Genomic DNA, 115343 nt, shown 5'->3' with positions numbered 1-115343 from the left:
GCCATTCGCTTTGCCTCAGATCACGGCTTATTAACTCGTTGCGTGACTAACGGTTATTGGGGAAAAAATAGAGAAAAGGCGCAAAAAATCGCCCAAGACTTAATAGATGCTGGCATCACAGAGATGAACATCAGTACAGGGAAAGATCACAGTGAATGGATTCCCCTTGACAGCGTAGTGACCGCGGCAGAAGCATTGGCCGAACAAAATATCACAACACTGATTACAGTAGAACAGGATACCTTTGATTCCGCCATTGCAACGCAAATCACCCAGAATCCTGTTATTAAGCGACTGAAAGAAAAAAACAAAATTAACTTACAGCGAAATACCTGGATGCCGTTCTATGACACCAGCGAAGAACGAAAAGATGTTCCAAACCGGGATCAGCAACTGGCAAAAGGGTGCGATCAAGTCTTTGAAAATATTGTACTGACACCACACGGTGAAATTTCCGCTTGCTGTGGGCTGACATTAGAGCATATCCCCGAAATGAAACTTGGCCGTTTGCAAGGAGGCGATGTATCTCAGATTTTTAAAGGTCAGGAAGAAGACTTTATGAAAGTCTGGTTAAGAACTGAGGGGCCATACAAGATCCTAAAAAAATATCGCCCACAGAATAGCAGCATTGATCTAGAAAAAATCGTTCATCCTTGCCAAGCTTGTGCTCATTTGCATAAAGACGAAAAGACACGCCGGAATCTGTTAGATAATTATCACAAAGAAATTATTCCGGTAATAAAGAAATTTAACGCTAAAGAACGGCTGGATCTCATCTACTACTCAGCAGAAAAAAATGCCATTAATTTAACTGAGGAATGAAAAATATATACCCTATGGATTTCAAGATGGATCGCGACGGCAAGGGAGCGAATCCTCGGGAGCATAGATAACGATGTGACCGGGGTGAGCGAGTGCAGCCAACAAAGAGGCAGCTTGAAAGATGACGGGTATAGTGGTAATCAAGGAAAGGAAATACTTTATTCTTCTTTAGGAATATTTTTACTTGTTATTTTGTGATCGGACTCTAAATAAGGGTATTTTGTCGCAAGACATATTTAGTCTAAACGCTCAAAATATAAATTTAATCAACTAATCTATTGCAAAATGTCACCATCCAGCTAATAGTTAGTACCGTCTAACCTTTAATCGAACAGAGGATAAATTATTCTACACCCTATGGATTTCAAGATGGATCGCGACGGCAAGGGAGTGAATCCAACAAAGAGGCAACTTGAAAGATGGCGGGTATATGTTTTCCCATTGAGTATTAGATGCCATACCCAAATACTGTTATGGTCATCACAATATATACTTACAATTAATATCGCAGGCAAGAAATATCAGTTAGATAATTATTTCATGAAATTATCTCAGTAATGAAGAAGCTTAGAGCCTATCTCAATAGGCGTAATTGTTGCAGGCCATTCTTATCAATGAACAGTGAACACGGACAGCGCGGAAAAACCGGAGCGTACACGTAGTACGTGAGGATTTTGAGCACTGCCCAGGTTCGCTCTTTATGGCAAAGAAGGGCAAATAAAATAGCCCTATTGGGATAGGCAGTTAATAAGGAAAGGTTATATATTATCTTATATAAAGCTCAATAAAAAAAGAATTCCGTTAACTTATAAAGGAACGAATTATGAAAAGACGTACATTTATTGGCGTGGCTGCCGGTGCAGCTATTGGCAGTGTCATACCCACCGTCAATGCTAGCACTGATAGCAACCGCCTGTTTGGCGTGCCACGTTCATTACTCTCTCCGGGGGAGGTTGAAGAAAATAAGCTAAGGCTGTCAATGTCAAACGCCAAACTCCCGGTTGAAGTTTGGGAAGAGATCATCACCTATAACCGATTCTGGGAAACCCTACAACAACAGCCCAATTTAGCATTAGAATATCGGGAATCACCGGAAAAAGTGCTGACTGAATTTGGCATAGACAAAGATATCGTGAGCCCCGGTTCCGCAGAGGAATTACTGCTATTCATCACTTATGACAAAGACTTAATGAATGCGGTAAAAACCAACGACTATGAAGCGCTCTTTTCCCACTTAAAAACCTATGGTTTAAACGAAAGGGGTTCAAGTCTGAGAAGTCGAATCAATCACCATCTCAATCAAGATGCCAGTCTTGTCGCACATTTTAAACAACACATCGAATCCTATCAGTTCCAAGATACAGACACTCCTCCTCTTATCCGGCTGAAGGAAATTCTGGAACCCTTAAACCGTGAAGATGATACCAGTATTGAGATTGCTCGCCTTGTGGTAGGGGCAAATGTCGTTGCTGCGGTTAACGTAGCTGTTGGCACCCGAGTTGTCGCAGCGGTGAACGCGGCTGCGGCAGTTAACGTAGCAGCTTACTTGAGCCTGGCGGTACAAGTAGCGGTTACTGTATGTATGGCAAATTATTTACCCAAAATTGATCATAGCGACCTTTCAACCGGCACGGCTTCTCTTCATCTTGCCAGACTCTATAACAACCAAGAAATGGTCGATACACTGGTCAAAGAAGCTGTCAGAAGAGAAATCACCGCTTGTCTGTTTGCGGCGCAAAAATGTGGTTATATCAATCTGCCCGCAACCCGCGAAGAACGCAAAGAAGTGATTCATCTCTTTACCGAATTATCTTTAGGAATGGCAGCAGCATGAATAATATCGTGGGATTAAATCCAGACTTCAAAGTCATATTAATGAATGTCGCGATGCTCGTCCTGATCGCTTTAGTTTTTCTGCCTGTACCATACTGGCTCAGTAACAGCAATCCCAATAAGCTGGCGGCAAGTATTGCGACAACGCTCTTTGTCATCATTACCTTATTTATAGGCTATCAACTGTTATCAAATAAAGCCGTGGTCAAGGAAGGAAAATTATTGATGAAGTCCGGGGTATATTCACACGAATGGGTTATTTCCTCATTACACCAGGAAGAAGGCGTTTCCTTGGAAGATTTTAGTCGAAGTAATGGTATACATATTATTCATTATTCGTCTGGATACTACCACAAGGGACAAAACAAATATTTTATTCTGCGTGTAAGTAAACGCCCTCTGATCTGCTTTAGCTCAGAAGATAATATTGGGTTATGCATAGATGAATCTATTTTTGAAAAAATAAAGGGCGAGTTACAAGGTAAAATATAGCGTGGAGCCGCAAAATAATGGAATATAGTGACAATTATTGGCCGTTGAATTATACACAGCTCCGTTTAGCTATTGCTAACACTGTTGCTGACGATAAGTCTGTCTTCAATGTCGGTGAATTCGTCAGTTTCAGTGATAATATTAGTTTGGCAAGATTGAAGCAGGCCATTATAACCATTCATCACTTCAATGATGGTTTTTCCTTACGTTACCGTATTGCTGAACACAATATTTTTCAGGAGAAGGGATCTACATCGGTCGAAGTTATACCAATAAAACTGTCAGAGCCAACAGTAGAACCAGCGGCAAAAGCGGATTTTGCAAAGAGAACAACTCAACCGCTAGCGCCTGAAAAGGGCGTGACGATAAGGCATTATCTTTACTTTAATGATGTTGGGTGCTATTTCTGGGGAATCATCGCTCACCATATTGCCACAGATTATTGGGGCATAGGTCAGTTAATTCATGATGTTTTGTCTTGCTATGAACAACAAACATTCCACCCAACATCAGCGGCTATTTTTACCTATCAGGCTTACCTTGACGAAGTTAAATATAAAGCAAACGTGCATTATGCCAACAACAAAGAGTATTGGAATAATTACCTCAACCAACTGCCCAAATTAGAGGATTATGCCCGTAAACGCCTATTTCCCTCAAAAGCAATTAAAGTAAGCCGGCCGCTCACCGCAAATAACGGTGGTTTTACCTTTAATGATAAATTAATGATGATACTGGCTCTATGTCTGCAAATGACCAAACGAGATCGCTTATCAACAAGTATCATCAACTTACCCTTCTCTAACCGACATGATAAAGGAGAGTACCGCTATTATCGCCCGGCAATGAACACCTTGCCTGTGATGGTTTCTTTGGCCCCGCAGGCAACAATAAAACAGATCCTCGTAGCAATGCAGTTGCAAATTAGTCTGCATAGCAAACATAGCCGTATTGATATAAATGATTTAAATGATGAAGCAATCAGTCGAGCAGATCAATTTACTGCCGCTCCCTATGTTAATCTGCTACATGAACTTGAACATGATCTTATGAAAGATAATCGCGCCATTCGCGGTTGTATGACTTCCGGCGCAGTCAATAATTATGGTATTAACATCCGGTTTTCTCCTGATGGGAAATCAGCATTAGTTGAATTGGATGTGGGAAGCCGCCTGTATAGTCATTTTGCCGCCCATACTCTAATCGACGATTATTTACGTATTTATAGTACGATTGCAGAAAATATTAATGAAACGGTTGAGACATATTGGGGGAAATATAAAGCAATTGAACCAATGGATAATATTATATCTAGCCTAGATAACCCAGAAAATATTGTCGTTAATCACCCTATCAAAGAGAATATTATTGGTCGAATAGCACAAATAGTTGCAGTATCGCCGGATAAAAAATCAGTCATTTATGGGGATCAAGCAGAAATAAACGTCGTGCATTGCCTTAATTACCGTGAACTTTACCGCAAATTATCCACTTTCAGTCAATTGCTATTATCCTGCCCACTACAAAACCGAAGGGTCGCCGTATTATTGCCCAGAGGGGTGGATTCCTTATTATCCATATTATCCATCCATACGGCGGGATTATGTTTTGTCCCAATCAATATGACATTTGGGCAAGAAGAGATAAATAATATATTAAGTAGCCTGAATATTTCTTTATTAATCACTGCTCGTCATTACCATGAAAAAGTAAACGATGTTAATAATACGCACATTCTCTTTATCGAAGATATAGAAACTCGCCCTTCCGAGATATTTCTGGGGCATGATATAAAACGTCCCGCAACTCAAGAAGACGAAGCCTATATCTTTTTCACATCAGGCACCACAGGTGTACCGAAAGCAGTACCGATAACGTTTAAGGGGCTTTATGCCTATTTGGCGGCAATGACAGAGCAGTATGATATTAAACAAGATGACGTTATTCTCAATTTCAGCACCCCCGTTTTCGATGCTTATATTGAAGAGGTGTTCGGATGTTTTTATCAAAGCGCCACATTAGCCATTGTCAATGATAATATGATCGTTGAACTGGAGACACTATTTTCATTTTGCCATGCACAATCGGTCACTATAGTTAATTTTCCTACCAATTATTGGCATCAAATTGTCTTTTTCCTACATTCAGCCATTAAAGAACTCGCACCTTCGATTAGAATGACAATTATCGGTGGCGATCTAGCAATGGATAAAGCCATTCATCATTGGTTGGAAAAAGTAGGATGCGGTATTTCCTTGATTAACTCTTATGGCCCAACAGAATGTTGCGTTGTGGCTAGCAGTCACAAAATAGATGATAAATTTCAACCCGGTAATATCATTGGTAAAGCGCTAGCAAATACCACTATCGTTATTCGCGAATATGGAACTGATAAGATAATTAATGGCAGTAGTGGAGAAATATGCATCCGTGGCGATTCTATCTGTACCGGATATATTAATGATAATCAGTCAACTTCACGTAAATTCTTACAGTTGAACGATGGAGAAATCTATTATTTAACCGGAGACCGTGGATTTTACGATGCCCAAGGTAATTTAAATTTCATTGGCCGTCTGGATAAAGAGCATAAAATTGACGGGAAACGTGTCGATCTGGATGAAATGCAAAAATTACTTACAGCGGCGATTAATATTGATGATATTCATTTAGCAATAAAAGAAAATGAAACGGGGTACCAATATATTAATATATTTATACCTGATAGATCATGCTCAATCACACGTCACGAAATCGTCTCATTTTTGCGTGGATGTTATCCAAAATTACAGGTACCTTTTATTGTCGAATTATCATCATCCAACAATTCTGTTACAATATCAGAGTTGAATAAAGAAGATAATATTTCGCAAATTAAAGACGAAAAACGAGAAATATTTTTCGCTTTATGGCGGGAAGTTTTTGGCGATAGCGATGGCATTGTTGATGAAGAGACTAATTTCTTTGACGCTGGCGGTACTTCGCTTAAAGCATTATTATTAATTAACAAGATCCAGCAACGTTTTAATTGTTCTATTCACCTGGAAGATTTCTATCACACCCCTAGATTAGGTTATCTATTACAATCTGTCATTCAACAAGGGCAAATACCAGTTTTAATCGATAAAAATAGCACTTGCCTGACAGAACAACACGACCAGTATTATTGGATCATCGATACTATCTCTAATCGTTCCGGCGCTCATAATATCCCACTATATTATCATCTGACCGGCGAGATTGATTTAAAGAAATTACGTTACGCTTTGCTGTATATCATGCAATATTTCCCTGCCCTCTGCCAAAGAGTCACCATAATAGATGGGCAACTCTCTTTAACCCTCTCACCCGTTATTGAAGAGAACCTGCCTTTCGAATATATCGATTTAACTTATGCTACCGGCATCAATATTGAAATTTCATTCCGCAAAATCTTAAATGATATGGCATTTAAACCGATGGAATTACAGGATAATCCACCGGTATATTTTAAGTTATTAAAAATAGCAGAACATAAGCACTACCTTTTATTAAATTTTCATCATGCATTTTGTGACGGGATGTCGATTGCTCATGTGTTGCAAAAATTATCTTCTGCTTACGCAGATAATGTACCAAAGATTGAAGCCGCGACGGAAACAAGCATTAATCTCATTAATCAGCGCATGTCAGACGAAACATTAAATTTTTGGACAGAAAAATTGTTCAACGTCCTTTCGGTTGCCGGACAAAATAATGATTCATCGGAAGCTCATCTTAGGGTCCGAGGCCGACGTTATTCAATGCCGTTGTCTCCACAATTAATTGCCGCACTATCCAGCACGCAGAAAAAATATGCGGTGACTCTAGAACATATTGTGATTGGCGCATTTCTGATGACCATTAACTCATTACTCAATAAAGATGAGATTATCATAGGTATTCCTTGTGCCAACCGCGTTCCTCCCATACCGTTTGACAGTGTTGGTAGCTTCGCAACCACACTACTGCTGCCCTACGTTACTGCGGAAACTTCGCTGATTAACGTATCCAGGTATGTCCGCGATTTTCTGGCAGACGCGAATACTCATTCCAATATCTCACTGGCCTATTTGAAACAACATCTCCATCACCACCACGGTATGCAATTGCCGGAAGTCACTTATTATTTTTCTTCTCAAATAGGGTTTGAAACCGGTTTATATCTTGGTGAAACCCGTTGTACCAAAGAAAAAATCAAGGGGCTCAAGCCTAAAGGAGATATCGCGCTCGAACTGATCAATTTGCCAACTGGGATAGGTCTGGAATGGCTCTACGATGATGATATTTTCTCTGAAGATATCATCAGCGACATGGGGCTGTTTTTGATTGATTTATTGGATTGCATAGGCACTCAGCATGACCTGATGCCTGGCGATACGGAACGATAACAAATGGTAAAATGGATGCTGATTGTGCTGGTCAAAAAAAAGAAATGGGTTGTTATCACTATCATCATGATCGCTTTTCTTGCCGTGGCTTATAACAACTTTAGCCAAAAAGAGACATCTACGGTGATGACAGAACAAATCATCACCGGAACGTTAGGTGATGTTATTACTACGGTAAATGCTGCCGGTGTTGTACAACCAACCCGTCAGGTCAATGTTGGTAGCCAAATCTCAGGCCAGTTAACCAAGTTATATGTTGAAGTCGGGGATATCGTTGAAGCAGGTAAGCGGGTCGCTAGCATTGATGATACTTTTTATCGTACTAAAGTTGAGGCAAGCCGAGCGCGACTAGAAAAATTGCGAGCCATGTTGCAGGAGGAACAATACACTTATCAGCTTCTGGTCATCACGGAAAAGCGCCAAAGAGAGCTTAACCTGCACTCCGCAACCAGCCAGCAACTACTGGATGAGGCTGCTTTTGGCGTCAAAAAAAGCCAAGCAAGAATTGAAAGCCTCAAAGCAGACATCAGGCAAAATGAACATATTTTGCATAGTGAAGAAGTCAGCCTCAGTTATACCCAAATCTATTCGCCGATTGCCGGCGTAGTGACTGCAATTCATGTTGACCCCGGGCAAACGCTAAATGTCAATCAACAGACACCGGTTCTCATGCAAATTGCCGACCTCAAAAATATGACTGTTTATGCAAAAGTTTCCGAAGCAGATATTAACCAAATCGTGACGGGGCAAAAAGCTTCCTTCAAGATCTATAGTACAAATCAGCATATATGGCACGGTAATGTTAAGAAGATTATGTATAAGCCCGATCTCATTAATAACGCTGTTTATTATACCGTGCTATTTGATGTACCTAATGATAATTTCCTGCTTAAACCCAGTATGAGTGCGGATGTCACTATTGTGACCCACGAAAGCACCGGCGTAGTGACCATACCCAGTGATATACTGAATAATAAGCGGCATCAACCTTTGAACGATAATCTAACTACCTATTTTTTACGTGAGATGAAAGATGGAAACATCGTAGTAAGAAAATTATTGATCGGTCATAACAATGGAAGACGTTCAGTCGTTGTCAGCGGATTGCAAAATAACGAGCAGATCGTTGTACTTTCCAAACAAGATAATCTTGGGAAGAGCCAAAATGATAACACTAAATAATATCTGCAAAACCTACGGTAATGAGAGTAAACAACATCTTGTCCTGAAAGATATTTGCTTAACCATAGACCAGAATGATTATGTTGCTATTCTTGGTCGCTCCGGTTCAGGGAAAAGTACCTTATTGAATATAATAGGGCTTTTGGATATCGCCAGTGCGGGAGAATATCTTATTAACGATCTCACGGTAACTCAGCAAAAGATTCACTCATTGGCGCTTTTACGGCGAAAATATTTTGGCTTTGTTTTTCAAAATTATAACCTGCTGGAAAACTACCGCATTGATGAAAATATCTTGATGCCCATGTACTACCTAAAAAGAAACTTCAATTATGACAGAGAACATTTCCGTTACTTAATCGATCGTCTCCAGCTTGACAATTTATTAGATAAATACCCGCGCCATCTATCAGGGGGAGAACAGCAACGCGTTGCTGTCGCTCGCGCTTTGATCAACAATCCAAAGTTTATTATTGCTGATGAACCTACCGGCGCGTTAGATACCACTAATGCGACCAACCTCATGCAACTTTTTACTGAATTACATCACAATGGATGCGGCATCATTCTAGTAACACATGACCAAGTTGTTGCCAAATATGCCAAACGCCGGCTATATCTGGACAGTGGTTCTTTGGTGGCTCAATGAGCATGAGTAAAATAACCTTAAAATTCAATGCTTATTTAACCGTTATCCTGTTCAACCTCAAAATGGCGGTACGCTCTCTTACCGCTCATAAAACACGAGTCTTCTTGACTCTATTATGCATTGCCATCGGGGTAGCTTCGATTGTGATCATGCAAGCAATTGGTACAGAAACTAAGCATCATATTGTTAAGATGGTTTCTTCAATGGGAAGTAATATCATTTCAGTAAAATACAAGGGACAAAAAAACGGCGCTTTCGATTCCCATAATAATTATCTGACGCAAGAGGATATAACGTCACTTTCAGGTAATCCGCATATCAGCCACAGCACTCTATTTTATACTGCGCCAGGAACAATAGTTTCGCCACAAGGTTCTGCTGATGCTCAATTGATTGGCGCTAATGCAGATATCGCGATTATCCGTAATCTGGTGATTGATCGCGGACGTTTTTACACACCACAAGACGATGCTGCCTTGGCAAATGTCGTGGTTTTGGGAGCATCTCTGGCCGAACGACTCTTTCCACAAAAAGAAACCGCATTTGAGCAGAGCATCAAGATCAACGACATCTCAATGCAAGTTATCGGTATCCTGACACAGAAAGGCGAAGGCATGGATGCAGGCGTCGATGATGCCGCATTTTTGCCAGGCAACAGCTATTTGGTACGGCTGTTCGGCCATACACCTCCTGGCGGTATGATGTTGAAAGCCAAAGATGCCTCTCATATTGAGCCGGTTAAATATGCTGTTGAACAACGGTTGTCACGGTTTAAACATCAACAAAGCTATGAGGTACGTAATACCACCGAGTTGTTGAAAACGTTGCATGAGACCCAGTCAAAAATTAATCTTTTCCTACTGTCAATATCATCAGTGACCCTCTTTGTTGCGGGCGTCAGTGTTATGAATACGATTTTAATCAGTGTTAAAGAACGTAGAAGAGAGATTGGTATACGGCTTGCTGTAGGGGCAAGTTATTCCGATATTTTTTACCAGTTTCTTACCGAAGCATTTTTAATTTCATTATTGGGAACATTATTAGGATTATTATGCTCATTTATCGGTTTCAGAATTTTATTACTATTTGATATTGCGGTTGGTTTCTCTTTCTACTCCTTTTTACTCGCATCCCTAGCAGCCTGCTTTATCACCGTAGTGTTTGGTGTATATCCATCACATCGCGCCGCCGCATCAGCGCCAATCGAAGGTATCAGAGAATTGTAACTTGTTTTGTTTCATAAAACTTTTTGGAGACACAATGAAAAATCAGCTTATCTATGAAATTTTACATCGAGAAATCAGAGCGCTTCACCCGGAAGCAGAAATAATACCGGAGGATGAAAATCTTTTTGATATCGGTTTCGATTCGATAAAAATGCTGATGCTGGTTGATCAGCTAAAATGTGCGGGGTATCCAGTCAACTTTGCAGATTTAGCGCGATGGCCGACAATTAACGATTGGGTCAAACTGCTCGCAAGAGATGAATAGCGCTTTCATTATTTCATGATGAATGGTGGATGATCCACGCAGACAGATCCGCAATTACCTGCTCCGGTATCTGACCTGGCTGCAAATAATCCTCTCCACCATCACATCCTGTTGTAGGCAATAAAATATGATTCAATCCAGAGTAGAGTTTGAACTCAGCCTGCCTATTATTTTGCAGTGCCGTTTTCCACATCGTGAAATCAACATTATGCAAAATCTGGAAATCCTGATCTCCCTGGGCAAAAAATAACGGCATTGCAGGCAAGCTGTTTAAGCAGTCAAATGCATGATAATTCTCAATCTGTTTGAGATAACTATCTGGCACTGACAAAAAGCGCTCAAGAGATACTGTATCTTGCTCTTTCCCACAGGGTAATTGGGATAAAATCACCCGGAGTAAATTACGGAAAGGCGCCGCCAACATCGCAATACCCGCAACATTTAAACCCGATTTTTGCTGTAAGTTCTTTGCAATTAATGGGCTGACATATCCGCCGAAACTGTGCCCAACCAGAAATACTGGCACATCGTGAAATTCAATATGTCCCATCAAACCGGCCAGAATATTACAAGCATCGTCAACAATTTCCGTATTGAGATCGACAACCTCAGGGTTCATATTTCTCTGCCGGATACGGTAATAACGTTTGTCAAAACGTACACTCGCAATTCCATATTGACTTAATTCATGTGCCAACATACGAAACAGTGGATTAGGCCCAACATCATAATCCATCGAATGCGGACCAGAACCCGCAAGCAATAATACAAGTGCTTTGGCATCATTATAGGGTGATGGCAAACATACCAAACCATCCGGGACATCTCTAAGACCAAACGTCTTTAACGTTTTTTCGATAAAAATACCCTGTTTTGCATACGCATCAGGTATTGGGCATCGAGATAACGAGAGAGAATTAATTTGCCGATCTTTAATCCCAATATAAAGATTAAACTTTCCATTAAGAGTATTTAGCCGCAGATGACAAGCACCTTGCTGCTGATAAATAATATCGATATCTGAGTTACACAAACTGTCTGCCAATACAGTTAAAGCCAAATCATCAGCCGCCATACGCAATGATTCATTCATTAATTCCCTGGCTGCTTCCCATTGCTCATTAAGCAATGTGGTTATTAATATCTGTATTTCACCTTCCAATGTGACAATTAAATTCTTAATAAGCATGTAATTACTCAACTTATTGCGGCCACAACCGTGATGTATGTACTGATGTATGTACCAAAGTTAAAATCCAGATAGTTCTGATAAACCAGTCGATAACGCCTGAGTGTCCAAATCACGTTCACTTACGAGCCTTAACCTGTTCTCTCCGAGCCGCAAAAATCGCTTTTACGTCGCTATGTTCAACACCATTACTCTCTTTTACAGATTGGCGTGCGATATCAACCTTTCCCTGAAGGAAAGCACGATATTTATGACGCTGGACATATTCACGCATCAGTTCACGGACAACTTGAGAAGCTGGGCGGTATTCTGCTGCCGTAGCAGCCATAAAGTGATCACGCAGATCTGATTCAAGTTTCATAGTAAAAACAGCTTGTTTACCCATAGTCCCTCCTCGTTTGATATAAAAAAATATATACCATTTCATTATTGACATCCACTCCTACCGACTTAGCCAGGAGTGGATATCCAATGGATTATGCTATTTCTCTCCGCCGTTGAACGGTAACAATATGGTCCGCCTTAGCGAGAAGATCCGCATTTTGTGAAACAACAATCCACAGACCGGGCCAGCACTCAGGTAAGGTAGACCATAAACGACGGGCCGTATCCGTATCTAATGATGAATCGCAGTTATCAACAATATAAACGTCAGCGGGACGACATAACATCCGGGCCAATGCCAAACGTTGACGCTGGCCGCCAGATAATTGACCGGCACTGCCAGAGTTAATAACGGTATCGAGTCCTTCTGGCAATTCATATGAGCCGGGTGTCAAACCTACCGCCTCCAGCGCCCGTACCATGACATCATCATCGATATCCTTATCACCCAACGCGAGGTTTTGCCTTACGGTTCCACCAAAAAACCCCGCTTTCTGTCTGGCATATCCGATACGTGGATTCCGCCACCAGTTTTCATTGCCCAGAACCTCTCTGTTATTCCAAAGTACACTGCCGGAACTGGATTTTTCCAGACCAATAAGGTAACGCAAAAAGGTGGTTTTACCCGAACCAATATCACCGACAATGCCAATAACCTGATTAGCCGTTGCCTCAAACGAAACAGGGGGCTGAGTTTTCGAATAAGCTAGATGATTAACACTTAGCTTATGCAGGATTTCATCTCGCCCATATTCTTTGCTCTCTTTTTTATCTACTTTATTTGCCAGAAACTGTCTGATTCGGCCATAACACACATCTGCATTTTTGTAATAGGCAACCGACCGACCAAAGAAGAGTATCTGTTCACTGATCCAACCGATATAGGTCAAAAATAGTGCCAGATTCCCTACAGTAAAACTGCCATCAACGATCCGTTTACTCACTATCAATAAAACAGCCGACGTTCCAAGTATGACAATATTTTTGAACAGCCCAGAAAGAAGGTCAGTAAATACCTGATGTTTAGCTTGAATCGCCCGTCGATTGACAAATTTCTGCGACAACCGCTCAACCTGCCCCTCCATTTTGTTGCCAAGGCGCAGATCGCGTATACCCGTTAAGACATCAGTAATCTTACCGGCAATGTCCCCTTGCGATTGACGTTTACTCTTCTGTAAATTCCCTACCTTGCGTTTAAGTATCGCCCCGACCCAAAGACCCACAACCATAGGCATAAGAGCAAGTGTGGTTATTATGTCAGTGTTGATAAGCACAACTAATGCGATAATTAAAAGTAATGCGCGGTAAATAAAATCAGAGGTCCAACTTAGAAACTCCGCAATTTCATCACTATCATCACGAATACGGTTCAGAATATCGCCTTGAGAAAAAGTCTGTCTCTGATTACGGGAACAATGGCTTACTCCCCATAAAACCCGCTCTTTCAGGTAAGCACTGACTTTAAAGATTAACGTAAAATCAAAGGTTAACCCCAGGAACAAAAACAGTGATCGCAAGACCATTGTGGCAATTGCAGAGGCAAGCAACCACCAGACAACAGGGTTAGTTGGCTCATTCATCGCTCTATCGAGTAATTTACTGATTAAGTAACCAATCAATAGAGGAAAACCATGCATCAGTGTCCACACGAACATGGTAATGAAATAGAGCGGAGCAAACTTTTTTATCAGCTCAATCAAGGCTGGTAACATTTTAAGCTTAGTTGATACGTTGGATATAGTCATACCATGAGTCCATGATTGCTCGTTAACGTTGCAATTTCGGCTTCGGGGACTCGCTGTTGAATCCGCCCATCATCGATAATGATAATTTCATCAACGACCGAAAGTGTGTGAAGGCGATGTGCGACCATCACGACAGTGCAATTGTGACTTAACTTTTCAAGCAATTTCAGCCAACTCTCTTCCGTTCGGGGATCAAGTTGAGAAGTTCCTTCATCAATAATAACCAACGAGCAATGCTGTAACATCACCCTGGCACCCGCTATCATTTGAATTTCTCCTGCTGATAGCATCAGACCATGAGTACCAACCTGTGTATCAAGGCCATCTGGCAGTGCCTTCACCCATTCAAGCGCATCTAATTCTTGAAGAACCTCCCAAATTTGATCATCAGATATTTCATTACTGAAAAGCGTTAAATTTTCCCGCAATGTTGTGGAAAACAGATGAGAACGTTGACTAAGAACAGCAATCTTTTTCGCAAACTCTTCCGGCTTAATCGTTGAGACATCGACATTGCCAATGGTCACTCTTCCTGAATCGGGTCGCGCAAATCCACACATCAAATTAAGAATGGTACTTTTTCCCGCCCCCGTTCTACCAATAATGCCAATTTTACTCCCCGGAGCGACGTAAAAATTAACGCCGTGCAAAACCTGCGTTTCTTCTCCGTTATAACTGAAATCAACATTATCGAAATGGATAGCGAGAGGACCATCAGGCAATAAATTATCCGATGATTTATCAGGGGCGCCTTCATTTAACATTTTTGCCGAAAGTGACAAAGCAGCAAATAATTTCTGTATCAGCTCTATTTCCGATGACATATCCTCCACCGGCTCCCGAAGTTTATCAACGTAGAGATAAACCATCGTTAATGTACCGATACTTAAGCTGTTCTCACCAAGTAATTGAAGCCCAAAACCAAAACCTATACCGAAACAGAGTGCAAAGAAGATCTGGGTAATTGGCCAAAAAGCCCGGCCGCCAATATAAGCACTGCGTTCAAATTTGAGCAATATTGACAACATCTTACGAAATGCAATGGCAGGCCAATGCGCCTGCGACAATGGCTGTAAATCATCCATTGCATGTAATGAATCACCGACAAAACCAAAGATTCGAGCTTTTTCATTTCGCGCAATTAGCCAACGACGAACAGAAAGTCTGGTTAACTGAATTAACACATACGCCACGAGTATGACGACGATTGCTATGGCAATACCAGCCTGAGGCATGACGCTGAATATAATGACCAATGTCCCTAGTGTCAGCGCTAAATTAGCAATGGCCTTAAAGCCTGCTTTAGAAATCGTTTTTCCTATAATATCAGCATTACCTTCGATATTTTCCAGCAATTCTCCCTGTGATCGCCGTTCTATTTCCAATACAGGTAAAACTGTCATCACATGGTGAAAGAGCTTATATCTAATGGTATCAGCAATACCCCAACCAGCTTTGGTGCTCATGTAACTGGTTACCAGACTACCGATAACACCAATCGACGCAATAAAAACATAAATGATTGCCAACATGATAAGTTGATCAACAGTCGTTCCTGATGTCGCCTTATCAACATAATTCCTGATAATATAAGGACCGCTTAGATCGCACGATAATGTAACGGTTAAGGCCAAAAACGCACATACAACTGTCCCCTTAAATGGTACGGCACTCTGTAGCAGTATCCGCCATACAGTTAAATTCTTTGACATGACACTTTTCATCTTTAGGTTATGGCACCTCATTCAAATTAGAGATGTTATTTGCAATATCAGTGTATGCAGCCAACATCAAAGTTATTAATAACAGATAGATCACAACAGCAAGATCTAGTTCACATTTAGTAAAATGCAATTATCGCAAAATACTCGCATTTATCACGATCTGATTGAAATGTTTATAAACGCTATCACAAGAAAATAGCCGAAAAATAAAATTGATATCTTATTCTACAATGTCAATACCTTTATTAGGTCATTTAACAACCTAATCGTCAGATACATTCTCAATATAAATAAACTAACTTATTCCAAACGATAAAAGGGCCTTTCGGCCCAAGTAATCGTTTGCGCAATTAGTCCAAAATAACACCGATACGACGCGCTACCTCTTCATACGCTTCAATCAGACCACCAAGACTTTGGCGGAAGCGATCTTTATCCATTTTGTTCAACGTCTCTTTGTCCCACAAACGGCTACCATCAGGAGAGAATTCATCCCCTAGAACTACCTGCCCTTTGAACAAACCAAATTCCAGTTTGAAATCAACCAAAATTAAACCCGCATCATCAAACAATTTGCTCAATACTTTATTGGCCTTGTAGCTCAATTCTTTCATTTCAGCCAGATGTTCTTTGCTAACCCAACCAAAAGTTTCACAATAAGATTCATTCACCATTGGATCGTGCTTAGCATCATTTTTCAGAAACAGATCGAACAGAGGTGGATTCAATACCAGACCTTCCTCAATACCAAGGCGTCTGACCAATGAACCCGCAGCCCGATTACGCACAACACATTCAACCGGCACCATATCCAGCTTTTTAACTAATACCTCAGTGTCCGATAACAGTCGTTCCATTTGCGTCGGAATCCCTGCTTCTGCCAATTTGCTCATAATGAAATGGTTAAATTTATTATTCACCATCCCCTTACGATCAAACTGTTCAATACGCTCGCCATCCAATGCTGATGTATCATTACGGAACTCCAACACTAACAAATCAGGATCATCCGTGGTGTACACCGTTTTTGCCTTTCCACGATACAACTCAGCTTTTTTTTGCATCTTATATACTCCAGAGATATTACTACTATGATATTACTACTACACAAATACCAAAGATAAATAATAAAACAGATTGCTGACAAAATCCTGCCCAAAGGGCCGATTTTTTCTATATCGAAAAGAAATGATGTGGAGAGGATATTCTTCACACTGCGCTAGTTTGTTTTTTTATCCGAGATGTTAGAAATCAAAACTGGCTTAAAAAAACAACGCCCTATCAATAAGCTGGCCTGCATACGCAGGCCTCTTTTCAGTGGATCCCATGCAAAGCATTTTCTGTCTGGAGAGAAAGGGGCGAAAATTGACCCGCTCTCAGTTCTGTCAGCGCATAGAGGAGACGTCCCATCCTGCCATTACCATCAGTGAAACCGTGAAAACCGACGACAGCAGCAAAGAGCTGTTTCCCAATCTGGGGATCTTCCTTATCCAATGTCTCTAAATGATGTGCCAGCATTGCCGCGCCGCCTATACTGGAAGGAAGGCTCCCACCGCTAATGGCTGGACCACGATAATCACGCTCTATGTTTGGAACCAGTCTATGATGAAGCTCCTTAAGGACTTGGCTATCAGTGAGATCTTTTCCATTATGGGTATACTCCTTGAGTAGCGCGGTGAAGTTACTCCATTCGTTCCCCTTTGAACTGGATGCCTTAAGTATCCAGGCGGCAGCGCGGTCAACATTATCAGTTAGCTTATTTGGGTTATAAGACTCTTCAGAAAGAATTTCAGCATAAATGCCCTGATTAAGATCTTGGCCTCCTATTACTTCTTGATGATGTTGAGCTGCCAGCAAGTTCTTCTCTTCCATCATCAAAACTGGCTCAAGACTGGCAACAGCATTAGCAGCCGAAGGTTGCTTACGCAATTGTTCAAGACTGACAAACTCCTGCTCAGGGGCAACCAATTTGTTGGTCAATTGAGCTGTTGCCTGATGTCCCATCAAATCCTGTAATTTTTTACCGGTTTCTGTATTTTGTAGCAACTCTGACATAGTACGCTGTAGCAAAAGCGTATGTTCAGCCAACATGCCTTCTGTCATTTTATGTGTATCTACTGTTCTTAATTTTTCTAGTACTTGTTCTGGTGTCCGTAAGCTGCCATCCTTAAACAACATACGAGCATGGCTAACCGAATCTGTGCTCTGTAGACGCTGCTGTTGCGCTCCTTCGGTAGAAAAGAGGGTTTTAGTCACCTCTTTAGCCACTGAGGCACTACTGCCATGCAAGAAAAATTTACTTACCCCTTCAAAGAAACGGGCAAGTTGATTGCTTTTTGGATGCGTACGCAAAACCTGTTGCAGATCTGCATTAATATGGTATTCATGGCCGGCAATTTGCAATTTACCTTCGTTACGAACCTGCTCTTGTATTTGTGATGAGGCATGTTGTAATGCGGTAAGATTCTTAAATTCGATCATAAATCATTCTCCTGTCATAAGACGACGGCAAGGTATTTTTCTGTGATAGTGACGATGGAAATGTATTTGCCCAAGTAATAAATTCAGACAATTCATGTTCCAACTTATTGGCCGTTAGATGTAGCAAGGGTAATATTCTATACGCAACGACCCCAAGCTCTTGATGCCAACCAACACTAGGTAACTGATTATTTAATGGATTAAGTGCTATATTGAGCAAATAACGAAGAGTGTCAGCATCGGCTGAATCTGGAAGTACCATATCTATCTGGCCAATAATGACTAAATAGTCTTCCTGACGACGCAAAATAACAGGCATAGCGTTATCGATGAGTAAGAAGCAATTTCCCTCTTCATCAAAAGAGAGTCCATCCATACCCAATTTGGCTGCCAGTTCGGTCATTAATATATTAGTGAGAGAATCATTCATAGTGGGAAAGAAAATCCAATGATTTTGATGGTTGGATTTTAAGCTTTCAGTAATATGCTGGCTGTCAGATCTAGTCTATCTTTTGTATATTGGTAACCAATATTAGGCTGTTGTATACCCGTTATCTTTCAAGTTGCCTCTTTGTTGGCTGCACTCACTCACCCCGGTCACATCGTTATCTATGCTCCCAGGGATTCGCTCCCTTGCCGTCGCGATCCATCTTGAAATCCATTGGGTATAGATAAATGCAAAATTGACAATCGAATCAAAGCGCTCACCAAACGGCCAGCGCTTTGTCAATAATCTGAGGGGCTTTTCACCCCTTTATTAAACCTATAATCCTGAGGTCTGGCTGAAAGCAGCCTTCAACGCTGCAACCAATTCATCATTTTGTGATTGGGTCAACGGCTTACCTTTATCACTAATAAACTGTAAGCTGCTCCGGTTATTCAAATCACCAACCTGTAATTTGTAATCACCTTCACTAATGGATGGTTCATTCACACCCATTGATTTCCAACTAGATGAACTGAGGCTTTTATAAGTTACAGTAATAGAGCCCGTTGAACGGCTGCGGCTACCCACTTTCATACCGACTTTTTCCAGTGCTGCCGGTAATCTATCCCAAACAATATTATATGGTGCCCGAACAATCATCTGAGGTAATCCAGATGTATCACCACCACTCTGTACGTCCAATGAACCTAGATTACGCGCCACAGAGTCATCGCTAATACGTTCACGCTGCTGGTTTACACCTTCAATTAATTCATTGAGCATCAGTGCGTTATAACGTTGGATTTCAAGAGGATCTGTTATCTGATGATCGCCTTGTCTCAACCCTTCATTAGTCACGGATAATTCAATCTGATAGCTCTGGCGTGCAACACTAATACGATGACGAGTCTGATATGGAACATTTTCATCTGCTCGCGGCCAATCGATCCAATCGGTTGTCAATGTCTGGCTAGCATCATCACGTTGGCTAACTTGGAAACCTTTTTTCAATAGCACATTGTTAATCTGTGACCACAGATGACTATTCTCAGGAGTGCTTTCAAGTAGCAACTTACTGCTCTTTACACTGTTTTCAGTACGGGAACCACTCAATAGGGCTAGTGCCTGAGATGGCGGGCGAATATCAAGCGCTTTCCCAACCTGCCCTTTAGAGGCTATTGCTGGAATATCATATTCACCATTCTGCAATGGCAATACCATACCCGCAGGAACTTTCAACGCCTTCCGGGGAGGTGTTTCAAGATATGTCTCATCATCATTGACTTGGCGTTTATAGCTCTGGTCGCTGGAACAAGCTGCCAATAACATGACAAGTGACATACCAGCAACCTTCATCACCTTCGATTTTTGCAACAATATTGCCATTAAAATTCCCTAAATTTTACAATAATCCGGCCATTTTCAAGGCTTTTTCAACTGAGACTTTTCCTGCATCCGTCAATGGCGTCATCGGCAGACGCACGGTGTCATCAGCAATCAAACCCAATTTATGACATCCCCATTTAACTGGAATCGGGTTAGGTTCAACAAATAGCTGACGGTGTAATTCCATCAGACGGTTATTTAACTTACGCGCCTCTGCAAACTGGCCGTTTAATGCCAATTCACAAAACTTAGCAACATCAGGCGCTGCAATGTTTGCAGTAACCGAAATAACCCCTTTGCCACCAAGCTGAATAAAATCCAACCCACTTGTATCATCACCACTCAATAAAATGAAACTATCATCATTAACCAATTCTTGGATTTGACTAACGCGATTTAAGTTCCCTGTAGCTTCTTTAATTGCGACAATATTTTTAATCTTCGCCAAACGCGCTACAGTTGATGGCAGCAGATCACACCCGGTACGAGAAGGCACATTATACAAAATTTGTGGTAAATCCGTATTTTCAGCAATCGTTTTGAAATGCTGATATAAACCTTCCTGCGACGGCTTATTATAATAAGGCGTTACCGTTAGGCAACCAACAACGCCACTGTTTTCAAAACGTTTCGTTAGGGATATTGCCTCAGCAGTCGCATTTGCACCTGTTCCGGCAATAACCGGAATACGCCCATCAGCCAATTCTACGGTTGTCAAAACAACATCACCGTGTTCATCATGACTTAATGTGGCAGATTCTCCGGTTGTCCCTACCGAGACTATCGCTGATGTCCCACTAGCAACATGGTAATCGATTAACTTTTTCAAACTGGCCTTATCAACCTGACCACTCGCATCCATTGGTGTTACCAGCGCAACAATGCTACCTGTAAATTCAAATCTCCCGCTAGACATTACATAACCCCCTATACAAACAAGAGTTCCATGGTACTTTTTAGTCATTCAGAAGGAAACTATTTAACACAGGATTTCAATGAATTTTGTTAATACCAGATAACCTCTGTTAAAAAGAAGTGATAACCAAAGTAATTTATTGAAATTCAATGATAGAGCATGGGAATACAATAGAACAACTTTGATGCAATTGACCTTGGCAGCATAGCCTTTTTATGTTTACCTTAACGAAACCACAGCAGAGAAGGAAAAGTGACTTTGCCACAATCAGAACAACATTTTCTCGTTATAACCGCTTTAGGTGCTGACCGTTCTGGTATCGTCAACACCATTACTCGTCTTGTGAGTGAGTGTGGTTGTAATATTGAAGACAGCCGATTAGCCATGTTTGGCGAGGAATTCACCTTCATTATGCTACTTTCCGGTAGTTGGAATGCTATCACAATGATTGAATCCTCACTGCCACAGAAAGGGGCCGAGCTCGATCTTCTTATCGTAATGAAACGCACAAAGTGCGATACCCACACAACATTTCCTTCCACGGTTTCCGTTAAAGTTGATGTTGATGATTCACCCGGTATTGTTGAGCAGTTTACCAATCTGTTTACTACACAGGATTTTAATATTGCTGAACTGGTATCAAAAACACATCCACCAGAAGGCGATACCCCTGCTCGGTTGCAGATCCAGATTACCGCCCACAGTCTGGAGGATGACGGCATAATTATTAAGCAGGCGTTTAATAAGCTATGTACAGATCTAAATGCACAAGGCAGTATTAGTATTCTTGAACCACTTTAGTTGAAAGATTAAACGGAGAATACGGGATGAACCCATTGAAAGCCGGTGATAAGGCCCCTCAGCTCAGCCTTCCTGACCAAGATGGAGAAACAATCAATTTATCTGATTTCGAAGGCCAGCGTGTTTTAGTCTATTTTTACCCTAAAGCAATGACTCCTGGTTGTACTGTACAAGCCTGTGGTCTGCGCGATGAAATGGATACATTAAAGGAATCAGGTGTTGAAGTGCTAGGCATTAGCACAGATAACCCAAGTAAATTGTCACGCTTTGTGGAGAAAGAAATGCTGAACTTCACATTGTTGTCCGACGAGGATCACCAAGTTGCTGAACAGTTTGGTGTCTGGGGCAAGAAACAATTTATGGGAAAAACCTACGATGGTATCCACCGTATCAGTTTCCTGATTGATACCAACGGTAATATTGAGCACGTTTTTGATAAATTTAAGACCAGTGATCACCACCAAATCGTGGTGGATTATCTGAAACTGCACCCTTAAATAGAAAATGACTCAAAATTTAATCACGCTCATTTAACAGCTCAAGATGCCAGGGGCAAGTACGGGAGGGATATCACCAACCCGTGCTTCCTCTAATAACGGGTACCCGCATCATTAAAAATAAATTTACTCTTTCATTTCATCGTCTTCTATTATAACTATATCTTCCGGCCAGGCTTGGATCACCGCTTTAATCAGCGTCGCCAGCGGAATAGCAAAAAATATGCCCCAAAATCCCCACAAACCACCAAAAGTAATCACAGAAAGAATGATTACCAACGGGTGCAAGTTTACGGCTTCAGAGAATAAAATCGGCACCAGCAAGTTACCATCCAGCCCCTGAACAACCAAATAGGCAATAATCAAAGTCCAGAAATCTGTTCCGACTCCCCATTGAAATAGCGCAACCAGTACAACAGGAATCGTGACAATCAACGCACCCACATAAGGAATTAACACTGACAGACCAACCAAAACAGAAAGCAGCAATGAATAATCCAATCCAAGAAATGCAAACACCGCGTAGGTACAAATACCGACGATCACCATCTCGGTGACTTTACCCCGAATATAGTTAGTGATTTGCTGGTTCATCTCGCGCCATACCTGCCCGGCCAAAATGCGGTTACGTGGCAGGACCCGTTGCAATGCTTGCAACATCTGGTTTTTATCTTTTAGCAAGAAAAAGGCCATCAGTGGCACAAGAATCAGATAGATAGCCAGCGTTAACAAACCAATCAGTGAAGCCACCGAAAATTTCACTACAGACTCTCCGGCAGTTGAAATCTTACTGCGCAAATTTTCGGCCATCATATCAATGATGCCAGCATCAACCAAAGCCGGATAACGGGCTGGTAATGTCTGGGCATATTCATTAAACCGATTAATCATATTGGGTATATCTGACAACAGATTAATTCCCTGCTGCCATACAGTTGGCGCCACAATCAAGATGACCAACAAACTAATACTGGAAAAAATAATCAGCACAATACAAACAGCCACTGTGCGCGAACATCCCAGTCTTTCAAGTTTAGCCGTTGGCCATTCCAACAAATAGGCAAGAACAATCGCCACCAGCAAAGGTGTCAAAATGCCATGTAAGAAATAAATAATGCAAAACCCTGCCAACAAGATGACAAATAACGCAATAACTTGCGGATCAGTAAACCGACGGCGATACCACTGTATAATCATATCCAGCATTGACCAGGCTCCTTGATAGCAATATTCATATTTCTATTTTTCTTAAAAATTGATTAATTTTAAGGTACCCTTGTTTATCATACACGCATTATCTAAAACGATGGTCAAATGAGAGCATTTTTGTTTTATGAAAATAATGTCTAATCAATCTCTGACAGCAATATTAATCAGTACATTGTTGCTAACAAGCTCCCCTGTTCTCAGCGCCTCCATTGAAGATTCATTGCCGGATATCGGTACCACGGCAGGTTCAATCCTGAGCATCAATCAGGAACTGGCAATGGGCGATTTCTACGTTCGCCAGATGCGTGACAATGCTCCGCTGATTTATGACCCATTATTGACACAATACATTAATGCCCTTGGACAAAGGTTAGTGGCTCATGCAGACTCAGTTAAAACGCCTTTCCATTTCTATCTGATTGATAACCCGAATATCAATGCTTATGCTTTCTTTGGCGGTAATGTAGTACTCCATGCTGCACTTTTTCGTTATAGCCGTAATGAAAGCGAGCTTGCCTCCGTAATGGCTCACGAAATTTCCCACGTTACTCAACGCCACCTGGCACGAATGATGGAAGATCAGCAACGTACAGCACCGCTAGCCTGGGCAGGTACGTTGGGTTCTATTCTTTTGCTAATGGCTAGCCCACAAGCAGGGATGGCAGCCCTCAGCGGCACTATTGCCGGTATACAACAAGGCATGATCAGTTTTACTCAATCCAATGAACAAGAAGCTGATCGTATTGGCATGCAGACATTACGCAAAGCTGGCTTTGATCCTCAAGGTATGCCAGATTTTATGCAAATCATGGTAGATCAAACCCGTTACAGTTCTAAGCCACCAGAAATGTTACTCACTCACCCGTTACCTGACAGCCGCCTTGCTGATGCACGTAACCGCGCTAATCAATACCCGGCCCAGAACATTCCACAATCTCAAGATTTTCTGTTCGCCAGAGTTCGTGTTATGGGCATGTACACCACCGAGCAACGCGGCTATCTTGAGCAAATTTTAGAAAATTATCGAAGAGGCACAGCTAAAGAGCAACTTGCCGCCGCTTATGGCCGGGCAATCTTGCTTTCTCAAGATAAAAAATACACTGAGGCACGGGCTATTCTGGAACCACTGTTAGCAAAACAACCGGATAATGTCTGGTTCATTGACACAATAACTGATATCGACATTGAACAGAACCGAATTGCTCAGGCTATCACCCGGTTACAGAACGCTTTGCAGAAACAAAAGGACAATTTGGTATTGCAAATCAATCTCGCTAATGCACTTATTCACGCAAAACAATATCAACAGGCTTTAAAACTGCTTCATCGCTATACCTTCAATAATCCAGATGATCCCAACGGTTGGCACCTGATAGCCGAAGCTGCCGCCAAACAAGGAAAACGCCATGAAGAATTATCAGCACATGCTGAAGAAATGGCACTTCGCGGTCAGTTTGACAATGCCATCAAATACCTCAGTAGTGCCAGCGCACTCGTAAAATTAGGCAGCTACGATCAAGCACGTTATGATGCTCGTATCGATCAATTACGCCAGCTACAACAGCGTTACAGTCAATACAAACGTTAAGGAATTCTCATGCAACAGGTGACGATTTATCATAATCCCCGCTGCTCCAAAAGCCGTGAAACTTTGGCTCTTATTGAAGAACGGGGAATTAAACCACAGATTATTCTCTATCTGGAGGCTCCTCTCGCTGTAGAGCAATTATCTATTCTGCTAGAACAGCTTGGTTTTCATGATGCACGCCAATTGATGAGAACGAAAGAAGAGCTATACAAAGAGTTGAATCTGGCTGATGAAAAACTCAGTCAGCATGATTTACTAAAAGCGATGATTGCCAATCCTAAACTGATTGAACGCCCGATCGTAGTTTGCGGTGATAAAGCTAGGCTTGGGCGCCCACCGGAAAAAGTAAAAGAACTTCTTGATTGATAAGAATATACCCAATGGATTTCAAGATGGATCGCGACGGCAAGGGAGCGAATCCCCGGGAGCATAGATAACGATGTGACCGGGGTGAGTGAGTGCAGCCAACAAAGAGGCAACTTGAAAGATAACGGGTATAGATGTGATGATGGTGACACCACCATCATCTTCAAAGGTACAAAATATCCTTCACAAATGGAATCGTCAGCTTGCGCTGGGCCACTATCGAAGCGTGATCTAACTGATTCAATGCCATAAACAAAGTCCGCATTTCTCTGTCTAATCTTTTCAGTAAAAAGCGCCCTACATCTTCTGGCAATTCAAAGCCGCGTAACTTCGCTCGCAATTGCAAGGCTTGTAATTTCTCATCATCAGAAAGCGGTTGTAATTTATAAATTTGCCCCCAATCCAGACGAGAAGCCAAATCAGGTAACTTAAGATTAATCTGGCGAGGTGGGCGATCGCCGCTAATAAGCAAACATGTGCGACCGATCTCTAGAATACGATTATAAAGATTGAAGATTGCCATTTCCCACTCTTCATCACCAGCAATACTCTCAATATTATCAATACAAACCAGTGATAAGTGTTCCATGCCATCAAGCACTTCAGGGATAAAATAAGCACGTTTATCCAGCGGAACATAACCCACAGCTTCATCTTTCAGGGACAATTCAGCACAGGCGGCATGCAACAAATGACTTCGGCCCCCACTGTCACGGGACCAAAAATAAATATAGCTGCCATGCGGCTGATTAATGGCCAATTTGATTGCAGCTAACAAGGTGGCATTTTCCCCCGGAAAGAAACTGGCAAAAGTTTCATCATCGGGAAGATACAAAGGTAACGAAAGCTGCGATGGCGTGTTCAGAAGCACCTCAAACAGAGCTGGTAATAAACGCCAACAAGTTTATCACAGAAAATAGTTGTAAATGAACTGTATAGGTAAATAATAAAAAAACTATTTTTAGGATTCAATAGGTTAAACCCTTTTCAGGCTCATACGCGCATAATATTTCGTCATAACACAGAATGGACCGCAAATTCCTATAAAATATTCCGCATGTAAGAACAGGAAAAATTTAAGTTTTCAGTCCTATGTTATTTAAGAATTATGTTATTCAAGAGCTATATTATTCAAGAAAAAGCCATCAGATAGTGAGTTTTATTCATTCTTAGCAGAGATCAATGTAATAGCTCTTTACTGATAACAAAAAGGCGATGGTAGTGATAATCCTTATCATGACCCCAGCAATAATTAGCCCAGGTTACATAAAAGTCATCCCATGAGGTAATCAAGTTCAGTGGACGCTCTTCTTTGGTGCCATCAGAAACATACACATGATAGCCATTAATACTGATAGCCCAAGCAATCATACGCTCCCAAAACCTATGTCTATCTAGCGTTTGCTCACTGTCAGACACAATAATGGAGTATCTTTCAAGGAAAAACCTAAAAAACTCTTGCGGCAAGCCTCTCACTGCTCCGTCATGTTGAGGAAGAACTGTACGCCACACAAGTATCTGTGTGCATGCTCTCTTCGATGGAACAATATGCTCCATAAATTCGAGCTTTACCGCATAAACCGTCTCCGGCATATCTACATCAGTCACCAATCTATATTGATTGCCAGAAACAGATGTCAGTAAACGGTAACCATATGGAGTAACCAATCCAGGCAACGAAAAGTCTTTCACCCCGCGTTCAATGAAAGCCTGAGTGTGTTCTACATTTTTCTCTGTCATGTTAAGTTTGATATCGAAATCTGCTTCTGGGATTAATACTGGCATTTTTTCTTTCACTTTATAATCATTCATCATTTCCTCCAGCGGTTGTCGGAGCACTTCTGACAAAAAACCGAAACCTTTAATTCCATAACTAAAATTTTCACACTAATACCCTATGGATTTCAAGATGCATCGCGGCGGCAAGGGAGCGAATCCCCGGGAGCATAGATAACTATGTGACCGGGGTGAGTGAGTGCAGCCAACAAAGAGGCAACTTGAAAGATGACGGGTATATACAATACAAACGAAGATCACATCCCATCCCTATTCCTTAAACTATTCTTGATTAATATGCGAACAAAATCGCAACATATTTAACATAAGTTGCTAGTCTTAATAAAAAGTGAAAGTTCTCAGCAACCACTTATCCCATAAGAAACGATATAACAAACTGGAGATTGAACAATGAAAAAAATCCTATTGTGTTGTGCGGCCGGTATGTCCACCAGCATGCTGGTACAACGCATGCAGGCAGAAGTGATAAAACGGGCATTGGACATTGAGATCAAGGCTGTTCCCACGGTTGAATTAGAACACATGATAGCCGACGCTGACGTTGTTTTACTCGGCCCACAGGTGAGGTATCAATTAGCCCATTTTTCCGCTATCGCCAAACCACTTGGTAAACCAATAGACGTTATTGACATGATGGATTATGGCACTCTTCGTGGTGATAAGGTTCTCGATAAGGCATTAAGCCTGTTGGAATAAGCAATTTCATCATCACGCGGAGTACCCTCATGAGTCTCTATACCTCTTTTATGCGTGTTTTAGAAAACCACATTATCCCATTTGCCGGGCGAATCGGTAACCAGCGGCATATTACAGCAATGCGTGACGGCTTTATCTCAGCCATGCCATTTTTGATCATCGGCAGCATAATGTTAATTGTGGCAAACCCACCCTTCGATTTACAGACTGCATCCTCATTCGGCCAAGCTTGGTTGTCCTTTGCCAAAACTCACTGGGACACCATCACAATGCCTTACTTTATGACGATGGGATTAATGAGTGTCTTTGTTTCGGTCGGTACCGCCTACAGTTTAGCTAAATCCTACGGTCTGGACGGGTTAACTTCGGCTTTACTGTCACTAATGGCGTTTTTGCTAGCAGCAGCACCACAAATAGAAAACAAAATAGCACTCGATTTCCTTGGTGGCACAGGTGTATTTACCGCATTAATTTGCGCTATCTGGTCAGTTGAATTAACGCGTTTACTAAAAAAATATAACATCACCATTCGAATGCCAACACAAGTGCCACCAGCAATCGCCCGTTCTTTTGAACTTCTGTACCCAGTTATAGGTATCTTGCTGACAGTTTATCCCGTCAGCTTGCTATTACAGAGTGAATTCAATCTACTTATTCCCGCAGCCATAATGCAGATGTTCCACCCACTCATTTCTGTCGGTGATACTCTGCCTGCCATTATATTGGCACTACTCATTTCTAACCTACTGTGGTTTGCCGGTATTCATGGCGCTAATATTGTCACTGGCTTGATGGCCCCTATTTTTATGGCAAATATTGCTGCCAATGCAACATTAATGGCTCAAGGTACTGCTACAACACACATTTTTACTGACCCTTACTGGTCGTTTTATATCTGTATTGGTGGCTCTGGTTCTACACTGGTTCTGGCGATTCTTTATCTGCGCAGCCGTTCTATACATTTGCGTACTATCGGAAAACTGAGCGTGGTTCCGTCCATATTCAATATTAACGAACCACTACTGTTTGGCTCACCGATTGTGATGAATCCAACCTTATTCATTCCATTACTGGTTGTGCCATTGGTCAATGCAGTATTGTCCTACAGCGTCCTGCATCTTGACCTGGTGCATAAAATGGTCGCCATTTCGCCCTGGACTACACCGGCGCCATTCGGCGCAATGATTTCCGCCGCCTGGGATTATCGTGCGGCAGTGCTAGTGATCATACTCACGATAATCGACCTCTTTATCTGGTATCCCTTCTTCAAAATTTATGAAAAACAGTTGGTCAACGAAGAAGATAAACAGCGAGAAAACACAGCATCCACTGGTGTAGAAACTCAATCCCAACCCTAATTTTCGGAGGCTTTACACATGGATTTAGAAAAAACGATTGATTTAGAAAAAACGATTGTAGAACTGCTGGTTCATGCTGGAAGCGCACGCAGTCATGCACTAATGGCATTACAACATGCCAGAAACGGTGACTTTCAAACAGCACAAACACTGATGGCAGAATCCCAGCAGGCAATCAAAGAAGCACACACGATTCAAACTACCCTCATCGGATTGGATGAAGGCTGCGGTAAATTACCTGTCAATCTCATCACCGTCCATGCGCAAGATCATTTAATGAACGCAATGGTTATTCAAGATCTTGCCAGCGATATGATTGAACTCTATCGCCGAATACCATCGCAAGAGGAAAAGATATGAAACGAATCAAAATAGCCGTTATTGGTGGCGGTAGCAGCTACACACCTGAATTAGTCGAAGGGCTTATTCAACACCAAAAAAACATTCCATTATCTGAACTGGCATTGGTTGACATTGACAGTGGAAAACAGAAAGTAGAAATTATCGCCGCGCTTACTCGCCGTATGTTAGCTCGTCACGGCATGGAACACGTTATTGTCAGCATCCATTTCACACCCGATAACGCCATTCGCGGCGCCAATTTTATTTTAACTCAACTGCGTGTCGGCCAGCTTCCGGCTCGCGCCGCGGACGAGCGTCTGGGGCTAAAATATGGCTTGATCGGTCAGGAAACTACCGGCGTAGGCGGCTTTGCCAAAGCATTACGTACCATCCCCGTTTTGCTGGATATTGCCCATAAAGTTGAAAAACTTGCACCAGACGCGTGGATTATTAACTTCACCAATCCAGCCGGGATCGTTACCGAAGCGATTTCCCGCTATAGCAAAGCAAAAATTATCGGCCTATGTAATGTCCCGGTCACAATGCATCACATGATAGCTAATATGCTACAACGCCCTTATCAGGATGTGCAGTTACGCTTTGCCGGGCTGAATCATATGGTCTGGGTACATCAAGTACTGGTTGCAGGTCAGGATAAAACTCAACAGGTACTTGATATGCTATGCAATGGTGCAGTCTTAACCATGAATAATATTCAAGAGGCGCCCTGGCCTCCACCACTGCTCAAGGCTCTAGGCGCGATACCCTGCCCTTATCACCGCTACTTCTACCAAGCCCGCAATATGTTACAGGAAGAGCGCGAGGCTGCATTCGAACAAGGCACACGAGCAGAACAAGTCATGAAAGTAGAACAGGAACTATTTGAACTGTATGCTGATCCAGAACTCGATCACAAGCCAGAACAACTCAGTTTCCGCGGTGGTGCATTCTATTCTGAGGTTGCACTGGATCTGATTTGCGCCATTCATAACAATCTCGATAGCCAATTGGTCGTCAATACCACAAACCACGGTGCTATTCGAGGTTTACCGGACGATGCTGTCATTGAAACCAACTGTATTATTAATGCAGAAGGCGCCCACCCGCTGACGTTCGGCCGCCTGCCTGACAGTATGTATGCTCTGACACAACAGATAAAAACCTATGAACGCTTAACGATCAAAGCAGCGATTCATGGCGATCGCAATGCTGCACTGTTGGCACTGATCACCAACCCACTGGTTGCCGATATAGACATTGCTTCACCACTATTGGATGACATATTAACGATAAACCGTGATTATCTGCCGCAATTCCAATGAATAAGCGGTACCTGATGAGTTAATTTGAAATCAGAACAAGCATAAAATTAAAGCGATATCTGCTATTTCTGACTAATAGATATCGCTAACTAACTTTGTAACCTCGGTGGCGAACATTTACTTTCCTGCCTCCCTTACGAATAAAATAATGACCATCATCCCCGCCTCTTCATAATGAAAACTACTCAAAGCGGGGAAATCAGCCCAAGTTTATTACCCTATTATTTACCGTGCTTAACAGATTCAACGGAAGATTCAATATATCGTTCTTCGGGACGGAAAACCGTGACCAGACGGAAAATCAAACTCATACCGATACCTATGATCGTTGCCAGCGCCATGCCTTTAAGTTCAGCAACACCGATATTAATTTTCGCCCCACTGACGCCGATGATAAGAATCACGGAAGTCAGGATAAGATTTTGTGCTTTGTTGTAATCTACTTTTGAATCAATCAGCACTCGAATACCTGACGCACCAATAACGCCATAAAGCAACAGCGAGACACCTCCCATGACCGGAACCGGCACGGCCTGAATTGCTGCCGCCAATTTACCGACGCAGGAGAGCAAAATCGCCAGCACCGCAGCACCACCAATAACCCAGGTACTGTAAACTTTGGTAATTGCCATGACACCAATATTCTCGCCATAAGTCGTATTTGGCGTTGAACCAAAGAAACCGGAAATCACGGTTGAAAAACCATTTGCAAACATAGAACGGTGCAAACCCGGCTCTTTTAGCAAATCTTTCTTCACAATATTCGCCGTTACAACTAAATGACCAACATGTTCAGCTATGACAACCAGCGCCGCAGGCAAGATAGTCATAATAGCGAACCATTCAAAACGTGGTGTATAAAAAGTTGGCAATGCAAACCACGGCGCTTCACGTACCGGCGTCAGATCAACTACGCCCATCAGGAACGCCAACGCATAACCTACCAATACGCCAATAAGAATCGGGATGATAGCCAAGAATCCACGGAACATAACTGAACCAAGAACGGTTACCGCCAGTGTTACCAGAGAAATGGTCAATGTTGTTGAATCAACATCGGCACCTTCCGCCGGACGCAAACCTGCCATATCAGCCGCAACACCGGCAAGTTCCAGACCGATAACAGCAACAATCGCCCCCATTGCCGCAGGTGGAAACAGCGCATTAATCCAACTTCGCCCTGCCACCTTAACAATCAGTGAAACCAGACAAAACAGCACGCCACATATAATAAAACCACCCAAAGCTAATTCATATCCCAGAGGCAACAACAATAAGACCGGTGAAATAAAAGCAAAGCTCGATCCCAAATACGCCGGAACCTTTCCTTTGCAAATCACCAGATACAACAATGTACCGATACCATTAAATAGCAGAACTGTCGCTGGGTTGATTTTAAACAAAATCGGCACCAATACCGTCGCACCAAACATAGCAAAAAGATGCTGGAAGCTGAGTGGAATGGTCTGTAAAAAAGGAGGCCGCTCATCTACCCCAATAATGCGACGGGTCATCTTATTTATCCTCTTAATATTATCGCGTCAGAACCAAAAAAAAGCCGACTCAAAAGTCGGCTAACTTATTATTTCGTACCAAATATTTTATCGCCTGCATCCCCCAAGCCAGGAACAATGTATCCCTGTTCATTGAGTCTCTCATCAATAGAAGCTGTATACAGTTCCACATCAGGATGGGCTTTTTCCAACGCGGCAATACCTTCAGGAGCAGCCACCAAAACTAGCACTTTAATCGACTGGCAGCCTGCTTTTTTCAGTAAATCGATAGTTGCAATCATGGAACCACCGGTTGCCAACATGGGGTCAACCACCAGCGCCATACGTTCATTAATATTGGAAGCCAATTTCTGAAAATAAGGGACAGGTTCTAAGGTTTCTTCATTACGATAAACCCCTACGACGCTGATCCGGGCACTAGGAACATTCTCCAATACACCATCCATCATCCCCAATCCCGCACGCAGAATAGGTACGACGGTTATTTTTTTACCTTTAATCTGCTCAACTGCTACTGGGCCACACCAGCCATCAATAGTGACTTTTTCTGTTTCTAAATCAGAAGTTGCTTCATAAGTCAGAAGGCTTCCAATTTCTGCGGCCAGTTCACGGAAGCGTTTGGTGCTGATATCATGCGCTCGCATCAGGCCGAGTTTATGTTTAACAAGTGGGTGATTCACCTCAACGATCTTCATGGACCTCTCCTACTGTATGTCATGTCGCCAGCAGACAAAAAAACGGCGAGATTATACCGTCTTTTACCCATAACACCACTACCAATCCGTTGATTTTCATTAAACATAGCCCTAATTGCCGCGAACTAAGATCCTAAATAAGAGTCTCGCAAACGTTTGCTTAGACTGTTAGAATTGTTACTATTCTGTCTTAATTTATCAAACGCAACCGCCTTGGGGGCTTCGAGTGACCAACAAAACCTCTCTCAGTTATAAAGATGCCGGTGTCGATATCGACGCCGGTAATGCCTTAGTCAACCGTATTAAAGGTGTTGTAAAACAGACCCGTCGCCCAGAAGTTATGGGCGGTTTAGGTGGGTTTGGCGCTTTATGTGCATTACCACAAAAATACCGTGAGCCAATTCTGGTTTCTGGTACTGATGGTGTCGGCACCAAGTTGCGTCTGGCAATGGATCTCAAACGCCATGACACTATTGGCATTGACTTAGTTGCAATGTGTGTCAATGACCTGGTTGTTCAAGGTGCGGAACCCCTGTTTTTCCTTGATTACTATGCAACCGGGAAACTGGATGTTGATACGGCTGCCAGCGTTATCAGCGGTATCGCAGAAGGCTGTCAATTATCCGGCTGTGCTCTGGTTGGTGGTGAAACCGCAGAAATGCCGGGGATGTACCACGGTGAAGATTATGATGTTGCCGGCTTCTGCGTTGGCGTGGTTGAAAAATCAGAAATTATCGATGGCAGTAAAGTTCAGGCGGGTGATGCCTTGATTGCCCTCGCCGCCAGTGGCCCTCACTCAAACGGCTATTCTCTGATACGTAAAATTCTGGCCGTCAACAACACCGATCCAGAAGCAACAGAGCTTGAAGGTAAATCATTGGCAGATCACCTACTCGCCCCGACAAAAATTTATGTGAAATCCCTTTTATCCTTGATTGAACAGGTTGATATTCACGCTATTGCTCATCTAACCGGTGGCGGTTTCTGGGAGAATATTCCGCGTGTTCTGCCTGAAAATACCCAAGCACAGATTAACGAATCCAGTTGGCAATGGCCGGCCATATTTAACTGGCTGCAACAGACAGGCAATGTCAGCCGTCATGAAATGTACCGTACATTCAACTGTGGTGTTGGAATGGTGATTGCATTACCACCAACAGCCGTTGAACACGCGATTGAATTACTCACTACGGCCGGTGAAAAAGCCTGGCAAATCGGCACTATCGCGACACTGAAAGAGGGTGAACAACAGGTCGTCATTAAATGAAAAATATCGTTGTACTCATCTCTGGCAGTGGCAGTAATCTCCAGGCGGTGATTGACGCCTGCCAGCAGAACAGAATCAATGGGCAGGTTTGCGCGGTATTGAGTAATAGCGCAAACGCTTACGGTCTGTTACGCGCTCAACAGGCGGATATTCCCACCCATGTTATTAGCCCGAAAAACTATGCAGATCGTCAGGCTTATGATGAAGCGCTAAAACACGTGATTGATCAGTATCAACCAGATTTGCTGGTCCTCGCGGGTTATATGCGTATTCTGACGCCAGACTTTGTTCAGCACTATCTTGGCCGCCTGTTAAATATTCATCCTTCTCTGTTACCCAAATATCCTGGTCTGCATACTCACCGCAAAGCGATAGCGAATGGAGATACAGAACACGGCACTTCCGTCCATTTTGTGACAGAAGAGTTGGATGGCGGCCCGGTGATCTTGCAAGCTAAAGTTCCTATTTTTGCCGATGATCAGGAAAATGAGGTTGTTAAACGGGTTCAGACTCAGGAACACAACATCTATCCATTAGTTATCAACTGGTTTATCGAAGGGCGCCTAAGTATGGTTAATGGCAAAGCGTATCTGGATGGAAAGATCCTCCCTCCAGAAGGCTATGCCGCAGAATAATCTATTTAAACCCTATGGATTTCAAGATGGATCGCGACGGCAAGGGAGTGAATCCCCGGGAGCATAGGCAACTATGTGACCGGGGTGAGCGAGTGCAGCCAACAAAGAGGCAACTTGAAAGATAACGGGTATATTAACGGCTAATTACAGTGCTGTGGTAACATACCCGGCACTGCGAACTATATTAATTATGTTCCTTTTTTATTAAAAACATAACATTGAGGTGTCAAATGTCTGGTGGTTCTCATACTCCACCTGTTAGGTTACGTCCCCTTGAGCGGGAAGATCTGCCTTTTATCCATCAATTAGATAACAATGCTAGCGTCATGCGTTACTGGTTCGAAGAACCTTATGAAGCTTTCGTTGAACTGAGCGATCTCTATGACAAACATATTCACGATCAGAGCGAGCGCCGGTTTATTATCGCAAGTTCTGACGCCAAAGTTGGTTTGGTTGAATTAGTCGAAATCGACTATATCCACCGCCGGTCAGAATTTCAGATTATTATCGATCCCGCCTATCAGGGCCAAGGCCATGCAACCAAAGCGGCAAAACTGGCAATGGAATATGCATTTTCCGTACTTAATCTGTATAAACTCTACCTGATTGTTGATAAAGAGAATGTCAAGGCCATTCACATCTATAATAAACTAGGTTTCTATACTGAGGGCGAATTAATAGACGAATTCTTTATTAATGGCAGTTACCGCACCGCCATTCGCATGTGCGTTTTCCAACATCAATATTTTGCATCTAAGGAAGATGAAAAAATGAGTCAGCAGATACTGACGATAAGATAGCGACAAACGACGCCCCGTCGTATTCAAAGTTTCAATACTTTTACCTCAACACCTGGAGTAACCATGTCCCAAGACAGGCTCTATACCGAGAAAGAACTGAGTTGGTTATCATTCAACGAACGTGTGCTTCAAGAAGCAGCGGATAAGAGCAATCCATTAATAGAACGGATGCGGTTTCTTGGTATTTACTCCAATAATCTGGATGAATTTTACAAAGTCCGTTTTGCTGATGTGAAACGGCGAATATTAATCAATGAAGAACGAGGATCGGCCACCAGCGCTCGAAATGTATTGAAAAAAATTCAAGCTAAAGTGGCTAAAACCGATCAAGAATTTGATGTGCTCTATAATGAATTGCTACTAGAAATAGCTCGCAATCAAATTTTTCTCATCAATGAACGACAAATTTCACCAAATCAACAAATCTGGTTACGTCAATATTTTCGTCAACATCTGCGGCCACACATTACGCCAATTCTGATCAATCCAGAAACCAACCTGGTTGAATTTCTAAAAGATGACTACACTTATCTGGCAGTTGAAATTGTCCACGGCCAGAATATTCAATATGCACTATTGGAAATTCCGTCAGATAAGGTGCCACGTTTTGTTAACTTGCCGCCTGAAATGCCACACCGCCGCAAGTCAATGATCCTGCTAGACAATATTATGCGTTATTGTCTTGATGAAATTTTCAAAGGCTTTTTCGATTATGATTCACTGAACGCCTATTCAATGAAAATGACCCGTGATTCTGAATATGATTTAGCAACAGAGATGGAATCAAGCTTGCTCGAACTAATGTCATCCACGCTGAAACAACGGCTGACAGCGGAACCAGTAAGATTCGTTTATCAACGAGAAATGCCAGATGAAATGGTGGGGTTACTGCGTAGCAAACTTGGCTTGTCAAACAATGACTCGGTGATTGCCGGCGGACGCTATCACAATTTTAAAGATTTCATTAAATTCCCCAATGAGGGGAAGAGAAACCTACTCAATAAACCTTTACCGAGATTACGGCACACTTGGTTTGATAATTTCCGCAATGGTTTTGATGCGATTCGTGAACAAGATGTGCTGCTCTATTATCCCTATCACACCTTTGAACATGTGCTGGAATTATTACGTCAGGCTTCTTTCGATCCAAGTGTACTTTCCATCAAGATCAATATTTATCGGGTAGCAAAAGACTCCCGCATTATTGATTCCATGATCCATGCTGCCCATAACGGTAAAAAAGTGACCGTCGTGGTTGAATTACAGGCTCGATTTGATGAAGAAGCCAATATTCATTGGGCCAAACGGCTAACCGAAGCGGGTGTACATGTTATTTTCTCAGCACCGGGACTAAAAATTCACGCAAAACTGTTTTTTATTTCCCGTCTGGAAGGTGAAGAAATTGTTCGCTATGCCCATATTGGTACCGGCAATTTTAATGAAAAAACCGCTCGCCTCTACACCGACTACTCCTTGCTGACAGCAAATCCCAAAATTACTAACGAAGTGCGCCGGGTATTCAACTTTATTGAGAATCCTTACCGCCCGGTCAAATTTGAAAACCTGATGGTTTCGCCGCAAAATTCCCGCGCAATGCTCAACCAGCTTATTTCACAGGAAATCGCCAATGTCAGAGCGAATAAGCCCGCAGGTATTACGTTAAAGATCAATAACCTGGTTGATAAAGAGCTGGTGGACCGCCTATATGACGCTTCGGAGGCAGGGGTAAAAATACGCCTACTGATACGTGGTATGTGCTCACTGGTGCCCAACCAGCCAGGATTTAGCGAAAATATTCAGATCACCAGTATCGTTGACCGTTTTCTCGAACATGATCGGGTTTACGTATTCACTAATGACGGCGACGAAAAAGTCTTTCTCTCGTCTGCTGATTGGATGACCCGTAATATCGACTACCGAATTGAAGTTGCGGTTTGCCTGCTTGATCCACAATTAAAACAACGGGTACTGGACATTCTCGAATTACAATTCAACGATACGGTAAAAGCCCGTTACGTCGATAAAGAACTGAGCAATAGTTACGTGCCACGGGGTAATAAGCGGAAAATCCGGGCACAACTCGCTATTTATGACTATATAAAAGCCCTCGAACAACCTGAACCAAGAGCTTAATTTATGCCGCTAACACATGACAAGCCGACGCCCAGACCAATAGAAATTGCGGCTATTGATCTGGGTTCAAACAGTTTTCATATGATTATTGCCCGAATTGTTAACGACGCCTTTCAGATTTTAGGTCGCTTAAAACAACGGGTCCATCTTGCCGACGGTCTTGATAACAACAATCAATTAAGCGAAGAAGCAATAACACGCGGTCTTGCCTGTCTGGCTTTATTTGCTGAACGGTTACAAGGCTTTCCTGCTGATAACGTTTGTCTGGTGGGCACTCACAGCTTACGTGAAGCCAGCAATGCCAAAGAATTTATCAAACGTGCTAAAGACGTTATCCCCTACCCGATTGAAATTATTTCCGGCCATGAAGAAGCTCGTCTGATCTATATGGGGGTAGAACATACACAACCAGAAAAAAACCGTAAACTGGTGATTGATATTGGCGGCGGCTCCACTGAATTGATCATTGGGGAAAATTTTGAACCATTATTAGTAGAAAGCCGCCGAATGGGATGCATTAGTTTCGCCCACCAATTCTTTCCCGATGACGAAATTAGCGCAGAAAAATTCCGTCGAGCGCGGCTTGAAGCTGCACAAAAATTGGAAAATCTCTCGTGGCAGTACCGCATCACTGGCTGGAATTCAGCGCTTGGGGCATCCGGGACCATTAAAGCGGTGTATGAAGTGCTGGTCGCAATGGGGGAAAAGGACGGATTAATCACCCCTGAACGGCTGGAGATGTTGGTCAAAGAAATACTCAAATTCAAGAAATTAAAAACCTTCGACTTACCCGGACTATCGGATGATCGTAAACACTTTTTTATTCCTGGTTTGGCTATCTTATGCGGTATATTCGATGCCCTGCATATAAAAGCATTACAACTCTCAGATGGCGCGCTACGTGAAGGCGTTTTATATGAAATGGAAGGCCGTTTCCGTCATCAAGATATCCGCCAGAGAACCGCAAGAAGCCTGGTTGAACACTATAATATCGACAGAGAACAGGCAAAGCGTGTACTTCATACGACTGAAACACTTTACCAACAGTGGGCAATCCAGAACCCTAAACTAGTGCAACCTCAACTCGAAGCGATTTTACACTGGGCGGCAATGTTACACGAAGTTGGATTAAGTATTAACTTAAGCGGATTACAGCGACACTCTGCCTATATTCTGCAAAACACCAACTTACCCGGCTTTAATCAAGAACAACAATTACTGCTGGCAACCTTGGTTCGCTGTCATCGTAAGACAATAAAACTGGATGATTTACCAAGATTCAATTTATTCAAGAAAAAACAGTATCTGCCATTAATTCAAATCCTGCGTCTGGCAACTTTACTCAATAATCAACGCCAATCCACAACCATTCCTGAATCACTCAGACTGGTTACTGATGATAGTCATTGGGCTCTCTACCTGCCTTACAATTATTTATCAGAAAACACCCTGATGCAGCTTGATCTGGAAAAAGAGCAAGGTTACTGGCATAACGTTGCGGGTTGGCAATTAGAAATAGCCGAGGAATCAATATAAAGATATCAGACAATGAAAAAAAAGAAGCGATCTCAGATAATTAAATTGGTTTTACTTATCAGCTTTCTGATTTTATTTGGCCGTTTCATTTACTCATCCATAGCGGCATTAGAACATCATCAGCAAAATAAAAAGGTCATAATAGAGAAAAGCGAAAATCATCAGATGAAATAATCAACTTAGTGCTGATTATTATTAATCAATATCATACCTCACTATTTCCCCGAATCCTTCGGGGAAACAAGCTATTATCAATGTCATAATTTCAAAAGAATGACACCGGTTATTATTATCACAATACCAATCCACTGAATTCGACTCAACCGTTCTCCGCGAATAAAAAAGCCTAATAAAGCGGTAACTCCACTTGCCAATGAACTCAGAACAGTAACAACGGCAACATGTCCCGTTGCAGAACCATAAGCTAATGAAGCAAACCCGATCAGACTAAAGAAACTAATTGAAAAAACCAGAGAGATAATTGAAATCGGCGGTAATGATAAGTTTCCTTTTTTTAATAGCGTGAGAAATAAAACAACCACAGCGGTTAAATAGTAAACCCATAATGCATTGATAACACCCAGATCTCTAACAGCAAATTCCCCTTGCAACCAGAAGCCTAAACCAAACATCAGTGAAGACAAAAGTGCAAAGACAATTGAACCGGATGATTCTCGTTGTCCATCTTTTGATTTCGGTATACTGGTTAGACAGGCCCCAACAACACAAATAAATAGACTAAACAAAACCAAAGCGGTCATTGGTTTCCCATTTATCAGTGACAAAATCGTGGTAATAGCACCATAAAGCGAAACAATCGGCGCGACAATCGAGGCTTTGCCGATTGATAATGCTTTAAGCAGAAACACCATTGCCATTAAATTGCAAACCGAAGCAACAACACAGATGGTCAGTTGAAAAAAGTTTGCATTAACAAACGACATCTCAAAATAAAAAAACAGCAACAACGATAAAACAAAAAAACCAAATAGCTGACTGTAGAATAAAGATTTAGCAACGCCGACTTTTCTTGCGACTTGCCCTGCCAAAAAATCAGTACTCCCCCAACACAATGCTGAAATCAACCCCATCAGAATAGCCATAGTGATAATCTCTTATTAATTTATTTTTATACCCGTCATCTTTCAAGTTGCCTCTTTGTTGGCTGCACTCACTCACCCCGGTCACATAGTTCTCTATGCTCCCGGGAATTCGTTACCTTGCCGTCGCGATCGATCTTGAAATCCATAGGGTATAACTGAACGCTATTAGCAATACGTGTCGCATTTTCCATCGCTTCCTCACAACTATTACCATAAGCCAGAACATAACCGACAATAGAACCAAAATTTTTATTTTTTGATGAATTTTTACTTTTCGATGAACTTTGATTATTTAACGAAATAGTAAAAGGCGTTTTTTTAAACCCTGCGGAAATGAAATAAGGGATATCAGTATCTATTCTAATATCATTGACAACCCCCTCACCACGATAAAAAACAAATGCATCAGCGACAAATGGATAAACTATTTCCGACGCTGGTGATATAGAACTTTCGATACCACAAACAAAATCGACCAAGTATTTGACCATATTAATCCCAGAGGTCATGAAGATCTGTTGAGCCGCTCTGGCACCCGCTATGCGCAAATTGATTTCAACTAATACGGGCCCACGAGAGGTATAAATAAATTCTACATTTATTGCACCACCCCGTAATCCCAACGCGGCTACCCACTCCTTAACAAACTTACAAGCCATTGCAAACTCAAATTCAGACAATTCAGCAGGATGAGATAAGCCGATCATACACAGGTCATCATCAGGAGAAACGAAAATTCTATTGATACCAATTAAATGCCATTCATCATGACTATAAATTAATTCTGCCCCATAAAAATTTCCTTGCAGGAACTCTTCTATCAAGAACTCTTCATTAACTTTACCGAGCATTGACATTGTGCCATTAGATGAAATTTCTGAAACCACATGGTGGTAATCATCTTGAGATTTACAAAGTGATACCCCATAAGCCCCCGCATCACGAAGTGGCTTAATTACAAACGGAAAAGGAACCTTAGGATTTTCTGGAATATTATTATAAGAAAAAACCTCGTAAGCAGGTTGCTCATAACCATGTTGTGCTAAGATATCCCTGACATTCTTCTTACTAAATGCATTCCTCAAACCATCTATATCCGGGTGAGGTAAACCGAATTCTAACGCTACTTCAGACGCCACAATCATAAAATCATCATAGCAACCTAAAATTGCAGCAACAGGAATACGGTTATCTTTAATTAAATTAATGATATCTGTACTATTTCTCGTATCAACATAATAAATATTATCAAATAATTCCTTTCTTAAATCATCATATAATCCTTTATTCATTGATTCCATTGAAGTCAATAACACAGGAGAAAATCCCAAATCTCTAATATAATCAATTGCCGAACATTCAACCGGTCTTGCTTCAATAAAAATAAAAACACGCATATCTACCCCATCGTTAGTTGATATTTATTAATTTATGACACTTTCTTCATTCCTGAAATCATCTAATTTTACTTAATAATAAAAAATTTCATTAAAATTAAGACAACCTAATTATCATGTATAGTTCCAACTAAGATGACTTTCAAATAAAAAAACCGCCAGAATACAACCAGATTCAGCTCTTTAATACATAACCAATTAAATAATAAAAAGAATTTTTTCATAAAAATAATTTTTCCGCCAAGATAAAATAGTTATTCATTTTTAAAATAAAAAAACAATCAATTATTCTATTTTAATAAAAAATTTTATTTGACATAACAGACTTTATATACTTTTATTAATACTACATTGATTTACGGATATTTTTTAGTTAACGGAATAAATTGTTTAAATTAATTTATTGTTCCCAAATCTTCTTCTTATATATTTTCATTTATAGGAGTATTTATGTCATCTCATGAAATTAAAAAAACAGTATTTAGCCCCTCTCAGTGGGAAAATAAAATGGGATACTCAAGAGGAAAAAGAGTTGGTAATCAGATATTTATTGCAGGATGTGTCGCTTCAGATGGTGATGGAAATGTTATGGGGGAAAATGCTTACGAGCAAACTCTATTTATCATAGAAAAAATTGAGAAATATTTAAAAGAGCTTGATGCAGAACTGACTGACGTTGTCAGCACAGTAACACATTTAACAGACTTCCAACATTTTGATGATTACTGTCGAGCATTTAATGAAAAATTTGGCGATATACGCCCGGTCAATACGACTATTGCCGTTAAATCGATGGTAAAACCAGAACATTACGTTGAAATTACAACTATTGCTATCGATAGCAAATAGTTAAATCAAAGAATAATACCAATGGTAATTGATCTACCTGGAGGCTTGGCATGAATAAAATTAGCGTGCTCCCCGGCTCCACGCTTAACGGGGAAATAGTCATACCCTCATCTAAGCCTCATATCCAAAGAGCGCTACTATTAGCACTATTGAATGAAGAAACAACAACCGTAAATAATATATCGTGGTGTACCGAAACCGAAGATCTCCTTATTGCTTTACAACAATTTGGTCTGCAAATTCTGGACAGAAGTGAAAACCACATCATATTGAAAGGGGCACATCCAATCTATCATTGTAATGGGATTATTAATGCTAACGGTTCTGGCATGTTATTTAGAATCAGTGTCGCTTTAGCGTCACTAACAGAAAAGGAAGTTTATATAAAATGCAATGATTCACTGTTTAACAGAGAAAGTCTGTATGATGAATCATTTTTTTCATACCTGAATGTATTTGCAGAAAAGCGAGAAGAAAATATTGTCATTATTTCCAGAAGAATATATCCATCACAATCGCCATTAAACTTCAATAAGAGTACTCAATTTCTATCATTCTCTCTTCTTGTTTCACCATTTATGAAAGGGAAAAGTATTATCATTAACAACAACGGCGAAACTAAGAATGGATATGTCGATATAACAATTAACATGATGGCGTTATTGGGAAGTCAAATCACGCGAATAGGCAGCACATTTATTTCAACTGAATATCAACCAAGGGATATTACTATTAACATCCCCTCTGATTTCACATCACTAAGCTACATTGCTTCGTCAATATTAAGTATTAATCGACCAAGCAAAGTCACCATCAGAAGTTATTATTTGGGTAATACCATTAACGAAAGAGTATTATTTAACATATATAAAAAATTTGGTATGAATTTAAACTATAACCCAATTAAGAATGAACTTAATATCAGCCTGGAGGAGGAACATAACACCATTACAGATGAAATTTACTTAAATGAACTTCCTTCCGTTGCCACTAACATTATCGCGGCAGCGATTAATGGCAATGGAGATATGACATTTTCCGGTCTTAATGCTATAAACAATCATAAATGTCAACGCGCATTTATTATCAACGAAAATATACGCATGATGGGCGGTAAAAGTTATTTAATTTTTAATGACACTGGGACTTTCAACAAAATAAAGATCAATGGTAACGGACCATTAAACGGAGGCGTCGAAATATTCAGTTACTATGATCATCGGATTTGCGCATCCAATATTATTGCATCACTAGGGGCAAGAGAACGAACAACGGTTAATCATATACATAAATTAGATGATGGTTTTCCTGGATTTATCCAATCCTTAACTTCTCTCGGAGCTAAAATAAGTTAGCTAACAGTATAAAAGCGAGACAAAAATATGAATTATTATGGTAATAATCATCCGCCATTTATCGAAATAAACAAAACCAAATCATTAAATGGCTCAATAACTTTACCTGCCTCCAAAAGTTCTTCAACTCGCGCCATTCTGACTGCATCATTAACGGAAGGTACAAGTAAAATAAATAACATGGCATCAGGGAACAATACAACAGCAATGAAATTAAACTGTTCCCGTTTAGGGGCATCATTTAATAGTGATATTACAGGGACAATCGTAGAAGGTATAGATATCAGAAAAATTAATAAAAAAATCATCTTTAACCCAGGTAATTCTGGCGTTGTATTAAGGCTATTAATGGGAGTAGCCGGTTATTTACCTGATACTGAATTTATTACAGAATACAGTTACTCCCTGGGTACACGATCACAATCAGAAATGGTCAATGCACTAAAATTACTCAATATTCAGTGCACCTCAGTTGGGCCTGATTCACTTTTACCGATAAGCATGAAATCAAGTAGAAACATCGGTAGTTACACTGAAATTTCATGCAGAAAGAGCTCTCAATTCCTGAGTGGACTACTTTACTTAGGTGCCATTAGTGAACGAGATCTGCAAATAAAAGTCATCGATACAATTACCGCACCATCGATGGTTCACACGACAATTAATAATTTGCGCAAAGCGGGCATTAATATCGAATATGATGATAAATTCCGTAATTTCTTTACGACAGGAAAAAATCGATTTATTCCATCAGAATTTAGCGTCGGCGCTGATCCAGCCAGCACAGCGGCAATCCTTGCACTTTGCGCCTCACTGAATTCTGATGTCACCCTAAACGGTTTCTTTGAGGAAGAATTAGGTAATGGCGCGGTGGTGGATTATTTAATTAACAGTGGAACGAAAATCAACTTCATCAGGGATGATTGTCTCAATATTCGATCTGGCGGAACCCTAAAAGCGCAGGATTTCGATGGTTCACTGGCACCAGATGCGGTACCAGCACTTGCTGCATTAGCTGCGTTTGCCGACGGTAAAAGCGTTTTCTATAACATTGAACATATCCGCTATAAAGAATCAGACAGAATTTCTGATTTTCGGCGGGAATTAGACAAAATAGGGATTAGATCAGAAGAGAAGCTAGACCAATTAATTATTTATGGCAATCCATATGGATATAAAGGCGGCATTATTGTTGATGGTCATTACGATCATGGATTAATCATGGCACTCACAACAATAGGTTTACATTGTGATGAGCCTCTCATTATCAGTGAGCCATATCATGTTGGTCAAACCTATCCAGAATATTTCGCCGAAATATTCACATTAGGCGCCAATGTGAACGAATTAAAATATTCTAGCCCTATACCAGAAGACGTTTAAATATCATTGATAACTCTTAACCAAAGGAATTCACTATGTGTGGAATTGGTGGCGTTTTTAATACAGAAAATAGGCTTATTGATGATATTGAGAATAAGCTACAGACGATAATGTCAAAAATAGCACATCGAGGCGATCCATCTCGATTTAATGAGAAGATTGTCAGAAATAATTTTTCAATCGCAACCAACAGACTTGCTATCGTCGAACGCGATTCAGCCTATCAACCCATATCAAATCAGGAACATGATCTTCATCTTGTTCTGAATGGTCAAATTTATAATTACAAGTCTCTTCGAAATGAATTGATTAAACAAGGTTATCAATTTAAAAATGGTGGCGATGCAGAAGTTGTCCTAATTGCCTATACTTGCTATGGCAAAGCATTTATTAAAAAATTAGATGGCATGTTTAGTTTTATTCTATTTGATAATAAGAATAATAAATTCTTATTAGGCAGAGATCACGTCGGTATAAAACCTCTCTATTACACCCAAAAAGAGGGTAACTGGTATGTAGCATCAGAAATAAAATCATTGATCGAGTTTAACTCAGAAATTAAACCTGTTGAACCCGGTTCAATTTTCGACGGATTTACTAGTGAGAAATATATTAGCTACGACACAACTATCCCAGCAAGCAGCGATAACTTCGAACAGGCAAAAGAAAAAGTCTATTCACTGTTAGATAATGCCGTCAGAAAGCGGGTTGACACAGACCTCCCTGTGTCAATTATGTTTAGCGGCGGCATAGACAGCACCATCGTGCTTTATCTTGCAAAAAAATATCACCACGATATTACCGCGATTTCATTTGGATTACCGGGTTCAAAAGACATTGAAATCGCCCAAAGATATTGTTCTGAGAATAATATAAAGCATATTATATATACATTTACTCAGGAAGAATTAATCAATAATATCCAAGATGCTATCTATTATGGTGAATTTTTCGAACAAATCGATGCGATTGATTCAACTATTGCTCACTTTGGCTATTATATTGCTAACCGCCTTGGCTTTAAAATTGCTTTATGTGGAGAAGGTAGTGATGAAATTTTTGCTGGCTACGATTTATTTAAAACATATCCCGATCCCCATCGCCTCTCCCTATATCGATTAAATAATCTTCATAGGACTGATTTACAAAGAGTTGATCGAGCAAGCATGAGAAATACTGTTGAAGCAAGAGTTCCCTTTATGGATTCAGCACTAGTGCCTTATGTTTTAAGCTTGGATTTTTCTTACAAACTCAATAAGGGGATAGAAAAACATATTTTACGCGAAGCATTCAGAGGAAAAATACCGGAATATATCATTGACAGACCAAAAATAAGAATGCCAGATGGCAGTGGTGTGAAAAATACTATCGTTGATTACGTTAAAGATATTAAATGCAATCTACCGAGAAGCATGGTTGACAACCTTAATTCTATCGGGTTAACCCATCAAAGTTCATTATATTTCGCTGAAAAATATCTCTCTTTGGGTTATCCACTACCGAAAGAGCGTTTCAAAGAATCTGGCAAAGATTTTTCAGAATCGGGTTACTTTAATTTCATATCGTAATTTAACCATTATATTGATTGCTGCATTGTTTATTCTGTTAACGATGCAGCTATTTAGCGATAAAAAATATACCCGTCATCTTTCAAGTTGCCTCTTTGTTGGCTGCACTCACTCACCCCGGTCACATAGTTATCTATGCTCCCGGGGATTCGTTCCCTTGCCGTCGCGATGCATCTTGAAATCCATAAGGTATATAGGATATAGGATTTTTTATTTTCATCACTTGGCGTCAAATTGAAACTCAATATCCTTTTTTAAAAAATCATAATCAATAATTTCAACTCTCTTATTCTTTGATAAAATTATTCCTTTTTCATTCAAACTCTTAATAGCTCTATTTAATTGCCTGACTGAAACACCTAAAACAGATGCTAAATCTTCCCTTTTCTCTAATACCAACACAGTTCCATTTCTTTTCGAATGATAGTAAAGAAATCGCTTTAACTTATCCTCAACAGTTAAAAATATTCCCGTTCGAAACAAAGAAGATTCAAAAAGCTTATTACTGAGTTGTTTACAAACAAATTGAAGAAATACAGCATCTGTTAATCCAAATATTCTTACCGTCTCTAACGGAATGGATAGCAGTACTGATCGCTCCTGAGCAAAGACAGTATTAATTATATTATCGCCTTGGGAATGAAAAAGTTCTAAATCTCCAATAAGAAAAAGAGGAGTAGCAAAGGCAAAAACAGAAAATTTTCCATTAATATTATAAAACTCAACCTTTAGTTTACCCTCAACTAAAATATAGAGATGAGTAAAAATTGATGACTGATGTGTAAGATAGGTATTTTTCTTAACTTCAACCACATCTAATTTTGGCATAAATTCTGCTGGAAAAATGCTATCAAGATGATATTTATCAATATAATTTTTCAATTTATTCTCTTTATCCCGATACATATCTAATACAGATTACAGATTTAATAGAATTTTTCCAATTATATACAGAGATAAATAGAATGCAATTTTTCACTACGACAATCTCATTATTTCCTTTTTCAATCTATTTTTCAATTCATTACTAGAAAAGGAAGCCTGTAATGCATTCAAATTTGTTTCAATAAAATCACTATACTGCCAACCAGAGTATCGATTAATCTTCAAATATTCTTCACATAAGGTAATATTTGCAACTGTCCGGGCATCCGTATTAATCCCAATATTGACACCAACCTTTTTCAACAAATTAACTGGATGGTTTTCATAGATATCATAAATATCGCAAATAATATTACACGTCGGGCAGATTTCTAAATGTATATTTCTCTCTATAAGGAGATCAATAACATCTCGATCTTCAATACTTCTGACACCATGACCTATACGAGAAATATTTAATTTATTGATAGTCTCGCGCACACTTTCAGCCCCTTTCGCTTCTCCTGCATGCGCAATAATATTTCCACCATTTTCCAACACCATTCTAAACGCATTCAAATGTGCATTAAGTGGATATCTTGCCTCATCGGCAGCAAGATCGAGAGCAACAACACCGTAATTAGAATATTCATTGACAAGATATGCAGTTCTCAAACTTTGATCTTCTGAAAAATGCCGCAATGTACATAATATTAAACCTGCTGCTATACTATATTTGACTGAAGCATTTTTCATTGCCTCCAAAACAATTTCTACAATATCGCGCTCATTTAATCCTAAGCGAAGATGAAGTAAAGGTGCAAATCTAATTTCAGCATAAACTACATTATCGCTTTTTAATTGTATGAAAAGATCGTCTACAGCATCAGCTATTACGTCCCTTTTTTGTAGTAAATCCAGTGAAGGAATGATCTTATTTAAAAAATCACCTAAATCATGACATTTTTCAGGGGCAATATATTTTTCACAAAATGACTTATGGGTAATATCAGGAATAAGTTTTTTAACGAAGTGATAACGCAACCCACAATCAAGATGCGTATGTAATTCTATCTTTCTCAGTAAATCAGGATTAAAATTCATCTTTTATTCGCCTATATGACTAAAATTACGATAATAATGTAAATAGTTTATTCTTAAATACCTTACCCTTGATTTTAGTCACCACACTCATATTATGGGGATGATTGAGAAGATCGGTTGAATCAATCACTAAATGCCCATATGAACGTGCGCTTTGATATTCAACATAACCATATACCTCTAATTTATCCTCAATCACTTCATTCGGATATAAAGCAATAGCCATTGTTATAGGATCAGGCAGATCAAATCCTTTTCTATTCGTTCTTCCTGCATTGAATTCAATCAATGTTCTATTACAGCTCACTGCAAACTGACCAAGATCACCTAAAGAATTTAATTTATCCATATCGAATTCATTAATAAAAGCCTCCGCCATACCTAACTCCCATCCACAAAATATAAGAGGCAATCCAGAACCCAATACTATATGTGCTGCTTCTGCATCAGAATAGATATTGAATTCAGCTAATGGCGTAATATTACCTGGCTTCAATCCAGAACCACCCATAATATAAATCACTTTGACAAATTTATATAAATCCGGCTCTTTTAAGACAGCCATTGCTATATTTGTCAATGGCCCCAAAGCGATTATCTCTATCTCACCAGGAAATTTTTTCACGATATCAATAATTGCATCTACTGCATGTTTATCTTCTACTATTAACGAAGACTCTGGTAAATTCATATTACCCATACCCTCTTTCCCATGAATATGATATGAAGCATAGTGCTCTCTAAATAATGGTTTACTCATCCCTTCATATACCGGAGGAATATATGTTCCTGCTTTTTCAATACTAACTAATGCATTTTTCCTGCACTGAGCAACAGTACAATTACCGGCAACAATAGTAATACCTTCAATTAAAACTGAGGGTTCACGGAGCGCCATCAGTAATGCAACTGCATCATCGGAAGCCGTATCTGTATCAATAATGAAATGTCTCATAGCCTATTTCCCTTTATCATATTCCTTACATTAGTCTATAAGTTCCGCCAAAAAAAAGTCACATGACCTTTTTCCAGAATTAAAAAACCCAAAATTAAAAAACAATGTGCACAGAGCTCGCGGGGATTCACTCCCTTACCGTCGCGATGCATCTTGAAATCCATTGGGTATAACAGAGGCAGCATCATTTGCATAATTTCTGGAGCCAGCTCGAAAAAACTGACAAAAAACGCCTTAATTTACCTTAAAAAGCGCTTCCTTGACATATTTTCCACATTTTCTCCATTTTTTAGCCTATCCTCACTGTCTAAACTAATAGCATGTGATTAAACCGATATTTCAGTCGGACATAATCAAGCAACATCTTGGCCTTGCGTTTGAGAGAATGTCGAAGAAATGAATCAAAATAATAAACACCGTACTTTCCTTTTCCGTGCAGCACTGGCCGCTATTGCCATTGCTGCCGCTATATTTTTCTGGCACCAACTTAAAACCCCTCAACAATCTAGCCCATCTGATCAATTCTCTGGTTTAAGACATTCCCCTTTACCCCCTGTACAGGTTGCCACAGCAAAAGAGCAGGCAGTCCCTCGCTTTCTGGCCGGGCTTGGCACTATTCAGGCCGCCAATACTGCCACGGTAACCAGCCGGGTTGAAGGTCAGCTTATCGCTTTGCACTTTCAGGAAGGACAACAAATTAAACAAGGGGATTTACTGGCAGAAATTGATCCACGCCCTTTTCAGGTTCAACTAGCACAAGCCAAAGGCCAGCTTGCTAAAGATGAAGCAATATTGGCGAATGCCCGTCAGGATCTCAATCGCTACCAGAAATTGGCAAACACTCACCTGATTTCCCAACAAGAAATGGATAATCAACGTGCTCTTGTCCGCCAACACGAAGCCAGTCTGAAAGTTGATCAAGCAGCAATTGATAGTGCAAAACTTCAACTCACTTACAGCCGTATTACCGCTCCCATTTCCGGTAAAGTGGGCTTGAAACAGATCGATGTAGGAAATTTTATTTCCAGTGGTAACAGCTCTCCTATCGTGGTTATTACCCAAACCGATCCAGTAGATGTGCTATTTTCACTCCCTGAAAACGATATCAATGCTGTTTTACAAGCTCAGAAAACGAATCATGACGTCGCTGTTAGTGCCTGGGATCGCAATAACCAGCAACAACTTGCCGAAGGAAAACTGTTGAGCATTGATAATCAAATTGATGCCGCTACCGGCACAATTAAGCTGAAAGCCCGTTTTTCCAATCAAGATAGCATCTTATTTCCAAATCAGTTCGTTAATGTCCGTATTAAAGTCGATACACTGGAAAACGCAGTGGTGATCCCAAATGCTGCCCTGCAAATGGGTAATGAAGGGAATTTTGTCTGGATGTTAGGTAAAGAGAATAAAGTCAGCAAACATCTGGTCACGGTCAAATTGCAGGATACAAAACGCGTTGTTATCAGTACCGGCTTAGCAGCAGGTGATAAAGTGGTCACTGATGGTATCGATCGCCTGACAGATGGCGCTAAGGTGGATATTGTCACACCGATGGCAAATAAGCCTCAGCCACAAAAACACCATAAAACGGAGAATTCCTGATGCAGGTAAACTCCCCAATCCCAGGAGGCGGACCATCACGCCTGTTCATCTTGCGACCTGTTGCCACCACGCTGTTTATGGCAGCAATCCTACTGGCAGGTATTATCGGCTATCGCATGTTGCCCGTGTCTGCATTACCAGAAGTGGACTATCCCACCATTCAGGTGGTCACACTCTACCCCGGCGCAAGCCCCGATGTGATGACTTCGGCAGTCACCGCACCACTGGAGCGCCAACTCGGACAGATGTCTGGCCTTAAACAGATGGCTTCTCAAAGTTCCGGCGGGGCTTCCGTTATCACATTACAATTCCAGCTAACTTTGCCGTTAGATGTCGCCGAGCAGGAAGTGCAGGCGGCTATCAATGCAGCCAGTAATTTATTGCCTAATGACCTGCCTTATCCCCCTATCTACAGCAAAGTTAATCCCGCTGATCCACCGATTCTAATGCTAGCAGTCACCTCCGATGCAATGCCGATGACACAGATTCAGGATATGGTGGAAACCCGTATCGCACAGAAAATTTCACAGGTCAATGGCGTAGGATTGGTGACACTCGCCGGCGGCCAGCGACCAGCCGTCAGAGTGAAGCTAAACGCCCAAGCGGTCGCTGCACAGGGATTGGATAGCGAAACGATCCGCACCGCTATCAACAATGCTAACGTTAACTCCGCCAAAGGTAGCCTTGATGGTCCGACTCGCTCTGTCACGCTTTCGGCCAACGATCAGATGAAGTCAGTAAATGATTACCGCAACTTGATCATTGCCTATAAAAACGGCTCACCGGTACGGTTACAAGATGTCGCAACCATTGAACAAGGCGCTGAAAACACCAAACTAGGTGCATGGTCAAATAACAAACAAGCCATTGTGATTAATGTTCAGCGCCAGCCAGGCGCCAATGTGATTGAAACTACAGATAACATTCGTCAGATGTTGCCGGAACTTATCAGCAGCTTGCCAAAGTTCGTCGATATGAAAATCCTGACTGACCGCACGACAACCATTCGTGCCTCAGTGAAAGATGTTCAGTTTGAGCTGTTACTGGCAATTGCTCTGGTTGTTATGGTGATTTATCTGTTTTTACGTAACGGTATCGCAACACTTATCCCCAGTATCGCCGTTCCTCTTTCACTGATCGGTACATTCGCAGTGATGTATTTCTGCGGTTTCTCCGTCAATAATCTGACGCTAATGGCGCTCACCATTGCCACCGGTTTTGTCGTAGACGATGCCATTGTGGTCATTGAAAATATCTCCCGTTATATAGAACAAGGCGAGAAACCGATGACAGCAGCATTAAAAGGTGCGGGTGAAATCGGTTTTACCATTATCTCCCTGACTTTCTCTTTGATTGCGGTACTGATCCCGCTGCTTTTTATGGGCGATATCGTTGGCCGCCTGTTTCGTGAGTTTGCCATTACCTTGGCCGTGGCAATTCTGATTTCAGCCATTGTCTCACTGACATTAACCCCCATGATGTGCGCTCGAATATTGAAACCGGAATCACAGATAAAACACAATCGTTTTGAACAAGCCAGTGAACGCTTTTTTGAACAAATGATTGCCGGTTATGCTGTATGGCTAAAAAGAGCACTGAACCACCCGTGGATCACCTTTAGCATCGCCCTAAGCACATTGGTGCTAACTGCCCTGCTCTATCTGATGATTCCAAAAGGATTTTTTCCATCACAGGATAATGGGCTGATTCAGGGAACACTGGAAGCGCCGCAATCCATTTCCTTTGCTGCCATGGTGAATAAACAACAGCAGGTTTCATCCTTATTACTGCAAGACCCGGCAGTAGAAAATATCACCACTTTTGTGGGCGTTGATGGCAGTAACCCAACATTGAATAACGGGCGACTGCAAATCACACTAAAACCACTCAATCAGCGTGATGACAGAATCGTTGACATTATTCCGCGTTTGCAGGAAAAAGTTGCCGCTATACCCGGCATAAAACTCTATCTGCAACCGATGCAGGATTTGACGATTGACACTCAGGTTACTCGTACCCAATACCAATTCACTTTGCAGGCAACCTCTCTGGATGAACTGAGTATCTGGGTGCCAAAATTACTGGCTGAACTAAAGCAGAGAGCAGAGCTAATTGATATCAGCAGTGACTGGCAAGATCAGGGGCTGATCGCCTACGTTAAAGTAGACCGAGACATTGCCAGCCGATTGGGCATCTCAATAGCCGCTATAGATAACGCACTCTATAACGCATTCGGCCAGCGGCTAATTTCAACCATTTATACGCAGGCTAATCAGTATCGGATCATCTTGGAACATGATGTGACATCGACTCCAGGGCTGGCAGCATTTGATAACATCCGCCTTAACGGAACTGACGGCCATGTCGTACCTCTCAGAACTATTGCAACTATTGAACAAAGATTTGGCCCACTGGCAATCAATCATCTAGCTCAATTTCCCTCAGCAACATTTTCTTTCAACGTTGCCGAGGATGCTTCTCTTGAACAGGCGGTCAATGCTGTTCGTGATGCCGCACAATTGATCAAAATGCCCAAAGACATTTCCACCCAATTCCAGGGAACAACACTGGCATTTGAAAGCGCACTGGGCAATACATTGTGGCTAATCGCGGCGGCTATTATCGCCATGTATATCGTGCTAGGCATACTGTATGAAAGCTTCATCCATCCGGTGACAATCCTCTCCACATTACCGACAGCGGGAGTGGGTGCACTATTAGCACTGATGATGGCAGGTCATGAACTGGATGTCATTGCGATCATCGGCATTATCTTGTTGATAGGTATTGTGAAGAAAAACGCCATCATGATGATCGATTTTGCGCTGTCAGCGGAACGTGAACAGGGATTATCGCCTTACGAAGCCATTTATCAAGCGTGCTTATTGCGCTTCCGTCCGATTCTGATGACCACAATGGCAGCATTACTTGGAGCACTCCCCTTGATGCTTAGCACCGGTGTAGGCGCTGAATTACGTCGTCCTCTGGGTATCTGTATGGTCGGTGGACTGATTATGAGCCAGATCCTGACACTGTTTACTACGCCAGTGATCTATTTACTGTTTGACCGTCTGGCCCACTATCGCCGCAATCGCCAGCTCTTAGTTTCAAATACCTCATCTATTGATCATCAGGAGCCGCGGTGAAATTTTTTGCCTTATTTATCCAACGCCCTGTTGCCACCACGCTATTGAGTTTAGCCATAACCCTATGTGGAGTATTGGGATTTACCTTGTTGCCGGTTTCTCCTTTACCACAAGTGGATTTTCCGGTGATCTCCGTTTACGCCTCATTACCGGGCGCTTCACCGGAAACAATGGCCTCATCTGTCGCGACTCCGCTGGAGCACGCCTTAGGCCACATTGCCGGAGTCAATGAAATGACGTCCAGTAGCTCCCTTGGCAATACCAATATCACGCTTGAATTTGATCTCAATCGTGATATTAACAGTGCAGCACGGGATGTACAGGCAGCGCTGAATGCCGCTCAAAGCCTGTTGCCTTCCGGTATGCCTAGCAGGCCGCATTATTACAAAGTCAACCCGTCTGATGCCCCAATCATGATCCTCACATTGACTTCCGATACCTATAATCAGGGGCAGCTTTATGATTTTGCGTCTACACAACTGGCTCAGAAAATCGCCCAAGTTGAAGGTATCAGTGAAGTTTCTGTTGGCGGAAGTTCATTACCCGCAGTCAGAGTTGAATTGAATCCTGGCGCCCTGTTTCATCAGGGAGTTTCGCTGGATGCGGTACGCAAAGCTATCAGCAATGCCAATGTTCGCCGCCCACAAGGATATGTGGATTCCGATCAGCAACACTGGCAAATTCAAACGAATGATGAGTTAAAAACAGCCGAAAACTATCGCCCGATCATCGTTCACTACAACAATTCACCAGTGCGATTGCAGGATGTAGCAAATGTAAAAGATTCTGTTCAGAATGTCAGAGCAGCCGGAATGTCTGGCGGTAAACCGGCTATTTTATTGATCATTCGCCGCGAGGCTGGCGCGAATATTATCGCCACAGTAAACCGTATCCGTGAACAATTACCTGCATTACGTGAATCTATTCCTGCCAGTATTCAACTTAAAGTTGCTCAAGACCGCACACCAACTATTCGTGCTTCAATAGTGGAAGTAGAACGAGCATTGGTGATTGCTATCGGGCTGGTCATTCTGGTGGTATTCCTGTTCTTGCGTTCTGGTCGCGCAACATTGATCCCTGCCATCGCGGTACCTGTTTCACTCATTGGCACATTTACCGCTATGTATCTGTACGGTTTCAGTTTGAACAATCTTTCCTTAATGGCGCTGACGGTTGCCACAGGATTTGTGGTAGATGATGCGATTGTGGTACTGGAGAATATTTCCCGCCACCTTGAAGCAGGCATAAAACCCATGCAAGCGGCACTACAGGGTGTCCGGGAAGTGGGTTTTACGGTCCTCTCGATGAGTATTTCGCTGGTAGCAGTCTTTATCCCGCTTCTGCTCATGGATGGATTGGTTGGTCGGCTGTTTCGTGAATTTGCCATTACCCTAACCACATCAATCAGCATCTCACTGTTGGTTTCTCTAACACTAACGCCAATGATGTGCGCTCATTTACTAAAATCTCAGCGTCCCAAAGCACAGAAGAAAATACGAGGATTCGGTAAAGTTCTACTGAAAATTCAGCAAGCTTACGGACGCTCCCTGATGTGGGTTCTTAATCATAGCCGTTGGGTATTGTTAATTTTGGCCGGCATCATTGCCCTAAATGTCTGGCTCTATATCAATATCCCCAAAACTTTCTTCCCAGAGCAGGATACCGGTCGCTTGCTAGGGTTTGTTCGGGCAGATCAAAGTATCTCTTTCCAATCTATGCGTGAAAAAATGAAAAATTTCATGCAGACAATCAATGCAGATCCTACGGTAGACAACGTTATCGGTTTTACCGGTGGTGGGCGGGTAAATAATGGCTTTATGTTTATCTCTCTAAAGCCATTGAAAGAGCGTTCAGAAAACGCTGAACAGGTTATCTCACGCCTGAGAATTAAACTTGCCAATGAACCGGGAGCAAATCTATTTCTCATTCCGGTACAAGATATTAGGGCTGGCGGTCGCCAGGCTAATGCCAGCTATCAATTCACATTGCTGGCAGATGATCTGAATGATCTTCGCAAATGGGAGCCTGTTATCCGTAAAGCATTAGGGCAATTGCCACAACTGACTGACGTGAATTCAGATAAGGAGGATAAAGGAGCTGAAATGGCAATAATCTATGACCGCGATACCATGTCTCGTCTGGGCATTAATGTCAGTGAAGCCAATAATTTGCTAAATAATGCTTTTGGTCAGCGACAAATATCCACCATTTATCAACCACTTAATCAGTACAAGGTGGTGATGGAAGTTGCACCAGAATATACACAGGATGTCAGCGCACTGGAAAAAATGTTTGTGATTAACAATCAAGGAAAAGCCATTCCGCTCTCCTATTTTGCTCACTGGCAACCGGCTAACGCGCCACTCAGTGTAAATCATCAGGGGCTTTCTGCTGCTTCAACCATTGCTTTCAATCTATCCGAAGGCTATACCCTCTCTGATGCTATCAATGCGATTGAAAGAACCATAACCGAACTTGGGGTACCTTCAACGGTTCGTGGCACTTTTGCAGGCACCGCCCAGATTTTCCAGGAAACCCTGAAATCACAATTATTCTTGATTCTGGCTGCCATTATTACCGTCTATCTGGTGCTAGGTATCCTGTATGAAAGTTATATCCATCCATTGACTATTCTCTCTACCCTGCCTTCCGCCGGTATTGGTGCCCTGCTGGCATTGGAACTGTTTGACACACCATTCAGCCTGATAGCATTAATAGGCATCATGTTATTGATTGGTATCGTGAAAAAGAACGCCATTATTATGGTGGACTTTGCTATTGAAGCTCAACGTAACGGTAATATCCGCGCCCGTGATGCGATATTCCAAGCCAGCCTGTTACGTTTCCGTCCGATTCTGATGACCACACTGGCCGCCTTGTTTGGTGCCCTGCCACTGGTTTTGAGTAGTGGCGACGGTACGGAATTACGCCAACCCTTAGGAATAACCATTGTGGGTGGTTTGGTTATGAGCCAGCTTTTAACACTGTATACCACACCGGTTGTCTATCTCTGTTTTGATCGACTAAGGGAAAAATGGCAACAACGGCGTACCGCTAGGCAAATTATGGAGCCATCATGAAACTCAGCATCAGTGGTAAACTGTTTATGGCCATTTTCGCCACTTGCATGCTAGTACTCATCACCATGCACTGGGGCGTAAGAAGCAGCTTCCAGTATGGTTTTATTGGTTATATAAAACAAAATATCCAGTTACGTACTGCCATGTTAGCCGAAGCACTGGCCGAACAATATCAACAATATGGCAGCTGGAAATTCTTAAAGAGGAATGACCGGGTAATTTTTCAAATTATCCGCTCCATTGAACAAACCAGTGAAAGCCATCAAGGTCCACCACCTCGCGGTTGGCGAACTCAATTTTGGGTGGTGGACAGTGACATGAAACCGCTGGTCGGTCACGAAGGTAAAATCCCGTCAGAGACTTATCGCAAACCGATCATCTATCATCATCAAATCGTTGGCTGGGTCATTGTTAGCACATCAGATAAAATTACCCGTCAAGCGGATATCAGTTTTGATCGCCAACAACAACTGACAAGCTGGATAATTGCCGGTTTATCTACCTTGCTGGCAATGATAGCCACGCTATTATTATCCCGCGGTATGTTAAAACCCGTTAAACGTTTGGTTGAAGGGACACATAAACTGGCAGCCGGTGATTTCAGTGCCCGAGTCACACCATCAAGTAAAGATGAAATTGGTCAGCTTGCCCACAATTTTAACCAGCTCGCCAGTACCCTGGAAAAAAACGAGCAGATGCGTCGCGATTATATGGCGGATATTTCTCATGAACTGCGCACTCCCCTTTCTATATTGCGTGGTGAATTGGAAGCGTTACAGGATGGTGTTCACAAACCAACGCCAGAAACACTCAATTCGTTATTGGCTGAAATTACCACATTGACCAAACTGGTTGATGATCTACACCAGCTATCTCTATCCGATCGTGGGGCGCTGGCATACCGGAAAGAATTTATCAACATCAGTGAGTTAATTCAGGTTGCTATCGCATCTTATCATGGACGTTTCCTTGATAAACAAATCCAAGTGGATGTTAAACTTCCTGAAATTATTATGGTGTTTGCTGACCCAAGCAGATTGACTCAGCTATTTCATAATTTACTGGAAAATAGTCTTCGCTATACCGCTGATAATGGAAAATTGATCATTAAAGGTTGTTCTGACGATAACCACTTCATTCTGAATTGGGAGGACAGCAAGCCCGGCTTGTCACCAGAGCAATGCCAACAAGTTTTTGAACGATTCTACCGCAGTGAATCCTCACGAAACCGTGCCAGTGGTGGATCAGGACTTGGATTAGCCATTTGCAATAACATCGTTGAAGCACATAACGGTACGATCCATGCCGAACCCTCACCTTTAGGTGGCCTGAGAATTATCGTAGAATTGCCGCTAACTGAATCCCTCGACGACGAAACGTTATGAGTACAGAATTTGGGCATTATACTGTTTTGATTGTTGAAGATGAGCCAAAGCTTGGGCAATTGCTGGTTGATTACTTGCGAGCGGCTGATTACGAAACCCAATGGCTACTGCGAGGTGATGAAGCGGTCTCCCATGTGCAGCAACACAATCCAGATATTATTTTGCTGGATTTAATGCTTCCAGGTTGTGATGGCATCTCTATTTGTCGGGAAATTCGCCGCTTCTCTGACGTACCGATTATTATGGTCACCGCCAAGACGGAAGAAATTGACCGTTTACTTGGATTGGAAATCGGGGCAGATGATTATATTTGTAAACCTTACAGCCCACGTGAAATTGTCGCGCGAGTTAAAACAATTCTTCGTCGCTGTTACCGACCACAAGATATTGTCAAGCAAAGCGATCTACAAATTGACGAAGCCTGTTTCCAAGCACGTTACCGCGATCAAATACTGGATTTGACCCCAGTTGAATTCCGGTTATTAAAAACGATGGCAAGTCGCCCTGGGCAAGTATTTTCCCGCGATAAGTTATTGAATAATCTATATGACGATCACCGAATCGTGACAGACCGTACCATTGATAGCCACATTAAAAATTTACGCCGTAAACTGGAACAATTGGATAACAGTAAAACATTCATTCGTTCTATTTATGGACTTGGTTACCGATGGGAAGCGGATATATGCCGTTTGTTATAACTGTCACACTTTAACTGAATTAAATTTCTTTCAACCTTTCACCGGTCAGAAATTCAGCTATATTAAAAATACTTACCTTTAATTAGAGGAATTTCTTATGGCTGTAGGTTATTATGATCTTAAGAGAACAAAAAACAAGCAGTATTACTTCAATTTAAAAGCATCGAACGGTGAAGTTATCCTTACCAGTGAAATGTATACTACCAAGGCAGCAGCGAATAAAGGAATTCGTTCTGTCCAAGCAAATTCACCGGCAGAAAAAAACTTCGAAATCAGAGAAAACAAATCTGGCAAGTCCTATTTCGTGCTGAAAGCGAGAAACTATCAAGTTATCGGCATCAGCGAGCCTTACGATAATGAAGTGGCAATCAAAAAAGGCATTCAATCTGCAATTAAACATGGCTCTAGCGTCAATGTTCGAGATCTGACAAAGTCAGAATAATATTTTTTCATGATAAACCGCACCTTATCAGTTGAAAGTCATCGTCAATTGATAAGGCGCTCTCCATCGATCAAGAGAACCGAACGTTTCATACTAATAAATTTGTATCCGCAACAAAATACGCGTTAGAATCCCCGGCCTTATCCTTACTTTTTATAGTGAAAACTCATCTCAACTCAAACCGAGAATTTTTTAACCATGTTTACTCCAGAATTACTTTCCCCTGCCGGTTCGCTAAAAAATATGCGCTATGCTTTTGCCTATGGCGCAGATGCCGTATATGCTGGTCAACCACGTTATAGCCTGCGTGTTCGCAATAATGAATTTAATCACGAAAATCTGGCACTCGGCATTAAAGAGGCTCATGAGCTTGGTAAACGCTTTTACGTCGTGGTCAATATTGCTCCTCACAATGCCAAATTGAAAACTTTTATCCGTGATCTAAAGCCTGTCATTGATATGGGACCTGATGCCCTCATTATGTCTGATCCCGGGCTGATTATGATGGTTCGTGAAGCTTTTCCTGAAATGGAAATTCATCTTTCCGTTCAAGCTAACGCGGTTAACTGGGCGACAGTAAAATTCTGGCAACAAATGGGACTAACGCGGGTTATTCTTTCCCGTGAACTTTCTCTGGATGAAATTAACGAGATTCGCCAGCAGGTTCCCGATATGGAACTGGAAATTTTCGTACATGGGGCATTGTGTATGGCCTATTCCGGTCGTTGCCTATTATCCGGCTATATTAATAAACGCGATCCCAATCAGGGAACCTGCACTAATGCCTGCCGTTGGGAATATCATGTCCAAGAAGGCAAAGAAGATGATATCGGTAATATTGTGCATATGCATGAACCGATACCGACAAAAAGTATCGAGCCAACATTGGGAAAAGGCACACCAACAGATAAAGTATTTACCTTCGAAGAAGCAAAACGCCCTGGTGAATATATGTCAGCTTTCGAAGATGAACATGGTACTTACATCATGAATTCCAAAGACTTACGTGCAGTTGAGCACGTTGAGCGATTAACTAAAATGGGCGTTCACTCTCTGAAAATCGAAGGACGAACAAAATCCTTCTATTACTGCGCTCGCACAGCACAAGTTTACCGCCGAGCCATTGATGATGCTGTTGCAGGGAAACCTTTTGATCCAACGCTGCTAACAACATTAGAAGGACTTGCTCATCGCGGCTATACCGAAGGATTTTTGCGCCGTCATACCCATGATGCCTATCAGACTTATGAATACGGTTACTCGATATCCGATACCCAACAATTTGTTGGTGAATTTACGGGTGAGCGAGTCAACGGATTGGCTGAAGTGGCTGTCAAGAATAAATTCATGATCGGAGACCGTCTCGAATTAATGACACCATCAGGCAATATCCAGTTTACACTGGAAACAATGCAGGATAAAAAAGGCCAACCAATGGAAGTTGCGCCTGGGGATGGGTATATTGTCTATTTACCAATTCCTAAACAAATTGATATTAATTACGCCTTATTAATACGTAATCTAAATGGTATTAATTCTCAATATCCTCAAACGAACCGAGACTCAGACAAATAATCATCAATATCCCCTCCTGACGATGATATATTTCTTTTTTTAGAAACAGATCACATCAATACTATTTTATTTACCGTAGTATTGTTGGTGAAAAATAAAAAATTAAAAAAGTTTTACAGTAAGACTAGGAACCACCTCCTTGGCCGGCTCAATCTCCCTTGAGCTGGCCTTTTCTTTTTTGCTCTGGGAAATAAAATCAACAAGTTACAGAATTCATTCACACGATTAATTAAATAGATAAATTTAACTATTAAATCAATGAATGTTTATATTCATCTGTTTCTGATACCCTTAATATTAATAAGAAAATATTTCTACTTATTGAAATATCACACTATCTAAAGAAATGTAATTAAAATTTTCCACTGTTTAATAATTCAGGAAATCCATCATATTTAGACCAAATATTATACAATTTGATAGAATTAATCAGGTAAAGATTATGACAACAGATAATTACAATTTACTTATTGTTAAAACTATTAGTTCAACATTTACCTGACGACTATATCGACTTAATAACCCAAAACGGCTTTTGTTTCATATATACCCGTCATCTTTCAAGTTGCCTCTTTGTTGGCTGCACTCACTCACCCCGGTCACATAGTTATCTATGCTCCCGGGGATTCGCTCCCTTGCCGCCGCGATCCATCTTGAAATCCATAGGGTATATCCATAGAATAAATAAGGGCAAAATAGCCAAATCACCCCAAAGATGATAAACGATAGCGCAGTACCTGTTGCTCCCTCATAGAAATGAAGTTTAATCCCACAATAGGAGCTGCTTAGTAAACCAAAAGACAATAGAAACACATTTTTACACCGGATCAGCATGAAAAATATCATCTAACAATAACATCAAGAAAAATCAGCTTACATCAACAGATCCAATGACTTTATAAAAAATCGTTTGCAAACAAGTTACTAAAGAGAAAACGTAATAATAAATTACTCTTGGTAAATGGAAGAAAACCAAAATATCAACATTCGTAATAGAAACATGAGAAATTTTTCATCCGTGAAAAAATCAAACTATATTGATGTATTTCTTAATCAGCTAATTGATTGATGAATACAATCAAAACTAAAAATTTAGTATAATTATTATTTTGTATTATTATCACTTTTACGAAAGAATAAATAACTATATTGACTGTTGCTTACAGGATTATATAGATTTAAAAACATTGACGTCAAAAATGGTTATTTAACATATAATGGGGAAACATAGTTATAAATAAATTGACAAAATAAAAAATTATTCACACAAATAATTAAAATCAATAAAATTTATCTCTAATAGCGTTCAAAAAATATGAATACTCAACCTTATAAAACTTATTTAAATGATATAAAAACATATTAAATCTTTACAAAAAAATCATATAACAAAATAATCAGTTTAGCGATAGAAAGATAAAACGATAAATAACACTCTTATTTATCGGTTAATTAAGTTATATACCCTATGGATTTCAAGATGCATCGCGACGGCAAGGGAGTCAATCCCCGGGAGCATAGCAAACTATTTCACACCCATATCAACCACCTAAAGAATGGTAATGTCACTCTTACACTAAATAGCTACTTTGCTGGTAATAAAATTCTCTTTAAAATCCTACCTGAAGCGATCCACTACCACTTCCCTCCCAATATAACTTGTTATCCTAAAAAGGATAAATGACAATCGATAGCATCTTTTCATAACTGGAGTAAGACATGACTGATATCGCTAAGTTGTTAGGCAAAGATGCGGACAGTTTATTGCAACATCGTTGTAATACCATTCCGAGTGAAAATCTTTATCTGCCAGGTGCCGATTTTGTTGACCGCGTAATGATCGACAATAACCGACCCAATATGGTTCTGCGCTCCATGCAAACATTGTTAAATCATGGTCGCCTTGCAGGTACGGGTTATTTGTCTATTTTGCCGGTGGATCAAGGTGTAGAACATTCTGCTGCCGCTTCTTTTGCAGCAAACCCACTCTATTTCGATCCAAAAAATATCGTTGAACTGGCTATTGAAGCCGGCTGTAACTGTGTTGCCTCTACTTATGGCGTGTTATCCGCTGTTTCTCGTCGTTATGCTCATAAGATCCCATTTCTGGTTAAACTGAACCACAATGAAACACTGAGCTATCCCGCTCAATATGATCAAACTTTATATGCTAGTGTTGAGCAAGCATTCGAGATGGGTGCTGTTGCCGTTGGAGCAACAATTTACTTTGGCTCTATTGAATCACGGCGTCAAATTGAGGAAATTTCAGCCGCCTTTAAACGGGCTCATGAATTGGGCATGGTAACGGTATTGTGGGCCTACCTACGTAATTCCGCCTTCAAAAAAGAGGGGGTAGATTATCACTCCAGTGCAGACCTCACAGGCCAGGCTAACCATTTAGCAGCCACTATCGGTGCCGATATCGTTAAACAAAAAATGGCCGAAAATAACGGCGGCTATACGGCGATTGGCTTTGGTCATACCGATAAACGTGTTTACACTAATTTGACTACCGATCATCCTATCGATCTGGTCCGTTATCAGATAGCTAACTGCTACATGGGTCGCGCCGGTATGATTAACTCAGGTGGTGCATCCGGTAATAATGATTTAAGTGACTCCGTTCGTACCGCCGTCATTAATAAACGCGCAGGCGGCATGGGGTTAATCCTTGGTCGTAAAGCTTTCAAAAAATCCATGAAAGAAGGTATTGAGCTGATTAATGCGGTTCAAGATGTCTATCTGGATAAGCAAGTGACTATCGCGTAAATCAAGCTTGTCAGCGTAAATCAAACTTGTCGCCGGTGATAATGAATAGATAGTAAGTCGCTGCCAACGTTGAGTTATCCTCTTCTCACAGCCTAAACACCTTACTCTTCTTATTCATTATCACTTTCTCACCAAATCCCGAAAACACCAATCAGCTACTCTCACCACCACTGATGAAAATGGTGCACAGGCCCGATTCCTTTTCCTACATCTAACGAGTCCGCCTGTTCTAACGCCGCCTGGAGGTATGCTTTGGCAACAGGCAGTGTTGTCTGCCAATTCGAATAACGCGGACGCAAAGCAGCCAGTGCAGCGGAGAGCGTACATCCTGTTCCATGAGTATGACGAGTATTGATTCTGGGCGCAGTAAAACGCCATTCTCCCTCAACAGTAAATAGCCAATCAGGGCTTTCATGTTCTGTAAGGTGCCCGCCTTTCAGTAAAACGGCTTCGCATCCTAGCGATAATAGTTCACGCCCTTGTTTTTGCATGTCCGTTTCGGTTTTTGCTACAGAGCATTTCAATATCGCTGCGGCTTCCGGCAAATTTGGGGTAATCAACGAAACCTTCGGTAATAATCGTTCAACAACCGCGGAAACCGCTTCCGGTGCCAACAACGGATCGCCACTTTTCGCAATCATTACCGTATCCAATACAACATAAGGAACGACATAACGGCTTATTGTGTCGGCAACGACGGCAACATTGGCCGCATTGGATAACATGCCTATCTTAGCGCTATCAATTCTGATATCTGACAACACAGATTCAAGCTGTGCCGCAACAAAAGTAGGATCGATATCATAAACAGATTGCACACCACAGGTGTTTTGCGCAACAAGCGCGGTCATTACTGTTGTGCCATAAGCACCAAGTGCGGAGAAAGTTTTTAGGTCGGCTTGAATGCCAGCACCGCCACTAGGATCAGTACCGGCAATTGTCAGTGAATTGATTCTCAATAGGTACCCCTTCCAACCAGCAAAAGAAAAGCAAGTATATCCGTCATCTTTCAAGTTGCCTCTTTGTTGGCTGCACTCCCTTGCCGTCACGATGCATCTTGAAATCCATAGGGTATATCAGGAAAAGATACCTCGACTTCCCTACGCTGGCATTATCCAGATCAGGTATTACGGGTTCATCTCAGCTCTGTGAAGAGCACCCCGAGTCAAAACAAAAACACCCTATCAGATAACTAACAGGGTGATATCGGTATATCATTGTTGCCAATAAAAAATCAAACAGACAACAAATTTATTTCGTCAATCCAAAATGATTGACAAAAAAAAGTTATGCTGTAGTAACGTTTGCCGCAGAAGGACCTTTCTGACCGTCCTGAATTTCAAACTCAACTTTTTGACCTTCGGCCAGAGTCTTGAAACCCTCGCTCTGAATAGCGCTAAAATGTACAAACACATCTTTGCTACCATCAGCCGGAGTAATAAAACCAAAACCTTTAGATTCGTTGAACCACTTTACAGTACCAGTGATTTTTGCCATTTTAAGAATTTCCTTCGGATCACTTAATTCTAATTCGCCGTTCGGCGCAACATAAAAACTAGAGCAAGTTGCTGCTATTAATAGAGCTGTATAACAGAACCATACCTCGTTTACCCGAACGATTTATCACATATTCTTAATATGATGGCAAGCCATTTTTTATCAGCTATGGAGCTAACGCACATATTTAAAATTCTTAACAACAATTATTGTTTAACATAGCCGCAAAAATTTGAAAAACCAAGGTTATCCTAATTAGCTTACAGTTTATCCACTCAACAAAACCCCAGATAACATAAATAATCCTAATTTATTTTGCCTGTCTTATTATTAGATTTTTTATATCTATAGTACGGTCATAGAGACCAATCTCTACTGTTTGAGTGAAAGAAAAAATCAACACATTCCCAATATTAGTTGACTAAAACATCAGTATTAAATATACCCAATTAATACCTATCACATCTTAATATTAATTTTTCGTTTAACTTTTATTGAAAATAGCAAGAGTAGAATTCCTGAATTTAGACGTTTGTCATATTTTACGTGATACGAAGGATCTTCCCAATTTATGTCGTCGGGAAATTGGAGCAATAAATAATGAAGTTTGATTTAACCGCAGCCTGTACCCTATCAGCCACTCTTTTAGTCTCATCTGGGGCAGTGTTTGCAACAACGGCAGATACTGCTAACAAATCATTAACAACCACTGAATCTCACACCCCGATCAGTTATGGCAACAATTCGAGCAGTTTATGGGAAAAATTCAGCAATAATGTCGCTCTCACCTGGGATGCACCCAACAATGAACTTTATCTGCCGGTAATTACTTGGCATAACAGACATACCTACGATAAAGAGAAAACCGATAAATATAATGAGCGGCCCTGGGGTTTCGGCTATGGTAAATATCGTTACGACGAAGACAACGATTGGCATTCCCTTTATGCAATGGCTTTTATGGATTCTCATAACCGTTTGGAACCCATCGTTGGCTATGGATTTCAGAAGATGTGGATACCCGGTGATTTAGAGGGTTTCCGAATGGGAATTGGTTTCACTCTGAGCGTTACAGCTCGTCATGATTATTATTATGTCCCTATTCCACTCCCATTACCGTTATTCTCCATAGAATATGATCGGTTATCGTTTCAAGGAACGTACATTCCCGGCACATATAACAACGGTAATGTACTCTTCGCCTGGTTACGTTGGCAGTGGTAACCGGATAAAAAATACCAGGCTGTGTGACATCAGCCTGGTATTTTTATAGTGATAATCCAGGTATACCCGTTATCTTTCAAGTTGCCTCTTTGTTGGCTGCACTCCCTTGCCGTCGCGATGCATCTTGAAATCCATAGGGTATAGATATTATCCCTGATCCTCTATTTTCATTTTATTACGGCGAGAACGGGACATTAAAAACCCGATCCATAATACTCCCACCCAGAATGGCATCAGGATAACTGAAATACGGATGCTATCCATCATCAAAATAATGACAAGTATAAAAGCAAGGAAAACCAGGCACAGATAATTACCGAATGGATACCAAAACGCCTTAAATGACGGCTCTATCCCCTGTTTAACTTTTTCTGCCCGGAATTTTAAATGCGCCATACAGATCATGACCCAATTAATCACCAACGTTGTTACCACTAACGCCATTAATAACTCAAATGCTTTGCCCGGCATCACATAATTAATCAATACGCCAATGGACGTTGCCAAAGCAGACATGACAATGGCTCTGATAGGAACACCACTTTCATTAACTTTTGTCAACATTCCAGGAGCATTGCCTTGTTTTGCTAAACCGTACAGCATCCGACTGTTGCAATACACACCGCTGTTATAAACGGACAACGCGGCTGTTAGGACAACAATATTCAGAATGTTAGCCACCCAGAAACTATCCAGGTTATGAAAAATCATAACAAATGGGCTTTCACCTTCAACGACATTGCCCCACGGATAAAGCGACAATAACACAGTCAGAGAACCAATATAGAAAATCAATATTCTGTATACCACCTGATTGGTGGCCTTAGGAATGCTGATACGTGGATTTTCCGCTTCTGCCGCGGTAATACCCACCAATTCCAATCCACCAAAAGAGAACATGATTACAGCCATTGCCATAATAAGGCTGAAGATCCCATTAGGCATAAAGCCACCATGCTGCCAAAGGTTAGTAATGCTGGCCTGGGGCCCGCCATTTCCGCTGACTAACAGGTAAGAACCAAAAACAATCATACAGATAATTGCGGTCACTTTAATGATGGAAAACCAAAATTCTGTTTCACCATATAACCGGACATTAATTAAATTTACCGTATTGATTAAAACAAAGAAGACGGTTGCAGAAACCCAGGTTGGAATATCAGGCCACCAATAGTGAATGTACATTCCCACAGCCGTTAATTCAGCCATTCCGACCAGAGTAAACATCGCCCAATAATTCCAGCCTGATAAAAACCCGGGAAAATCGCCCCAATATTTATACGCAAAATGACTAAACGACCCCGCTACAGGCTCCTCGACTACCATCTCTCCTAGCTGACGCATAATCAGAAATGCAATAAAACCTGCGATAGCGTATCCTAAAATTACGGAGGGGCCTGCCATTTTTATAGTTTGTGCAATACCGAGAAACAACCCAGTCCCGACAGACCCCCCCAAAGCAATAAGTTGAATATGCCGGTTTTTTAAACCGCGTTTAAGTGTTGACCGCTGCGATTGTCCTGCCATCTTGTCCTCTTGATACAACTTCTATCTTGTTATTAGTGGGAAAACAACCGCTTCCCCTTATCTGCTTTATTCAAAGCAAACAAAACACTAGCTTTAAAGGGTGGATATCGAAGATATATGTTAGCACAGATATATGATGGGAAAATGGCTGATGAGTATCAGCAACTAATCAGAAAGGCAGATATCGAGTCACAGAACAAATACCTGAATCAAACTGTTCCCCCTGATCACAATAGCTATCCAAAGCTAACAGGTACAAGAACAGACATATTCCAAGTAATACTAAGATTGCAATGGTTTTTTTTATGTCCAATTCTATTTCCTTCAAGTTCGGTCAGAACGCAATACGTTAAGAATAAAGTTGAAAAATGATATTTTACAACAATGAAACAAGAAAAATATTCATCCTGTGCTTTCATTGTGAAAAAATCGAACCGGCAGCAGTATGCATGCTAACAACATATCAGAACGCATTTAAACAAATACTAACCATGTGGATTCTATTCACTATAACAAAAAAATCAATTGTCACATTCAGTTACAATTTAAATCGTTATGTCAAGGCTTTGTCATATTTAGAAAAAGTTGTGTATACTTCCTTTCACTTTCAACCAGAACAAAATTGTTAATGCCACAGGATAATCACTTAGCACTTGTATGTGCTCTCAGCAAATGGATTGAGAATCACCTTGGCCGGGTAATCCACCTGGAAGAACTGGCAACTTACTCCGGTTACTCGCTTTGGCACATGCAGAAAATATTCAAGGAAGTCACCGGAATTTCTCTTGGTAAATATATCCGCCAGCGACGCCTGGCCGGCGCTGTTCATCTTTTGAGAAACAGCGCTTTGCCTATTTTTGATATCGCCTTAGATTTCGGCTTTGGCTCTCAGTCTCATTTCACTTATATGTTCCGCAAAGAGTATGGCATAACTCCCTATGATTTCCGGCAGAATCCAGAGATTGAGCTCGAAGTTAAATTACCTCTGCATTTCACTACTAACTGTTCGTGACACGGTAACTAAAGAACAACATTGAAACGGGCAATTATCCAACAAATTCAACCGTGCTTTCCGGCGAAAGACAAAGAGCTTCAACCTTTGTGTTCTGACCTTTTATTTGATGCCAGACACAATTTATTTGATGCCAAACACAATACTTCCCTTAACAAGGCTCTCTGAGTTTCATGGTTAGATGGACAGAGAGCTCTGTCGAATTTTTTAACGGCACTTAGTTTCCGTTAACATGAATTTGAAAAATGGACAAACTTTATTCTTATTCTTGTTCTTTGTCATACTGAATTAAATAAATCAGTACCAGAATGATAGTGATAAAAAAATGGAAAGCATTAGACACACCGTCCCACTGTTTGGACATCCACATCCCAAACCATTCGCCACCAATTGTCATAAATGCCACCTGCCAAGTCAAGAATCCCAAGGTCAGACCCGCTATCGCAATAGATTTCTTTTTATTAAAGACAGCAGCGTTAGATTTTAAATTTACCAGCAAATGAATACCGCCAATCCAACATAACACTGCCGTTAAAGTTTCTAAAGAAATAATGACAATATAACCAATGTGGTGTAGCACCGGCGAATAAATTGCACGATAGGTAATAGTTGTATCTGGAAAAACGGTGTCCATCATTAATACATGCTGTACAAATACGAAATTAGTCGCATAGTCTGTAATATTGCCAAAAGCCGCTAATGTCGCAAACAAAGCTATTGCAAAAATCATCAAAGTCTTAGATAAACGAATAATCATTTGTCAAGTCCTCAAAGAATGGTTTTAGCACCGAAAAGATCATAAAGAACACAAACTATACCCTATGGATTTCAAGGTGCATCGCGACGGCAAGGGAGTGAATCCCCGGGAGCATAGAAAGAGGCAACTTGAAAGATAACGGGTATATCATATAATCTAACAATCATCACTCTATTTCCACATATCTAATCATAGAATGACGTTTAAAATATTTTCATCTAAAATCTGACTGATATTTTTCTGTTCATACTATCATTAGATCAGTTATTATCTGATCTATTATTATTTACCTGACTATTATTTATGAACGATTCTCTAGCTGGTTCAATAAAAAGCTATTTCAGCCAAAAATTAAGTAGAAAAGATTATATTATTAGCTTTATTAAAATATCCGTTATTTTAGGAATATTAATCTTTCTCTCTGGTTACCTAGCAGAAAACAATTATGCCGCCTACATGAAATATGAGTTATCAGTGTGGTTGTATATGATCTCTATTGGCCTATGGGCAATGTGCTCCTTCGCTACGGTTTACTATTTAATCATGAAAACAGCTTACAGATTCAATGACGTAGGGCTATATGGCTGGCTAATCTCTATTTTTATTTACCTGTGCAGTGTGTTACCAAACTATTTTCCCGACAAAATAATAATGTATTCACCCTTTATCAGCCTAATTGGGATTATTCTTGCATTTATTCTGCCAGGAGGAAAAAATCATAATAAAGAGTAATATTTTCTCCATATCGCTAAAATTTCATTTAATCTGACTATTACTTAAAATAGTAATAGTCATTATAAAATAAAGCGACGATTATTTATATACACTGGATATTTTATTACTTAGCCATCACTGCTATTTCTCACCATAATCTACTTTAAAATAGCAACAATTGGAAAGATGTGATCGACAACTGCCGAGGTAAGGTTGTTACTACAGGTTAAAACAAAGTGAAGAAAAGTTCGAAGAATAGATCATGAAAATTTATAGAGTTTATGAGAAAAACTATGCCATAAAAGTCACTCCAATAAAGTTCTTTCTATGGCACGATCTCACAAGATAGTGAAAACTATTTTTTATATTTCTCAACCAGAGCCAGAGCTATTGATTCAGTTTGTGCATCAGGATTACCACTGATGTCATCTGGCCTGAAATGCATCTGGAATGCACTGATAGTCTTACGAGTATCTTCATCAAGCACACCGGTTTGTGGAATGGTGTAGCCATATTTAGCCAATGTCTTCTGGATTAACTCAACAGAAGCACCATCATGCCATTTTCTGCCAGCCATATATTTTTCAACGGTTGCATCTTCAGGCCATGCACCAATACCTTGCTCTGCCAAATTCTTCCAAGGGAAAAGTTTGCCTGGATCATACTTTCTCAAAGGTGCAATATCACTGTGACCAACGACATTAATAGGTTCAATGCCATAACGTTGAATAATATCTTTCGCCAAACGCGTTAATAGATCGATCTGTTGCTCGTTAAACGGATACCACTCTTTCTCAAGTAGCATTTCCGTAAATCCTTTATTAACAATTTCAATGCCAATCGAAGTGTCATTCAAGTCTTTCCGACCATTCCATCCACTAACACCAGCATGCCATGCCCTCTTATCTTCAGGAACCAGTTGTAGAATAACAGGCTTTCCTCTCACATAATTCGGTAACGATGGGATCAAATAATGAGCACTAACACCGCCCTGAGTGAGTATACGTAAAGAATCTTTATCATCAACAGCGGTATAGTGGAACACCAAAAACCTTACTCTGTCATTTTGACCTTGCGAAGGAAAAGAGCTATCAACTTTATAAGCGCCCCGATCTTCCAAGCTGGAACACCCCGCCAATAGCATAAATAAGCCAACCAATATGATCTTCTTCATCATTTCCCTGTCCCATCTATTAATTGAAAGCAGGATAATAACACAAAGAAATTAAATGAATACAAAATAAAATTTATGTTTTATATGATTTTTTCATAAAACTATCGGTTTTGTTCTTGGCATAAAGCACAAATGAAGATGCCTTATTCCCATAACTTAGATGGAAATAAGGCAAAAATAACAAATGAAACGTGAAAGGCTGTCAGCCGCTATATTGTTAAATCGTACTAACCATACTTTGTTCTAGCATTTCACTTGTGACCAGCCGCTTGGTTCGATTTGGCAAGATTTGCCGTTTCTTCCCAAATACCAACTTCGACCTTTTTCTGAATTTCAGGATACTGATTAATATCAAATGTCGGTAACTTACCGACACGTCTCTGTTGGTTGTAATCTTTTGCGAGTTTAAATGCGACGCCAGAAAGCAACAAGATAGCGGTCAGATTGGTAATTGCCATCAATGCCATAGACAAATCAGCCATTTTCCAAACTAAAGGCAATTCAGCCAACGCACCAAACATCACCATACCCAATGCCGCCAGACGTAAGATCATCAAGCCCGCAGTATGATTACGTTCAAGGAATACGATATTGCTTTCAGCATAAGCATAATTCGCAATGATTGATGTGAATGCGAAAAAGAAGATAGCCAGTGCAATAAATTCAGATCCCCAATCACCGACAGCGGAAGACAATGCCCGCTGAGTCAATTCTATCCCACTTATTCCTGAAATATTGCCATCAAGCACACCCGATGACAGGATGATAACAGCAGTAGCGCTACAGATAACCAGAGTATCCATAAAAACACCTAGCATTTGCACATAACCCTGAGATGCTGGATGAGGAGGATATGGAGAAGCAGAAGCAGCAGCATTGGGTGCTGACCCCATCCCGGCTTCATTTGAAAACAACCCGCGTTGAACACCTTGTGTCATCGCCTGTGCAACACCATAACCAACGGTTCCTGCAACTGCTTCCTGCAAACCAAATGCGCTTTTGAAAATCAATGCAAACACTTCCGGCATTCGTTCAAAGTTATGCCCGACGACCCAGAACGCCAAAATCAGATAAGCTATCGCCATAAAAGGGACAACTAATTCTGCAACCCGAGCAATAGAGCGCAAGCCACCAAAAATAATGGCCCCGCTAAGGATCACCAAACCGATGCCGACATACAAAGGATCAAAATTAAATGCAAAAGCAGCAGCCTGAACAATGGAATTTGCCTGAACAGCATTAAATACCAGACCAAAAGCAATAATCAGAAATATGGAGAACATAACGCCCATCCAGCGTACTCCAAGCCCCTTTTCCATATAGTAGGCCGGACCACCGCGGTAATTCCCCTTATCGTCTTTTGTCTTGTACAGCTGGGCAAGTGTACTCTCAATAAAAGAGGTTGCCATTCCAATCAGAGCAACCATCCACATCCAAAAAATGGCGCCAGGCCCACCAGCCGTTAAGGCGATTGCCACACCAGTAAGGTTACCGGTACCAACCCGTGCTGCTAAGCTGGTACACAGAGCCTGGAATGATGAAATACCTGCACTGTCAGATTTTTTACTGTTTTTCAATACTGAAAACATGTGCCCAAAATGACGGATCTGTATAAAACCTGTGCATATAGTGAAGTAAATACCAGCCCCAAGAAGAAGATAAATCAATACGGAGCCCCAAAGGATACTGTTAAAAAAGCTAATTAGTTCCGTCAAGATATTTTTCCCCTTAAATTAGTAAACCCAGTCTGACCATAAAATCGTATCCGGCAGAATTCATTGCGCTTAATATGCCTTTATAATTAACAAGTAACACAATGCTGTATAAAAGAACACAGAGATACTGGTCAGAAAAACGCTATGAATGTAACACAAGTTTGAAATTAATGTGTAATGTTTACTGACCTTTTTACATTATCCATCAGATTAAATGAATGTTTGGTGTACTGTTTTTGACTGATAGTTAATAGATATGTCATTCAATCGACTATTGCCCGTCAGTCACTTCATACACTTTTGGCTATGCCTCCTATCAGTGATTCACAACAAGCTGTGACTCATAACAACTGCATATATGAAACCCGTTACTCTAGCCCTCACACAAGTAAAAGAAGTTCTACCAATGAACCGCTTGTTAATTAAATCAACAACCTATTAATATCAAGAAAAAAAATTCAAAAATAAGATATTGTGATTAATTTTGTGAGCAGATTATCAGCTTTAACAAAAAAATCATCATTAATTTAGGAAATTTCGCATAGTGACATTTATCACATAAAACATTAAAAATCAAAAAGATAAAAAAACTCTCTTATCGGATCACTATGAAATACCAACACATATACTCAATGTAGAAAATATCACCCCAATAAATAACATAACGAATAAACATCTCAACCTATATCTGACATTTATCTGTAGGCTTCCTCAATCACAAGAACAAATGATATTTTTCCCTCAGCTATTTGTGTTAAGTTATCATTAATATTAAAAAGTTTTTAACGAATGTTCACTACTTCTTTATTTGATTATAACGAATACATTTCCGCTTATTTATCTATTCTCTGAATATATTCAAATATATATCTAATCGTTCCCATTATTCTATTCTCTATAAGATGATTGTCTAATATTTCCACAATCGGATTAAAATAAAACAACAATAAAGCCGAGATAATAAGATCCTTTTTTACAAAAGATCGAACAGTACTTTGATTACCTGCCAGATAGACCAAACCTTTAACAAAATTTGTAGAAAATTTGCTGAATGAGCAACAGAATTCTAAGTAAAATCGGGTACACTGCAAACCCAAATCACACCTATACCCTATGGATTTCAAGATGCATCGCGACGGCAAGGGAAAAATCCCCTGGAGCATAGCGAACGATGTGACCGGAGTGACCAAGTGCAGCCAACAAAGAGGCAACTTGAAAAATAACGGGTATAAACATCAAAATCCTCTCAACACAGTGACATGATCAATCGCCATCTCATTAGACTATAAAAACAACAGGCTTACCCCAACGATACATAGTTAAAACCAACTTTTACTTTACATTATATTAACATTATGTTTTAATTACATTAAAATATTATTTTATATTAAAACTATATTGTGAAAAATATGAAAAAACTTCTCTCATATGCAACATAAAACTGGATCTTTTATTATCTACTGCTAATATTTTCATTTGTTATCTTTTACAAAAAAAATATGTTTATGAAGTTAATATTGTATAAATATCTCACTTTTATTCTAAATGCATAATTTAAACAATATACGTTGAGGTTATGAATGATGTTAAGAAGAAAAAGGAAGAATCCCACTGATAACAATTTACCTATAAGAGTCTATCGTGGGAGGTCTAAATATGAATATCACCCTCCATCAGGAGGTTCAATATCCATTTGTTGTTTAAGTTCACCATTATCTGTCGTTTGGGAGGAATATGAAAAAATTCTTAACAAGGAAAAACAATAACTAAATAATAATATTTCAAATATTATACAGTAATTACTTTATTTACAGTTATAAAACCAGCGGGAGAACAAACTCCCGTTAGCGGTTTTGCCTAAATATACCAATAATAAAGATTTTTACACGCTATTAAATTAACTATCCAGTTTTAACTTCTCATATCCCCTATGGATTTCAAGATGCATCGCGACGGCAAGGGAGCGAATCCCCGGAAGCATAGATAACTATGTGACTGGGGTGAGTGAGTGCAGCCAACAAAGAGGCAACTTGAAAGATAACGGGTATTATCGTTCATCAAACCAAACTAATCATCCAACGCCTTCTCAAGATAGAAATCTTAAGTCTCCTACTTTGGTTGGCATGAAAACTCTCATCGGATTATTGGAAAAAAATAGCCAAATATTTGCCATAAGTTCGCAATTCCTACCAATTTAGAAAATTGCGAATTACACTTTTAAGTACTAGCAGAGTTTTAAAGCCCTTTTCCCCTACCAGGATCAATAAACATTGTGGTACAAATTTCCAACCCTTTCTTTGAACCGTACAAGTTCTTCTGTTAACGGGGAGTCAAGCCTAAGCATATACGTCACCAGTTTAGGAATACCACCAGCGAATGGTCTTATAGCAACGTCGCCGTCGCCATGCCGAGCCAAGTTGATCTGTGACTCTCCTGCCACACCAATCCCATACCCGGCAGCCACTAAAGTTAACAAGAGATCAAAACTGGCAACCTTTTCGGAGATATATGGAACTAACTTTGCATTTTGGAATATAGACAGAACTTGTTTCAGAAATCCCTCGTGAGTTTCCTGACCACAGACAATCAGTGAATAGCGCAAAAATTCATTCAGCTGCAATTCTTTATATGCCAAAAGCGGATGCCTAGCGGGAATAACCGCCACCAACGAATCATACCAAGCCGGTATTGCGATGATGCCATCTCGCACTATCGTAGATTGAGCGAATCCCACATCAAAAAGGTTATCACGTAATCCATTCATGTGTTGAGCTAAAGGTACCTCGTGTAAACGAATATCCGTCTCCGGCTCGTCCTCACGACATTTTGCTAACAGCTCGGCTAATTTGGATGGTGTAACGCCATCAGATAACGCAATACGAAGCTGACTATGGAATCCGGCCGCAACCGCTTTCACACTATCACGAACCTGACCGAGTACTGAAAAGATGCGAGGAGTTTGCTCCAGTAAAATTTCCCCTGCACGTGTGAGCCGGGTATTCCTTGTAGTACGTACGAATAACATCGTACCAAGATCGTCTTCCAATTTTTTGATTATTCTTGATAACGGTGATTGTTCTATATGCAGGCGTTCCGCAGCTCTAGCAAAATGTAATTCTTCTGCTACTACTATAAAACACTGTAAATGTCGTAACTTCATATATATGTAACCTCAATCTTTCACTAAACAGACTTATGCCTATTCTTTCTAAACGCTTCTTTAATTTGAATTTGTTCTTTCAGATCATCTAAATACGTTCAGCTTTAATTGGTATTGTCCCGTAGGTTAGATCAGGGGTGACATCTCCCATTATTATAAATGCCAAATTACATAAAACCTCCTTTGAGTAAACATGAAATAACCGCTCAATAGTTAGCTATCTAGATACCCCTAAATTCATTAATTTATTTAATCAATATTTACCAAACTGTACGTCAATACATTTACAATAACAATAAATAAAGCTCACTCTTCCCTTAACTATACCCATTCCCTAGAAAGCCAATTATTAAATATTCATATAAAAAACCGAAAAAACGGCCAAACAGATCCGACTGAATGCACGATTTCACCAATAACTAAGTGGAACCAGAAAATAGGATACCAATATCAGCTTACCTGATTAAGACCTAAAAGGTCTTAAAGATGACTGCAAAGGACATGATACCCACCATTATTTTATTTAGAATTCAGATAGTAAGAAGTTAAATATCGATCCGTTAAATGGAAATATGCGTTTCTCCAAACGGATCATAATGAACCATTTAGTTACAATAACGAGGTGCCTATGCCGACGGTGGAACCAGGAGACTTGGAAGTTGCCACACATGGATTTGCCGATGGAATATCCATGCAATTAGCAAAAAAGCGCGCATTACACGGACCCAATGAGGTTCTAACCAAAACAGAACTTAACCTTATTATAGATGAAGCTGCTATATCATTCGGAGAATTCCTGACTGCTCTTGGCGTTGACTGGAAAAATGATCCTAACTCAAAAGACACACCGAGACGTGTTGCAAAGGCTTATGTTCTTGACCTATGGAAAGGCCGATACAAACCAATGGGACCCATCACTACATTTCCGGCAGATAACTACGATGGCATTGTATTCGACGGCTGGATAGCGCTCGATTCCATGTGCTCTCACCATCATCAAGCAATCAGTGGCTATGTTCACGTTGCCTATATGCCAAGTCAATACGGGCGTGTTCTTGGCTTGTCAAAGTTAAATCGAATAGTCGAACATTTCGGCAGACGTGGGCTCATACAAGAACGGTTAACAGCAGCAATCCACAATGCTGTAAACCAAGTATGTGAAAGAAACCAAGGCGTCGCAGTATTAGTCGATGCATCGCATAATTGTGTACGTTGCAGAGGTGTACGCCACCAGAGAAGCCGTATGAAGACACAAATGTTTTCAGGTGCATTCGCTGAAGCTGATTCACCGGCAAAACAAGAGTTCTATGAATTGATTAGAGGTATTGCATGACAATTCAATATATTACTCGCAAAGGCTCTTTTGATTCCGCTCATCGCGTAATGAATGAAAGGGTCAAATGCTTCAATATCCACGGACACACTTATCTGTATGAACTTACTTTCTCATTTGAACAGATGCAACCAATTGGATACGCGATAGATTTCAAAGAGATAAAGCGCATAGGTGCCGCATGGATTGATGAGTTTCTGGATCACGCCTCAATTCTTAATCCCAAGGATGCAGACTTCATATCCGCTGTTCATGCTACACGCAGTAAATTCCGACTGATGAGCTTAAATCGTCATGGGGAGTACTGTAATCCAACAGTTGAGAATATTGCCAAAGAAATATTCCTCACTATGGAGGTTCTTTTTAATGAATGGGATAACCTAAAAATTCATCACATCAGACTCTATGAAACACCCAATTGTTTTACAGATTGCAATGCCGAGTCGATTCATGAAGAAGAACGCAGCGCATTTCTCAGTCAACGGTTTGAGGAACTCAAAGCTTATTCACAGGCAATGGGCCGGTTTGAATATGACTCAAGAAATGTTGTGACATCCGATTCTACTCATGAGCGCTTATAAAGTAATGAATCACGATGAATGAGGGTTGACGAATATGGACAGCGATATCTTACGGACATCTCTACTAATACGAGAAACGGAAGAAGCATTGTTACGTCTTTATTCCACTGGAGAGCTCCATGGAACAGTGCATACATGCATTGGGCAAGAGTTAACAGGCGCAATAGTATGCAAGTTTCTGAAAAAAAATGACTGGGTATTCTCCAATCATAGATGTCACGGCCACTTTCTTTCACGGACAGGCGATGTTACAGGACTGATCGCAGAGGTGATGGGAAAAGAAACCGGCGTGTGTGGAGGCCGTGGAGGAAGTCAACATCTATGCAAAGAGGGATTTTTTTCTAACGGGATTCAAGGCGGGATCTTACCGGTAGCAACCGGGGCAGCTTTCGCCAAGAAGTTACGCCATGATAATTCCATCTCAATAGCGTTTATCGGAGATGGCACTCTCGGAGAGGGTGTCGTATATGAAGTATTAAATATCGCAGCAAAGTGGGATCTACCACTATTGATCGTGTTAGAAAACAATCAATACGCACAATCTACTCATATATCAGAAACATTATCAGGCAGCATAAGCAAACGCGCACAGGCTTTTGGAATGAGATATGCGAAATCTGATGTTTGGAATTGGGAACATCTGATAGCTGAGACAGAAGAGCTGATAAATTATACTAGAAACCAAAGGCACCCCGCTTTTCTACAAATCGATGCTTACCGTCTCAAAGCTCACTCCAAAGGAGACGATCTAAGAAACATAGATGAAATCGAACACTTTAATACTATTGATCCCATCAATGTCATTCTGCGTGAGCATGCTGCTGAATTGGAGACAGAAGTCGCCGGAGTTCAAGAAAGAGTAAATGATGCAATAAGAAAGGCAAAACAGGCTCGCTCATCACCGTTTTACAGCGCTGAAACACAATTGCAATCGAGATCTTCCACATTTCATCCTCTACCCAGCCAAGGGTCTAAGATTCGGCTATCCCGTGCAATCAATAAGGCATTTTTGGAAATCATGGAACTGGATAAAAATATCCTGTTCATAGGAGAAGACGTGAAAGCACCTTATGGCGGCGCATTTAAGATATCCGATGGCCTATCCGATAGCTTTCCCGGACAAGTCATAAATACCCCCATTTCCGAAAGCGCTATTGTCGGCATCGGATGTGGGCTCGCCATGCATGGATATTGTCCTTTTGTGGAAATCATGTTCGGCGACTTCTTGACTTTAGCGTTTGACCAAATATTGAATCACGCAGCCAAGTTCAGGGACATGTACAACGATCAGGTGAAAGTTCCATTAGTGATCCGGACACCAATGGGCGCTGGCCGCGGTTACGGACCTACCCATAGTCAAACTCTGGAAAAGCATTTCATGGGAATACCAGGTCTGACGATACTGGCAATTAACAATCTTATCGATCCGGCAATAGTCTATAAAACACTTGCAAAACAGGAGGAAGGTCCTGTCCTTCTTATTGAAAATAAAATCCTCTATACCAAGAGCATTCGAAATGCTCCATTGGGGTTCACAAGCTATGCCTCTGACGATCCATTCCCAGCGGTCGTTGTAAGCCCTCTGTCAACAAACGTCGACGTTGTAATCTTCGGTTATGGTGGGCTGAGCGATCTACTGGTGGATGTAGCAGAAGAACTTTTCGTAGAACACGATGTGATTGCTCAAGTTATCTGCCCACTCCAGATATATCCGAATACGCATATATCCTTTCCCCGACAAATTTAAAATTAGCTGACGATATCAGCAATATTTGGCAATCACAGCTTGAATGCCAAGTAGTGAATCCATCGGACAATTTCTTCAAACTCGGCGGTGACTCGATGAAGGCTGCCCACACGATATCGCAAGTCGCGGCTCATATTGCCGTTGCTGTACCTCTGCGATTGCTTTTCGAAAACCCCACCCTTCAAAAATTCACCCAGCAAATTATACAGTTGATTGATGAAACACCACAAAACATTGACGATCTTTTACCTGCGTCGCCGGATAACTACGCTACACTCTCTCTTCAACAAGAGAGATTACTCAAATTATGCGCTGATGGAGATCCCTCTGACTATAACCTTTTCCGCGCTTATCGGCTCACTGGTCATCTCGATAGAGAGGCATTAAGGCAAGCACTACATCACCTAACAAAACGACACGAAATCCTTCGTAGTCGATTCGATTGGACCACCGCTTCATTTATTGGGTACTTTGAAGAAGATGCCGATCTGCCAATTGAGATAATTGACCTTTCTGCAATAGCCAAAGAAGATCAAGACGAACAATTAATGTCCACCTTACAACGTAATTCACAATGTATCTGGAATGTAGGCGACTGGCTGTTTCACGTAAGCCTGATTCTTCTCAAAGCAGACGAGCAGGTTTTAACACTCTGTCTACATCACTTGATTGCAGATGGTGAGTCTATTCGAATTCTCGCTGCCGAATTATCAACTTTCTATGCCCATGCGTACGGTGACAAATCAGTCGATTTGCCAAAAGATCTACAACGACAATATCGCCACTATGCTAACTGGCAACAACAATATATCCGTGATGTATCTGTAAAACGTCAAATAAGTTACTGGAAACATAAAATGGAAGGTGCACCTTCCCTACTCGCTCTCCCTATATGCAATCAATCAGAAATCTATCAAACAAGATGTTCCGCATCAGAAGTGTTTCAGATCCCACAAGAGATTGGTGTCCTTGAATTCAGCCGCCATATAGGAGCCACACCCTATACGATTCTTATGTCAGCTTGGGCAATTGTTCTTTCCCATTATTCATCCCAACAAGAAGTCGTTATTGGCACCGCGGCGGACAACAGACAACCGGAATATGGAAACAACCTCGGTTTCTTTGCAAACAATTGGGCTGCACGCATATTCGTTGAAGATACACAAGAATTCACATTACTGACTGAATCGATACGCCGAATCACTCTGGATGCAAAGGATAATATTGATTGGCCTTTCGGCACGATTGCCGATGCACTCGCGCCTCCTGAAAAACCCAAAGTACGATCACGCATCTTTCAGGTCATGTTAATCATGCTTCCCAACGCAAAATTGACCTTACGAAACATCGAGATCATACCCGTGAACTTAGATATAGGGCGTGGCAGAGAACCTTTTGACGGTACAGTTTTAGATATGACGCTATGGATATCTGTAGAGCATGAAAATATATGTGCAAAGCTAGTATATAACGTTGATCTCTTTCAAGAGAAAACAGTGAAATCCATAGTTCGATCATTCACAGCAGTCCTTCGGAAAGCATGCTCGGAGAGCAGTATTACGCTGCTTAAACTTAAAGATACTTGTGAAACCATTGAGTAATCAAGCATGATACCAGCACAAGAATTACACCGATTAGCACACGAAGCATTAAATCGTCAAGATTTCGAACACTGCGCCAAATATTGTTACACACAGCTCAAGGCTGCAAATGAACCGTATTGTCTGCAAGATGAAATCACTCTAGATTGTATTTATATGCTACTGTTTATACATGACATTTATAATCAACAATGCCATCTCCCTTTCACTGAGAAATGGACAAGACATGATCTATTCTCCTTGGCAGAAACTTATTATACTAAGAAAATATCACTTGATACGCATATTAAGCTGAAAGTTCTCAAAGGAAAGTACCTCGCCAATACAAAATCATCACAAGCAGCAATCTTGGCGATACAAGATGCAATCATTTTGGCTGAAAACAGTTGTACCCCCTATATCAAAGCCCTTGCATTAGCTGAATTAGGCCACAAAACCATGAAAATCAGCCTTAAGCACGGGAGAGAATTGATCCGGCAAGCCCACGATATCCTGCATCAAAGTCCAATAAGTCATGAACTGTCATTGGAAAACCAAAGGTATATCCATTTTATTTCTTCGATACATGGAGTTTGCGAGTTCGATTTTGGAAACTACGAAGCAGCTATGAAACATCTGTCCAGAGTTTACGAGTCAAGCCTGCACCTCGGCATCAAATTCGACATTTCCATCTTCTGCAACTACCTAGCACAAGTCCATATCAGTCTAGGAGATTATGAAACCGCTGAGTCGCTTCTACTCAGCAGCCTTGAATATTTCATCCCTGAGAAAACGCCACACGCATGGAATGCGAATAATCGTGCACTCCTTGGCAAGGTCTATATGGAGTGGGGAAAATATGACAAGGCACGTGAACACCTCATAACAGGGTGGAAAGAGAGCAGATTGGCTCGCAACTTACCTTTAATAACGCTTGTCAGAAATTACTATGCAGAATTTCTTTTACAACGAGAAAGTAGTCCGTCCAAACAAAATATCTCCTTGGCCGAAGAAATCTTGCAGGAAAATATCTCTGAAGCACACCAAGCAGGAATATATCGTAGCAAAATTCTTTCTTTATCGCTTATGGGACAAATTTCCCTCAGCCGAAATGACTTTGACGCTGCCAAAAAATATAGCCAATCTGCTATTGATATGCTCATTCGCATGGGATGGCTACCCGCTCTCCGTACACAGGAGATCTACATGAACCACTATACCGTAGCAATCAGCTGTGGAGATATGGAGCAGGAAAAATACTGGTTATCAGAAGCTTATAATGTGGTAATGAGTATAGCTCGTCGTATTCTTGATGATACCAGACGCCTTTCATTTTTGAATCGGGTAAAAATCAATGAAATGATTGTTCACAAATATATGGAAACTTAATTTATCTGTATTCGTGAGATCTACTTTAATTACGGAAAATCAATATGAAAAATGAACATTCTACATCAATGCGAAAGCGACGAGTTGCACTGATCACGGGGGCTGCCAGAAGATTAGGCGCTGTTATCGCAAAAACATTGCATGCTGAGGGATTCAATATAGTGGCACACTGTAATACATCCCAATTAGAGGCCAACGAACTCGTTCAGGAATTAAATTCGATACGAGCCCACTCTACAATATCCGTGCAAGCCGATTTGAGTGATTTACGCAATTGTGAACCCGTCATAAATGCAACAATAAGCGAATGGGGACAATTGGATATATTAGTCAATAATGCCTCAACCTATTACCCAACAGAAATTGGATCTGTTTCCCATAGCCAATGGAATGATTTGGTCGATATTAACCTAAAAATACCGTTTTTTCTGATCCAAACTGCCATGCCTTGGCTGCATCAGGTTCGTGGGAACATAGTCAATATTGTAGATATCAATGCTCAGCGTCCTCTAAAAGGATATCCTGTCTATTGTGCTGCAAAAGCGGGCCTTGCACTACTCACAGAAGCACTCGCTTTAGAGTTAGCCCCAAATATCCGGGTGAATGGCGTCGCTCCGGGAACTATCATGTGGCCTGAAAAGAGTAATAAATTGGATGATAGCGAAAAACTCACTACTTTGAAAAAAATCCCCCTTGGCCGAATTGGTGATGGCAAAGACATCGCTGAGGCGGTACGATTTCTTGCAATTTCAGAGTATGTTACAGGTCACATCATCAGGATAGATGGCGGTGCAATACTTTCCAGATAAAAATTCCACTCTAGCAACATACGGTTTCATGATGGAATAAGTGTCAGGTGATTTAATTTTTTGCGAGTAAATATGATATGAAGCACGAAAAAGTCATAGCAGCAGTGGCAATTGGAAGTAATCTTAGTCAGCCTTATTACAACTTGTTAGCAGCAGAAAATTATTTGCTGGCATTGAGGGAAAGTACAAACTTCCGATTTAGTCCGATATATAAAACAGCACCGATTGACAGTACAGGGGCGCCAGACTACTTGAATGCCGTTGTTGTCTTTGAGACATCGCTCCCACCGGTAGTTTTGCTCACCGAGTTGCTAAGTATTGAAACTCTCAACGGCAGGAAACGCTCGTTTGTCAATGCTCCTCGAACGCTGGATCTTGATTTACTCTTATACGGGGATAAGATTATATCTACGGAGAACCTGATTGTTCCTCATCCGAGGTTTCATAAGCGCTTCTTTGTTTTGACACCACTCAATGACTTATTACCTGAAACACAACATCCACTCCTTAAAGCATCGATTAATGAACTTGAGCAAAGATTGCAAACACTTTATGAAAAAGAAAAATACATATCTCATTTCGACCAAACATTTCGATCTGTTTCTACTAACATTCATTAGAAAAGGGGCAAAAACAACACATTGTTATCAATCAAATTTCTGTGTATTAACATGAATGATTCATAAATATAGTTTCATAATAATGGGTTATTAGAGCAAAAAAATTCAACACAGCTCAGACCGTTTCAGTGTGAGCTGGAAAACACCGTAGCAAAAGGCGATGAAAAAGGGAGGAAATAATGGATAGAAGAATGAGTTAGCAGTAACTTGCAAGAGGTTGCAAGTTACTGGATAACAGCCGCCGCCTTAAAAATATATTCTTTGAATAGCAACGCCAGCGCCGCAGCAACAATAAACCATTGAAGTCGATCAAATTTACCTTCAAGTTTATCAAAACGTTTATCTATGGATTCAATACGCTTATCCATAACATCGAAGCGTTTATCAATAGATTCAAAGCGTCTATCTATTAATTCGAATTGCTTATCAATAGATTCAAAGCGTTTATCAAGTGATGCAAAGTTAACTTCGGTCTCACGGCGCAGATTATCAACATTTTCCTGAGTTGCAAGATGTTGCATATTCTGCCCTCGATGTAAGAGAGCATTCAGTACATCACTCGTGTTAAACTCTATTTTTTTATCATCTGAGCCACTCATTTTTTACTCCCTTTCCCTATTAGACAGAACGAATATTAATCTCAGTATATACCTGTTATCTTTCAAGTTGCCTCTTTGTTGGCTGCACTCGCTCACCCCGGTCACATAGTTACCTATGCTCCCGGGGATTCTCTCCCTTGCCGTCGCGATGCATCTTGAAATCCATAGGGTATACACTCACTGGCAAAATTTAGAAAACCCCACGGAAGCATTAACTACCGTGAAGTTTTCGTAAGATGACAGATTACATATGCTGAATAATCGCGTCACCAAATTCACTGCATTTCAGCAGCTTAGCGCCTTCCATCAGACGTTCGAAATCATAAGTCACGGTCTTCGCCGCGATCGCGCCTTCCATACCTTTCACGATCAGATCTGCGGCTTCTATCCACCCCATGTGACGCAGCATCATTTCAGCGGAAAGAATCACAGAACCTGGGTTCACCTTATCCTGACCGGCATATTTAGGTGCTGTACCATGAGTCGCTTCAAACAGAGCACATTCATCACCGATGTTTGCTCCCGGAGCGATACCAATACCACCAACCTGAGCAGCTAGTGCATCAGAAATATAGTCACCATTCAGGTTCATACAGGCGATAACATCATATTCAGCAGGACGCAGCAGAATCTGTTGTAAAAACGCATCTGCGATGACATCTTTGACAATGATCTCTTTACCGTTTTTCGGATTCTTAATTTTTACCCAAGGACCACCATCCAACAGTTCACCGCCGAACTCTTCACGAGCAAGCTGATAACCCCAATCTTTGAAAGCACCTTCGGTGAACTTCATAATGTTGCCTTTGTGAACCAGAGTGACAGATTCACGGTCATTATCAATTGCGTATTCGATGGCAGCACGAACTAAGCGTTTAGTGCCCTCTTCAGAACAGGGTTTCACACCGATACCACATTGCTGTGGGAAACGGATTTTATTTACGCCCATCTCTTCTTGCAGGAATTTGATCACTTTATCCGCTTCAACAGACCCCGCTTTCCATTCAATACCGGCGTAAATATCTTCCGCGTTTTCACGGAAAATAACCATATCGGTCAATTCAGGTTGTTTGACCGGGCTTGGCGTTCCCTGGTAATAACGAATAGGACGAAGGCAAACATACAGATCTAATTGCTGGCGCAATGCTACGTTCAGAGAACGAATACCGCCACCAACCGGCGTCGTCAGAGGACCTTTAATGGCGACGCGATATTCACGGATCAGATCCAACGTTTCATCCGGCAACCAAACATCTTTACCGTATACATGAGTCGATTTTTCACCGGTGTAGATTTCCATCCAGGAAATTTTACGCTCACCCTGATAGGCTTTCTGAACCGCTGCATCAACAACTTTCAACATTGCAGGGGTAACATCGACACCAATCCCATCCCCTTCGATATAAGGGATGACCGGGTTATTCGGAACAACCAGTTTACCTTTAGCGTCGACTGTTATTTTTTTACCTTCCGCCGGAATAACTACTTTGCTTTCCATTAACCTCTCCTTTCAAGTAAGCGTAATACCTTGTTAATTTTTTGTAAGGGACGTGTCAATACTACTTGAATATTCTGCGAACGCCAATTGATAGCAGACTAATGTATAATACCCCTTCCATTTTATTCAGTGATCTATAATGACAAATTTCGCTATTAAAAAACACAAACTTAACCGATTCAGCCAAAGAAAAATATCGCATTCTGTCAAAAAACCAACAGTACCTCGTCGAGTGTTGATATTTAACAAACCCTATGATGTTTTACCCCAATTCACTGATGAAATGGGCAGAACAACGTTAAAAGATTTTATCCCGTTCCCTAATGTGTATGCTGCCGGGCGTTTAGATCGTGACAGTGAAGGATTATTAATTCTGACGAATGACGGTAAACTTCAAGCACAGCTAACCCAACCGAATAAAAAAACAGCCAAAGTTTATTATGTGCAAGTTGAAGGCGTTCCAGATGAAATCTCTCTCGATAAGTTACGCAATGGCATCATATTAAAAGATGGGCCTACCCTACCCGCAGGTGTCGAGTTAGTTCATGAACCGACATGGCTTTGGAATCGCCATCCACCGATTCGTGAACGTAAAAATATTCCGGTAAGCTGGTTAAAAATAACACTTTATGAAGGCCGAAATCGTCAAGTGCGCAGAATGACAGCACATATCGGTTTTCCTACACTTCGGCTGATTCGTTTTAGTATGGGAAACTTACAATTAGGCAAGATGAAACCCGGAGAATGGAAGGAGATCAATTTTGTTTAGCCCCCACATCACAGTTGCCTGTGTTGTCCATGCCCAGAATAAATTCCTGGTAGTTGAAGAGACAATTAATGGCAAAGCAGTATGGAATCAACCCGCTGGTCATCTTGAAGCGGGTGAAACATTGTTACAAGCGGCGGAACGCGAATTATGGGAAGAAGCCGGTATTCAGGCTAAGCCGCAAGCACTGCTGAAAGTTCATCAGTGGGTTGCACCAGACGGCACCCCCTTTATCCGTTTTCTGTTTCTGGTTGAAATGGAACAACAAACCGTAACCCATCCACAAGACCATGATATTGACAGTTGCCATTGGGTTACAGCAGAGCAAATATTCAGTAGCCATTATCTTCGTTCTCCACTCGTCGCAGAAAGTATTCGCTGTTACCTGCAAAACGAAAAGCATCCTGTCACCCTACTGGATAGTTATGTTTCTCCGTTTATTTAATAACAAAACAGTGATACGTTTGATGCACCCCGATTTGCAACGTGTTAAAGTACGGCGCTTGTTTTTTTCTCCAGTGAGATTCCCATGTCAGATAACAGCCAGAAAAAAGTCATTGTCGGCATGTCCGGCGGTGTAGATTCCTCCGTTTCCGCCTATTTGCTACAACAGCAAGGTTATCAAGTGGCTGGCTTGTTCATGAAGAATTGGGAAGAAGATGATGATGAAGAGTACTGTTCAGCCGCGACTGATCTGGCTGATGCCCAATCCGTTTGCGATAAGTTGGGCATCGAACTTCATACCGTCAACTTTGCTGCCGAATATTGGGATAATGTTTTCGAACATTTTCTTTCTGAATATAGAGCAGGCAGAACACCTAACCCAGATATTCTATGTAACAAAGAAATTAAGTTTAAAGCATTTCTGGAATTTGCTGCTGAGGATTTAGGCGCGGATTATATCGCAACAGGTCATTATGTTCGCCGCAGAGATATTAACGGTAAAAGCCAATTATTACGTGGGCTAGATAACAATAAAGACCAAAGCTACTTCTTATACACGTTGAGCCACCAGCAAATTGCTCAAAGCCTATTTCCGGTCGGTGAACTGGAAAAACCGGAGGTCCGTCGTATTGCTGAAAAAATTGGTCTGGTGACGGCAAAGAAAAAAGATTCCACCGGTATCTGTTTTATTGGCGAGCGCAAATTCCGTGACTTCCTTGGCCGTTATTTACCAGCCAAACCAGGCCCGATTATGACAGTAGATGGAGAATCCCTTGGTGAACATCAGGGGCTGATGTACCACACGCTGGGTCAACGTAAAGGTCTGGGAATCGGTGGAACGAAAGAAGGCAGCGAAGAGCCGTGGTATGTCATAGATAAAGACGTTCAGAACAACATCCTGATCGTGGCACAGGGGCATGAACACCCCCGTTTAATGTCTACCGGCCTTATTGCTCAGCAACTTCACTGGGTTGACAGACAGACATTAACTGAAGAAATCCATTGCGTCGTCAAAACACGTTATCGTCAGCAAGATATTCCTTGCACTGTCACCCCCATAAACGAAGATAAAATAGAAGTCCGTTTTGCTAACCCTGTCGCCGCAGTCACCCCCGGCCAATCAGCCGTCTTTTATCAGGGTGAAATTTGTCTTGGCGGTGGAGTGATCGAACAACGTTTGCAGGAGTAATTGTGGCAAAGAATTATTACAACATTACACTAGCGCTGGCGGGAATTTGCCAGTCAGGTCGCTTGGTACAACAACTTTCTCATGAAAACCAGTGTGATACTGATGCTGTTGCCACTATGGTTAATAGCATTTTAAACACCAACCCGGCATCTGTTTTAGATGTGTTCGGCAATCATGAACGCAATCTGAAAATTGGTCTGAACGCAATGCTAGGGATGTTTAATAGCTCTAACAATGGTATTTCTGCCGATCTCACCCGCTATATCTTGAGTCTGATAGCATTGGAGCGCCGGCTAATTAAAAATCAGGCAGCTTCCGATGCATTGGGTAACCGTATCAGTTTACTAGAACGTCAACAGGCATATTTCGAACCCATGTCAGAAGGGATGTTCAATGCGCTGGCCGGTATTTATGTCGATGTTATCAGCCCATTAGGCCCACGAATCCAAGTAACTGGTTCCCCTGATATTCTGCGCAATCCACTTGTACAAGCGAAAGTCCGGGCTATTCTACTGGCTGGCGTCCGTTGTGCGGTCTTATGGCAACAAGTTGGCGGTGGTCGCTTGCAATTAATGTTTTCTCGTCAACGCCTGATCCAACAGGCGAAAGATATTCTTTCTCATTGTTAAATAAAATCCGGGAGTTGCTACCAATGGAATTATCCTCACTGACTGCTGTTTCTCCAATCGATGGCCGTTACGGCGATAAAGTCAGCGCATTACGTACCATTTTTAGTGAGTTTGGCTTACTGAAATTCCGCGTGCAGGTTGAAGTACGTTGGCTGCAAAAACTGGCAGAATGTGCTGAAATTAAAGAAGTTCCCGCTTTTGATACAGACGCAAACGCTTACCTGAATGAAATTATCGCAAATTTCAATGAGCAGGATGCAATGCGTATTAAAACTATCGAACGCACCACTAATCACGATGTCAAAGCAGTGGAATATTTTCTGAAAGAGAAAGTTGCGCATGTTCCTGCACTACATCAAGTTTCTGAGTTTATTCACTTTGCCTGTACTTCTGAAGATATTAACAATCTAGCTTATGCGCTGATGCTACAAACAGCCCGTGAAGAGGTACTTTTACCCCAATGGCGCCAGATGATTGATACCATCAAAAAAATGGCGAGTGAATATCGAGACTTACCCCTGTTATCTCGCACTCACGGCCAACCCGCCACACCTTCCACGGTTGGTAAAGAGTTTGCCAATGTTGCTCATCGAATGGAACGCCAGTATCGTCAACTGGAACAAGCCGAAATACTCGGCAAAATTAATGGCGCCGTGGGTAACTATAATGCCCATATAGCCGCTTACCCACAGGTTGATTGGCATCAGTTTAGTGAAACTTTTGTGACTTCACTTGGCATCACATGGAATCCATACACGACCCAAATCGAACCCCATGATTATATTGCTGAATTGTTCGATACCATCGCCCGTTTCAACACGATTCTGATCGATTTTGACCGTGACATTTGGGGTTACATCGCACTTAACCATTTCAAACAGAAAACGGTTGCCGGTGAAATCGGTTCTTCCACTATGCCACACAAAGTCAATCCAATTGATTTTGAAAACTCGGAAGGCAATTTGGGGCTGGCAAATGCGGTATTTAGTCATCTGGCAAGCAAGTTACCGATTTCCCGTTGGCAACGAGATCTGACTGATTCAACCGTATTACGCAACCTTGGTGTTGGCCTGGGATATGCTCTGATCGCTTATCAAGCTACGATGAAAGGCTTAAATAAGTTAGAAGTCAATGAGCAACACCTACTGGATGAGCTAGATCAAAACTGGGAAGTGCTTGCTGAACCTATCCAGACAGTAATGCGTCGCTATGGTATCGAAAAGCCTTATGAAAAACTCAAAGAACTTACCCGTGGCAAACGCGTCAATGGTGAAGGAATGAAAACCTTTATCGATGGGCTGGATTTACCGGAAGAAGAGAAAATACGACTGAAAGCCATGACGCCGGCAAATTATATTGGCCGTGCAATTACACTGGTTGATGAATTGAAGTAGTTGATATTCAACAGACGGATAAAACATCCGTCTGTTGCTATCCTTATATAAACCAATCCCAAACATACTTTAAAGTTATATTCTCTATTTCCACTTAACGTCTTGCTGTTACAGATCCATGTATCTAACATATTCAGCCAGAACCATGACATTGAATTTTTTACCGGCAGTTTTGTCTATATAACAATCCAAATGAATTGATTATTACAATAACTGCCTGCTGGAGTTGAGAAGGATTATTCCATGCGGATATTGATCGTTGAAGACAACATGTTACTGCGTCACCATTTAACGGTACAGCTTCGCGACACCGGTCATCTAGTTGATGCCGCTGCAAACGCCAAAGAAGCCGATTACTATCTGGTCGAGAGCGAACCCGATATTGCCATTGTTGATCTTGGTTTGCCCGGAGAAGATGGTTTGAGTTTGATCCGTCGCTGGCGCCAAAAAGATGAAAAACTCCCCATTCTTGTTTTGACCGCCCGCGAAAGCTGGCAAGAAAAAGTCACGGTTCTTGATGCAGGAGCAGATGATTATGTTACCAAGCCCTTTCATCTTGAGGAAATTATTGCCCGTATGCAGGCACTCCTACGCCGTAATAATGGGCTGGTTTCTCAGATTATTGAATTCCCACCTTTCAAAATTGATCTGTCACGCAAGGAATTTACAGTTTACGGAGAGAGCGTCAAACTAACGGCGTTTGAATACCGAATCATTGAAATACTGATGTGTAATAGCGACAAAGTTGTCACTAAAGAGTCATTAATGCGCCAATTATATCCCGATGCTGAACTACGCGAAGGTCACTCCATCGATGTCTTAATCGGCCGACTAAGAAAAAAAATATTAGATATTTGGCCTTATGAAGCTATCGTGACTGTCCGGGGCCAAGGCTATCGCTTTGATGTGTAAAACTTTCATGGGTAAAAAAGTGCTTAAGCACAAAAAGCAGCCTTTCTCACTCCGTACCCGGTTTTTAATGGCAACGGCTGCGGTTATTCTTGCTCTTACCATGTCTTACGGTATTGTTGCCATTGTCGGTTACCTGGTCAGTTTTGATAAAACCGCTTATACACTGCTACGCAGTCAGAGTAATCTATTTTTCAGCCTTGCTCAGTGGAATAACAATCAACTGAATATTTCAGTCCCCCCCAATTTCACACTGAATAACCCATCATTGGTTCTGATTTATAACAACAAAGGTACCATCCTCTGGCGTCAACACTATATCCCAAAAGTCGAAAACTCTATTCCTAGTGAATGGTTAAAAGAAGACGGTTTATATGAACTGGATACTGATCTAAAAAGCAGCCGGGATTTGCTAAAAAACTCGGCTAACACACAAGGACAATTAGGTAAACTTAATTCACTTGACGAAAATGAAGATAATGAGCTAACTCACTCCGTTTCTGTCAACAGATATAGTGCGACAGCTCATTTGCCAGCGTTGACGATTGTAGTCATTGATACCATTCCACAGGATTTACAAAAAACGGTTCTGGTGTGGGAATGGTTCGGTTATGTATTGATTGCCAATCTTATTCTGGTTATCCCATTAATCTGGCTGGCAGCACACTGGAGTTTACGGCCAATTAAATCGCTTATTCATCAGATCAGTTCATTAGAAAAAGGTGAACGGGAAAAACTGGATGAAAATCCACCGACAGAGCTGCGGGGGCTAGTTCGTAACCTTAATGTGTTGCTCAATAATGAACGCAATCGCTATACAAAATACCGAACAACACTGGCTGATCTGACACACAGCTTGAAAACGCCACTGGCTGTTTTACAATCAACTCTCCGTTCTTTGCGTGACAGCAAACAAATGACTATTCAACAGGCAGAACCCATCATGCTTGAGCAAATTGGCCGTATTTCTCAGCAGATAGGCTATTATCTGCATCGTGCCAGTATGCGCAGTGAACACAGCACTATTATGCGGAAAGTCTCTTCTGTTCCTGCTTTACTAGATAGCCTGTGCAGCGCTTTAACAAAAGTTTATCAGCGTAAAGGTGTCAGTCTCACGTTAGATGTCTCACCGGAAATCACCTGGCTTGGTGAGAAAAATGACTTTATGGAAGTCATGGGTAATGTGCTGGAAAACGCTTGTAAGTACTGCCTTAAATTTGTTGAGATCTCTGTGGCGATTGATCACGATTCGGTAATGATTATTGTCGATGACGATGGTCCAGGGGTGCCAATTGAAAAATGGGACATGATTTTCCAGCGAGGTCAACGTGTTGATACTTTAAAGCCTGGTCAAGGGCTTGGATTGTCAATTGCTTCTGAAATTATCGAACAATATAAAGGCGATATCAGTATCAGTGACAGTCCACTTGGTGGTGCCAGAATTTGCGTTATGTTCCGATGCCAGCAAATTAATGACGATGATTAGTTAAATATGCCAGTGTAGTCTGATACTGAGTTTAACTATTCGTTATAATACCCTGAAATTCACTTCACACTCAGGATGTCACTATGGACTATCAGTTGAATCTGGACTGGCAGGCATTTTTGCATAATCATTGGCAAAAACGGCCTTTACTGATTAAACAAGGCTTCCGTCAATTCATTGATCCCCTTACTCCCGATGAACTCGCGGGGCTGGCTATGGAAAATGAAGTTGACTGCCGTCTGGTCAGCCAGAAAAATGGCCGTTGGGATGTCTCTCATGGTCCATTCGAAAGTTACGATCATTTAGGTGAAAAAGAGTGGTCACTGCTGGTACAAGCGGTTAATCACTGGCACCATCCTTCCGCCGCATTAATGCAACCATTCCGCGTATTATCTGACTGGCGGATAGATGATCTGATGGTCTCCTTCTCCGTTCCCGGTGGTGGTGTTGGTCCGCATCTAGATCAATACGATGTGTTTATCATTCAAGGAATGGGCCGCCGTCGCTGGCGCGTTGGGGAAAAGCTACCAATGGAACAACGCTGCCCTCACCCCGATCTATTACAGGTCGATCCCTTTAATGCCGTTATTGACGAAGAGATGGAACCAGGTGATATTCTCTATATCCCACCAGGATTTCCTCATGAAGGTTATTCCATCGAAGATTCACTAAATTATTCAGTTGGTTTCCGCGCCCCCAATTCCCGTGAACTGTTCAGTAGCTTCGCCGATTATGTACTGGCTAGTGATTTAGGCAGCTATCGTTATAGCGATCCCGATCTGACTTTCCGCGAAAATCCGGCGCTGGTCCAACCGCATGAACTATCAGCGCTACACACCATGATGAACGAGTTATTAGCACAGCCTGACACTTTCCAGCAATGGTTTGGTGAATTCATCTCTCAGTCACGGCATGAACTTGATATTGCTCCACCAGAGCCACCTTATGAAAGTGATGAAATTTATGAATTAATGAAACAAGGTGAAAATCTCCACCGCCTTAACGGATTACGGGTTATCAGGGTTGGTGATCAATGCTTTGTTAACGGTGAATTAATAGATACACCTCATATTAAAGCGGCTGATGTTCTTTGCTGCCATTATCAAATTAATGCAGAAATGCTTGGTGAAGCGATAGATGATGTTCGTTTTATCAGACTGCTCACTGCATTGGTCAATAGTGGTTACTGGTACTTTAATGATTGATACCTCACCTCAAGAGGTTAATTTCAATAAGGTTGATTTTCTCCCCACTAAATCACAAGTGATTATAGTGGGGGGTTCTTAAGTTCGCTTCGATCTCAATTAGCATTCAGGAAGGAGAATTCCGCACAGTTTGTTAAGAACTTGTCGTGCCAGGATTTGCCGTTAATATCCGATCAAATTAACTAGTGCTGCAAAACGCCTGACTCATTTCCGACTTTTTAGACAACAGTGCGGTTAATTCAGCAATACGCATGACAACACTTACAGCCTGCTCCATTCCTTCCAACGAAACAAATTCATGTTTGCCATGATAATTATACCCCCCCATGAATATATTCGGGCAAGGTAAACCACGAAACGACAATTGTGCGCCATGAGTACCACCACGAATCGGTTTAATAACGGGTTCAATATTACAATCCAGCATTGCCTGTTTGGCAATCTCAATAACATGCGGATATTTGATAACTTCATCATGCATATTGTAATAATTGTCATCGATAGTCAGTTCGATATAACAACCAGGATGCAGCCCCTCACCGGCTTTTTCAGCAATTTTAATCATCTTCTTTTTACGTTCTTCGAAGTTATTCCGATCAAAATCACGAATGATATAGTGCATTTCAGCACACTCAACCGTGCCTTTAATACGTTGCAAATGATAGAAACCTTCATATCCATCGGTATGCTCCGGTGTCTCTTCCGATGGCAATGCTTGATGGATATGGATCGCCAGTGATAAAGCATTGATCATCACATTTTTAGCACTACCAGAGTGAACATTATTACCAACAATCTTAACGGTTACTACCGCTGCATTGAAATTTTCAAATGCCAGTTCACCTACACCACCACCATCTACGGTGTATGCCCACTCAGCATCAAATGAATTAATATCAAAATAGCGTGCTCCTTTACCTATCTCCTCATCAGGTGTAAACGCAATTCGAATATCACCATGTAAGATATTGCTATTTTTCAGACGAACCATTGCAGTAATGATTTCTGCAATACCCGCTTTATCATCAGCACCAAGCAGCGTTTTACCATCGGTGGTAATCAATGTTTTCCCCAACATATTATGCAAGATAGGAAACATAACCGGCGATAACACTTCATTACCCGCACCCAGAGCAATTTCACCACCTTGATAATTTTCCAACATTTGTGGACTTATATTTTTTCCAGAAAAATCAGGTGAAGTATCAAGGTGAGCAATAAAACCGATAACAGGTACAGGCCAAGATGTATTGGCAGGTAATGTTGCCATAACACAGCCATGAGCATCCTGTACCACATTAGAAAAACCTAATTCGATCAACTCCTGTTTCAGCGCTTTGGCGAGTTCGAGCTGCCCATGACTACTGGGAATCGTCTTTGCTGACGGCTTTGACTGAGTATCAAAAGATATGTATTTAAAAAAACGTTCTAGTAATCTGTCCATTATTCTCTTCCCCCAGGGATTTAGCTACCCATTATGAGGAAGAGAAACACAATAATTATTGCGTTAAATCAGCTTTAAATTCTTTAATACTATCAATTAACCTTCGAGCATACTCATCTACTATCTTACTGGCTGGTCCATAATGCTTTTCATCAAATAGACTTTCTACTTGACTCGGTTCCAGGTTCAGCTCTACCGTGTGCGCCCCTGCCAGTTTAGCTTCATGTACAAATCCAGCCGCAGGATAAACATGACCAGAAGTGCCGATAGCGATAAAAATATCTACCTGAGACAGTGCAGAATAGATCCGTTCCATTTCCAAAGGCATTTCACCAAACCAAACAACATGTGGACGCAATGGCGAGGGGAACTGACAACAATGGCAACGTTCATCTGTCGTCAAATCGTCTGTCCACTCAAACACTTGCCCAGATTGGCAACAACGAATTTTGAACAACTCACCATGCATATGCACCGTGCGATAGCTGCCCGCCCGCTCATGAAGATTATCGATATTCTGAGTAATCAACAAAAAATTATCGCCAAGCTCATGCTCCAGCGCGGCTAAAGCATAATGCGCTGCGTTCGGTTCTATTTCTGATTGCTGAAGTTGATGACGCCGGGCATTATAAAATGCCTGCACCAATTCTGGATCCTTCTGAAATCCCTCAGGTGTAGCAACATCTTCCACCCGATGTTCTTCCCACAGCCCATCGGAGGAGCGGAAAGTCCGAATACCCGATTCAGCCGAAATACCGGCTCCTGTCAATACCACGATGTAAGGTTTTTTCATATTAATCGCCAATCGATTATCCCTATAAAAAATCCGACTACGAAATCTCTGCTGTCTCAAACGCTTAACCTTACGAAGCCGACCAAGCCGACTAAGCCGACGACAAACTCGCATACTGATTTCCTTCAAGATTTCTTAAATATTGCTTAGGTTTCTATTTTTTATACCATAACGTTTTGATTAGCTCATGCCAATAATAGATTAATTATTTTCCACTTAATATTCGTGCCGGCTCAAGTCTACTTGCCCGTCTTGCCGGATACCAACTGGCTAATAAACTCAGAATCAGAGCCGTCGCCAGAACATACAGAACATCCATGCCATGTAACTCAGATGGCAGGAAATCAATGAAGTAAACATCACCGGAAAGAAATTGATGCCCGATCAGCTTTTCCAGCCCATGAATAAGCGCCGTCAGATTCAGTGATGCCAACACGCCAGCTATAGCACCGGCAATACTGCCCGTCATCCCCGTCAGTAACCCATACCAGAGAAAAACCGCTCTAATTTGCCTATCCTTAGCGCCGAGGGTTCGCAGGATAGCAATATCACTGCTTTTATCTTTTACCGCCATAATCAGGGTAGAAACGATATTAAAACACGCCACGCCAATCACCAGAATCATCGCCAGATACATAATGCTACGTACCATCTGAATATCATGATACATATAGCCATAATTTCTTATCCAACTGCTGATATAGACATATTCCTGTGACGCTTCGCCGGCAAACCTTACTCGTTGATCAGCGGCAAACACATCATCAACCTTGATCGCAATACCAGTAATCCCTTGCCCATAATCCAAATATTGTTGAGCATCGGCCAAAGGGACCAAAGCCAAACTATGATCAAGCAAACCACTCAATCGAAAAATTCCGCTAACTTGTAAACGAATCCGTTTTGGTTGCAACAATTTCATTTCGGGATCACTGTTCGGGATCATAACAGTCAGCCAGTCACCTTGTTTAACCTTCAAGGCATTTGCGACTCCCTGCCCCAGAATGACCTGTTGATGACCCGCCTGAAAATTTTGCCAAGCATTATCTTGTACAAATTGTGGTAATGAGCTGACCTGAGCCTCTGTGGTTAAATCAACCCCTTTCACCTGAACCGCATGCAAGCTGGCGCCTTTTTCCATCAATCCAGTGAAAGTAATATAAGGTGAAGCAGCAACCACACCGATAGTGTCTTTTACCCGTTCCAATGCAGGCTGCCACTGTTCAAAAGGCTGATGAACCGTATAAATTTCACCATGAGGAACAACAGAAAGGATACGGTTTCTCAATTCTCGTTCAAAACCATTCATGGCACTTAGACCAATAATGAGAACAGCGACACCAAGCATAATCCCTAGCGTAGAAATCACAGAAATCAGAGAGACCATACCGCCACGGCGGCGCCCGCGACTAAATCGTAAGGCAGTGACCAAAGAGAGAGGCAAATTCGCCATTACAACGCTCCCGTCACGGTCAATTCATCCTGTAAATAACCATCACACATCTCCACCTGACGATTTAATCTGCCGGCGAGATTCAAATCATGGGTGACAACCAGAAATGCCGTGCCTTGCTGCCGGTTAAGCTCACCCAGTAATGCAAAGATGCTATCTGCATTACGTAAATCAAGGTTACCGGTAGGTTCATCCGCTAAAACTAACGAAGGTTCATTAACCAACGCTCTGGCAATTGCCACACGCTGGCGTTCTCCCCCTGACAATTCTGATGGACGGTGATGAGCGCGCTTCTCCAAACCAACAGCCGCCAGCATTTCGAATGCTTTCTTCTGTGCCTGACCGCGGTTTTTACCGCCGATCAACAGTGGCATAGCGACATTTTCGATCGCATTAAAATCTGGCAACAGATGGTGAAACTGATAAATAAAGCCCAATTCATGATTTCGCAGTTCTGCTCTGGCTCCTGAGGACATTTTATTCAAAGAGTGCCCTTTAAAAAGAACTTCACCAGAAGTCGGTGTATCCAACCCACCAAGCAAATGCAGAAGCGTACTCTTACCTGAGCCGGAACTTCCCACAATCGCCATCATTTCACTCTGATTGATAGCAAAAGTGACATTTTTCAGCACTTCGGTCATTACTTGACCTTCCTGGTATTTTTTACACAGATTATTACACAACAATAGTGGTTGATTATTCATAACGCAAAGCCTCAGCAGGTTGGATGGCAGCAGCACGCCAGGAAGGATATAACGTAGACAATAGGGCTATCGCCATCGCTGAAATTGCGATTGTAGCAACCTGTAGCGGCTCAATGGCAACAGGCAGCTCAACACCTGAGGTCAATAAGCCAATAAGTGGCATTAAGTTATTAAGCTGACTGGAAAGCAGAACACCAAGCCCAGTTCCCAGTAAAGTGCCGATGATCCCGGCTCCCGCTCCCTGGATCATAAAAATCGCCATAACCTGACGACGTACCAGTCCCTGTGTCTGCAAAATCGCCACTTCTCCCTGTTTTTCCATTACCAGTAAACCAAGCGAAGTGATGATATTGAATGCAGCCACAGCAATAATCAGGCTTAACAATAAGCCCATCATATTTTTTTCCATCCTGACCGCTTGGAAAAACTCACCTTTACGTTCGCGCCAATCCTTCCATAACAACCCTTCTGGTAGAGTTTGTAAGCTCAAACTATCTACAGCCAATGGTTCTGAGAGATAGAGACGCCAGCCAGTAATGTGACCTAGCGGATAGCGCATCAGACGGGCAGCATCTTGCTGATTAACCAGAATCTGTGTGCCATCGACTTCGCTATTAGACGCAAAAGTGCCAATAACAGTAAATAGACGCTGACTGGGAATACGCCCCATTGGTGTCAACTGACTTGCGCCAGGCACCATCAGGCGAATGCGATCACCGCGTTTTACTCCAAGCTCCCCGGCCACTCTTTCGCCCAAAATAGCATTGTAGCTACCGGGTGCAAGTTGATGACGATAAGCGCCGATTAAATATTCAGTCAGCGGTTCATATTCATCAAAAGCGATACCCAACATTACACCAACACCGACATTCCGGGCGCTTTGCAATACAACATCACCCATCACCAATGGCGTAATCCTGTTAACCTGCTTTAGATCCGCAAGTTCACTGGCAGGATGCGCTTTTGGGTCTAGCGAGCCATTTACCGACGTCACAACCGCCTGTGGCATAAAGCCAAGAATACTGGTTTCCAGTGAACGCTCAAAACCATTCATCACGGACAATACTGTAATTAATGCGGCAACACCGAGGGTAATGCCAATTGCTGACAGCCAAGAAACAAACCGACCAAATTTATCAGCCGCCCGACCACGCATATACCGCAAACCTATAAATAATGAGACAGATTGAAACATGAAATCTGTTACGCCCCTGTTGCCAAAGCAAAGTGTTCGGGGATAATAAAGGGTAGTTATATTTTATGGAACCACCAACATCCAGATTCTGTGGTTTTTTTATTTTCTCTCAACCAGCCAGCGTGTTTACTCGAAGACCATTATGTGTCGAAAGCCTGTTGGGAATGGACTGAATCATAGAGAACACATTTACGCCTATGTCCTCAAAATATCGTTATAAACTTCCCGAACGTCGCGGTGATAACCGTCAATTAGGCCAACTTACTGGTGCTGCTTGCGCTGTAGAGTGTGCTGAAATTGTCGAACGCCATCAAGGCCCTGTCGTACTGATAACCAAGGATATGCAAAACGCCTTACGTCTGCATGATGAAATCCATCAGTTTACCGACTTCTCTGTTGATCTCCTTTCCGATTGGGAAACACTGCCCTATGACAGCTTCTCTCCTCATCAGGAAATCATTTCCAACCGTCTGTCTACACTTTACCGTCTGCCGACGATGACCAAAGGTGTTTTAATCCTGCCGATAAATACCTTAATGCAACGGGTTTGCCCTCATAAGTACCTTAACGGGCATGCACTAGTGATGCATAAAGATCAGAGGCTCTCACGAGATAAACTCCGTACTGAATTAGAACAAGCTGGCTATCGTAGTGTCGAACAAGTTCTTGAACACGGCGAATTCGCTACTCGTGGCGCACTACTTGATCTTTTCCCAATGGGAAGTGAGCATCCCTATCGTATTGATTTTTTCGATGATGAAATCGATAGCTTACGTATTTTCGATGTTGACAGCCAACGCACGCTGACTGAGGTTAAACAAATCAACCTACTGCCCGCTCATGAATTCCCAACAGATAAAGAGACTATTGAACTGTTTCGCAGCCAGTGGCGGGAACGTTTTGAAGTCCGTCGTGACAATGAGCATATTTATCAGCAAGTCAGTAAAGGTACGTTACCGGCCGGGATAGAATACTGGCAACCGTTGTTTTTTAGCCAACCCTTGCCTTCATTGTTTGATTATCTACCCGACAACACCTTGCTTATCAGTCAAGAAATAAACCATTCCGCTGAACGTTTTTGGCAGGACATCCAACAACGCTTTGAGAGCCGTAAAATTGACCCAATGCGCCCTCTCTTACCCCCAGAAGAGCTTTGGCTTCCGGCTGATAATTTATTCTCAGCGCTAAAAAACTGGCCCCGCATTCAACTTAAAGCAGAAGAATTGAGCAAAAAAGCGAGTCACGTAAATCTTGATTATCAACTGCTGCCTGATCTCTCCGTTGTTGCGCAAAATAAGGCTCCTCTGGATAAGCTTCGCCGTTTCCTTGAACAATTCAGTGGCCGCGTTATTTTCTCTGTTGAGAGTGAAGGACGGAAAGAAACGTTACAGGAATTATTGTCACGAATAAAGATTAAACCCATTAAAATCAGCAAATTGCATCAAGCACAACAGCCAGGTCACTTTTTGATGATTGGTGCCGCTGAACATGGTTTTATCGATACAAAGAATGAACTGGCTCTAATCTGTGAAAGCGACATGCTTGGTGAACGAGTTGTTCGCCGCCGTCAAGACACCCGCCGCACGATTAACACCGATACCCTGATTCGTAACCTTGCAGAATTACGCCCCAGTCAGCCGGTGGTCCATTTGGAACATGGCGTTGGCCGTTACCAGGGGCTAACTACGCTGGAAGCAGGTGGTATCAAAGCTGAATATCTGATCTTAAGTTATGCTGGTAACGACAAACTTTATGTTCCGGTCTCTTCCCTGCATTTGATCAGCCGCTACGCAGGTGGTGCTGATGAAAATGCCCCATTACATAAATTGGGCGGAGAGGCATGGAACAAAGCCCGCCAGAAAGCTGCCGAAAAAGTACGCGATGTGGCTGCGGAGTTGCTTGACATTTATGCTCACCGCGCCGTAAAACCAGGGTTTGCGTTTAAACATGATTGGGAGCAATACCAATTATTCTGTCAAAGCTTTCCATTTGAAACGACGCCAGATCAGGAACAGGCAATCAACGCAGTTCTGAATGATATGTGTCAGCCAGTCGCTATGGATCGCTTAATTTGCGGTGATGTAGGCTTTGGCAAAACCGAAGTTGCAATGCGCTCCGCATTTCTGGCAGTCCATAATGACAAGCAGGTGGCGGTCCTGGTTCCGACAACACTGCTGGCTCAGCAACATTTTGATAATTTCCGCGACCGTTTTGCTAATTGGCCTGTACGTATTGAGATGATATCCCGTTTCCGCAGCGCCAAGGAACAGCAACAAGTCGTTGAAATGGCAGCCGAAGGTAAAGTCGATATTATTATTGGTACACATAAACTGCTACAAAGCGACTTGCGCTGGAAAGACCTTGGTTTGTTAATTGTCGATGAAGAGCACCGGTTTGGTGTTCGCCACAAAGAGCAGATCAAAGCCATGCGTGCCGATGTCGATATTCTGACCCTCACCGCAACCCCAATTCCACGAACGCTCAATATGGCAATGAGTAGTATGCGGGATCTCTCAATTATTTCGACCCCGCCCGCTCGCCGTCTGGCCGTCAAAACTTTCGTGCGCGAGTATGACAGTCTGGTGGTACGAGAAGCCATACTGCGTGAAGTTTTGCGCGGTGGTCAAGTCTACTACCTCTATAATGATGTTGAAAATATTGAGAAAGCGAAGCTGCGTCTTGAAGAATTAGTACCAGAAGCACGGATTGCCATTGGTCATGGGCAGATGCGTGAACGGGATTTGGAACGGGTGATGACCGATTTCCATCATCAACGATTTAATGTTCTGATTTGTACCACCATTATTGAGACAGGCATCGATATTCCAAGCGCCAATACCATCATTATTGAACGTGCTGACCATTTTGGCCTAGCCCAACTGCATCAATTGCGGGGGCGTGTCGGACGTTCTCACCATCAGGCTTATGCTTACCTGCTGACACCACATCCGAAAGCAATGACAGCCGATGCACACAAACGTCTGGAAGCTATCGCCTCCCTTGAAGATTTAGGTGCGGGTTTTGCACTGGCAACTCACGATCTTGAAATCCGTGGGGCCGGCGAACTCCTAGGTGAAGAACAAAGTGGTCAGATGACAACAATTGGCTTCACTCTCTACATGGAGCTGTTAGAAAGCGCTATCGATGCACTAAAAGCAGGCCGCAAACCTTCACTTGAAGACTTAATCAATAGTCAAACTGACGTTGAATTGCGGATGCCTATTTTGTTACCTGATGATTATATTCCTGATGTCAATATGCGTTTGTCTTTTTATAAACGTATTGCCAGCGCCAAAGACGCATCAGAATTAGCAGAATTGAAGGTTGAATTGATAGACCGGTTCGGCGCATTACCTGATCCGGGGCGCCACTTATTACACTCAGCAGCCATTCGCCTGTTAGCTCAGAAATTAGGTATTAAACGAATAGAAGCCCATGAAAAAGGAGGGTTCATCGAGTTTAGTGAGGAAAATAAAGTTGATCCAACTTATCTTATCGGCCTGTTACAAAAACAACCTGAAATTTATCGCTTGGACGGCCCCGCTAAACTGAAATTCATTACTGACCTGAACGAAAGAACGATACGCCTGGAATTCATTCAGCAATTACTTGATACTTTTGAACATCATCCAATCTGCTCTTAAGTCACTTCACTTCCCCTATGATTGATTGCCAGTCTGTGGGGGAGTAAATTTGAAGATGCATCGCGATGGCATGGGAGTGAATCCCCGGGAGCATAGATAATTAAGGGCAAACTTGGTTTTCGTAAAATAATAACCGGATATGATCATAATTATAGTAATAGCCTTTATTATCAACCTCATGCAGTAATTTACCTTTTACTTTAATGATCTCTTCTTCCATTGAAGTTATAATTTTCATAAAGATATCAATAAGTAAAGGGAAATTCCTCACCCACTTTATTTATACCCGTCATCTTTCAAGTTGCCTCTTTGTTGGCTGCACTCACTCACCCCGGTCACATAGTTATCTATGCTCCCGGGGATTCGCTCCCTTGCCGCCGCGATGCATCTTGAAATCCATAGGGTATAAGATGAATTTCAGAAAAAATTGCCAATATGAAATTGTCAACCGGTCAATTTTATCTACACTAATTTAGTTTTAAGGATATTTTACTACAGTGGTCGTACCAGAATCCTTATATTCTAATAGTCTTGCTAAACAGTACCTTAATGTAACAATCAATCAAATATATTGATTAAATATATAAATCATATTCAAACATATTGTTTATTGTTAAATAGATTATTAGATATTCTCAAATATTATATTATTTTTTAATTGCATTATTCTACACTTCGCCTATACCAATTAGTGAAAATGCTGTTTATCTATTTTTAAATAAATCAAAGAATAGATATGACAACAAGTATGGAAACCATAACGATGCAAAGTGTTACCGATAATAATATTACTTCCGAGAGTATTTCCTTTAATAATATTTCTATGCAGATTCTGCACGAACTGTTGCAATATCGCAGGCGTCTTACCGATCTAGGGAGAGATTCCGTTAAAGAAGAAAATATTATTAAATCTGTACAATTACCTAGAATTGAATACTTCATCAGGAATAATAAACCTATCGAATTCATTTTACCGGCATTCCCAACCAAGTCACCAAACAGAAATAAAGTACTTGGTACTGCTCCTGATATGGCAGAACGCTTGTCTTTGATTTTTCTTAATTCTCTTTGCCAGCGTATTCAGCTTTATTATCCGCCAGGCGCTCGCATTATTATTTGCTCTGATGGGCATGTCTTTGGTGATCTGATTCGTGTCAGTGATAATGTTATCAGTCAATATCATGAAGATATTAAACAATTACTTCATGAAGTAGGTGCTATCAATTTAAGCACATTTAACCTTAATGACGATAAAGAACTCTGCGAACATAGTGATGATTTCAATTTACAGAGACAGATGTTAGTCATACATTATGCCCGTTCGGAAGAATCTATCAAAGATGAACTGTTGCAAAATAGTGATGGATTACAATTATATCGCGCAGTCACCCGTTTCTTATATGAAGACAGCTTATTACCCGGCTATACCGGATCAAATAATGCCCTACAAAAAGATGCCAAACAAAGAGCTATCGGTGTTATTCAACGCAGTTGGGCATGGGGAAGTTTATTAGATACTCATTTTCCAAAAGCCATACGTCTGTCTATTCATCCTCAGCCAGCAGACAGTATTAAATTTGGTATTCATATGATGCCAACCCGGGATGATTGGTTAACTCCTTGGCATGGTGTCGCAGCCAATGTAAATGGGCAATTTATACTTATGAAACACAAAGAAGTTCAGATGATGGGCGGAAAATTAGTAAATATTCATGGAAAACCCAGTCACTATGTAATTGAAGGAAAATAGCGATGACAGAATTAAATAGCTTTCAGACAGAAGAAATAACCCCTTTTGGTTTAAAAATTACGCCTCAATCTTCCGATCAACATATTGATACTTTATCAGTGGAACAACTGAAAGAACTGGCTAGAAAACACCATCTGCTTATATTACGTGGTTTTAAATCTGATTTATCTGATCACAAAAAATATGAAGAATATGCCCGTAATTGGGGAGAAATAATGATGTGGCCGTTTGGTGCTATTTTAGATGTTCGTGAACACCAAGATGCTACCGATCACGTTTTTGACAACAGCTATATGCCGTTGCACTGGGATGGCATGTATAAACCGACAATTCCAGAATTTATTATGTTCCATTGCGCCCACGCACCTGAAAGCGATCAAGGAGGCAGGACAACCTTTGTCAATACTCGTCGTGTTGTTGCTAATGCTACTCAACAGCAATTAGAACAGTGGAAGAACATATCGATTACTTATCGCATTAATAAAGTCACTCATTATGGTGGGGAAGTTCACTCTCCTTTACTGGAAGAATATCCGGACAGAAACGGATTCGTTATCAGATATAACGAACCGGCAGTAGATGGAGAAAAATTCCTAAATAAACATGCTATTGAATATCATAATATCAGCCCTGATCAAGTAGCAGAATTTCAACAAGATTTTATCAATATATTATATGATAAGCGCCATTTATATGCTCATGCATGGAAAAAAGGTGATCTGGTGATTGTGGATAATTTCTCTCTGCTACATGGACGTGAAGGATTTACTTCCAAATCAGAACGGCATTTACAGAGAATCCATATTCAATCTAATCCGGTATTTAATAATCAAGCGTTAAGATCATAGTATTATTATACAAACGAAAAACTGGAAAGATTATTTGACTCCCACTGTAATTTATTGGGAGTCAAATGATCTATCTTTATGAAAAATTGTACTGATTAATCAAATCCACCCTCCCTTCTGCGACAACCATAGTCTAGCAAGAGAGAGGAATATTACCACTACAGGTTTTCTTGATTTCGGTCTGTTTGTCCCGTTGCCATTTCTCAACTGTACTTTTTTATTCGCTTCTACTACCGCCAGTACACTCGCTAGCGCATTAGCGTCCACAACAATTACTTAGACAAGAACAAATAAAGCCAAACAATATAAAATAATCCAGATAACCATAATAATGTATTTTGAAGACTTATTTCCATTTCAAAAAAACTCTTTTATTAATTCAATATTATTTCTATGTGCAAATTTTATTTTTGATAAAAATCCGCAATGAATAATAAAAATAAGAATTGCAAACTCCCCAAATAAAATAGCCAGCAAAAGAATTTAAGTTTCCATTTTTAATAAATTCAAACAAAATTCCAGATATATAAATAACAAATAATATCATCATGGAAAAATTAGCAAGTTTGTTTTTATTAAAAAAACAAAAATCAAAAAAGAGCAATGGAGATTTTACACTTCTTAGTGAAATTTTTTTGCTCAAGCCAAAATAGATAAAGCAGGCAAGAAACCCCAACAGACTCAAAACCATCAAAATAAACGGAATATATACAATCATGCTCATTTATCCTTAAACTGCGTATTACCGCGAAGGAGCTCGCTCTTTAATGGCGTTTTTCAAGATAACTTTTTCATCGATGAGATATTAGCATCTACTACTGTCTACTTCACCAAGATACCAATGTTCTGAGTAAAAAGGGTTACCTCTTGGCGATACTTATCCCTGACAACAGAACGACAACTGGTATCCCCCTAACAGTTGACCAGTTCCTCGCTCCTTGAACGGTTCTGGTCAACGCTTAAGTGGTTATTTCCTACCTTATTTTACAATATCTCGTGATAAGAATAGGCCAGTATAAGGATCGAAAAATATTCTTCTTCCATAAAAATCAACAACAAAATATTGCTCTTCAACAACGTTCAACCCTTCATATGGGTAACTTATTTGGCCTTCTTTTTGTAAATCTGAAGGCTCTATTTGCCAAAGAAATTCTCCATTATTTGTATAAGAAAATAGATTATTTAGCCCATCATCTCCTATAGGAATATCAGTTAAGACAAGAACAGAACCATTCTCAATTTCTATCGCCTTAATAATCTTTTGATTAAATATAATTAAGTGCCCATTAATATTAATCTTGTTATCGTTAACTAAGATAGCCATTTTAATATCCTATTTTTTTTGAATAGCCCGTTCATTAGTGAATGTACCTGTTCTTTGCCCCATAAGATCAAACTGGGTTCCTCCACCTTTATAGCCAAACAGACTATTTGCGGAACCTACTCTCATCTTAGTACCTGCTTTAATTTCAACATCCGCAACGTATTTTGGTTCATATGGCAAAGCAAATTTTTCTTGAATTTGTTTGCTACTTAATCCCTTTATATCTTCGGCTCTCATCATCCATCCCCCTCTCATTTGTGAATTAGTACCGTCATAGACTCTAACAAATTTCGTGTTAGCTGCTAATTCAAATTCCTTTACTGTAGTTCCTGGAGTATATGGAGGTTGTTCATATCCTTGATTTTTCCACCAATTATTTACTTCTGCTGCTGTTACTTCTTTAATGGGCTTTTCAGGGAGTCGTCCAGAAGTACTTTTGCCCTCATTTATAGATGAAATCGTCGTCTTATTTCCAGTAATACTCTTATCAGTCAGAGAACTTTCTTTCCCCTCAATCACTTCTGTTGACCGATACTTACTTAAAGACAAAAACGCTTTCGCTGCTGCAAACTGTATCAGCTTCGCTTCACTGGTAGGTATCCCTCCGGCAACAATTTCCGCCGCTTTCTGTGGAGTCATCTGCTCATTTGATAACACGACATCCAACGGAACACCAAAGAAGTTACCCCACGCAATAATCAGACCTTTTGCCGGGTCTTGACCATCCGGGACTTGTCCTTTCAGGTAGTGAGTCAAGGCAGCATTTATTTCTTCAGGTGTTGCCCCGGATTGAGCCATTTTTTGAGCCAGTGAACCCGCTCCTTCAAAATGTTTAGCCCCTTCGGAACCAAACAGATTTCCCATGCTAAGGGCATTATTATCCGCAACAACGCATTATCACTTAGTGAACAATGGGTTATTGCTTATAATTGCGTAAATTTCATCTGTTATTGGGTCTATATCTTCCCCATATTGGCCTCTATCCCCCATCATTCTGAAATCATTCATAATATATTTGTATAAATTCTTCATACCATTACTTGCTTTGTTCTCAAGAATATTAATGGATTTTATTAAGTATGCATAAGATGACTCTCCATTTCCTGATTCTTTTAAATACGTAACAACTTGCTTCAACAGGGATATTAATCTTGCGATTTCTATCATATCTTTATTTGTTGACATTTTATTTTCCTTTATTTGTTATTTGATCTGGAAATGCTTTCTTAAATTCTTCGTAAGTGTAAACATTACCTGTTTTTCCATCTCGTATTGATTTAATCCAATCCATAGGGTAATTCCGTGGCAGTAGAATTTGATCGGCTCCACCTATGTATTTAGGATTATTACTCAAAGGTGGTTGTTCCCCAACAGAACCAATGTTTAGCTTAGTATCTTTGGGTACTTCTATCTCAGCCTCAAATCGAGTTGTACTCCAGTTTTTATAGACAGCAGTTTCATTTCTACCCGCATTTTGTGTGGTTGTTGCGTAACCACCATCTAATTTGGCTTGATCATTAACACCACCAAATTTTCTAAATAATGTTACAGGTTCTTGTGTAATAACAGTTTCATATTTTCCAGCCTTAAATGTCGAGGACACACTTGTAGGTAAATGTTCCTTATCTACTATAACTATACTCTTATCTATTTTCGTTCCTAGTGAAGCTTTGGAATTAACATTTGTATGCGAGATGTTTTTATCAGCACCAAGGGCCATTTCTCCAATTTTCGCTGTCTGTGCTTTTTCTTTCATCAAATTATCAATCGTTGAACTACTTTTTCTATCAACAGCTTCTATCGATTGATATTTGCTCAAAGACAGATATGCTTTCGCGGCTGCAAACTGTATCAGCTTCGCTTCACTGGTAGGTATCCCTCCAGCAACAATTTCCGCCGCTTTCTGTGGCGTCATCTGCTCATTTGATAACACGACATCTAACGGAACACCAAAGAAGTTCCCCCACGCAATAATCAGACCTTTTGCCGGGTCTTGACCCTCAGGGACTTGTCCTTTGAGGTAGTGAGTTAAGGCTGCGTTGATTTCTTCGGGTGTTGCCCCGGATTGAGTCATCTTTTGAGCCAGTGACCCTGCGCCTTCAAAATGTTTAGCGCTTTCGGAACCAAACAAACTTCCCATGCTAAGGGCATTATTATCCACCGAATTCTTCCCGGCCTGCGCCCCGGTGAGGGCGCTGGCGGTGGAGTCACCGGCAATACCGCCTGCTAGCGTGGAGCTGATTAAATATTACCCCGGTGGACTCATGCTGCCCTCCTAGCTTTGTAAAGGCTGGATCGTTGTTTAAAAGCCACTTAATACTACTTGCCCTTCTGTATAACTTTTAAGAATCCTACTGCTTATTTCAAATATACACTTAGTAAAATCGCTTATTGTTAGATTATATCCCTCATCTGTGATATTAATTTTTCCCAGAAAACGCAATGCTATTTCATTAGAAAATATTATGTTAAAGCTCTCACTGGTTTCCTCAATTTTCTCAATAATATATTGATTATCAAAGGGTCTACCATAAGGGCCATCAGGGAGAAAGAAGTAAAGTGATTTTTTCTCTTTTACCCAATTTTCAACTATTTCTTTTGTGTTCATTTCTTAATTATCCAGTTATTGTCTAGTGATGGTAAAAATATTTGCGTACCACCACCATGTAACGTTGGTTGAGTCCCTTTAGTTCCAATTTGTGCTGCCGCTGGCCCTTCATAATACTTAGTACCTTTGGGGATCTTTATAATGGCTTGGTTTTTAAAAGTATTACCCCATTCAGGTAAAACAGCACTATCCAGTTGAGATTGTAGAGGTCCTTTTGATGGCTGAGGAGTCCAAAAGCGACCATCAACTTTAGCAGAGCCGCCATAATCTCTGAAAAAATACATATCTGTTTCTGCGACTTTTTCAGTATAACTTCCACTTCTGAACGTTGAAGCAGGAGCTCGCAAATCATTGGGGTTTCCTAATGGGCCAATTTCATGCGGGCCATAAGATTTTATAGTTTTTGATACTCCTTGTTCTAAGTTCTTCGAGACATTCTTCACCACATTAGCCGCTACAGCTTCGGATTTTGCTGCCACTGCCTCTGCCGCAGTTTTACCCACACCTATTACGCCGGCTGCGCCCACACCACCCGGCGTTAATGCTTCTGCGACCTGAATACCTGCATTATTTAGACAAATTGTTGGCGCAGCTTTACATCCTTCCAGTGCAGCTCGTGCCATTGCAGCAATTTCAGGTGTGGCGGCCACAATCTGGGCACCACCGGCTACTGCCATTCCTCCCGCAGAGACAATTAGGTTTCCATCAGCTATACCTTTAGCAATATTAGCCTTGCACGTCGTATCGCAGTCTGGTGTTTTACTTAACCAGAATCCAAGATCCGAGCCGGCTGCTGCGCCAAGGGCATTATTATCCGCAACAACTTTTTATGATTTCAGCTCAGTATTAATAAATGCTCCTGTTTTTTTCATTACTAAATCCTCTGCTAACGGTAGGTCTCTAATTAATTTTTCTATTGTTCCTCTAGGATATCGTTCTTCTTGGAATGTTTTTTCATAATTTGTTGTATAAATAAGACGATCTTCATCGCCATCAAAACCCAACCAAAAAATAAAGCCATAATCTGATAATTCAGAGGATAATGAGATAAAGTTCTCCGGTTCTCCTTCAGAAAAATCTAAATCAGACAATGGGATATTCCCAACATCTCGCAAGTTCTTACGCATTCCGTCTTCAAGGCTCTCTTTTAGTTCAGATATCACCATGTATAGATCCATTGTTACTCCTTTCCCTGGAACTAATGTGTCATTAATTATAAAATTAAACATTCCACTCGGTGAACACAGGACATCAATTTGCTCAATATGGATAGCAATTTGATAAGGATCTCCAATAATCATTTTATTTTCCACCCTTCTTGTTTTTGTAACCTAGACTTCACCTTTCCAGTTAATTCCAATTTATTTTTTGAGTCTCCAGTACTACCAGACCAATGGTAGACACCTGTATTATTTGGTGAAAATCTATGGATATGTCCATTGGAGTCTTTAGCATATCTATGTTTATCAGAATCTATAGATACTGAACCTTCAAAAATGCTCAAAGAGTCTCGTGGTTCAATACCAGCATTCGGTCTGAACCCTTGAGTTCCAGGTGTATGCTTAGAGTTAGATTCAATTTTTAGTCCATTACCTGCAACTGTTGTTTCGGGAATAGGTAATCTGTTATCCCGTCCTTCGGCCAAATAAGCTAAATTATCTTTCGTAACAACGCATTCCATTGCGAAGTTGATTACCGAACGCCGATTTTCCTAATGCCCTCAGTCAGTTACCACCCGTTTTTTCCGATGTGCGTTCACCGCCGAACCCAAAACCCCCTGACGCGCTTTTCGCCCCCGAAGGCCGGTTTTTCCCACCGGGCACTTGTTAGTGTCGCGTCTTTTTCAGCAACGGGTGAATGGTACCCCTGCGATGTTCTGATACACGGTGGCTTCGGGTTTTGCATGACCACACCCGGTCTTTGTTGCCATTACCCTGCAACAGCTGCAACTGGGGACACTGAGTACGAATACTCAACGGCTCTCCGTTGGTCTTGCGGTACAGGTAGCGCTCCCGTATCGGCCTCCTGATATCAGAGGTATAAAAGGACTGAAATTAGCGCAATGAGCAAGCCCTCTGCGCCAATCTGATCATTGAGATCAAATAATTAATACATCTATTTAAGCAATATCACCTTCTTCATATCGTAACTGAATATTAACAGGTGCAAGAATTTCTCCAACCTTTTCCAAAAAATCGGCACATTCATGTGGGATATGATACTTAAAATAAACTTCTATTAGCGTTTCACTTTTTCCACAGGAAGCAGGAAAGCTTTCGTATATCTCCCCGCTTTCAATAAAACGAATATAACTATTTATTTTTTCTTGTAGTTTCAGTAAATGTTCTTCTATCGAACCACTCCACGGTAAATGATCAGTTAGTCCTAGAACAACTAAGTTTTCATTGTTATTAGGTATACCTATCATATCTATTTTGTTCACGTCTTCTATAGACATATTAACTCCTTACTCAATCTTTAGAAGTAGGTCTGATGATGTCAACCTTGGTTGGCGGTATTTTGCTCCCTCCTTCAAAACCCGGTTTTCCTTTTCCAACGACAGTACCCCCCTTGGTTTCAAGTTCAGGAAAACCTTTCTTTTGATTTGTTGTTAATGGAGCAGTTGATGAGCTTTTACATTCAACACAGATAATGTTTCCTTCTTTATCTTTGCCTATCATGTCAACCCTTATTTTTGTATTACTCTCTGTTTTGACAGTAATTTCCTGTGCTGATTCAACTTTATCAACTTTGAATTTATCGTAAGTAGATTGTTCAAATTCTTTACCTTTCTCGTAATTCTGTTGTGCTTGTGAGCCAGAATTAGGTGATTGAACTCTTGTCTTCACGCCATTTTCAAACGTATAGTACCCACCATTGTGACTATAAATAGTGTTTCCTGATGCGTCTACTTTTCCAGTGTTATTATAAACACCATCTTTTGGCCCAGTAACTGAATTTCCTTTTGGGGTATAACCAGTAGGTAATGTTGCGCCTTTTCCGACTACATTTATAGAAGTTCTATTAGTTTTTGCCCCAATAGCCCCGACCGCAGTCTCCAGCAACATCAGGTTCCGCTGCTCTTCCTTCACGTACTGCGCCGCATCCGCTTTGGACAAGCCCGATTTTTCCAGCTCTTTTTGACGCAGTTCCGTGTTAAAGAACCCGGAGAGGGGTCCGCTGCCGCCATTTAACCAGCTGCTCTGCTCTGAACGACCTATCTTGTCATTGGCACGGTATCCCGATACCGCCAGTTCTTTACCCAACTCATGGTTGATGAATGCCAGTTCTTCACGACTCAACTCACCATTCAACGCCATCTGTTTCAGGCTGTTGATGGTTGCATCACTGGCCTGTCGATATTCCGTCCAGACCCCTTTACGGCAGCTGTCATCCTGACACGATGCCAGTTTACCGCGCATGTCCTCCACTGACGGCAAGCCTTTATCCAGAATGCGCTGGCTCAGCTCCTTAGCCTTGCCGCACGCTTCCGGTGACAGCGTGCGGCAATCACCCAGATTTCGCGAGGCCAGCGCATTATTCTCAATAACAACCCATTCCATTGCGAAGCTGATTACCGAACGCCGATTTTCCTAATGCCCTCAGTCAGTTACCACCCGGTTTTTCCCGTGCTGCTTTGTCGCCGAACTCAAAACCC

Annotated in this window: 107 protein-coding genes and 1 riboswitch (1 of these 108 running past the window's edge); of the genes, 57 read left to right on the top strand and 50 right to left on the bottom strand. The window is 41.3% G+C overall.

Translation table 11 applies throughout. The features are described from left to right. The 9 genes from ACGF49_RS08495 to ACGF49_RS08455 all read left to right on the top strand — a co-directional run. A protein-coding gene (locus ACGF49_RS08495; RefSeq protein WP_113041040.1) for a radical SAM protein crosses the window boundary here: on the top strand, positions 1-822 show its 3' portion. 243 nt of this gene lie to the left of the window's left edge; 822 of the gene's 1065 nt are visible here — the last part of the coding sequence; its start codon lies off the left edge, out of view; it ends in the stop codon at positions 820-822. A gap of 75 nt (positions 823-897) precedes the next feature. After that, on the top strand, positions 898-1020 hold the full coding sequence (locus ACGF49_RS08490; protein ID WP_262405103.1) for a hypothetical protein: 123 nt from the start codon (positions 898-900) through the stop codon (positions 1018-1020). A 625-nt stretch (positions 1021-1645) separates the two neighbouring features. Beyond that, positions 1646-2656 carry a hypothetical protein gene (locus tag ACGF49_RS08485; protein ID WP_113041041.1) on the top strand — a complete coding sequence of 337 codons (1011 nt, stop codon included), beginning with the start codon at positions 1646-1648 and terminating at the stop codon, positions 2654-2656. Continuing rightward, positions 2653-3147: a hypothetical protein gene (locus tag ACGF49_RS08480; RefSeq protein WP_113041042.1), complete on the top strand. Its 495-nt coding sequence runs from the start codon at positions 2653-2655 to the stop codon at positions 3145-3147. Before ACGF49_RS08485 ends, ACGF49_RS08480 begins: the two co-directional genes overlap by 4 nt. 17 nt (positions 3148-3164) lie before the next feature. Continuing rightward, complete coding sequence (locus tag ACGF49_RS08475) at positions 3165-7556, top strand: condensation domain-containing protein (RefSeq protein ID WP_113041043.1); 4392 nt, start codon at positions 3165-3167, stop codon at positions 7554-7556. 24 nt (positions 7557-7580) lie between these two features. Beyond that, on the top strand, positions 7581-8738 hold the full coding sequence (locus ACGF49_RS08470; protein ID WP_113041123.1) for an efflux RND transporter periplasmic adaptor subunit: 1158 nt from the start codon (positions 7581-7583) through the stop codon (positions 8736-8738). Then, on the top strand, positions 8722-9387 hold the full coding sequence (locus ACGF49_RS08465) for an ABC transporter ATP-binding protein (protein WP_113041044.1): 666 nt from the start codon (positions 8722-8724) through the stop codon (positions 9385-9387). The genes ACGF49_RS08470 and ACGF49_RS08465 overlap by 17 nt, the downstream gene beginning before the upstream one ends. A 2-nt stretch (positions 9388-9389) precedes the next feature. Continuing rightward, complete coding sequence (locus ACGF49_RS08460) at positions 9390-10613, top strand: ABC transporter permease (RefSeq protein ID WP_113041124.1); 1224 nt, start codon at positions 9390-9392, stop codon at positions 10611-10613. 34 nt (positions 10614-10647) lie between these two features. Beyond that, positions 10648-10878, top strand: coding sequence for a phosphopantetheine-binding protein (locus tag ACGF49_RS08455; protein WP_113041045.1), 231 nt, complete (start codon positions 10648-10650; stop codon positions 10876-10878). Positions 10879-10891: 13 nt separating this feature from the next. On the opposite strand, the gene ACGF49_RS08450 is transcribed toward ACGF49_RS08455, so the two are convergent. The 10 genes from ACGF49_RS08450 to dapA form a co-directional block, all read right to left on the bottom strand. Beyond that, positions 10892-12067: an alpha/beta hydrolase gene (locus ACGF49_RS08450; protein WP_113041046.1), complete on the bottom strand. Its 1176-nt coding sequence runs from the start codon at positions 12065-12067 to the stop codon at positions 10892-10894. Between the two features lie 118 nt (positions 12068-12185). Continuing rightward, positions 12186-12452, bottom strand: a complete 267-nt coding sequence (locus ACGF49_RS08445) for an antitoxin of toxin-antitoxin stability system (protein WP_387490543.1) — start codon at positions 12450-12452, stop codon at positions 12186-12188. A gap of 91 nt (positions 12453-12543) precedes the next feature. Next, the gene (locus ACGF49_RS08440; protein WP_387490540.1) at positions 12544-14196 is read right to left on the bottom strand and encodes an ATP-binding cassette domain-containing protein; all 1653 of its coding nucleotides are present in this window, start codon (positions 14194-14196) and stop codon (positions 12544-12546) included. Further along, a complete protein-coding gene (locus ACGF49_RS08435) occupies positions 14193-15908 on the bottom strand; it encodes an ABC transporter ATP-binding protein (RefSeq protein WP_387490537.1) in 1716 nt (571 codons plus the stop codon). The genes ACGF49_RS08440 and ACGF49_RS08435 overlap by 4 nt, the downstream gene beginning before the upstream one ends. Before the next feature lie 362 nt (positions 15909-16270). Next, the gene (gene purC / locus ACGF49_RS08430; protein ID WP_113041049.1) at positions 16271-16984 is read right to left on the bottom strand and encodes a phosphoribosylaminoimidazolesuccinocarboxamide synthase; all 714 of its coding nucleotides are present in this window, start codon (positions 16982-16984) and stop codon (positions 16271-16273) included. 250 nt (positions 16985-17234) lie between these two features. Beyond that, positions 17235-18401, bottom strand: a complete 1167-nt coding sequence (locus ACGF49_RS08425) for a VopS family T3SS effector adenosine monophosphate-protein transferase (RefSeq protein ID WP_387490535.1) — start codon at positions 18399-18401, stop codon at positions 17235-17237. After that, on the bottom strand, positions 18388-18831 hold the full coding sequence (locus ACGF49_RS08420) for a type III secretion system chaperone (protein WP_387490532.1): 444 nt from the start codon (positions 18829-18831) through the stop codon (positions 18388-18390). Before ACGF49_RS08420 ends, ACGF49_RS08425 begins: the two co-directional genes overlap by 14 nt. 102 nt (positions 18832-18933) lie before the next feature. Continuing rightward, entirely contained in the window at positions 18934-19131 is a 198-nt protein-coding gene (locus tag ACGF49_RS08415; RefSeq protein WP_387490530.1) for a hypothetical protein, read from the bottom strand. A gap of 33 nt (positions 19132-19164) precedes the next feature. After that, positions 19165-20214, bottom strand: coding sequence for an outer membrane protein assembly factor BamC (gene bamC / locus ACGF49_RS08410; protein ID WP_113041052.1), 1050 nt, complete (start codon positions 20212-20214; stop codon positions 19165-19167). 16 nt (positions 20215-20230) lie between these two features. Further along, positions 20231-21130, bottom strand: a complete 900-nt coding sequence (dapA, locus tag ACGF49_RS08405; RefSeq protein WP_113041053.1) for a 4-hydroxy-tetrahydrodipicolinate synthase — start codon at positions 21128-21130, stop codon at positions 20231-20233. A 258-nt stretch (positions 21131-21388) separates the two neighbouring features. On the opposite strand from dapA, the gene ACGF49_RS08400 reads away from it, so the two are divergent. Both ACGF49_RS08400 and bcp read left to right on the top strand, forming a co-directional pair. Then, positions 21389-21931 carry a glycine cleavage system transcriptional repressor gene (locus tag ACGF49_RS08400; protein ID WP_113041054.1) on the top strand — a complete coding sequence of 181 codons (543 nt, stop codon included), beginning with the start codon at positions 21389-21391 and terminating at the stop codon, positions 21929-21931. A gap of 26 nt (positions 21932-21957) precedes the next feature. Further along, the gene (gene bcp / locus ACGF49_RS08395; protein ID WP_387490525.1) at positions 21958-22428 is read left to right on the top strand and encodes a thioredoxin-dependent thiol peroxidase; all 471 of its coding nucleotides are present in this window, start codon (positions 21958-21960) and stop codon (positions 22426-22428) included. 126 nt (positions 22429-22554) lie between these two features. Here bcp and ACGF49_RS08390 read toward each other — a convergent pair whose 3' ends face one another. Next, positions 22555-23634, bottom strand: coding sequence for an AI-2E family transporter (locus ACGF49_RS08390; protein WP_113041056.1), 1080 nt, complete (start codon positions 23632-23634; stop codon positions 22555-22557). A gap of 127 nt (positions 23635-23761) precedes the next feature. Here ACGF49_RS08390 and ACGF49_RS08385 point away from each other — a divergent pair, with 127 nt between their 5' ends. Together ACGF49_RS08385 and arsC are read left to right on the top strand one after the other, a co-directional pair. Next, entirely contained in the window at positions 23762-25225 is a 1464-nt protein-coding gene (locus ACGF49_RS08385; protein ID WP_113041057.1) for a M48 family metallopeptidase, read from the top strand. 9 nt (positions 25226-25234) lie between these two features. Beyond that, the gene (gene arsC, locus ACGF49_RS08380; protein ID WP_113041058.1) at positions 25235-25591 is read left to right on the top strand and encodes an arsenate reductase (glutaredoxin); all 357 of its coding nucleotides are present in this window, start codon (positions 25235-25237) and stop codon (positions 25589-25591) included. Positions 25592-25754: 163 nt separating this feature from the next. Here arsC and hda read toward each other — a convergent pair whose 3' ends face one another. Then, entirely contained in the window at positions 25755-26462 is a 708-nt protein-coding gene (gene hda / locus ACGF49_RS08375; RefSeq protein ID WP_113025619.1) for a DnaA inactivator Hda, read from the bottom strand. Between the two features lie 308 nt (positions 26463-26770). Further along, positions 26771-27403 carry a hypothetical protein gene (locus ACGF49_RS08370; protein WP_387490520.1) on the bottom strand — a complete coding sequence of 211 codons (633 nt, stop codon included), beginning with the start codon at positions 27401-27403 and terminating at the stop codon, positions 26771-26773. A 375-nt stretch (positions 27404-27778) separates the two neighbouring features. Here ACGF49_RS08370 and ACGF49_RS08365 point away from each other — a divergent pair, with 375 nt between their 5' ends. The 4 genes from ACGF49_RS08365 to ACGF49_RS08350 are packed head-to-tail and all read left to right on the top strand — an operon-like array spanning position 27779 to position 31106. Continuing rightward, positions 27779-28084: a PTS sugar transporter subunit IIB gene (locus tag ACGF49_RS08365; RefSeq protein WP_112877714.1), complete on the top strand. Its 306-nt coding sequence runs from the start codon at positions 27779-27781 to the stop codon at positions 28082-28084. 29 nt (positions 28085-28113) lie between these two features. After that, positions 28114-29442, top strand: a complete 1329-nt coding sequence (locus ACGF49_RS08360; RefSeq protein ID WP_387490518.1) for a PTS sugar transporter subunit IIC — start codon at positions 28114-28116, stop codon at positions 29440-29442. Positions 29443-29460: 18 nt separating this feature from the next. Further along, positions 29461-29802, top strand: coding sequence for a PTS lactose/cellobiose transporter subunit IIA (locus ACGF49_RS08355; RefSeq protein WP_191214731.1), 342 nt, complete (start codon positions 29461-29463; stop codon positions 29800-29802). Further along, positions 29799-31106, top strand: coding sequence for a 6-phospho-beta-glucosidase (locus ACGF49_RS08350; RefSeq protein ID WP_113041060.1), 1308 nt, complete (start codon positions 29799-29801; stop codon positions 31104-31106). The genes ACGF49_RS08355 and ACGF49_RS08350 overlap by 4 nt, the downstream gene beginning before the upstream one ends. A 221-nt stretch (positions 31107-31327) precedes the next feature. Here ACGF49_RS08350 and uraA read toward each other — a convergent pair whose 3' ends face one another. Both uraA and upp read right to left on the bottom strand, forming a co-directional pair. Further along, positions 31328-32620: a uracil permease gene (gene uraA, locus ACGF49_RS08345; protein WP_228900049.1), complete on the bottom strand. Its 1293-nt coding sequence runs from the start codon at positions 32618-32620 to the stop codon at positions 31328-31330. 68 nt (positions 32621-32688) lie between these two features. After that, positions 32689-33315: a uracil phosphoribosyltransferase gene (gene upp, locus ACGF49_RS08340; protein WP_262977847.1), complete on the bottom strand. Its 627-nt coding sequence runs from the start codon at positions 33313-33315 to the stop codon at positions 32689-32691. Positions 33316-33541: 226 nt separating this feature from the next. Here upp and purM point away from each other — a divergent pair, with 226 nt between their 5' ends. The 5 genes from purM to ppx all read left to right on the top strand — a co-directional run bounded on the left by purM (position 33542) and on the right by ppx (position 39686). Further along, positions 33542-34582, top strand: a complete 1041-nt coding sequence (gene purM / locus ACGF49_RS08335) for a phosphoribosylformylglycinamidine cyclo-ligase (protein WP_113041063.1) — start codon at positions 33542-33544, stop codon at positions 34580-34582. Continuing rightward, complete coding sequence (purN, locus tag ACGF49_RS08330) at positions 34579-35217, top strand: phosphoribosylglycinamide formyltransferase (RefSeq protein WP_113041064.1); 639 nt, start codon at positions 34579-34581, stop codon at positions 35215-35217. The genes purM and purN overlap by 4 nt, the downstream gene beginning before the upstream one ends. Before the next feature lie 230 nt (positions 35218-35447). Further along, positions 35448-36017 carry a spermidine N1-acetyltransferase gene (gene speG, locus ACGF49_RS08325; protein WP_113041065.1) on the top strand — a complete coding sequence of 190 codons (570 nt, stop codon included), beginning with the start codon at positions 35448-35450 and terminating at the stop codon, positions 36015-36017. A 63-nt stretch (positions 36018-36080) separates the two neighbouring features. Then, the gene (gene ppk1 / locus ACGF49_RS08320; RefSeq protein WP_113041066.1) at positions 36081-38150 is read left to right on the top strand and encodes a polyphosphate kinase 1; all 2070 of its coding nucleotides are present in this window, start codon (positions 36081-36083) and stop codon (positions 38148-38150) included. A 3-nt stretch (positions 38151-38153) separates the two neighbouring features. Further along, positions 38154-39686 carry an exopolyphosphatase gene (gene ppx, locus ACGF49_RS08315; RefSeq protein WP_113041067.1) on the top strand — a complete coding sequence of 511 codons (1533 nt, stop codon included), beginning with the start codon at positions 38154-38156 and terminating at the stop codon, positions 39684-39686. A 257-nt stretch (positions 39687-39943) separates the two neighbouring features. On the opposite strand, the gene ACGF49_RS08310 is transcribed toward ppx, so the two are convergent. The 3 genes from ACGF49_RS08310 to ACGF49_RS08300 are packed head-to-tail and all read right to left on the bottom strand — an operon-like array spanning position 39944 to position 42186. Then, a complete protein-coding gene (locus ACGF49_RS08310; RefSeq protein ID WP_228900038.1) occupies positions 39944-40789 on the bottom strand; it encodes a DMT family transporter in 846 nt (281 codons plus the stop codon). After that, positions 40740-40874, bottom strand: coding sequence for a hypothetical protein (locus tag ACGF49_RS08305; protein ID WP_262977846.1), 135 nt, complete (start codon positions 40872-40874; stop codon positions 40740-40742). The genes ACGF49_RS08310 and ACGF49_RS08305 overlap by 50 nt, the downstream gene beginning before the upstream one ends. Next, positions 40858-42186 carry an acetyl-CoA carboxylase biotin carboxylase subunit family protein gene (locus ACGF49_RS08300; protein ID WP_387490511.1) on the bottom strand — a complete coding sequence of 443 codons (1329 nt, stop codon included), beginning with the start codon at positions 42184-42186 and terminating at the stop codon, positions 40858-40860. The genes ACGF49_RS08305 and ACGF49_RS08300 overlap by 17 nt, the downstream gene beginning before the upstream one ends. A gap of 450 nt (positions 42187-42636) precedes the next feature. Between ACGF49_RS08300 and ACGF49_RS08295 the strand changes: the two genes are divergently transcribed. Genes ACGF49_RS08295 through ACGF49_RS08280 form a run of 4 tightly spaced genes read left to right on the top strand, consistent with a single transcriptional unit; the run spans position 42637 to position 47341 of the window. Then, entirely contained in the window at positions 42637-43035 is a 399-nt protein-coding gene (locus ACGF49_RS08295) for a RidA family protein (RefSeq protein ID WP_387490509.1), read from the top strand. A 50-nt stretch (positions 43036-43085) separates the two neighbouring features. Continuing rightward, positions 43086-44390, top strand: a complete 1305-nt coding sequence (locus ACGF49_RS08290; protein ID WP_228901947.1) for a 3-phosphoshikimate 1-carboxyvinyltransferase — start codon at positions 43086-43088, stop codon at positions 44388-44390. 27 nt (positions 44391-44417) lie between these two features. Then, entirely contained in the window at positions 44418-45773 is a 1356-nt protein-coding gene (locus tag ACGF49_RS08285) for a 3-phosphoshikimate 1-carboxyvinyltransferase (protein WP_228901949.1), read from the top strand. A gap of 35 nt (positions 45774-45808) precedes the next feature. Beyond that, a complete protein-coding gene (locus ACGF49_RS08280) occupies positions 45809-47341 on the top strand; it encodes an asparagine synthetase B family protein (RefSeq protein WP_387490506.1) in 1533 nt (510 codons plus the stop codon). Between the two features lie 53 nt (positions 47342-47394). Here ACGF49_RS08280 and ACGF49_RS08275 read toward each other — a convergent pair whose 3' ends face one another. The 4 genes from ACGF49_RS08275 to ACGF49_RS08260 all read right to left on the bottom strand — a co-directional run bounded on the left by ACGF49_RS08275 (position 47395) and on the right by ACGF49_RS08260 (position 50264). Continuing rightward, positions 47395-47574: a hypothetical protein gene (locus ACGF49_RS08275; protein ID WP_146748047.1), complete on the bottom strand. Its 180-nt coding sequence runs from the start codon at positions 47572-47574 to the stop codon at positions 47395-47397. Beyond that, a complete protein-coding gene (locus ACGF49_RS08270; RefSeq protein WP_113041128.1) occupies positions 47561-48223 on the bottom strand; it encodes a Crp/Fnr family transcriptional regulator in 663 nt (220 codons plus the stop codon). Before ACGF49_RS08270 ends, ACGF49_RS08275 begins: the two co-directional genes overlap by 14 nt. Before the next feature lie 96 nt (positions 48224-48319). After that, on the bottom strand, positions 48320-49309 hold the full coding sequence (gene add, locus ACGF49_RS08265) for an adenosine deaminase (protein WP_387490502.1): 990 nt from the start codon (positions 49307-49309) through the stop codon (positions 48320-48322). A 25-nt stretch (positions 49310-49334) separates the two neighbouring features. After that, on the bottom strand, positions 49335-50264 hold the full coding sequence (locus ACGF49_RS08260) for a nucleoside hydrolase (protein ID WP_113041075.1): 930 nt from the start codon (positions 50262-50264) through the stop codon (positions 49335-49337). Between the two features lie 396 nt (positions 50265-50660). On the opposite strand from ACGF49_RS08260, the gene ACGF49_RS08255 reads away from it, so the two are divergent. The 7 genes from ACGF49_RS08255 (at position 50661) to yegQ (ending at position 62195) form a co-directional block, all read left to right on the top strand. Then, a complete protein-coding gene (locus ACGF49_RS08255; protein ID WP_113041076.1) occupies positions 50661-51866 on the top strand; it encodes an MdtA/MuxA family multidrug efflux RND transporter periplasmic adaptor subunit in 1206 nt (401 codons plus the stop codon). Next, entirely contained in the window at positions 51866-55012 is a 3147-nt protein-coding gene (locus ACGF49_RS08250) for an MdtB/MuxB family multidrug efflux RND transporter permease subunit (protein WP_113041077.1), read from the top strand. The genes ACGF49_RS08255 and ACGF49_RS08250 overlap by 1 nt, the downstream gene beginning before the upstream one ends. Next, a complete protein-coding gene (mdtC, locus tag ACGF49_RS08245) occupies positions 55009-58092 on the top strand; it encodes a multidrug efflux RND transporter permease subunit MdtC (RefSeq protein ID WP_387490498.1) in 3084 nt (1027 codons plus the stop codon). Before ACGF49_RS08250 ends, mdtC begins: the two co-directional genes overlap by 4 nt. Then, the gene (gene baeS / locus ACGF49_RS08240; protein ID WP_113041079.1) at positions 58089-59477 is read left to right on the top strand and encodes a two-component system sensor histidine kinase BaeS; all 1389 of its coding nucleotides are present in this window, start codon (positions 58089-58091) and stop codon (positions 59475-59477) included. The genes mdtC and baeS overlap by 4 nt, the downstream gene beginning before the upstream one ends. After that, positions 59474-60178 (top strand): two-component system response regulator BaeR, encoded by a 705-nt coding sequence (baeR, locus tag ACGF49_RS08235; RefSeq protein ID WP_271858612.1) that lies wholly within the window; start codon positions 59474-59476, stop codon positions 60176-60178. The genes baeS and baeR overlap by 4 nt, the downstream gene beginning before the upstream one ends. Positions 60179-60275: 97 nt before the next feature. Next, positions 60276-60620 carry a YegP family protein gene (locus ACGF49_RS08230; RefSeq protein ID WP_113041081.1) on the top strand — a complete coding sequence of 115 codons (345 nt, stop codon included), beginning with the start codon at positions 60276-60278 and terminating at the stop codon, positions 60618-60620. 198 nt (positions 60621-60818) lie between these two features. After that, positions 60819-62195, top strand: coding sequence for a tRNA 5-hydroxyuridine modification protein YegQ (yegQ, locus tag ACGF49_RS08225; RefSeq protein ID WP_113041082.1), 1377 nt, complete (start codon positions 60819-60821; stop codon positions 62193-62195). Between the two features lie 540 nt (positions 62196-62735). Here yegQ and ACGF49_RS08220 read toward each other — a convergent pair. After that, on the bottom strand, positions 62736-63008 hold the full coding sequence (locus ACGF49_RS08220; protein ID WP_146748048.1) for a hypothetical protein: 273 nt from the start codon (positions 63006-63008) through the stop codon (positions 62736-62738). Between the two features lie 906 nt (positions 63009-63914). Here ACGF49_RS08220 and fbaB point away from each other — a divergent pair. Next, entirely contained in the window at positions 63915-64964 is a 1050-nt protein-coding gene (gene fbaB / locus ACGF49_RS08215; RefSeq protein WP_113041083.1) for a class I fructose-bisphosphate aldolase, read from the top strand. Between the two features lie 161 nt (positions 64965-65125). Here fbaB and thiD read toward each other — a convergent pair whose 3' ends face one another. Continuing rightward, the gene (thiD, locus tag ACGF49_RS08210) at positions 65126-65923 is read right to left on the bottom strand and encodes a bifunctional hydroxymethylpyrimidine kinase/phosphomethylpyrimidine kinase (protein ID WP_113041084.1); all 798 of its coding nucleotides are present in this window, start codon (positions 65921-65923) and stop codon (positions 65126-65128) included. 121 nt (positions 65924-66044) lie between these two features. Next, positions 66045-66137, bottom strand: a riboswitch (TPP riboswitch). Positions 66138-66251: 114 nt separating this feature from the next. After that, positions 66252-66461, bottom strand: coding sequence for a transcription antiterminator/RNA stability regulator CspE (cspE, locus tag ACGF49_RS08205; RefSeq protein WP_036781809.1), 210 nt, complete (start codon positions 66459-66461; stop codon positions 66252-66254). A gap of 600 nt (positions 66462-67061) precedes the next feature. Here cspE and pagP point away from each other — a divergent pair. Then, positions 67062-67685, top strand: coding sequence for a lipid IV(A) palmitoyltransferase PagP (gene pagP / locus ACGF49_RS08200; protein WP_387490491.1), 624 nt, complete (start codon positions 67062-67064; stop codon positions 67683-67685). 147 nt (positions 67686-67832) lie between these two features. Here the strand turns inward: pagP and ACGF49_RS08195 are convergent, their stop codons facing one another. Then, on the bottom strand, positions 67833-69212 hold the full coding sequence (locus tag ACGF49_RS08195) for an amino acid permease (protein ID WP_387490489.1): 1380 nt from the start codon (positions 69210-69212) through the stop codon (positions 67833-67835). 169 nt (positions 69213-69381) lie between these two features. Then, a complete protein-coding gene (locus ACGF49_RS08190) occupies positions 69382-69471 on the bottom strand; it encodes a PhoP/PhoQ regulator MgrB (RefSeq protein WP_255417028.1) in 90 nt (29 codons plus the stop codon). A 369-nt stretch (positions 69472-69840) separates the two neighbouring features. Between ACGF49_RS08190 and ACGF49_RS08185 the strand changes: the two genes are divergently transcribed. Beyond that, positions 69841-70224, top strand: coding sequence for a helix-turn-helix domain-containing protein (locus ACGF49_RS08185; protein WP_112877749.1), 384 nt, complete (start codon positions 69841-69843; stop codon positions 70222-70224). Between the two features lie 262 nt (positions 70225-70486). On the opposite strand, the gene ACGF49_RS08180 is transcribed toward ACGF49_RS08185, so the two are convergent. Continuing rightward, positions 70487-70981, bottom strand: coding sequence for a DUF2165 family protein (locus tag ACGF49_RS08180; RefSeq protein WP_113041087.1), 495 nt, complete (start codon positions 70979-70981; stop codon positions 70487-70489). Positions 70982-71284: 303 nt separating this feature from the next. Between ACGF49_RS08180 and ACGF49_RS08175 the strand changes: the two genes are divergently transcribed. Further along, a complete protein-coding gene (locus tag ACGF49_RS08175; protein WP_113041088.1) occupies positions 71285-71713 on the top strand; it encodes a DUF805 domain-containing protein in 429 nt (142 codons plus the stop codon). A gap of 337 nt (positions 71714-72050) precedes the next feature. On the opposite strand, the gene ACGF49_RS08170 is transcribed toward ACGF49_RS08175, so the two are convergent. Continuing rightward, complete coding sequence (locus tag ACGF49_RS08170; protein WP_113041129.1) at positions 72051-72869, bottom strand: N-acetylmuramoyl-L-alanine amidase; 819 nt, start codon at positions 72867-72869, stop codon at positions 72051-72053. A 251-nt stretch (positions 72870-73120) separates the two neighbouring features. Further along, a complete protein-coding gene (locus ACGF49_RS08165) occupies positions 73121-74584 on the bottom strand; it encodes a sodium:alanine symporter family protein (RefSeq protein WP_113041089.1) in 1464 nt (487 codons plus the stop codon). A 1125-nt stretch (positions 74585-75709) separates the two neighbouring features. Here ACGF49_RS08165 and ACGF49_RS08160 point away from each other — a divergent pair. Both ACGF49_RS08160 and ACGF49_RS08155 read left to right on the top strand, forming a co-directional pair. After that, positions 75710-75847, top strand: coding sequence for a hypothetical protein (locus ACGF49_RS08160; RefSeq protein WP_158536480.1), 138 nt, complete (start codon positions 75710-75712; stop codon positions 75845-75847). A 728-nt stretch (positions 75848-76575) separates the two neighbouring features. Further along, positions 76576-76782 carry a hypothetical protein gene (locus ACGF49_RS08155; protein ID WP_146748049.1) on the top strand — a complete coding sequence of 69 codons (207 nt, stop codon included), beginning with the start codon at positions 76576-76578 and terminating at the stop codon, positions 76780-76782. Between the two features lie 62 nt (positions 76783-76844). On the opposite strand, the gene ACGF49_RS08150 is transcribed toward ACGF49_RS08155, so the two are convergent. Next, positions 76845-77744, bottom strand: a complete 900-nt coding sequence (locus tag ACGF49_RS08150) for a LysR family transcriptional regulator (protein ID WP_113041090.1) — start codon at positions 77742-77744, stop codon at positions 76845-76847. Between the two features lie 628 nt (positions 77745-78372). On the opposite strand from ACGF49_RS08150, the gene folE reads away from it, so the two are divergent. From folE to folK, 7 genes are all read left to right on the top strand, one after another. Then, positions 78373-79077 carry a GTP cyclohydrolase I gene (folE, locus tag ACGF49_RS08145; RefSeq protein WP_011147013.1) on the top strand — a complete coding sequence of 235 codons (705 nt, stop codon included), beginning with the start codon at positions 78373-78375 and terminating at the stop codon, positions 79075-79077. Beyond that, entirely contained in the window at positions 79074-79658 is a 585-nt protein-coding gene (locus ACGF49_RS08140; protein WP_011147014.1) for a 6-carboxytetrahydropterin synthase, read from the top strand. Before folE ends, ACGF49_RS08140 begins: the two co-directional genes overlap by 4 nt. 34 nt (positions 79659-79692) lie before the next feature. Beyond that, positions 79693-81405 carry a dehydrogenase E1 component subunit alpha/beta gene (locus ACGF49_RS08135; RefSeq protein WP_229015643.1) on the top strand — a complete coding sequence of 571 codons (1713 nt, stop codon included), beginning with the start codon at positions 79693-79695 and terminating at the stop codon, positions 81403-81405. After that, positions 81351-83006, top strand: coding sequence for a condensation domain-containing protein (locus ACGF49_RS08130; RefSeq protein ID WP_387490565.1), 1656 nt, complete (start codon positions 81351-81353; stop codon positions 83004-83006). The genes ACGF49_RS08135 and ACGF49_RS08130 overlap by 55 nt, the downstream gene beginning before the upstream one ends. A 6-nt stretch (positions 83007-83012) precedes the next feature. Next, the gene (locus tag ACGF49_RS08125) at positions 83013-84374 is read left to right on the top strand and encodes a tetratricopeptide repeat protein (protein WP_113041093.1); all 1362 of its coding nucleotides are present in this window, start codon (positions 83013-83015) and stop codon (positions 84372-84374) included. A 44-nt stretch (positions 84375-84418) separates the two neighbouring features. Continuing rightward, complete coding sequence (locus ACGF49_RS08120) at positions 84419-85183, top strand: pteridine reductase (protein WP_205068526.1); 765 nt, start codon at positions 84419-84421, stop codon at positions 85181-85183. 77 nt (positions 85184-85260) lie between these two features. Further along, on the top strand, positions 85261-85803 hold the full coding sequence (gene folK, locus ACGF49_RS08115) for a 2-amino-4-hydroxy-6-hydroxymethyldihydropteridine diphosphokinase (protein ID WP_113041094.1): 543 nt from the start codon (positions 85261-85263) through the stop codon (positions 85801-85803). Between the two features lie 224 nt (positions 85804-86027). On the opposite strand, the gene ACGF49_RS08110 is transcribed toward folK, so the two are convergent. The 3 genes from ACGF49_RS08110 to icd form a co-directional block, all read right to left on the bottom strand. Continuing rightward, on the bottom strand, positions 86028-86402 hold the full coding sequence (locus ACGF49_RS08110) for a hypothetical protein (RefSeq protein WP_113041095.1): 375 nt from the start codon (positions 86400-86402) through the stop codon (positions 86028-86030). A 3-nt stretch (positions 86403-86405) separates the two neighbouring features. Further along, the gene (locus tag ACGF49_RS08105; RefSeq protein WP_158536481.1) at positions 86406-86579 is read right to left on the bottom strand and encodes a hypothetical protein; all 174 of its coding nucleotides are present in this window, start codon (positions 86577-86579) and stop codon (positions 86406-86408) included. A 67-nt stretch (positions 86580-86646) separates the two neighbouring features. Further along, the gene (gene icd / locus ACGF49_RS08100; RefSeq protein ID WP_387490478.1) at positions 86647-87900 is read right to left on the bottom strand and encodes an NADP-dependent isocitrate dehydrogenase; all 1254 of its coding nucleotides are present in this window, start codon (positions 87898-87900) and stop codon (positions 86647-86649) included. Between the two features lie 139 nt (positions 87901-88039). Between icd and rluE the strand changes: the two genes are divergently transcribed. The 8 genes from rluE (at position 88040) to ACGF49_RS08060 (ending at position 95922) form a co-directional block, all read left to right on the top strand. Further along, complete coding sequence (gene rluE, locus ACGF49_RS08095) at positions 88040-88669, top strand: 23S rRNA pseudouridine(2457) synthase RluE (protein WP_113041097.1); 630 nt, start codon at positions 88040-88042, stop codon at positions 88667-88669. Continuing rightward, the gene (locus ACGF49_RS08090; RefSeq protein WP_113041098.1) at positions 88662-89111 is read left to right on the top strand and encodes an NUDIX domain-containing protein; all 450 of its coding nucleotides are present in this window, start codon (positions 88662-88664) and stop codon (positions 89109-89111) included. The genes rluE and ACGF49_RS08090 overlap by 8 nt, the downstream gene beginning before the upstream one ends. An 84-nt stretch (positions 89112-89195) precedes the next feature. Beyond that, positions 89196-90299: a tRNA 2-thiouridine(34) synthase MnmA gene (mnmA, locus tag ACGF49_RS08085; protein ID WP_387490474.1), complete on the top strand. Its 1104-nt coding sequence runs from the start codon at positions 89196-89198 to the stop codon at positions 90297-90299. A gap of 2 nt (positions 90300-90301) precedes the next feature. Further along, on the top strand, positions 90302-90928 hold the full coding sequence (gene hflD / locus ACGF49_RS08080) for a high frequency lysogenization protein HflD (RefSeq protein WP_112894185.1): 627 nt from the start codon (positions 90302-90304) through the stop codon (positions 90926-90928). 23 nt (positions 90929-90951) lie between these two features. After that, positions 90952-92322, top strand: a complete 1371-nt coding sequence (gene purB, locus ACGF49_RS08075) for an adenylosuccinate lyase (protein WP_228901143.1) — start codon at positions 90952-90954, stop codon at positions 92320-92322. 243 nt (positions 92323-92565) lie between these two features. Further along, positions 92566-93234, top strand: coding sequence for a two-component system response regulator PhoP (phoP, locus tag ACGF49_RS08070; RefSeq protein ID WP_011147027.1), 669 nt, complete (start codon positions 92566-92568; stop codon positions 93232-93234). 19 nt (positions 93235-93253) lie between these two features. Beyond that, positions 93254-94717 (top strand): two-component system sensor histidine kinase PhoQ, encoded by a 1464-nt coding sequence (phoQ, locus tag ACGF49_RS08065; protein WP_228901142.1) that lies wholly within the window; start codon positions 93254-93256, stop codon positions 94715-94717. An 83-nt stretch (positions 94718-94800) separates the two neighbouring features. Continuing rightward, entirely contained in the window at positions 94801-95922 is a 1122-nt protein-coding gene (locus ACGF49_RS08060) for a cupin domain-containing protein (RefSeq protein ID WP_113041101.1), read from the top strand. 178 nt (positions 95923-96100) lie between these two features. On the opposite strand, the gene pepT is transcribed toward ACGF49_RS08060, so the two are convergent. From pepT to lolC, 5 genes are all read right to left on the bottom strand, one after another. Beyond that, positions 96101-97366 carry a peptidase T gene (gene pepT, locus ACGF49_RS08055; RefSeq protein ID WP_113041102.1) on the bottom strand — a complete coding sequence of 422 codons (1266 nt, stop codon included), beginning with the start codon at positions 97364-97366 and terminating at the stop codon, positions 96101-96103. A gap of 55 nt (positions 97367-97421) precedes the next feature. Next, the gene (gene cobB, locus ACGF49_RS08050) at positions 97422-98273 is read right to left on the bottom strand and encodes a Sir2 family NAD+-dependent deacetylase (protein ID WP_113041103.1); all 852 of its coding nucleotides are present in this window, start codon (positions 98271-98273) and stop codon (positions 97422-97424) included. Positions 98274-98364: 91 nt separating this feature from the next. Beyond that, the gene (lolE, locus tag ACGF49_RS08045; RefSeq protein WP_113041104.1) at positions 98365-99612 is read right to left on the bottom strand and encodes a lipoprotein-releasing ABC transporter permease subunit LolE; all 1248 of its coding nucleotides are present in this window, start codon (positions 99610-99612) and stop codon (positions 98365-98367) included. After that, entirely contained in the window at positions 99612-100316 is a 705-nt protein-coding gene (gene lolD / locus ACGF49_RS08040; RefSeq protein ID WP_113041105.1) for a lipoprotein-releasing ABC transporter ATP-binding protein LolD, read from the bottom strand. The genes lolE and lolD overlap by 1 nt, the downstream gene beginning before the upstream one ends. Next, the gene (gene lolC / locus ACGF49_RS08035; RefSeq protein ID WP_113041106.1) at positions 100309-101511 is read right to left on the bottom strand and encodes a lipoprotein-releasing ABC transporter permease subunit LolC; all 1203 of its coding nucleotides are present in this window, start codon (positions 101509-101511) and stop codon (positions 100309-100311) included. The genes lolD and lolC overlap by 8 nt, the downstream gene beginning before the upstream one ends. Positions 101512-101708: 197 nt before the next feature. Between lolC and mfd the strand changes: the two genes are divergently transcribed. The 3 genes from mfd (at position 101709) to ACGF49_RS08020 (ending at position 107753) form a co-directional block, all read left to right on the top strand. Further along, on the top strand, positions 101709-105155 hold the full coding sequence (gene mfd / locus ACGF49_RS08030) for a transcription-repair coupling factor (protein WP_387490465.1): 3447 nt from the start codon (positions 101709-101711) through the stop codon (positions 105153-105155). Positions 105156-105918: 763 nt separating this feature from the next. Beyond that, the gene (gene pvcA / locus ACGF49_RS08025; RefSeq protein WP_113041108.1) at positions 105919-106905 is read left to right on the top strand and encodes an L-tyrosine isonitrile synthase; all 987 of its coding nucleotides are present in this window, start codon (positions 105919-105921) and stop codon (positions 106903-106905) included. Positions 106906-106907: 2 nt separating this feature from the next. Beyond that, entirely contained in the window at positions 106908-107753 is an 846-nt protein-coding gene (locus tag ACGF49_RS08020; protein ID WP_113041109.1) for a TauD/TfdA family dioxygenase, read from the top strand. Between the two features lie 391 nt (positions 107754-108144). On the opposite strand, the gene ACGF49_RS08015 is transcribed toward ACGF49_RS08020, so the two are convergent. The 11 genes from ACGF49_RS08015 to ACGF49_RS07965 form a co-directional block, all read right to left on the bottom strand. Then, complete coding sequence (locus ACGF49_RS08015) at positions 108145-108471, bottom strand: hypothetical protein (RefSeq protein ID WP_387490462.1); 327 nt, start codon at positions 108469-108471, stop codon at positions 108145-108147. 261 nt (positions 108472-108732) lie between these two features. Then, entirely contained in the window at positions 108733-109077 is a 345-nt protein-coding gene (locus ACGF49_RS08010) for a hypothetical protein (RefSeq protein WP_113041111.1), read from the bottom strand. A gap of 9 nt (positions 109078-109086) precedes the next feature. Then, entirely contained in the window at positions 109087-109941 is an 855-nt protein-coding gene (locus ACGF49_RS08005; RefSeq protein ID WP_113041112.1) for a hypothetical protein, read from the bottom strand. A 33-nt stretch (positions 109942-109974) separates the two neighbouring features. Then, positions 109975-110262, bottom strand: coding sequence for a hypothetical protein (locus ACGF49_RS08000; RefSeq protein WP_113041113.1), 288 nt, complete (start codon positions 110260-110262; stop codon positions 109975-109977). Between the two features lies 1 nt (position 110263). Further along, on the bottom strand, positions 110264-111238 hold the full coding sequence (locus tag ACGF49_RS07995; RefSeq protein ID WP_228903002.1) for a hypothetical protein: 975 nt from the start codon (positions 111236-111238) through the stop codon (positions 110264-110266). Positions 111239-111379: 141 nt separating this feature from the next. Beyond that, positions 111380-111685 (bottom strand): hypothetical protein, encoded by a 306-nt coding sequence (locus ACGF49_RS07990; protein ID WP_011145458.1) that lies wholly within the window; start codon positions 111683-111685, stop codon positions 111380-111382. Next, positions 111682-112362, bottom strand: coding sequence for a hypothetical protein (locus tag ACGF49_RS07985; protein WP_228903003.1), 681 nt, complete (start codon positions 112360-112362; stop codon positions 111682-111684). Before ACGF49_RS07985 ends, ACGF49_RS07990 begins: the two co-directional genes overlap by 4 nt. Before the next feature lie 150 nt (positions 112363-112512). Continuing rightward, the gene (locus ACGF49_RS07980; protein ID WP_113044356.1) at positions 112513-112986 is read right to left on the bottom strand and encodes an Imm42 family immunity protein; all 474 of its coding nucleotides are present in this window, start codon (positions 112984-112986) and stop codon (positions 112513-112515) included. Beyond that, positions 112983-113366 carry a hypothetical protein gene (locus ACGF49_RS07975; RefSeq protein WP_191214988.1) on the bottom strand — a complete coding sequence of 128 codons (384 nt, stop codon included), beginning with the start codon at positions 113364-113366 and terminating at the stop codon, positions 112983-112985. Before ACGF49_RS07975 ends, ACGF49_RS07980 begins: the two co-directional genes overlap by 4 nt. A 438-nt stretch (positions 113367-113804) precedes the next feature. Continuing rightward, a complete protein-coding gene (locus ACGF49_RS07970) occupies positions 113805-114143 on the bottom strand; it encodes a DUF6572 domain-containing protein (RefSeq protein WP_113044355.1) in 339 nt (112 codons plus the stop codon). 13 nt (positions 114144-114156) lie between these two features. Further along, positions 114157-115248, bottom strand: a complete 1092-nt coding sequence (locus tag ACGF49_RS07965) for a hypothetical protein (protein ID WP_387490457.1) — start codon at positions 115246-115248, stop codon at positions 114157-114159. Positions 115249-115343: the final 95 nt, after the last annotated feature.

Origin of the sequence: Photorhabdus sp. RM96S (assembly GCF_042879335.1) — a bacterium.
Taxonomy (GTDB): Bacteria; Pseudomonadota; Gammaproteobacteria; order Enterobacterales; family Enterobacteriaceae; genus Photorhabdus; species Photorhabdus kayaii.
The sequence above is the reverse complement of the archived record's forward strand: the minus strand, read 5'-3'. Positions and strand labels throughout refer to the sequence as shown.

Coding starts and splice junctions, on each gene's coding strand:
- ACGF49_RS08485 (WP_113041041.1), top strand. CDS start 1,646: ATGAAAAGACGTACATTTATTGGCGTGGCTGCCGGTGCAGCTATTGGC.
- ACGF49_RS08480 (WP_113041042.1), top strand. CDS start 2,653: ATGAATAATATCGTGGGATTAAATCCAGACTTCAAAGTCATATTAATG.
- ACGF49_RS08475 (WP_113041043.1), top strand. CDS start 3,165: ATGGAATATAGTGACAATTATTGGCCGTTGAATTATACACAGCTCCGT.
- ACGF49_RS08465 (WP_113041044.1), top strand. CDS start 8,722: ATGATAACACTAAATAATATCTGCAAAACCTACGGTAATGAGAGTAAA.
- ACGF49_RS08460 (WP_113041124.1), top strand. CDS start 9,390: ATGAGTAAAATAACCTTAAAATTCAATGCTTATTTAACCGTTATCCTG.
- ACGF49_RS08455 (WP_113041045.1), top strand. CDS start 10,648: ATGAAAAATCAGCTTATCTATGAAATTTTACATCGAGAAATCAGAGCG.
- ACGF49_RS08450 (WP_113041046.1), bottom strand. CDS start 12,067: ATGCTTATTAAGAATTTAATTGTCACATTGGAAGGTGAAATACAGATA.
- ACGF49_RS08445 (WP_387490543.1), bottom strand. CDS start 12,452: ATGGGTAAACAAGCTGTTTTTACTATGAAACTTGAATCAGATCTGCGT.
- ACGF49_RS08440 (WP_387490540.1), bottom strand. CDS start 14,196: ATGACTATATCCAACGTATCAACTAAGCTTAAAATGTTACCAGCCTTG.
- ACGF49_RS08435 (WP_387490537.1), bottom strand. CDS start 15,908: ATGTCAAAGAATTTAACTGTATGGCGGATACTGCTACAGAGTGCCGTA.
- purC (WP_113041049.1), bottom strand. CDS start 16,984: ATGCAAAAAAAAGCTGAGTTGTATCGTGGAAAGGCAAAAACGGTGTAC.
- ACGF49_RS08425 (WP_387490535.1), bottom strand. CDS start 18,401: ATGATCGAATTTAAGAATCTTACCGCATTACAACATGCCTCATCACAA.
- ACGF49_RS08420 (WP_387490532.1), bottom strand. CDS start 18,831: ATGAATGATTCTCTCACTAATATATTAATGACCGAACTGGCAGCCAAA.
- bamC (WP_113041052.1), bottom strand. CDS start 20,214: ATGGCAATATTGTTGCAAAAATCGAAGGTGATGAAGGTTGCTGGTATG.
- dapA (WP_113041053.1), bottom strand. CDS start 21,130: ATGTCTAGCGGGAGATTTGAATTTACAGGTAGCATTGTTGCGCTGGTA.
- bcp (WP_387490525.1), top strand. CDS start 21,958: ATGAACCCATTGAAAGCCGGTGATAAGGCCCCTCAGCTCAGCCTTCCT.
- ACGF49_RS08390 (WP_113041056.1), bottom strand. CDS start 23,634: ATGCTGGATATGATTATACAGTGGTATCGCCGTCGGTTTACTGATCCG.
- ACGF49_RS08385 (WP_113041057.1), top strand. CDS start 23,762: ATGAAAATAATGTCTAATCAATCTCTGACAGCAATATTAATCAGTACA.
- arsC (WP_113041058.1), top strand. CDS start 25,235: ATGCAACAGGTGACGATTTATCATAATCCCCGCTGCTCCAAAAGCCGT.
- ACGF49_RS08370 (WP_387490520.1), bottom strand. CDS start 27,403: ATGAATGATTATAAAGTGAAAGAAAAAATGCCAGTATTAATCCCAGAA.
- ACGF49_RS08365 (WP_112877714.1), top strand. CDS start 27,779: ATGAAAAAAATCCTATTGTGTTGTGCGGCCGGTATGTCCACCAGCATG.
- ACGF49_RS08360 (WP_387490518.1), top strand. CDS start 28,114: ATGAGTCTCTATACCTCTTTTATGCGTGTTTTAGAAAACCACATTATC.
- ACGF49_RS08355 (WP_191214731.1), top strand. CDS start 29,461: ATGGATTTAGAAAAAACGATTGATTTAGAAAAAACGATTGTAGAACTG.
- ACGF49_RS08350 (WP_113041060.1), top strand. CDS start 29,799: ATGAAACGAATCAAAATAGCCGTTATTGGTGGCGGTAGCAGCTACACA.
- uraA (WP_228900049.1), bottom strand. CDS start 32,620: ATGACCCGTCGCATTATTGGGGTAGATGAGCGGCCTCCTTTTTTACAG.
- upp (WP_262977847.1), bottom strand. CDS start 33,315: ATGAAGATCGTTGAGGTGAATCACCCACTTGTTAAACATAAACTCGGC.
- purN (WP_113041064.1), top strand. CDS start 34,579: ATGAAAAATATCGTTGTACTCATCTCTGGCAGTGGCAGTAATCTCCAG.
- speG (WP_113041065.1), top strand. CDS start 35,448: ATGTCTGGTGGTTCTCATACTCCACCTGTTAGGTTACGTCCCCTTGAG.
- ppk1 (WP_113041066.1), top strand. CDS start 36,081: ATGTCCCAAGACAGGCTCTATACCGAGAAAGAACTGAGTTGGTTATCA.
- ppx (WP_113041067.1), top strand. CDS start 38,154: ATGCCGCTAACACATGACAAGCCGACGCCCAGACCAATAGAAATTGCG.
- ACGF49_RS08310 (WP_228900038.1), bottom strand. CDS start 40,789: ATGGCTATTCTGATGGGGTTGATTTCAGCATTGTGTTGGGGGAGTACT.
- ACGF49_RS08300 (WP_387490511.1), bottom strand. CDS start 42,186: ATGCGTGTTTTTATTTTTATTGAAGCAAGACCGGTTGAATGTTCGGCA.
- ACGF49_RS08295 (WP_387490509.1), top strand. CDS start 42,637: ATGTCATCTCATGAAATTAAAAAAACAGTATTTAGCCCCTCTCAGTGG.
- ACGF49_RS08290 (WP_228901947.1), top strand. CDS start 43,086: ATGAATAAAATTAGCGTGCTCCCCGGCTCCACGCTTAACGGGGAAATA.
- ACGF49_RS08285 (WP_228901949.1), top strand. CDS start 44,418: ATGAATTATTATGGTAATAATCATCCGCCATTTATCGAAATAAACAAA.
- ACGF49_RS08280 (WP_387490506.1), top strand. CDS start 45,809: ATGTGTGGAATTGGTGGCGTTTTTAATACAGAAAATAGGCTTATTGAT.
- add (WP_387490502.1), bottom strand. CDS start 49,309: ATGAATTTTAATCCTGATTTACTGAGAAAGATAGAATTACATACGCAT.
- ACGF49_RS08260 (WP_113041075.1), bottom strand. CDS start 50,264: ATGAGACATTTCATTATTGATACAGATACGGCTTCCGATGATGCAGTT.
- ACGF49_RS08255 (WP_113041076.1), top strand. CDS start 50,661: ATGAATCAAAATAATAAACACCGTACTTTCCTTTTCCGTGCAGCACTG.
- ACGF49_RS08250 (WP_113041077.1), top strand. CDS start 51,866: ATGCAGGTAAACTCCCCAATCCCAGGAGGCGGACCATCACGCCTGTTC.
- baeS (WP_113041079.1), top strand. CDS start 58,089: ATGAAACTCAGCATCAGTGGTAAACTGTTTATGGCCATTTTCGCCACT.
- baeR (WP_271858612.1), top strand. CDS start 59,474: ATGAGTACAGAATTTGGGCATTATACTGTTTTGATTGTTGAAGATGAG.
- ACGF49_RS08230 (WP_113041081.1), top strand. CDS start 60,276: ATGGCTGTAGGTTATTATGATCTTAAGAGAACAAAAAACAAGCAGTAT.
- yegQ (WP_113041082.1), top strand. CDS start 60,819: ATGTTTACTCCAGAATTACTTTCCCCTGCCGGTTCGCTAAAAAATATG.
- fbaB (WP_113041083.1), top strand. CDS start 63,915: ATGACTGATATCGCTAAGTTGTTAGGCAAAGATGCGGACAGTTTATTG.
- cspE (WP_036781809.1), bottom strand. CDS start 66,461: ATGGCAAAAATCACTGGTACTGTAAAGTGGTTCAACGAATCTAAAGGT.
- pagP (WP_387490491.1), top strand. CDS start 67,062: ATGAAGTTTGATTTAACCGCAGCCTGTACCCTATCAGCCACTCTTTTA.
- ACGF49_RS08195 (WP_387490489.1), bottom strand. CDS start 69,212: ATGGCAGGACAATCGCAGCGGTCAACACTTAAACGCGGTTTAAAAAAC.
- ACGF49_RS08185 (WP_112877749.1), top strand. CDS start 69,841: ATGCCACAGGATAATCACTTAGCACTTGTATGTGCTCTCAGCAAATGG.
- ACGF49_RS08180 (WP_113041087.1), bottom strand. CDS start 70,981: ATGATTATTCGTTTATCTAAGACTTTGATGATTTTTGCAATAGCTTTG.
- ACGF49_RS08175 (WP_113041088.1), top strand. CDS start 71,285: ATGAACGATTCTCTAGCTGGTTCAATAAAAAGCTATTTCAGCCAAAAA.
- ACGF49_RS08170 (WP_113041129.1), bottom strand. CDS start 72,869: ATGAAGAAGATCATATTGGTTGGCTTATTTATGCTATTGGCGGGGTGT.
- ACGF49_RS08160 (WP_158536480.1), top strand. CDS start 75,710: ATGCATCGCGACGGCAAGGGAAAAATCCCCTGGAGCATAGCGAACGAT.
- ACGF49_RS08150 (WP_113041090.1), bottom strand. CDS start 77,744: ATGAAGTTACGACATTTACAGTGTTTTATAGTAGTAGCAGAAGAATTA.
- folE (WP_011147013.1), top strand. CDS start 78,373: ATGCCGACGGTGGAACCAGGAGACTTGGAAGTTGCCACACATGGATTT.
- ACGF49_RS08140 (WP_011147014.1), top strand. CDS start 79,074: ATGACAATTCAATATATTACTCGCAAAGGCTCTTTTGATTCCGCTCAT.
- ACGF49_RS08135 (WP_229015643.1), top strand. CDS start 79,693: ATGGACAGCGATATCTTACGGACATCTCTACTAATACGAGAAACGGAA.
- ACGF49_RS08125 (WP_113041093.1), top strand. CDS start 83,013: ATGATACCAGCACAAGAATTACACCGATTAGCACACGAAGCATTAAAT.
- ACGF49_RS08120 (WP_205068526.1), top strand. CDS start 84,419: ATGAAAAATGAACATTCTACATCAATGCGAAAGCGACGAGTTGCACTG.
- folK (WP_113041094.1), top strand. CDS start 85,261: ATGAAGCACGAAAAAGTCATAGCAGCAGTGGCAATTGGAAGTAATCTT.
- ACGF49_RS08110 (WP_113041095.1), bottom strand. CDS start 86,402: ATGAGTGGCTCAGATGATAAAAAAATAGAGTTTAACACGAGTGATGTA.
- icd (WP_387490478.1), bottom strand. CDS start 87,900: ATGGAAAGCAAAGTAGTTATTCCGGCGGAAGGTAAAAAAATAACAGTC.
- rluE (WP_113041097.1), top strand. CDS start 88,040: ATGACAAATTTCGCTATTAAAAAACACAAACTTAACCGATTCAGCCAA.
- mnmA (WP_387490474.1), top strand. CDS start 89,196: ATGTCAGATAACAGCCAGAAAAAAGTCATTGTCGGCATGTCCGGCGGT.
- purB (WP_228901143.1), top strand. CDS start 90,952: ATGGAATTATCCTCACTGACTGCTGTTTCTCCAATCGATGGCCGTTAC.
- phoP (WP_011147027.1), top strand. CDS start 92,566: ATGCGGATATTGATCGTTGAAGACAACATGTTACTGCGTCACCATTTA.
- ACGF49_RS08060 (WP_113041101.1), top strand. CDS start 94,801: ATGGACTATCAGTTGAATCTGGACTGGCAGGCATTTTTGCATAATCAT.
- pepT (WP_113041102.1), bottom strand. CDS start 97,366: ATGGACAGATTACTAGAACGTTTTTTTAAATACATATCTTTTGATACT.
- cobB (WP_113041103.1), bottom strand. CDS start 98,273: ATGCGAGTTTGTCGTCGGCTTAGTCGGCTTGGTCGGCTTCGTAAGGTT.
- lolE (WP_113041104.1), bottom strand. CDS start 99,612: ATGGCGAATTTGCCTCTCTCTTTGGTCACTGCCTTACGATTTAGTCGC.
- lolD (WP_113041105.1), bottom strand. CDS start 100,316: ATGAATAATCAACCACTATTGTTGTGTAATAATCTGTGTAAAAAATAC.
- lolC (WP_113041106.1), bottom strand. CDS start 101,511: ATGTTTCAATCTGTCTCATTATTTATAGGTTTGCGGTATATGCGTGGT.
- mfd (WP_387490465.1), top strand. CDS start 101,709: ATGTCCTCAAAATATCGTTATAAACTTCCCGAACGTCGCGGTGATAAC.
- pvcA (WP_113041108.1), top strand. CDS start 105,919: ATGCAAAGTGTTACCGATAATAATATTACTTCCGAGAGTATTTCCTTT.
- ACGF49_RS08020 (WP_113041109.1), top strand. CDS start 106,908: ATGACAGAATTAAATAGCTTTCAGACAGAAGAAATAACCCCTTTTGGT.
- ACGF49_RS08015 (WP_387490462.1), bottom strand. CDS start 108,471: ATGATTGTATATATTCCGTTTATTTTGATGGTTTTGAGTCTGTTGGGG.
- ACGF49_RS08010 (WP_113041111.1), bottom strand. CDS start 109,077: ATGGCTATCTTAGTTAACGATAACAAGATTAATATTAATGGGCACTTA.
- ACGF49_RS08005 (WP_113041112.1), bottom strand. CDS start 109,941: ATGGGAAATCTGTTTGGTTCCGAAGGGGCTAAACATTTTGAAGGAGCG.
- ACGF49_RS08000 (WP_113041113.1), bottom strand. CDS start 110,262: ATGTCAACAAATAAAGATATGATAGAAATCGCAAGATTAATATCCCTG.
- ACGF49_RS07990 (WP_011145458.1), bottom strand. CDS start 111,685: ATGAACACAAAAGAAATAGTTGAAAATTGGGTAAAAGAGAAAAAATCA.
- ACGF49_RS07985 (WP_228903003.1), bottom strand. CDS start 112,362: ATGGCAGTAGCCGGTGGTGCCCAGATTGTGGCCGCCACACCTGAAATT.
- ACGF49_RS07980 (WP_113044356.1), bottom strand. CDS start 112,986: ATGATTATTGGAGATCCTTATCAAATTGCTATCCATATTGAGCAAATT.
- ACGF49_RS07975 (WP_191214988.1), bottom strand. CDS start 113,366: ATGGAATGCGTTGTTACGAAAGATAATTTAGCTTATTTGGCCGAAGGA.
- ACGF49_RS07970 (WP_113044355.1), bottom strand. CDS start 114,143: ATGTCTATAGAAGACGTGAACAAAATAGATATGATAGGTATACCTAAT.
- ACGF49_RS07965 (WP_387490457.1), bottom strand. CDS start 115,248: ATGGAATGGGTTGTTATTGAGAATAATGCGCTGGCCTCGCGAAATCTG.